The following is a 115343-nucleotide window of genomic DNA, read 5'->3' as shown; positions in this document are numbered from 1 at the left end:
CGGACGCTTAGCCGACCTCGTGCGGAACGACGACCACCTGCACGGTCAGACCGTTGACGAGGCCGAACACGCCCGGGTACGTCCCTCGCCCATTCGGCGCCGGGCTCTGGAATCTCACGTACATCAGCGCTCCTCTCGTGATCATTCTTCACGTCCGTCAAGCGGAGCAGCCGCCTGGCCGGCCAAGACCTGCGCCTGCCTTGGCCTTGCCATCGGGGGCGCCCCCGCTCCCATCCGCGCGACCTCTTGGCAACGAGCCGCGACAAAAGCGCGTGCATGTGCGGCACGAAACGGCTGTACTTTCTCCCATGATCGACTACCGGCAGAAGCACACTGCCGATTGGGTGCAGCACTTCGTCCGCCGGGGCCATCCCGCCGCCCGGCCACTGGCCGCCGGCGTCGAAGGGGCCGTTTACTGGCTCGATGATGGAGTGATCGCCAAGGTATGGAGCGGACGACCACCCCAGGACCTCGACCTGACCCGTCAGGTCTACGCGGACATCGCCCGCCACCGGTTGCCGTTCGCCACGCCGGAGATCCTGAGGGTCGAGGAGCGGGATGGCACCCTCGTCACCTACGAGCGCGAGCTGACCGGCTCACCACTCCGGCTGGACGCGACCGGACGCGACCTGACCTCCGGAGAAACCGACGCGCTCCTGACGATCCTGCGCGGCCTTGCCACCGTCCCGGGCACCGAAGCCATGCGACGCCTCACGGTGCAAGGCGACGACCGGCCGCTCTGGCGGGGGCACACCCGCTTCCCCGAAGCTCTCGCCGGAGTCGTCGAACGAGCATCCCGCCGACACGGCGAGTTGCTCGCCGCACATGTCCCAGACCTTCCCACAAAGGTCGTACGGATCATTCAGGCGCTCAAGGCACTGCCTGACCCATCGATCACCGTCATCCATGGGGATCTCGTGCCGCCCAACGTCCACGTCGACGCCACGGGCCGGCCCGTGGCCATCCTCGACTTCGGCTTCTTCACCACGGCCGGCGATCCGGCTTTCGACGCCGCCGTCACGGCTGCCGTCTGGGACATGTACGGGCCTTACGCCCAAGAGCACGTGGCGACCCTCACCCGCCTCTTCGCCGACGAGCTGGACTACGCACCGGAAACGCTGGCGCTGTACCAGGCGGCCTATGCCCTGACCACTTACGATCTGTTCTCCTCGGACGGCAGCGACGGCCACTTCCTTTGGTGCGCGGCGCTGCTCAACCACAGTTCGTTTTGACCCAGGGGTGTGGGGCCGCAGGCTTGCCAGGACGCGCCCGGGGCTCGCCGCAGGCTTGGGCGAACGCCACCAGGCACAGGCGCATGCCGCAGACCCAGGCGAACACCGCAGGCGAACGCGGGCCCCACCAGACGCAGGTAAGCACCGCAGGTGTAATCAGACGCCACCAGACGCGGGCGAACGCCGCAGATGCAGGCGCAGGTGAGCCGCCATCAGACGTCAGGAACGGCCTCGACCGTCGAAGCGTCTGAGCTTCTCAGCATGAAACGCCCCAGTGAAGGCCTTTCGCGCCGATCAGGCGCCCCCTTGTGAAGGTCCTCGTACGCCGCCAGGCGCCCACATGGCGGAGCCGGACGCGCCGCCAGGCGAAAGCGTCTGAGCTTCCCCGCGCGAAGCGCCCCCGGCGAAGACCTTACGCGCCGATCAGGCGCCCCCTGGCGAAGACCTCGTGCGCCACCAGGCGCCCACGTGGCGGAGCCGGGCGCGCCGCCAGGCGCGCCCCAGGGAGGGCAGTCCGAGCGGAGCGAGGTCCTTTGGCCTGGGGCGGGCGTCAGAAGGTGCACCACCCAGATGGGCAACGGGAGGGTGGCACCGGGCTCACCTATTGGGTTGCTCGCCGGGCGCGTACAGACGGACCCGGCGAGCAAGCCGGTCAGAGGGTCAGCAGGGCGCTGACCGGTAGGCGGGTGTCGGACAGCGGGCGGATGGCGATGCGGAGCAGCGCCCGCGCGTTGTCGTCGCCCGCGATGCGGTTGGCGCTGAGCTCGCCGCACGACTGGCAGTCGTGGATGATCAGCCATTCCCCGTCCTGGCGTACGCTGACGCTCAGCGCCGCCATCCGGCCCCGGCAGGCCGCGCGGCGGTCCCCCGGGATCCGGTGGTCGACGTGCAGGCTCGTCAGGCAGTGCGGGCAGTGGTTGCGGTGGGCGGTGCCCGGCGCGATCATCGGCACGTCCATCCGGCATCCGACACAGCGGAACGCGTCTCCGCGCTCGCCGTGCCGCGCCGTGCTCTTGCGTTGTTGCGGGCGCTCCCGGCCCGGGTTCCTCCTGGGCATGTCACAGATCGCCGAACGCCTCGAGCGGGAACGGCGGCTGCGCCAGCGGCCTGACGGCCATGCGCATGAGGATGAGCTGGTTGTCGTCGCCGCAGATGGGGTTCGACGTCAGCTCACCGCATCGGGTGCAGCGGTGGATGATCATCCAGTCGCCGGTACGCAGGACCGCGATCGAGATCGGGACCATGCGGGACCGGCATTCCGACGGGCCGCCTTCCACGCGATCGAGCACGTGCATCGAGTGCAGGCAGCTCGGGCAATGGTTACGGCGTGCGCCGTCCGGTGCGGTTTCGGTGACGGTGAGGCCGCAGCGTACGCACTGGAAGGTCTGGGTGTTGAGGATCGAGCGGGGCTTGCTGTTGGTGGACAACCTGGATTCTCCTTGCCGGAATGTCATTAGGGCAGCAAGGGAAGGCCGAGCGAACCTCGCGGTTTCCACGGGTGCGTACTGCATGCCCGGTCGGTACAGGGCATGCGGGGTGCGGCAGGTGTCCGGCCGATCAGGTGTGATGAGTCAGCGGGAGTGTCCCACGGCACGGCGAGGCGCACTTGGCGCGGTGCCAGGCATTAACTCACTCCCCTCCACGGGCATGACCTGCCCATGCGCTCTGCTGATCGGATATCAGCGAGGGTAACTTCGCGCGGCGGGCGTACGCGAATGGTTTTCCTGGCGAATGGCCGAATATGGTTCTAGATTCGGGCTCATGGGAATCGGGTTGACCGAAGAACATCTGGCGCTGGCCGAATCTGTGCGAGGGCTGGCCGAACGTGCCGCTGAGCGTGCTGTTGAGCCCGCCGCCGGGCGCACTGTCGAGCACGCGGCCCTGGCCGGGCAGGGGCTGCTGGGGTTGCATCTGCCGGAGGGGTGCGGCGGATATGGGCAGGGGTACGGGCTGCTGGAGTTGTGCGTTGCGGTGGAGGCGCTGGGTGAGCAGCGCGTCTGCGGGCCCTACCTGCCGACTGTGGTGGCCTCGGCTGTGCTTGTCCGGTCCGGAGGCGGCCTGGAGGCGCTGCTCGGTGCGCTGGCCGACGGCTCCATGACCGCTGCCGTCGCGCTCCCGGCCCCCGACTGGGCGTCCGATCGGGTGATCGGTCCTGTGGACGGCTCAGCGTCCGGCCTCGTGGCCGATCCGGTGGGCGAACCGATGACCGCCCCGGTGCGTGATCCGGGGGCCGCCCCTGCGCGCGATGCCGTGGGCGAGCCGGTGGCTGCCCCTGGTAGCGATCCGGACGCCGGGGCGGTGGGTGGGTCGGTGGCCCGGGGTGCTCTGATTGCCATGGGGGCGGCGGCGGCTGATCTCTTCCTCGTGCCGGTCGGCGGTGGCGCGTGGGCCGTGCTGGACCGCGCCGACGTCTCCGCCGTGCCCGCCGACGGCGTCGATCTGGACCGCGAGCTGTGCTCGGTCACCGTCCTGAACGTGCCGGCCGATCGGGTGCTGGCCGACGTGCCGGTACGGGCGATCGCCGCCGTGCTGCTGGGCGCCGACGCGTGCGGCGTCGCGGCGTGGGCGGTCGCGACGGCGGCCGGGTACGCCAGGATGCGCGTTCAGTTCGGGCGGCCGATCGGGCAGTTCCAAGGGGTCAAGCACCGGGTGGCGGCCGCCCTGGTGGCGCTCGAACAGGCTCGTGCCGCCGTCTGGGACGCCGCAAGAGCCCTGGACGAGGCCGCCGCCCAGCCCTGCACGAGCGCCGGTCCCGACCCCGGGGCCGACGCCGAGTCGAGCGCCGGTGGGGACGCCGGTGGGGACGCCGAGGCCGACACCAGGGCGGACGCCGAGGCGAATTCCGGGGCCGACGTCGGAGCGGACGTCGTACCCGAGGTGGAGGTTCGGCTGGCGGTTGCGGTGGCGGCGGTGCTTGGGCCTGATGCGGCCGTTCGGTGCGCCGCTGACGCGATCCAGGTGCTCGGCGGCATCGGCTACACCTTCGAGCACGACGCGCACCGCTACTACCGCAGAGCCCTGTCCGATCGGATGCTGGCCGGCGACCCGGGCCCGTGGGCCGAGGAGGCGGCGATGCTGGCGGTGGCGGGGGTGCGGCGGCGGATGGAGCCGGACCTGCCGGCCGAGGCCGCCGCCGTCAGGGACGCCATCCGGGCCGAGGCCGCGTCGCTGCGTGGCGAGGAGCCGGCGGCGCGGCTGAGCAGGTTCGCCGGGGAAGGGTGGATCATGCCGTACCTGCCGAAGCCGTGGGGCAGGGCCGCCTCGCCGCTGGAGCAGGTGATCATCCACCAGGAGTTCCGCGACCTGAACCGGCCGAACCTCGGCATCGCGGCCTGGGCGATCCCCTCCATCGTCCAGTACGGCACCCGTGAGCAGCAGGAACGCTTCCTGCCGAAGACGTTCGCCGGGGAGATCGTGTGGTGCCAGCTGTTCAGCGAGCCCGGCGCGGGGTCCGATCTGGCCGGGCTGTCGACGAAGGCCACCAGGGTGGAGGGCGGCTGGTCGCTGACCGGGCAGAAGATCTGGACGTCTCTCGCGCAGTACGCCCATTGGGGCATCTGCCTCGCCCGGACTTCTCCCGAAAAATCGAAGCACGCTGGTATCTCGTACTTCCTGGTGGACATGTCGTCCACTGGGGTCACCGTCAGGCCGCTCAAGGAGATCAACGGGGAAGAGATCTTCAACGAGGTCTTCCTCGACGACGTGTTCGTGCCGGACGACCTGGTGGTCGGCGAGGTGGACGAGGGCTGGCGGGTGGCCCGCGACACGCTGTCCCACGAACGGGTCGCGCTCGGCGACTCCTGGGGCCCCGGCTCGCAGCACACCGACATGGTCAAGCTGATCGCCAAGCTGCCCCCGCTCCGGCAGTCGCAGCGCGAGCAGGCGGGTCGTCTGTGGGCGGAAGGACAGGCCATCTCGGCGCTCGGTCTGCGCGTGACGCTCTCGAAGCTGTCCGGCGCGGACTCCGGCACCGCCTCCAGCGTCCGCAAGCTGCTCGGCATGCGGCACGCGCAGGCGATCTCGGAGTTCTGCTGGTCGGTGGCGCCGTCGAATCGCTACTGGAACCGCATGATCCTGACCACCCGCGCGTTCACGATCGGCGGCGGCACGACGGAGGTGCAGCTCAACATCATCGCTGAACGCGCGCTCGGCCTCCCGCGCGATCCCTGATCAACTCTTGGGATGGTACGGCGCGGCCAGGTGCGCGTACACGATCGTGTTGTCCCGGTAGCTGTGCGTCTGCCGGTCGAACGCCCCTCCGCAGGTCACCAGCCGCAGCCCTGGATAGGCGAGCTTGCCGTACACCTTCTTGGCCGGGAAGCCGCTCTTCGCCGTGTGCTCGACCTTGTCGACGACGAAGACGGCCACCGAGCGGTCGGCGCGCAGCACCTGGACCTGGTCGCCGCGCTTGACGTTCTTGAGCGAGGCGAAGACGGCCGGGCCCGTTCTGGTGTCGAGGTGGCCGGTGATCACGGCGGCGCCGCGCTGGCCGGGAACGGGGCCGTAGCGGTACCAGCCGGCCAGGTTCGGGGGGTCGAACGGCGGGTTCTGGATGGCGCCCCGCTCGTCCAGGCCGAGCTCCATCAGCGGGGCCGCCACGCCGATGGCGGGGATGTAGACGGCGGTGGGGCGGGCGGCCTTCATCGGCTTGGCCGCCTTGGTGAGCGGTATGCCCGTGAGCGGCACCTCCGCCGGCACGGCCGGGGCGGCGGAGCGCGGCTGCTTCCGTACGGTGGCCGCCGGGTCCCCGTCCAAGATGCCGCTGAAGCCGAGCCCGATCAGGAGCACCCCGGCCAGCGAGACCACGGCCGCACCTGCCCAGATCGCCCGCTGCCCGCGCGTCCGCCGCCCGGCGCCCTCGTCAGAGCGCACGCCCGGCTCCCCGCCTGCAGCGCAGCCAGATGGCGGGCTTGCGCTCGCGCGCCGGGCCCTGGACGGTCAGCTCATGCTCGCGCACCACATTCCGGACAGCCGGCTCGCCGTCGCGCACCTCGTTGCGGACGGCCGCCTCCCAGTCGCGCGTTTCGTTGCGGACGGCCGCCTCCCAGTCGCGCGTTTCGTTGCGGGCGGCGGGCTCGCCGTCCCGCGCCACGTTCCGGACAGCCGGCTCCCAGTCGCGCGCCGGGTTCCAGGGCAGGTCCCGGGATGGTGGGCGGGCCACCCTAGGGCGGGCCATCCTAGGCGGCGCTCTTGCGGCGGCGTACCGCGAAGCCGGTCAGGCCCGCGCCGGTCAGCAGCGCCGCGCCCCCCAGCGTGAACGGCCACATCGCGCCGTTCTGCGCGAGGCCGCCCCCGCCCGTCGCCGGATGTCCCCTGGGCACCTTGTGTTCGTCCTCGCCCGCAGGCCTCCATGGATGCCCGGACTCCTCCGGGCCCGGCCCGGAAGGCCAGGAATCCTGTGGCTGGGGCGCACTCGACCAGGAGTCTCCGGGCGCGGGCGCGCTCGACCAGGAATCATCCGGCTCGGCGTTGCCCGACCAGGAATCGTCCGCCGGTTCGTCGCACAGCACAGGAAGGGGCAGCGGGAGCAGGCAGGTGCCGGACCCCGTCGTCGGTGCCACAGCACCCGGATCGGCGGTGGCGGAGGCGGTGCCGATCCCGGCCACCATGCTCACGCCTCCGACCATGAAGGCGGCCATCGCTCCGGCCGCCGCGAGACGTCGCGCTCTTGCCATGAGAAGGCTCCAGACTCGGTTGTCGGGCCCCGATGCACAAGAGAGCCTTGCGAACTATTGGACCGAGAGTCAAGTAATGTGACCGAAGTGAAATCAGCCGGATACGGAGGGTTTGGTGTCAGGCTGTCGTGGCAGGAGATACCCCTACAAAGGGGGACAAAAGCCATGAGTAATCCACAACAGCCAGAACTTCGCAGGTCGGGGAAGTCGGCCGCCGAGTCCAAGTCTGCGGAAGCCGTATCGGAGACGAAGAGCGGAGCCAGGCGCTCCGGCCGCCCGCACGGCACCGACAAGGGCGGGAAGGGCGGCGGCAAAGGCGGCGGCGTGCCGCCGGCCCAGCGTCCCCGCCATCCGGGGTGAGCCGGATGAAGGGAAGCCTGCAGTTCATCGGCACCGCCACCACGCTGATCCGCTACAACGGGTTCACGCTGCTGACGGATCCGAACTTCCTGCGCCGAGGCCAGAGTGCGTATCTGGGCTACGGCATGTACACCCGCCGGCGCACCGACCCGGCCGTGGAGATCGAGGACCTGCCACCGCTCGACGCGGTGGTGCTGTCGCACCTGCACGGCGATCACTGGGACCGGGCCACGCGCCGTGCCCTGGACAAGTCGACGCCGGTCATCACGACGACCATGGCGGCGCGCCGCTTGCGCCGCCGGGGGTTCCGCCGGAGCGTGGGACTGGAGACGTGGCAGCAGCACGAGCTACGCCGGCCCGAGGGCTCCGTCAAGATCACCGCAGTGCCCGCCAAGCACGCGCCCGGTCCTGCCGAGGCGCTGCTGCCGCCGGTGATCGGTACGGTTCTGGAGTTCTGCGACCAGGATGGACGGGTGGAGCTGCGCGTGCACGTCAGCGGCGACACCCTGCTCGACCGGCGGCTGGAGTCGATCCCGCGCCGGTTCCCTGACATCGACCTGGCCATCCTGCATCTGGGCGGCACGAAGCTGTTCGGCACCCTCGTGACCATGGACGGCGAGCAGGGCGCGTCGTGGGTGGATCTGATCGACCCGCATGCGGTCGTACCGGTGCATTTCAACGACTACACGGTCTTCAGCTCACCGCTGGACGATTTCCGTCACCACGTCGAGCAGACCGGCCGGGCCGACCGGGTCGTCTACCTGGAGCCGGGCGAGACCCGTGAACTCGCCCCGCACCGTCTCGTCCGCCGCTGACCACCCGCCGCGCCCCTCTCCGAGCCCGGCCCGCTCAGGCCCGCCCCGCCCGAGCTCGGCCCGCTCAGGCCCGGCCCACCCGAGCTCAAGCCCGGCCCGACCATGGCCCCACCCGGGGCCCCGCCCGGGGCGAGGGCACGAGGCGAGGGCACGAGGCGAGGGCACGAGGCGAGGGCACGGGGCGAGGGCACGGGTACGAAGGCTGGGGCCGCCTGGCGCAGGAGCCCGCGCGCAGGCGGTCCCGGACACAAGGGCCCTGTGAAACCAAGGGGCCGGTTCAGGGTCAGGTGTCGGACCTGGCCTTGCTGGGCTGGACCCGCTTGGGCTCGCCCGGCATCTTCGGATAGTTCGGCGGATAAGGCATGTCGCCCCGCTCGTCCCCGGCGTACAGCTCCAGCAGGGGCTCGATCGAGTACGCCCGCTCGTCGATGTCCGCGTGCACGTCGCCCAGCTTGGCGAAGCGGGCCGGCACGGTGCGGATGTCGAAGTCCCTGGGGTCGGCGTCCGCCAGCTCTTCCCAGGTCACCGGGGTCGAGACGGGAGCATGCGGCTTGGCCCTGATGGAGTAGGCGCTGGCCACCGTACGATCCCGGGCGTTCTGGTTGAAGTCGATGAACACCCGCTCCCCCCGCTCCTCCTTCCACCAGGCCGTGGTCACCAGGGCGGGGTCCTTGGCCTCGACGGCCCTGGCCAGGGCGATGCCCGCGTGCCGCACCTGGACGAAGTCCCAGCGCGGCTCGATGCGCACGGCGATGTGCACGCCACGGTTGCCCGACGTCTTCACGAACCCGGTCATGCCCAGCTCGCCGAGCACGTCCCGGGTGAGGAAGGCGGCCTTGCGGGCGGCGTCGAACTCGACCCCGGGCTGCGGGTCCAGGTCGATGCGCAGCTCGTCGGGGTGCTCAACATCGGCTGCGCGCACCTGCCAGGGGTGGAAGTCGATGGTGCCGAGGTTCGCGCAGTAGGCGATGGCGGCCACCTCGGTCACCCGTAGGGAATCCGCCGTACGGCCGCTCGGGAACGTCACGGTCACCGACTCGAGCCAGTCGGGATGCTTGGGCGGCATCCGCTTCTGGTAGATCGCCTCGGTCTGCACCCCGTCCGGGTGCCGCTTGATGTTGGTGGGCCGGTCCTTGAGCGCTCGCAGCGCGCCCTCTCCGACGCTCACGTAGTACTCGACCAGCTCGCGCTTCGTGGCGCCGATCTCAGGAAAGTAGATCTTGTCGGGGTTGGTGACCTTGACGGTCCTCTCCCCCACTTCGAGCTCTATGTACGGCGATGCCATGCCCCCGAACTTACCCCTCCGCGTCAAGAGAGAGGTGGGCCCGCCCCGGAGCCGCCTCGGTGGCGGGACCGAGGGCTCGACGGGGCGGGCCGAAGAGCATCCGCCGCCGTTCCGGGCGCTGGCGCGCCACCCGGCCGGCCATCTCGATCCCCAGCGGCGCCAGCACGGGCGTGGGCTGTGCCGCTTGGCGGGATCTGCGGACGATCTCACCCCTTCGACAGGAGGCGATGACACCCCCATGCCTACAAAGACGCAAATTCACCCCAGAAAGGATGCTTCACCCTGCGGAGATCTCTTTTTGCCGCATCTCGTACTCTGGACGCATGGACAAGGTGGTCAAGAGCGAGGCGGAGTGGCGGATCGAGCTTTCGCCTGAGGAGTTCCACGTCCTCAGGGAGGCCGGGACCGAGCGCCCGTTCACGGGGGAATATGTCGACACCAAGACCGAGGGCGTCTACTCGTGCCGCGCGTGCGGGGCGGAGCTGTTCCGGTCGGACACCAAGTTCGAGTCACACTGCGGGTGGCCGAGCTTCTTCGAGCCGTCGGAGTCGGACGCCGTGCGGCTGATCGACGATCGCACCCACGGGATGCTGCGCACGGAGGTGCGCTGCGCCCGCTGCGACTCGCATCTGGGGCACGTGTTTCACGGCGAGGGTTACGCGACGCCGACCGATGATCGCTACTGTATCAATTCGGTGTCGCTGCGACTCGAACCCAAGGCGTGATCGGTTAAGGACAGCGCGTACCGATCGCCTACGCCGGGTAGGAGTCCCTCGTGCGCTTTGTCCATCTTCGCCACCGCTGGGTGACGATCGAGACTATTGGGCGCATCGTGACTCAACGGTGCGAGCTGTGCGCGAGAACACGCGTACGAGTGCGTTAGACCCGTTCCATCAGCTGGGCCATCAGTTGGGCGCCGGGTGGGTGACCCGGCAGTTGTGGTCGGACGGGCCGAGGATGTTGGCGAGCACCGGATTTCCGTTCTCCCCGAACTCGGCCTGTACGAACACCACCGGATTGGCCACGCCGGCGGCCCTGAGATAGTCCAGGCCGCGTTTGCACAGCGTGATGGCGTGCGCGGAATTGTATGCGGTACCTGGCAAGTCGGTATAAATGCGTAAATATCCGCCTACCGTGCGGATGTCTTTGAGGCGTTTCAGCGCCTTGTCGTTCGGGCCCCAATGCGTGCGGAAATATGCGGCCGCCTGCCGGTCGGTGTGCCGCGACGGGCCGTTCGCCTTGTAGCCCTTGGCGTCGCTGGGCTTCGGGCCCTCCGCCAGCACGTCTTCCGGAGTGACGACGCTCGCCACCATCCCGCCCGGCTCGACCGCGGAGGCGGTGGCGGGGATGCCGGGTGGAGCCGAGCCGGCGGGCTGGGCGCCGGAGGTGTCGCCAGTGGCGGGGGCCGTTGCTGGGGCCGTTGCTGGGGCCGCGGTCGTGGCTGTGGCCTTGGGCAGCGGGCTCTGGCGGATCTCCCTGGGCTCGGCCGCCGCGCTCGCCCGTGGGCCGGCCTCCGCCGCCTTGCCGGACAGCGCCGAGGGGCCTTCGCCCAGCTCCGCCGCCGTCTCACGACCCGAAGGCCCTGAGGCGGCCGGGCGCGTGGCGCCAGCGGTCAGCGCGCCGCCGAACGTGCCGTTCATGACGAGCAACCCGGCGACCCCTCCGGCCAGCGCCAACGCCCCGGCCACCAGACACCGCCGCCCGGTACGCCGCCGCCGCCGCGCCCGCCGCGCCCCCTCAGCCGCCCGCCGCCCCCCGCTTCCACGACTTCCGGCATCGCGCCCTGCAGCATCACGCCCTTCGGCGTCACGACCTCCCGGGTCACGCTCTCCGGCGTCACGCCCAGCCGCGTCACGACCCCCTGCGTCAGGACTCGCGGAGCCACGCCGACCAGCGTCACTCCCGCCCTCATCACGCCATACCGAGCCACGCCCTCCGGACTCGTGGCGGCCGGACTCGTGGCGGCCGGCGTCGTGGCGCCCGGTGTCGCGACGGTCGCCGGCATGGCGGCGTCCCTTTTCGGGGCGTTCGTCCAGGAGACGGCTGGGTTCTGGGGGCCCGCCCACGCGACGGACGAATTCCGGAGGTACGCCCACGCGGCGATCAGGTTCTGGAGGCCCGCCCACACGACTACCGGCCTCGGTGGATCCGTCGAGCCGGTTCCTGGGCTCGAAAAAGCCCCTTTGCCGGACTCCGTCCGTTCGAGGCCCAGGGCGGTCATCCGGCTCGGGACGTCCGGCCTGGTGACGACCTGCCTCAAGGCTGACCGCCTCATGACGGCTGACCTCAGGTGCCGCGTGCCGTCCAGCCGCGTGGCGCCGGTGACCCGGCCTGCCCGACTCGTCCACCCCGGCCTCCCTGCCCTCGTGACAACCCTTGTGACGCCTTGTGACGCCCCTCGACGTCCCATCGGCACCCGATGCGACGTCCGTTGCGGCGCCCTGGTGTGACGCCTCAGTGCGGCGTCCGGTTGACGACCGCCCGCGACCCGTACGAGAAACCCGGTGCGACGACCCCGATGGGACGTTCCACCGGAACGCGCCCACCGCCGCCCGCACCACACGAACAAGGGGATTTCTCTGATTGTGACAAAAGGGATAGATCACTTCAGTTGGATCGCCAACTTGGGCCTTGCGATTTCTAGATCAGTTCCAGCACACTTCCAAGGTGTCCAGGGACGAGATCCTGAAATGTCACGAATTACGAAAAAAATTCGGCGACCTCACCGCCGTTGACGACGTCAGCTTCACCATCGAATCCGGCGAAACCTACGGACTCCTCGGCCCCAACGGCGCAGGCAAGACCACCACGATTTCCATGATCGCCGGAATCCTGGAACGCGACGGCGGCGACGTGTCGATCTCCGGCCGCCCCCACAGCACCACCAGCACCTGGGGCAAGAAGCAGATCGGGTACGTCCCCCAGGACCTGGCCCTCTACCCCGACCTCACCGCCCGCGAGAACCTGCGCTTCTTCGCCAGGCTCTACGGCCTGCGCCGCGCGGAGGCACGCCCGAGGATCGACGAGGTCCTGGAGGTCGTCGGCCTGACGGACCGGGCGAACGACCCGGTCAAGGACTATTCGGGCGGCATGAAGCGCCGGCTCAACATCGGCGTCGGCCTCCTGCACCGCCCGCCCCTGCTGATCCTCGACGAGCCCACCGCCGGCGTCGACCCGCAGAGCCGCAACGCCATCCTGGAGAGCGTCTCCGCGCTGACCGGCGAAGGCGTCGCCGTCCTCTACACCACGCACTACATGGAGGAGGCCGAGCGCCTCTGCGACCGCATCGGCATCATCGACCTGGGCCGCATCAAGGCCGAGGGCACCCGCAGGGAACTGGTCGGCCTGGTGGGCGAGCTGGACCGCATCTCGCTGACCGCCGACGACGGCGCGAAGGCCGTACCGGCGCTGGAGGCCCTGCCGGAGGTGCGCAAGGTGAGCCACCACGAGAGCCACCTCGAGGTGATGGTGGAGGACGCGCGGCAGTCGCTGACCACGGTGCTCGCGGCGGCGACCGCCGCCGGCACGGTCGTCCGCGCGGTCGAGGTGCACGAGCCGAACCTGGAGTCGGTCTTCCTGCACCTCACCGGCAAGGCCTTACGGGACTGACATGCGGACGATCCTCCTCATCTCCGGCAAGGACCTGCGGCAGCGGGTCAGGGACAAGTCGCTGTTCCTGCTGGCGATCGTGGTGCCGTTCGGCCTGGCGGCCATCTTCAGCCTGGTCTTCAAGGGCGTCGACACCCAGGAGGTGGCCACGTTCGCGGTGGCCGACCAGGACCGGGGACAGATCGCGACCGCCTTCACCGGGCAGGTGCTGGGCACCCTCGAACGCAACGGGGTGATCCGGCTCAGAACGGCGGGCACCGAGCAGGAGGCGCGCGCCCTGATCGGCCGCGGCGAGGCGCGGGCGGCCTACGTCATCCCCGCCGGATTCAGCCGATCGGTGCTGAGCGGGCAGCCCGCCACGCTCCACGTGATCGGGAACGTGGACGCGCAGATCGGGACGTTCGTGGCCCGCTCGGTGGCGGAGTCGTTCGCCGCCGAGGTCCGCTACGTGCAGGTGGCGCTGGCGGCCAAGGGCGGCGGCACGCCGCAGGAGGCCGCCGCGGTGCCGGCGCCCGTCACCGTCGAGAACCTGACCGCCGACCGGCGGCAGCTCTCGCTGTCGGAGCAATTCGCGGCCGGGATGGCGGTGTTCTTCCTGTTCTTCACGGTGCAGTTCGGCTTCAGCTCGATTCTGGACGAACGCCGCGACGGCACCCTGTCCAGGCTCCTGGCCGCGCCCGTCCCCCGCTCCACCATCGTCTTCGGCAAGCTGCTGAGCGGCGTCGTGGTCGGGATCGTCAGCATGACCGTGCTGCTGTCCGCCGCCACCCTGCTGCTGGACGCCCGGTGGGGCGACCCGCTCGGCGTCGGGCTGCTCGTCGTGGCGGGCGTGCTGGCGGCCAGCGGGATCATGGCCCTGGTCGCCACCGTGGCCAGGACGGCCGAGCAGGCGGGCAACGTCGAGTCGGTCGTCGCGGTGCTCATGGGCGTGCTCGGCGGGGTCTTCATCCCGATCCAGCAGGTGAGCGGCGTGTTCGCGACGCTGAGCTTCGTCACCCCGCACCGCTGGTTCCTGCAAGGGCTGGCCGACGTCCACGGCGAGAACGCGCCGGTCGTCGCGCTCGTGCCGGTGCTGGCGCTGCTCGGCTTCGCCGCGGTGACGATCGGGATCGCGCTGCTGCGGGTGGGAAGGATGCTCAGGACGTGATCGCCCCGATGTTCACGATCGCCTGGATCAATCTGGTCAGGCTGTTCCGGGACCGGACGAACATCTTCTTCGTCATCATCTTCCCGATCATCCTCATCATGGTGCTCGGCCTGTCGTTCGGCTCAGGCGGCTGGAGCCCGCGCATCGGCGTCACGGGCGCGAGCGGCCCGCAGGCCGCCAAGCTCGTGGCGGCGCTGGAGCGTTCGGCGGACATGCAGGTCGTACGGCTCGACGACGACGCCGAGGCGCGCGCACGGGTCGAACGCGGCACACTCACGGCGGCCCTCATCATCCCGCCGGGCTACGACCACGCGCTGTCGAGCTTCATCCCGATCCAGCTCCCCTACATCACCCGGAACGAGCCCAGCGCCCTCCAGCTCGGCGCCGCCGTCAGAGCCGTGGTCTCGGAGACCACCATGCCCGCCAGAGCCGCCGCGTACGTCAGGAACGGCTCCTTCGGCGACCTCGTGGCCAAGGCGGAATCCGTCACCGTGCCCGGCATCACGATCGAGGTGACCACGACGGGCACCGCGGCCATCCCCGGCAACGTGACCGGCTTCGACATCTCCGCCACCTCGCAGCTCCTGCTGTTCGTCTTCCTGACGTCGCTGACCGGCGCGGCGACGCTGATCGAGACGCGGCGGCTCGGCCTGTCACGCAGGATGTACGCGTCGCCGGTGTCCAGCGGCTCGATCCTGCTCGGCGAGGCGGCGGGGCGGGTGGCCGTGGCGCTGGTCCAGGGCCTGATCATCATGCTCGGCTCAGGGCTGCTCTTCGGCGTCCGGTGGGGCGACCCGCTCGGCGCGGCGGCCTTGCTGCTGGCGTTCTCGCTGGTGGGCGGGGGTGCGGCGATGCTGCTCGGCGCGGTGCTGCGCACCGAGCAGCAGGCGACCTCGCTGGGCCTGCTGCTCGGCCTGGGCCTGGCCGCGATCGGCGGCGCGATGCTGCCGCTCGACCTGTTCTCCGGCACGATGCGGCAGATCGCGCACTTCACCCCGCACGCGTGGGCGCTGGACGGGTTCGCCGAGCTGCTGCGCAGGAACGGCACGATCGCCGACATCCTGCCGCAGCTCGGCGTGCTGGCCGGGGTCGCCGCGGCGCTGCTCGCGCTCGGCTCCTGGCGCCTGCGCGCGGCACTCACCCGCTAATCGGACCTTACGGGAGGGCAGCCACGAGCTCACGCACCGGCTTGCGCGCGCCGGTGTAGAAGGGGATCTCCACGCGGGTGTGGCGGCGGGCCTGAGCGGCCCGCAGCGTCCGCATCAGGTCGACGATCCGGTGCAGCTCGTCGGCCTCGAACGCCAGCATCCACTCGTAGTCGTTGAGCGAGAAGCAGGCCACGGTGTTCGCCCGGACGTCGGGATAGTCGCGCGCCATCTTGCCGTGCTCGGCCAGCATCGCCCGGCGCTCGGAGTCTTCGAGCAGATACCACTCAAGGGAGCGGACGAACGGGTAGACGCTCACGTAGGCCCGCGGCTCCTCCTCGGCGAGGAAGGCGGGGACGTGCGACTTGTTGAACTCGGCGGGCCGGTGCAGGGCCATCGCCGACCAGACGGGCCTGCTGTGGCGCCCCAGCTCCGTACGGCGCACGCGGGAGTAGACGTCCTGGAGGTCCTCGGGCGTCGGCGCGTGCCACCAGAACATGTAGTCGGCGTCGGCCCTGAACCCGGCGACGTCGTAGACCCCCCTGGTCACGACGTCCTTCCCGGCGGCCTGGTCGAGCAGGTCGCCGATCTCGTCGGCCATGCCGTCGCGGTCGCCCGTGCACGGCTCGGTCACCTGGAAGACCGACCACATCGTGTAGCGGATCACGTTGTTGAGATCGCGGGCCTTGAGCCGCGCGGCGCCCTCTGTCATGGTGCCTATTCTCCTCGCTGCGACAGGTGGTCCAGAATCCGGGCGGCGGCCGTACGGGCCGTGCCGACGCAGGCGGGGATGCCGATGCCGTCGTAGGCCGCGCCGCAGAGCGCCAGCCCCGGCTGCAGGGCCACCGCGGAGCGGACCCTGGCGACCCGGTCGAGGTGACCCACGTTGTATTGGGGCAGCGCGCCGCCCCAGCGCGTGACCCGGCTGTCGAGCGGCAGCCCGCGCACGCCCATCACGTCGCCCATCTCGGCCATGGCCAGCGACACCAGCTCGGCGTCCTCGCGCTGGAGCAGGTGCTCCTCCCCGACCCTGCCGATCGAGCAGCGCAGGATGACCAGGTCCCTGGCCAGATGGGGCCACTTCACCGAGCTGAACGTGACCGCCTTGACCGGCCGCCGCTCGACCGGCGGCACGAGGTAGCCGCTCGTCACCGGCTGCTCGGGGAAGGCGTCGAGCGGGAAGGCGAGCGTGACGACGGCCATGCTCGCGTAGTCGATCCTGGCCAGCTCGTTGGCCGCCTTGGGCACCTCGGCCTTGAGCAGCCTGGCGGCGGGCGCGCCCGGCACGGCGACGATCACGGCGTCCGCGTCGATGACCTCGGGCCGCGGCACGGGGCCGGTGACGAGCTGCCAGCCGTGCTCGGTCCTGCGCAGCTCGCGTACGGTCACGCCGGTCCTGATGTCGGCCCCTGACGCCTTGGCGACCGCCTCCGGCAGGGTGCCGACGCCGTTCTTCAGCGAGGTGAACACCGGCCCCGCGTCCTTCGGCGCCTCCTCGACGAGCTGCCTGGCCGCGCTCAGCAGCGAACGCTCGGCACGCGCCACGGCCGCCACCCGCGGCATCGTGGCCTCCAGCGACAGCATGTCGGCGCGGCCCGCGTAGACGCCGCCGAGCAGCGGCTCGACCAGCCGCTCGACGACTTCGGCGCCCATCCGGGCGCGGATGTAGGAGGCCACGGACACGTCGGTCCGCACGAGGGTCGCCGGCAGGATCTGGTCGAGCGGCACGCGCAGCAGGCCGGCGGGCGAGATGATTCCCGTCTTGGCCAGCTCTGTCAGGTCGGCGGGCACGCCCATGACCTGGCCCTTCGGCAGGAAACGCAGCGCGCCCCTGGTGTAGACGGCCGACCGCGTGGTGCCGGGGAGCACCAGGTCGTCGCCGAGCCCCACCGCTCTGGCCAGCTCCTTGCCCTCGGGGCGCCTGGCCAGCATGGCCTCCGCGCCCGCGTCGACGCTCACCCCGGCGACCTCCGAGGCGTACAGCTTGCCTCCGACCCGCGAGCCGCCCTCCAGCACGGTCACCTTGACCCGCTCGCCCGCGCCCTGCCGGAGATACCACGCGGCGGCGAGACCCGAGATCCCGGCGCCGATGACGACCACGTGGGCCCGATTCCCTTCCACGTCTCCTGACGCTACCGCCTCAGCGGCTCGGCCAGCCGCTCGGGGCACGTGACCGTACCGTGACTGCTTGCTTCAAACCGGGGCGATCCGGAAGCCGTCTTACTGGCATGAGCAGAATCCGGTACGGCATCGCTCTCTCGGCCTTATGTGCGGCCATGTCCTTGTCCGGCTGCGCGGGCAGCGGAAGCGGCGGCGGGGAGGCGCAGCTGGCCAGGGGCACGGCGGCCGACGCGCCCGCACCCGCACCCATTCAGGAGTCCGCCGGCGCGGCCCGGGACCAGGACACCGAGAAGCAGGCGCAGGCCAAGGGCGGCATCGTCTCGAATGTCAAGGCGACCCAGCAGGAACGGCAGGTCATCTACACCGGCAGCATGACCGTGCGGGCCAAGCAGGTCGGCACCGCCGTGCAGCAGGCCAAGCAGATCGTGACCGCGGCCGGGGGCTACCTGTCGAAGGAGGAGTCCAGCTCGGCCAGCGACAGCGAGGACACGGCCATGCTGGAGTTCAAGGTCCCGCCCGCCAGATACGCCGAGGTGCTCGGCAAGCTGGGCAAGGACCTGGGCAAGCAGCTCGCCATGAACCAGGGCACCCAGGACGTCACCCTGCAGATGGCCGACGTGGAGAGCCGGCTGAAGTCGGCCCAGCAGTCCCTGGAGTCGCTGCGCACGCTGCTGAAGCGGGCCGACACCATCGGCCAGGTGCTGCAGGTGGAGCGGGAGATCTCCGGCCGCGAGTCGGACCTGGAGTCGCTGCAGGCCCAGCAGAAGGAGCTGACCACGCAGGTCGCCATGGCGACGCTGACGCTCAGGCTGGTCGGGCCGGTCGCCGTCGTCGAGGAGCCGGAGGACGAGCCCGCGGGCTTCCTCGGCGGGCTCAAGTCGGGGTGGACGGCGCTGGTGGCGTTCATGAAGGGGGCCGCCACGGTCACCGGTGTGCTGCTGCCGTGGATGATCGTCGTGGTGCCCGTGGCCGTGCTGCTGATCTGGATGACGCGCAGGAACCGGGCGATCGGCAGGCCCTCAGCAGGACCGCCTGCCGCCACCCCGCGCGACCCGGACCCGGAAACCGCCTGATCCGGGTCCTGGACGCGGAAACCGCCGGGACAGCGCGCTCAGGCGGCCTCGTGCACGAGGTCGGTCAGGCGCTTGAGCTGGTCGGGGTCGGTCGAGGGGAGCACGCCGTGCCCGAGGTTGAACACGTGCCCCTCGGCCGCCCGGCCCCGGCGCAGCACGTCGAGGGCCTTGCGCTCGACCACCTCCCACGGCGCCAGCAGCAGGGCCGGGTCGAGATTGCCCTGCAGCGCCTTGCCGGGACCGACCCGGCGGACCGCCTCGTCGAGCGGCACCCGCCAGTCGACGCCCACGACGTCGGCGCCGGCCTCGCCCAGGACGCCGAGCAGCTCGCCGGTGCCGACGCCGAAGTGGATGCGGGGCACGCCCGCGACCCCCTCGAAGATCCGGCGGGTGTGCGGCAGGATGAACTCCCGGTAGTCCTCCGCGGGAATCGCGCCCACCCAGGAGTCGAAGAGCTGCACGGCCGAGGCGCCCGCCGCGATCTGGATGCGCAGGTGCTCCAGGACGATGCCGGTCAGGCGCTCCATCAGCGTGTGCCACAGCTCGGGGGCGCCGTACATCATGGCCTTGGTCTTGTCGTGGTTCTTCGACGGGCCGCCCTCGATCAGGTAGGACCCGAGCGTGAACGGCGCGCCGGCGAAGCCGATCAGCGGCGTGCCGCCCAGCTCGCCGGTCAGCGCCTCGATGGCCTCGGTGACGTAGGAGACGTCGTCCGGCTCCAGCGGGCGCAGCGCGTCCAGGTCCTTGGCGTCGCGGATCGGGTCGGCCACGACGGGGCCGACGCCGGGCTTGATGTCGAGGTCGATGCCGATGGCCTTGAGCGGGACCACGATGTCGCTGAAGAAGATGGCCGCGTCCACGCCGTAGCGGCGGACCGGCTGCATGGTGATCTCGACGATCAGGTCGGGGGTCGCGCACGCGGTGAGCATCGGGACGCCCGCGCGGACCTTGTGGTATTCCGGCAGCGCCCGCCCGGCTTGGCGCATGTACCAGACCGGGGTGTGCGGGACGGGCTGACGGCGGCAGGCGCGCAGGAAGGCTGAGTCGGCGAGGTTCACCTCACAAGAGTGCCATGCACCAGGCTCGGTCCCCGCCGCGGGCCGCGTGCGGGGCCGCCCGATTTCCCGGCCGCGAGCTGCGTGCGGGCCCTCACGTCGCCCGCCGCGGGCTGTGGGCGGGCGACCCGTGTCCAGGCCCGCCGAGCGGGCGAGGTGTCGGAAAAACATGCATTGGGCGCCCCAAATCATGATCAGATAGCCAGATGAAGGTTTACCGGTCTGCTCGGCATCGGCGTCGCACACGGGTCGAACACACCCCACGGCCGACCAGAGAGCCGGTCTCGACTGGACCAAATGTTCGCCAAGCCACCGCGCGGCATCGATTCAGAGACCACTTTCGGGACACGCCGAGCGCGTTGCGGGGAATTGTCAGCGGCTCGTGCCAACGTCGGAGCCACGACCCGAAGAAAGGCCCCGGTGCAATGACTGGTGCGATGACTCGTGCGATGCCCGCGTTGTGGAGTTCCCCAGAGCGCCGCAGTGAGCGCTGCCCTGACTGCGCCGGTGAGCGGCCGTTCGAGCAGCCGCCGTGCTTCGACGGGCACGAGCCGGGCCTGTGCCCGGAGTGGGCGTGCGTCGAGTGCGGCCATGCGATCGTGCTCGGCTGGGCCGAGTCCACCCGCCCGGTTCGCCAGCTGGTTACGGCAGCGGCTTGATCACGAAGGATGAGCACCCCCGTGGTCCCCTTCCGCCCGTCCTCGACCTACGCTTCGGCTATGACACTCGGTGACCAGCCGCCCGCCCCGCCCGCGTTCACGCGCGCGGCGGAGAGCCTGCGGATGGCCGAGGTCAGGCCGGAGATCGAGCTCGAGGACCTGCCCGCGCCGCAGCGGCTGGCCCCCTACTCGGCCGCCATCGGCGCGTCGGTCTACCGCGACGACGACGAGCTCGCGGTCGGCCGGTTGATCCTGCTCTACGACCCCGACGGCCAGCGCGGCTGGGAGGGCCCGTTTCGGCTGGTGGCCTACGTCAGGGCCGACATGGAGCCGGAGATCACCTCCGACCCGCTGCTCGGGCCCGTCGCCTGGAGCTGGCTGACCGAGGCTCTCGAGGCCCAGCAAGCCGACTACTCCGCCGCTGGCGGTACCGTGACAAGAGCCGTGTCCGAGGGGTTCGGCAACAAAGCCGACGACCCGGTCACGACCGAGCTTGAGCTGCGGGCGTCCTGGTCACCCTCCCAGGAGGATCTCTCCGGCCATGTCGCCGCCTGGTGCGACCTCATGTGCCTGGCGGCGGGGATCCCGCCGCTCCCGCCCGACGTGGCCGCGTTGCCCCGCCGACGTGATGATCCGGAGAGTGACCGTACGAAGTGAGGGCACCAGTCAAGACAGCACCAGCGTCATGAGGTCGGTGAGCTCATGACAGAAGAACGCACAGTCGAGCCGTTGCTCGAACCCCGCGAGGGCATCCCGCCGGTCGTGGCGGACGAGGCCGGGCTGGCAGAGGTCGTCGAGCGCTTCGGCGCGGGCAGCGGCCCCGTCGCGGTCGACGCCGAGCGCGCGTCGGGCTACCGCTACGGCAACCGCGCCTACCTGGTGCAGCTGCGCCGGGCGGGTTCCGGCACGGCGTTGATCGACCCGGTCGGCTGCCCCGACCTGTCCGCGCTCGACGCGGCCGTGTCCGGCACGGAGATCGTGCTGCACGCCGCGTCGCAGGACCTGCCGTGCCTGATGGAGGTGGGGTTCAGGCCACGGGAGATGTTCGACACCGAGCTGGCCGGCCGGCTGCTCGGCTACGAGCGGGTGGGGCTCGGCACGATGGTCGAGACCGTGCTCGGCCTGCGCCTGGAGAAGGGCCACTCGGCCGCCGACTGGTCCACCAGGCCCCTGCCGGAAGACTGGCTGCGCTATGCCGCGCTCGACGTCGAGGTGCTGGTCGAGCTGCGCGACGTGCTCCATCAGGAGCTGACCGACAGCGGGAAGCTGGAGTGGGCGCGCGAGGAGTTCGCCGCCGTGCTGCACACCCCGCCGCCGGCGCCCAGGTCCGACCCGTGGCGGCGCACGTCGGGCATCCACAAAGTACGCAGCGTGCGCGCCCTGGCCATCGTGCGCGAGCTGTGGACCATGCGCGACCGGATCGCCCGCGAGTCCGACCTGGCGCCCGGCCGGGTGCTGCCCGACGCCGCGATCGTGACGGCGGCGCTCGAAGGGCCGCGTACCAAGAAGGCATTGACCGAAATATCGGCTTTCACCGGGCGAAGCGCGCGCAGGCACATGAGCGACTGGCTCGACGCGGTCGGCAAGGCGCGCGGGCTGCCCGACAGCCAGCTCCCGCAGCCGAGCACGCCGGGCGACGGGCCGCCGCCGCCCAACCGCTGGGCCGACCGCGACCCGGCCGCCGCCAAGCGGCTGGCCGCGGCCCGCGCGGTGGTGGCCGCGCTGTCCGAAGAGCACCACATGCCCACCGAAAACCTGCTGCAGCCCGATGCCGTACGCCGGCTGACCTGGGAGCCACCGGCCGAGATCACCGATGAGAGCGTGACGGACCGGCTGGGCGAGCTCGGGGCCCGCCACTGGCAGATCGCCCTCGCCGCCCATCCCATCGCCAAAGCCCTGGCCAGGCTGGAGACCCGCGAGGTCTGAGCACGGCGGTCCGGTGCCCCCGCCCTGCTGAGGCGCCGGACTCGACGGCTCCGAGCTGCGGCTGCCCGCATTTCGGCCGTGCCTTGACGGACGGCGCCACTTGACTCCCTCGGTGGCCCGGCCGTACGGTTCGGGAAAGCGCTTTCCTCCCCCGTTTGTCCTGAAGGGATCCCCATGAGCGTGCGCACCATCGGCGTCGTGATGAACGGCGTCACCGGACGAATGGGCTATCGCCAGCACCTCGTCCGTTCCGTCCTGGCCATCAACGAGCAGGGCGGTGTGCCGCTCTCGGACGGCGGCAGGGTCAAGCTCAGGCCCGTGCTGGTCGGACGAAATGCCGACAAACTTGCAGACATTGCGGCAAAGCATGAAATTTCGGATTTCACCACGGAGTTGGACTCGGCGCTCGCCGACGACGACAACCTGATCTACTTCGACGCCCAGGTCACCAGCGCGCGGGTCAAGGCCGTGCTGAAGGCCATCGAGGCGGGCAAGCACATCTACGCGGAGAAGCCCACGGCCGAGTCGACGCAGGAGGCGATCGCGCTGGCCGAGGCGGCCACGGCCAAGGGCGTCAAGAACGGCGTGGTGCAGGACAAGCTCTTCCTGCCCGGCCTGCTGAAGCTGAAGCGGCTGATCGACGGCGGCTTCTTCGGCCGGATCCTGTCGGTGCGCGGGGAGTTCGGCTACTGGGTGTTCGAGGGCGACTGGCAGGAGGCGCAGCGCCCGTCGTGGAACTACCGGTCGGAGGACGGCGGCGGCATCGTGCTCGACATGTTCCCGCACTGGCACTACGTGATGGAGAACCTGTTCGGCCGGATCGAGTCGGTCTACGCCCGCGCCGTGACGCATGTCCCCGCACGTGTGGACGAACAGGGTCACACGTACCAGGCCACCGCCGACGACGCCGCATACGGGATCTTCGAGCTTGAGGGCGGCATCGTCGCTCAGATCAACTCGTCCTGGACGGTTCGCGTGAACCGGGACGAGCTGGTCGAGTTCCAGGTGGACGGCACGCACGGCAGCGCCGTGGCCGGCCTGCGCAACTGCCGCGTCCAGCACCGCTCGGCCACCCCGAAGCCGGTCTGGAACCCCGATCTGCCCGCCACGGCGCGATTCCGCGACGGCTGGCAGGAGGTGCCGGACAACGCCGAGTTCGACAATGGATTCAAGATCCAGTGGGAGGGGTTCATCCGGCACGTGCTGGAGGACGCGCCGTTCCCGAACGACTTCGCCTCGGGCGCCCGCGGCGTGCAGCTCGCCGAGCTGGGCCTGCGCTCGTCCGCCGAGGGCCGCAGGATCGAGGTGCCGCAGCTGTGAGGATCGACCTGCCCGGCGGCGCGTACACGCTGCGCGAGCCCGTCTCCTGGCCGCTCGTCGAGACCCCGGCCGCCGGCCGCATCGTCTACGCGGCCGCCCACGTGGTGGCCGACCCGCTCGGTGACAACACGCCCGGCTCCCCCGCCGCGGTGGACTGGGACGCCACCCTCCGGTTCCGCCGCCACCTGTGGTCGCACGGCCTGCGGGTGGCCGACGCCATGGACACCGCCCAGCGCAACATGGGCCTGGACTGGGCGGCGACCAAGGAGCTCATCCGGCGCAGCGCGGCGGAGGCCGCCTCGATCGGCGACCCGGCGACGCTGGTGGCCTGCGGCGCGGGCACCGACCACGCGCCGGACGCCGCCGACCTGCACACGATCACGGCCGCGTACGCCGAGCAGATCGAGACCGTGCAGGCGACCGGCGCCGGCGTGATCGTCATGGCCTCCCGGCAGCTCGCCCGGGTGGCCTCGGGGCCGCAGGACTACCACCAGGTGTACGGCAAGCTGTTCGGCCTGGCCGGGCGGCCGGTGATCCTGCACTGGCTGGGCGAGATGTTCGACCCGCAGCTGGCCGGCTACTGGGGCTCGCGCGACGTGGCCACGGCGACCGAGTCGTTCCTGGAGCTGATCCACGCCTACGCCCCGATGGTGGACGGGGTCAAGGTGTCGCTGCTGGACGAGGAGCACGAGGTGGCGCTGCGGGCCGCGCTGCCCGCCGGGGTCAAGCTCTACACCGGCGACGACTTCAACTACCCGTCGCTGATCAAGTCGGGCTCGCACGCCCTGCTGGGCATCTTCGACGCCATCGCCCCGGCCGCGGCGGCGGCGCTCCAGGCGCTGGACGCCGCCGAGGCCGGTGACGACCAGGCTCTGGCACGCTACGACGAGATCTTCGCCCCGACCGTCCCGCTGTCGCGCAAGATCTTCGAGACGCCGACGTACAACTACAAGACCGGCATCGTCTTCCTGGCCTGGCTGAACGGCCACCAGGACGCGTTCTCCATGGTGAACGGCGCCCAGTCGGCGCGCTCGCTGGCCCACCTGTCGGAGGTGTTCCGGCTGGCCGACCAGGCCGGGCTGCTGGCCGACCAGGAGCTGGCCGTGCGCCGCATGAAGGCGCTGCTGGCGGTGAACGGGCTGTGAGCCTCGCCCTGAACCAGTGGACGACCAGGCGCTGGTCCGTGGCCGAGGCCGTGGACGGGTGTGTGCGGCACGGCCTGGAAGCGGTCGGGCTGTGGCGGGAGAAGGTGGCCGAGCAGGGGCTCGCGCAGAGCGTCAAGCTGGTGCGCGAGGCCGGGCTGCGGGTGTCGTCGCTGTGCCGCGGCGGCTTCCTGACGGCGGGCGGGCTGCCGGGCGAGGACGGCCGCAAGGCCTTCGCGCAGGCGCTGGAGAGCAACCGGCAGGCCATCGACGAGGCCGCGGAGCTGTCCGCGGCGTGCCTGGTGATGGTGGTCGGCGGGCTGCCCGGCGTGCGGCCGGGCGAGCCGCTGCCCGCGAATGGTTTCACCCGCGATCTGGCAGGCGCCCGTGAGCGGGTGGCCGAGGCGCTGGCGGAGCTGGCGCCGTACGCCGGGGAGCGGGGGGTCAAGCTGGCCCTGGAGCCGCTGCACCCGATCTACTGCCCGGACCGCGCGGTGCTGTCCACGCTGGGGCAGGCGCTCGACCTGAGCCTGGCCTACCCGGAGGAGCAGGTGGGCGTGGTGGTGGACACGTTCCACGTGTGGTGGGATCCGCGGCTGTTCGAGGACATCGAGCGGGCGGGCCGGCGGATCGCGTCGTACCAGGTGTGCGACTACCTGCACCCGCTGCCGGCGGACGTGCTGCTCGGGCGGGGCATGATGGGTGACGGCGTGATCGACTTCGCGCCGATCACGCGGGCCGTCCAGGCCGCCGGATACACCGGGGACGTCGAGGTGGAGATCTTCAACGCCGACATCTGGGCCGCCGATCCCGATGAGGTGGTGGCCACGATGAAGGCCCGGTACGCGGACGTGGTGCTCGCCACGAGCTGAACCGCGGCGCTCACTCGGGCAGGGTCACGGTGCCGGCGGCGCCGTTCACCGTGATCTCCTGCCCGGTGGTGATGCGGTGGGTGGCGTCGGGGACGCCGACGACGGCCGGGATGCCGTACTCCCTGGCCACGACCGCGCCGTGCGACATCGCGCCGCCCATCTCCATCACCAGCGCGCCCGCCGTCAGGAACAGCGGCGTCCAGCCGGGATCCGTCGAGGGGCAGACCAGGATCTCGCCCGGCTCCAGGTGGGCGCCGATCGGGTCGAGGACCACCCTGGCCACGCCCGTGACGGTGCCCGCGGAGGCCGCCGTGCCGGTCAGCGCGCCGTCGGCGGCGCTCTCCGCGAGCGCCGCCGGCTCGGTGCCGTCCGAGAGCAGCACCCGGGGCACATGCCTGCGGCGCGACTCCTGCTCGTACGCCGCCCGCCGCTCCGCCACCAGCTCGCGCAGGTCGCCCCCGGCCAGCGCGGCCCTGAGCTCCGCGAGGTCCAGGTGGGCCACGTCCGCCGCGGAGTCCAGGACGCCCAGCTCCACCAGGTGGTCGCCGACCACGAGCAGGCTGCGCCGGACCGCCGCGAACGCCTTGACCGCGTAGAACTTGGGCAGCTCGCGCAGCCCCGCGTACGTCCGCGTGCGCTTGAGCCCGAACCTGACGACGGCCGCCCGCCAGCGGGCCTTCCGCCGGGCCTGCGCCGCCACGTGCGCGACCGCGCCCCGCGCCTCCTGCACGCCCTTGGCGAACAGCGCGGCGGGCGCCAGGTCGGCCCCGCCGTCCATGCGCAGGTAGTTGGCGAGCACGCCGAGAATGTGCGCGGGGTTCTCCGACCAGCGCGGCAGGCCCATGTCGATCTCCGCGACGCCGCGGTGCCCGTATGTGTCCAGGAACGCGGCGACCCCCTGCTGCGCGGTGGGCGGGAGCTCTCCGGCCTGGTAAAGGCGGACGAGCTCGGCCACCGGCGCGCTCGTGAACGGCTCACGCTCGATGCGCGTGGCCAGGTCCCACAGCTCCAGGTCCATCTCCGTGGTCGGGTTGTGCGGGACGCTGCGCAGGACGTCCAGCATCTCGCCCATCGGGACGCCGGACAGCTTGGCGGCCAGGCCGTACAGGCCGTAGCCGGTGATCACGATGGGCATGATCGAGACGATGATCGGGAAGGTGCCGGACAGGACGCGTTCCGCGTGGTCCAGGCGCTGGGCGGGGGTGACGGAGGCGGGCAGCCGCAGGCGCTCGTCGAGCCGTTCGCCGACGCGGGCCGCGTACGCCAGGGCCTTGCGCGGCCTGGTCAGCGCCATCAGCACCCGGGACGGCGCGTGGATGCGGGCGGCGAAGCGGCGCAGGGCGCGGAGCGCGGGCCGGCGGGAGGTGTGCACGACCGACAGCCGCGGGTCCTCCATCAGCCGGTCGAAGATGGGGGCGGTGCGGGCCTCGCCCAGGGTGAGCATGCGCGGCAGCATGGCCCGGCCGACGCGGCTGCGCACCGCGGTGGTGAGGTCGATCCACATGCGCTCCCCCGACTCGGACAGGAAGGGCGCGCCGTCGATCCGGTCGGCGGGCCCGTGGCCGAACATGCTCGCGCCCCCGGCGCTGATCAGCCTGAGCCCCGACCGCCCGAGCGGCGTGAGCGGGCCCATGACGCCCTGGACGACGTTGAGCGAGAAGTACACCCGCAGGCCGGGCCTGGTGGTGGCGGGCAGCGGATACAGGGTGGTGATCGGCCTGGCCTGGGTGAGCCAGAGCCGCCCGTCCGCGTCGACGGCCCACTCGGTGTCCTGGGGCGCGCCGTAGTGGTCCTCGACGCGGTCGCCCAGCGCGGCCAGCTCGCGCACCTGGGCGTCGGTCAGGCAGAAGCCGTCCTGTCCCGCGCTCTCGACGCGTTCCGTGCCGCCGCCCGGCAGCGCGCGGACGGCCAGGCGCTTGTCCCCGGCGTGGCGTTCGACGATCTCGCCGCCGGAGACGATGAAGCGGTCGGGGTTCACGGCGCCGGAGACGACGGCCTCGCCGAGCCCGGGGCTGGCGTCGATGACGGCCTCGCGCCGCCGGCCGGTCACCGGGTTCGCGGTGAACAGCACGCCCGCGACCTGCGCGTCCACCATGACCTGGACGACGACCGCGAGCCGCACCGACGCGTGGTCGATGCCGTTGGACTCGCGGTAGGCCACCGCGCGGTCGGTCCAGAGCGAGGCCCAGCAGCGGCGGACGGCCTCGACCACGGCCTGCGCGCCCACCACGTTGAGGAAGGTGTCCTGCTGCCCGGCGAAGCTGGCGAACGGCAGGTCCTCGGCCGTGGCGGAGGAGCGCACCGCCACGGGCACGTCGTCGCCGAGCGCGGCGTAGGACGTCACGATCGTCTCGTGGACGGCGTCCGGCACCGGCGCCTGGAGCAGGTGCCGCCGCGCCCGCTCCGCGAGCCCGTCGCCGCTCGTCTCCAGCCCGTCCGCGACCTGACGGTACGCCTCCGTCGTCAGCACCCAGCCGGGCGGGACGGGCAGCCCCGCCCTGGTCAGCTCGCCGAGGTTGGCCGCCTTGCCGCCCACCTCGGCGAGCATGCCCGCGTCGATCTCGGAGAAGTCCAGCGCCGTCTTCATCGAATGCACCCCCTTCTTGTGAGAAGTCTCGCGCGAACGGGAGCGAAATTCAACAGTTGTTGAATGGTGTCACCACGCGAAGGGCGCGCCGTCCAGGTCCCAGGCGGGGTCGACCGGCACGCCCAGCCAGGCCAGCGCCGTCGGGCCCACGTCCACCAGCCGGGGCGCGCCGAGCGAGCGGCCGCCCAGGTCCTCGCCCAGCCGGTTCGCGATCACGAACACCGTGCGCTCCGCGTCGGACGTGCCGCCGTGGCCGCCCTCGTCCACGTGGCCGTGGTCGGTCGTGACCAGCACCGTCCAGCGCTCCTCCGGGTACGCGGCCCGCCCCCGCACGGCGTCGAGCAGCCGGCCCAGGTAGGCGTCCTGGGTCTGGAGCGCGGCGGTGTACTCGGGACAGAGCGGGCCGAGGTCGTGGGCCACTTCGTCGGTGTCGCCCAGGTACACGAACACCGCGTCGGGGTCGTCCTCGGCCAGGTGCCGCTCGGCGGTGCCGGCCACCTGCTGGTCGGCGGCGGCCCAGCCGAGCGCGTAACCGTCCAGGGCGAGCTTGTGGTCGATCGCGTGGCTGAACGCGCCGTGCTCGTCGAGGGCCGCCCAGGAGAAGAACGCGGACGTGGTCAGCTCGGGGCGAGCCTGCTTCACACGAGTCAAGAAGTCCGGAAATTTCTTGAACTGGGGTGCTGCGAAACCGTTGTCCACGACGCCGTGTTTGTCGGGCCAGGCGCTGGTCGCGATCGAGGACCAGCCGGGCCCGGAGTCGGTGCGCGACCTGATCACCCGGCCGCCGTCCCCCGGCTCAGGGGACTTGGGGACGACCTCGCCCGGCGACTCCGTACGCGGCGTTCCGGCCTCGCCGTAAGGGAGCAGGCTGGTGCCGTACGCGCCGGAGGACATCAGCGCGGACAGCACCGGCGGGCCCACGGCCAGCAGCCGGTCGAACCGCAGGCCGTCCATGCCGACGACGAGCACCTTGTTTCTCAATGGGGACATCCCCCCATCTAAGCGGTGAAACGCCGCACCCAGTCAGCCGCACCCGGCAGGATCTCCTCGACGGGGGCGACCTGCGGATACCACGTCCGCTCCCACTCCAGCGAGACCCACCCGTCGTAGCCCGCGCCGCGCAGCAGCTCACCCGCCTCCGTCAGCGGCACCGACCCCGCGCCCATGGGCACCGGCGTGGTGTCCTGGGCCGAGACGGCGTCCTTGACCTGGACGTAGGCCAGATAGGGGCCGAGCGCGGTGAGCGTGGCGGTCAGGGACTCGCCGTGCCGCCACGGGTGCAGCAGGTCCCAGATCGCGCCGGTGGTCTCGGGGCAGGCCGCCTCGGCCAGCAGCCCGGCCACGGCCGCGCCGGTGGCCATGCTGTCGTGCGTCTCGACGAACACGCGGCGGCCGAGGGCGGCGGCCGTACCGGAGACCGCCTTGAGCCGGCGCGCGCCGACGGCGGGGTCGCCGCCGCGCGGGAACACCCGCACCGCGGGCGCGTCCAGGTCGGCGGCGAGCCGGAGGTCGGCGAGCAGCGCCTCGATGACCGGCTCGTCCGGCCCAGGCTCACAAATGCCGACATATCCCGCAAGGGCGGCGATCTCCAGACCTGCCTGCTCCACCCGCTCCCGCACGGCACGCCGCTCCTCGGGACCGAGCCCGGCGTGCACGCCGGTGTCCGGATGCAGGCGCAGCTCCAGGCCCTGGCACCCGTGCCCGGCCGCGATCTCGATCGCCCTGCCGAGCCCTTCGCCGGGCATCCCCAGGGTGCTGACCGCCAGCTTCACGCCATCCTCCGTACGCTCTCTCGCAACACGACCTCGCCGGCGACGTGCTCGACCACGACCGTCTCCGCCTCGCCCAGCGCCAGCTCCAGGGCCCGCGCCCCCATGTCCTTCAACGGCAGCCGCACGGTCGTCAGCGCGGGCACGTGATCACGCAGAGTGACGATGTCGTCGAAACCTGCCACCGAAACGTCCTCAGGAACCCGGATCCCGCGCTCCCTGTACGCCGCCAGCGCCCCGACCGCCATCACGTCGTTGACCGCGAACACACACGTCGCGTCCCCGATCTGGGCGGCGGCCGCATAGCCGCCGTCGCGGTCGAACGGCCCGTGGACCACGCGCGGCGCGGGCAGCCCCAGCTCGGCCAGCGCCCCGGTGAACCCGGCGCACCGGTCGGCCGCCGTCACCAGGTGCGGCGGACCGGCCAGCACCGCGAAACGCGTGTGCCCCAGGCCCGCCAGCGACCGCGCCAGCGCCGCCGCGCCCTCCCTGTTGGCGGGTGCGACGGTGTCGACGCCGAGCAGGTCCTGGCCCACGCAGGCCGCCCGGCCGCCGCCGGCCTGGTATCGGGCCAGCTCGCCGCGCAGCCGCCCGGTGACGGCCTGGTCGGCGACACGCGAGCCGACCAGCAGCACCGCACGCACGCGCTGCGCGTTGAGCGTGGCCACGTAGGCGATCTCCTGCTCGGGATCGCGATGCGTGGTGCCCACCATGACCAGCAGCCCTTCGGTGGCCGCCGCCCGCATCGCCCCGTCGGCCAGGGCCGCGAAGTAGGGGTCGGTCAGGTCGTGGACGACGATGCCGATGACGTTGCTCGCCCCGCGGGCCAGCGTCTGGGCCGCGATGTTGGCACGGTAGCCCAGCTCGTCGGCGGCCTGCTCGACCCGCGACCGCAAGGCCGCGCCCACCTGGCGGGTGCTGCCGTTGAGCACCCGCGAAGCGGTCGCGAGCGAGACGCCCGCCTGCTTGGCGACGTCTTCAAGCGTGACCACGAGACCTCCCCGGAAAGCGGTTTCCAGTGTGCCAGACCAGCGGGGGTCATGGACACTCGGTTCCGCATCCTCGCACGTCTCAGGCCCAGGGGAACAGGATGTCGAACAGGCCCTTCTTCTCCTCCTGCGTCGGCGTCGGAGCGGGCGCCTGGGTGGCGGGCGCCTGGGTGGGCTGGCTGGTGGACTTGCTCTCCGGCTCCTTGGTCGAGGACTCCTCGGCGCCGCTGTCCCCGCTGTCCCCGGTGTCCTGCATCTCGCTCTGGGACTGCGAGGTGCGGGTGGGCTTGCTGGTCGCCTTCGTGGTCGGCTGGCCGACGCGCGTGGGCGTGGGGCGTACGGAGGGCTCCCGCGTGGGCCTGGCCCGCTGGGACGGCTGTGCCGGCTTTGCGGACTCGGTCTCGGTCGGCTCAGGGCCGGCCGAATCCGTGGGGTCGGCGGGGAGCTCCTCCTCTTCCGCCGGCGTGTCCTCGGGGGGCGCGGACTCGGAGGGAGAGGTCACCTCGCCCGCGCTGGCGCACTGGGCGCCCTTGCACGGGTCGTCGGAGGAGGTGCCGGTGAGCATCCAGCCGGCGCCGACGCCGACCAGCACGACCGCGACCGCCGCCACCAGCAGCTTCCTGGTACGGCGGCGCACCTCGCCCTCGCCGCCGCCGTGCCCGCCGCGCGAGCCGTCGGAGTCGTCGGTCCAGCCCGAGCCGAGGAAGCCACGCTTGGGCCGGTCATCGTCGCCGTCGTCGTGCCCCGTGCCGTAGCTCCGGTCGAGCGGCAGGTAGGGGTTGTCGTCGTCCAGGTGGTGCGCGCCGCTGTCCTCGCCGCGCACGTCGTGCGGGCCGCTGACGGGGCCGAGCGCGTGCGGGCCGCTGTAATCGGCACTGTAGTCGGCACTCTTGTCAGAGCCGTAGTCGGCCCCGTACTCGCCGATGTACTCGCCCTTGGCGGCGCCCAGCACGTCGTGGGCCCCGCTGTGCTCCCTGTTGTGCTCGCTGTACTCGCTGGGCCCGTCGAGCACGTCGTGCCCGCCGCTCCTGGTGTCGCCGAGCACGTCATGGCGGCCGGGGTCGCCCAGCACGTCGTGCCCGGCCGGGTCGCCGAGGACGTCGCGCATGCCGTCGCCCCGCGCGCCCTTGTCAGGCGGAAGGATGTAGGTCTCGTTGCCGACCACCTGGATGGCAGGCTGCTCGTCGGTGTCGTCGGTGCTCCACCGGGGGGACAGCACGTCACCCGTCAGCTCCGGGTTTAACGACCTACCCTGCCCATCCTCGAATGGCCTGTCGTTCTCGTCGCGCGCCACGATGGAACCTCTCTAGTACGAATTCGACCCGCCCTTTCCTAGCAGACCCGACCACCACTTGTCCGGAAATTTCACACGTTTCCCTAAAATCACTCTCCGTAACATCGGCCGCTCCAGCCCCATGGCCCGCAGTGGATCGGTCCTTCGGCAAGGCCATCGAGGCACGCCCGGAGCACCCCCCGCACCCGCCCCACCGGCCCGCCCGCGAGGCGGTGAAGGCGTACGCGGAGCACCGCCCTCACCCGCCCCACCGGGGCCCCGCACCCCGAGCCGACGCGCCGCCAGCGGGCCGACCGGACGTCGGCCGGGCATCGGCGCCAGCTGGCCGGACGTCGGCCAAGCACGCGGCGGCGGCGCAACTCGGGGGCCATCGGGCCCAAAGGGGCGTGGCCGGCGTCATAGGCGCCGCCGAAGCAGGCCGGCGGGCTCTCCGTTCCACGGCGAGCAGGAGGTCGAGTTGCTCGACCGTCCGGTTCGGCAGCGCCCGCAGGAATGCCACGGCCCACGCGACCGGCTCGGCACCGGGACCGAGCGACGTGGACCTCCGATAAGCGCGCCCTGGAACTCCCGCTCCCGCGCGCCGATCAACGCGTCGCCGCCCGTGCGACGGCCACCGCTTGAGCGGGGCACCGCCCGTGCGACGGTTACACGCAGGGGTTCGTGGTGGAGTCGACCACCTTGTCCTTGAGCGAGTCCGGGATCGCCGAGGCGACGCGCACCCCGGGCCAGTCCGACCCGATGACGAGCTGGATGACCGGCCCGTCGGGCGTCTTGGTGACCTTGGACTCGTACGGCTTGAAGTTGACCGGCTTGACCTTGCCGGCCACCGGCGTCCGCTTGTCCTGGGACAGCCGGGCGGCCAGCGCGTCACCGTAGGCGGGCCCGTCGGCGGTGTCCTTCTTGGCGTAGCGGATCGAGGTGGCGGTGGCCGGTGGGGCGGTCCCGACCTGGGTGACCACGAACCCCTGCGACGCCAGCTCGCCCGCCACCACCGCGGCCTTGCCCGTCTCGGCGGTGCCGTTGAGCACCTGGACGCGCACCTGCTCGTTCTCGACCTTGGGCGCGCTCGACTTGCCGGGCGTGGGAGCGACGGTGACCTCGACGTCGTTGCGCACGTTCTCGAAGAAGTTCTTGGCGGCCGGCTCAAAGAACTGCACCCGGTTCTTGTCCGCGGGATACGGCTCGGTGGGCACCGTGATGCCCTTGAGCTCCTTGGTCGTCAGCCCGCTGACGCTTCTGCCGATCTCCAGCATCCGGTCGAGCGAGAGCTTGTCGTCCAAAGTGACGGCACTGGTGGCGGCGAGCAGGAAGTCGTTCAGCTTGACGGGATCGGTGAGCAGACCGCCGTCGGTGACCTTCTGCATCACCTTGGTGAGGAAGATCTGCTGGCGCTGGATCCTGCTCAGGTCGCTGCCGTCACCCAGCGCGTAGCGGGTGCGTACGTACCCCAGCGCCTGCTCGCCCTTGACCACGTGCTTGCCCGCGCTGAGCACCAGCTTCGCCTTGGGGTCGTTGACCGGCTTGGGCAGGCAGATCTCGATGCCGCCGATGGCGTCGATGATGCCCTTGAAGCCGGTGAAGTCGACCTTCACGAAGTGGTTGATCTTGATGTTGGTGAGCGACTCCAGCGTCCTGATCGTGCAGTTGATGCCGCCGTCGTTGAAGGCGGAGTTGATCTGCCGCAGCCCGCCGGGCAGGACGGCGCCGTTCTTGCCCTCGCACTGGGGGACCTGGACCATGGAGTCGCGGGGGAAGCTGATCATGGTGGCCTTGTCCCTGTTCGGGGAGATGTGCAGCAGCATGATCGTGTCGGTGCGCTCGCCCTGCCCGAAGGACGTGGCTCCGTACTTCTGGTTGTCTCCGTCGCGGGAGTCCGAGCCGACGAGCAGGACGTTGAGCGCGCCGGTCTCCGGGGGGCGGCTCGCGCCCACCTTGATGACCTCCCGCTCGATGCCGCTCTCGATGCGCCGGTAGTACGCGTACGCCCCCAGCGAGACGATCACCAGCACCGCCGTCATGCCCACGCTCACCCACCCGAGGGGGGTCAGCGGGTTGCGCCGCGGCCGGGGATCTCGCCTCGATCCGCGCGGCTTCGGCTCCATCCGCGGGTCCCGAACCGCATTGCTCGGTCGCTCTCTCACGCGGCTCACCCCTTGCGCCATGATCGCGAAGCATAGTCACAAACAGGAGCTCACGATGACATTTCAGCCCATGTCGGGCTTCGCCCGCGCGACGTTCCGCTCCCACGGTACGTCGCCACACCATGCTGAGGGAGACTGCCGCCCGTCCGCCACTCCTTCCTCACTATCGTGACTCCCGTCCCCATCGAGGGCTCCACCCAAAGCGCGTGATTCCACAGCGTCACTACGCACAGTGCCGTCATGATGACGGTCATGCTGTTGACCGAGATGGCACCCCCTCCCGGCGCCCAGGAGGTGGCCGGGCTGCGCGCCAGGGCCAGAGCCGCCCGGCGCCGCGCCCTCGTCGCGCTCTCCGCCTCGATCGCGCTCCTGGCCACCGTCCAGTTGCTCGCCGACAGAGCGCCCACCCGCGAACAGGCGCTACCGCTCGCCATACTGTCCCTGACGGTCTTCCTCGCGGCGCTGCCCGCCCTGGCGATCACCCAGTGCATCTGGGGCACGCGCGCCCGCCTGGTCCGCGAGCGGGAGCGGGAGCTGTACGCCGGCGCGCCCTCCGGCCGGGCCCGCCCGCTGACCCGGCTGGCGGTCGCCGGCTGCTGGGCGGTGACGCTGCTGCTCGGCTGGACGGCCCCGCGCTTCTTCCGCGCCTCCGCCCGTTACGCCTTCGCCGACTCCCTGAGCTGGGCCGTCGAGGCGCTGGCGGTGACGAGTTGCGCGGCGGGGGTGTTGTTCCTCCTCTGGTGGGCACGTGACGCGCTGGGGATGCTGGCGCGTGCCCTGCGCTCGGGCGGATCACCTGGCGATCCATGGGATCCCGGCCGCGGCACGCGCCCGCGAGGGGGCGCGGCGCTCTGGACGGGCGCGGCCGTGGCGGTCGCCGCCCTGCTCGGGGCCCGCGCCCACCTGTGGGAGCCGGCCACCGGCGTCGTCTACGGACTGCTCACCGCCGCCCTCGTCTGCGGAGTAGTTACTGACGAGTAGCATGGGCACGGAACCCCATCCAGCAAGGAGGAGCGAATCCGTGCCTTCCTCTCGTGACGTCGTGTTCGTCGACGGCGTACGCACGCCTTTCGGCAGGTCAGGGCCGAAGGGTCTATACGCGGAGACCCGCGCGGACGACCTGGTCGTCCGCGTCATCCGCGAGCTCGTCAGGCGCAACCCCACCCTGCCGCCCGAGCGCGTCGACGAGGTCGCCATCGCCGCGACCACCCAGATCGGCGACCAGGGCCTGACCATCGGCAGGTCGGCGGCCGTACTGGCCGGGCTGCCCAAGACCGTGCCCGGCTACGCGATCGACCGCATGTGCGCGGGCGCGATGACCGCGGTGACCACGGTCGCCGGCGGCATCGCGTTCGGCGCGTACGACGTCGCGATCGCCGGCGGCGTCGAGCACATGGGCCGCCACCCGATGGGCGAGGGCGTCGACCCGAACCCGCGGTTCCTGTCGGAGAAGCTGGTCGATCCGAGCGCGCTGGTCATGGGCATGACGGCGGAGAACCTGCACGACCGCTACCCGTCGATCTCCAAGGGCCGCGCGGACGCGTACGCGGTGCTGTCGCAGGAGAAGGCGGCCAAGGCGTACGCAGACGGCAAGATCCAGCCCGACCTGGTGGAGACCGCGATCAGGACGGCCGAGAAGGGCTGGGGCCTGGCGGTCGAGGACGAGGCGCCGCGCCCGGGGACCACGCTCGAAGGGCTGAGCGCGCTCAAGACGCCGTTCCGTCCGCACGGCAACGTCACGGCGGGCAACTCCTCCGGCATCAACGACGGGGCCACCGGCTGCATCGTGGCGGCCCGGGACGTCGCCGCCGAGCTGGGGCTGAGCCCGAAGATGCGGCTGGTGTCCTACGCGTTCGCGGGGGTGGACCCCGAGGTCATGGGCGTGGGGCCGATCCCGTCCACCGAGCGGGCGCTGCGCCTGGCCGGCCTGGACATCTCCGACATCGGGCTGTTCGAGATCAACGAGGCGTTCGCCGTGCAGGTGCTGGCGTTCCTGGAGCACTTCGGCATCGCCGACGACGATCCCCGGGTGAACCCGTACGGCGGCGCGATCGCCTACGGCCACCCGCTCGCCTCGTCGGGCGTGCGGCTGATGACGCAGCTCGCGCGGCAGTTCGGCGAGCGTCCCGGCGTGCGTTACGGCATCACCACGATGTGCGTCGGCATGGGCATGGGCGGCACTGTGATCTGGGAGAACCTGGCGTGAGCAATCTGGAGACCTGGCGCGCGGCGCTGAGTGAGCGCGGCGGCGACGAAGTCGTCACCAAGGCGCTGGTACGCGACGTCCAGTTGCCCGGCGGCGCCGGCACGATGGCGCTGATCACGCTGGACAACGGCTTCGACCACACCAAGCCGAACACCTTCGGCCCGCGCGGCCTGTTCGCGCTGAACGGGGCGTTGTCGGAGATCGCCGAGCGCACCGACCTGGCCGCGGTGGGGGTGACGGGCAAGCCGTTCATCTTCGCCGTCGGCGCCGACCTCAAGGGCGCGGCCTCCGTGGCCACCCACGACGAGGCGCTGGCCATCGGCGGGCTGGGCCACTACGTCTTCCGCCGGCTCGGCGAGCTGCCGATCCCGTCGTTCGCGTTCGTGAACGGCGCGGCCATGGGCGGCGGGCTGGAGCTGGCGCTGCACTGCACGTACCGGACGATCTCCGCGGGCGTGCCCGCGGTGGCGCTGCCCGAGTGCTTCCTCGGGCTGGTGCCGGGCTGGGGCGGCACGCAGCTGCTCCCGCGCCTGATCGGCCCGGCGAACGCGATCAAGCTGATCATCGAGAACCCGCTGTCGCAGAACCGCATGATCAAGGGCACGGACGCGTTCAAGCTCGGCGTCGCCGACGCGATGTTCGAGCCCGCCGACTTCCTGGAGGAGTCGCTGCGCTGGGCCTCCCGGGTGCTCCAGGGCGACGTCACGGTGCGGCGGACCGAGCACGACGGCTGGAAGAAGGCCGTCGACGACGCGCGCTTCCTGGTGGACATGAAGCTGCGCGGCGCCTCCCCCGCCCCTTACCGGGCGCTGGACCTCATCGCCGCGGCCGAGACCGGCTCGCGCGACGAGGGCTTCGCCGCCGAGGACGAGGCCCTGGCCGACCTGCTCATGGGCGACGAGCTGCGGGCCGGCCTCTACTCCTTCGACCTGGTGCAGCGCCGGGCCAAGCGGCCCGCGGGCGCACCGGACCGGTCGCTGGCCCGCAAGGTGACCAAGGTCGGCGTGGTCGGCGCGGGGCTGATGGCCTCGCAGATGGCGCTGCTGTTCGCCCGGCGGCTGGAGGTCCCGGTCGTGCTGACCGACCTCGACCAGTCCAGGCTGGACAAGGGCGTCGGATACGTACGCGACGAGATCGGCAAGCTCGCCGCCAAGGGACGCATCACCGCGGACCAGGCCAACCGCCTGACGTCCCTGGTGAGCGGCTCGCTGACCAAGGACGCCTTCGCCGACGCCGACTTCGTGATCGAGGCCGTGTTCGAGGACATGGTGGTCAAGAGGCAGGTCTTCGCCGAGGTGGAGGCCGTGGTCTCCGACGAGTGCGTGCTGGCCACGAACACCTCCTCGCTGTCGCTGACCGAGATGGGCGCCGATCTCGCGCATCCCGAGCGGCTGGTCGGCTTCCACTTCTTCAACCCGGTCGCCGTCATGCCGCTGCTGGAGATCGTCAAGGGCGCGGCCACCGACGACGCCACGCTGGCCACGGCCTTCGCCGTGGGCAAATCGCTGAAGAAGTCGTCGGTGCTGGTCAAGGACGCTCCGGCGTTCGTCGTCAACCGGCTGCTGACCTGCTTCATGGGCGAGGTCGTGGCCGCCGTGGACGAGGGCACGCCGCTGGAGACGGCCGAGCACGCGCTCGACGGGCTGGGGCTGCCGATGACGCCGTTCGCGCTGCTGCAGCTCGTCGGCCCGGCCGTGGGCCTGCACGTGGCCGAGACGCTGCACGAGGCCTTCCCCGGCCGCTTCGGCGTCTCGGAGAACATGGCCAAGCTGGTCGCCGCCGGCAAGCCCGGCGCCTACCGGCCGGACTTCAGCCTGGACGAGGAGGCGGTGGCGCTGTTCGCGGGCGGCACCGCGCCGTCCACCGCCGAGCAGGTGCGCGAGCGCGTCCTGGCGGCGCTGGCGGCCGAGATCCGCATCATGCTGGACGAAGGCGTGGTCGCGGCGGCCGAGGACATCGACCTGTGCATGATCCTCGGCGCCGGGTGGCCGTTCCATCTGGGCGGGATCACCCCGTACCTGGACCGGGCCGGCATCGCGCGGCCGCGCTTCCTGCCTCCCGGCGTGGCCTCGCTCCCCGCGTGATCTCGGGCGGCTGATTTTAAGGAGGCCCGTACGGCGGGCCTCCTTAACTCATCCGGGCCTCCGTCGTAGCGTTTGGTGCCGTCCTACGAACGGAGAGTAATCATGATGCGAGCAGTCGGCACGATCGCCCTGTGCGGAGCATTCCTGCTGGGCGCCTCGTCCCCTGCGGCGGCCACCCGCGCCCCCAAGGTGCAGCTCAAGGTCGTCGACGCGGTCAAGGGCGGCGCGACGAAGACGGTCTGGCTCCACTGCGCGCCCGTCGGCGGCACCCATCCGAACGCGAAGGCGGCCTGCCGCCTGCTGGAGCAGGTCAACGGCCAGCCGAACCAGCTCAACGTCTCCCCGAACGCCTCCTGCACGCAGCAGGTGCAGCCGCACGCCGTCGTGGTCATCGGCCGCTGGCACGGCAGGGTGGTGCACTGGGCCAAGGTGTTCGGCAACGGCTGCCAGATGCGAGCCGCCACCGGAGCGGTCCTCGCGATCTGACCTGAGCGAGGGGTGGGCCCGCGCCCACCCCTCGGGTCCTCAGCGGCGCGCCATCCGGCTGTGCCAGTAGCCGAACGCGAAGTAGACCACCACGCCCAGGATCATCCAGGCCACGAACCGCAGCCACGTCTGCGCCGGCAGGTTGAGCATCAGGTAGACGCAGGCCAGCACGGACAGGATCGGCAGCACCGGCACCAGCGGCGCGCGGAATCCGCGCGGCAGGTCCGGCCTGGTCCGCCTGAGCACGATCACCCCGAGCGAGACGACCACGAACGCGAAGAGCGTGCCGATGTTCACCAGCTCGGCCAGCTCCCCGAACGACACGAACCCGGCCAGCGCCATCGTCACCAGCCCGACGATGACCGTGAGCCTGGCCGGCGTCCCGAACCGCGGATGGACGTGCGCCAGCCAGCGCGGCAGCAGCCCGTCGCGGCACATCGCGAACAGCACCCGGGTCTGGCCCAGCATCAGCACGAGCACCACCGTCGTCAGGCCGGCCAGCGCGCCCACGCTGATGATCGTGGCCAGCCAGGGGACGCCCACCGAGGTGAACGCGTCCGACAGCGGCGCCGAGGTGCTGAGCTGGTCGTAGCGCTGCATGCCGACGACGACGAGGGAGACGGCGACGTACAGGAACGTGCAGATGGCCAGCGAGCCGATGATGCCGCGCGGCACGTCGCGCTGCGGCTCGATGGTCTCCTCCGCGGCGGTGGCCACGATGTCGAAGCCGATGAACGCGAAGAACACGATCGCCGCGGCCGAGAAGATGCCGACCACCCCGAACGCGACGGGCGTGATCCCGAACAGCAGCTGGATCAGCGGCGCGTGCAGCCCCTCGACCCGCGGCGTGGCCACCGGGTCGGGGATGAACGGCGTGTAGTTGGCGGCCTTGACGAAGAACAGCCCGGCCACGATGACCAGCAGCACCACCGCGATCTTGGTGACCACCAGGATCAGGTTGACGCGCGAGGACAGCTTGATGCCGGCGGCCAGGATCGCGGTGAGGAGGGCGACGATGACGACGGCGGGCACGTTCACCACGGGGTCGTCGCCGGCGATGGCGGCGGGCAGGCCGATGCCGATGGAGGACAGCATGGAGGCGAAGTAGCCCGCCCAGCCGACCGCCACCACGGCCGCGGCCAGCGCCAGCTCCAGGATCAGGTCCCAGCCGATCACCCAGGCGGGGAACTCGCCCAGGGTGGCGAAGGAGAAGGTGTAGGCGGACCCGGCGACGGGGATCGTGGAGGCGAACTCGGCGTAGCACAGCGCCGCGAGGCCGCAGACGACGGCCGCGACGATGAACGAGACCGCCACGGCGGGCCCCGCCAGCTCCTTGGCGGCCTGCCCGGTGAGCACGAAGATCCCGGTCCCGACGATGACGCCTATGCCGAAGACCGTGAGGTCGGTGGCGGTCAGGCGCTTTCGCAGCTGGTGCTCGGGAGCTTCGGTGTCGCGGATCGACTGCTCGACGCTCTTCGTGCGAAAGATGTCCACGATCAGCGATCCTTCCCTCACCCTTGGTGATCATGCGCTGTCCGGGTGGGATCAGGGACGTCCTGGTGGAGCCCGCCGCTCTGGGTAGCTGGCAGTGGTCATGTTCAACGACCTGCTCGACACGCTGGCCAGGCAAGACGCGGGAGTGGTGGTGCTGCTCCTGCTGGTCTTCCTGACCCTGGACGCCTCGGTCGGCATCGGGCTGATCACCCCGGGCGACGGCCTGCTGCTCGTCGCGGGCGCCACCGCGGACGGCGTCCCCGAGGCGCTGGCGCTGATCGGCTCCGGGGTGCTGGCATGCTTCGCGGGCGCGTCAGGCGGCCATTTCCTCGGGCGGCGCTACGGCACCCGGCTGCGGCACAGCAGGCTGGGACGGCGCATCGGGGAGGCGCGCTGGGTGCGGGCCGAGGAGTTGTTCGAGCGCAGCGGCTGGGCTCTGGCGCTGGCGTACTTCCTGCCGGTGCTGCACGCGCTGACGCCGGCCGTGGCGGGCACGGTGGGGATGTCGTACCGCAGGTTCATGCCATGGGCGATGCTCGGCAGCGTGGCGTGGGTGAGCACCTACGTGACGCTGGGCGCGGTCGCCGGCGGCGTGGTGCGCGAGCACGCGGGCTGGCTGCTGCCCGTGGCGGCCGCGGCGGTGATCGTCGTGCTGGCGATCACCGCCGCGGTCCGCCGGGCGCTCAACGGCGGACGGGCTCGGCGGCGGAGGTCCGCTTGGCGACGGCCTCGGTGATCTGCCGGGCGAGGTCCTGGCCCGTCAGGCCGATCCTGGCCAGGATCGCGGCGCGCTTGGCGTGGCCGAGGAAGTCCTGCGGGATGCCGAAGGTGCGTACGGGCACGTCGACGTCGGCGTCGCGCAGCAGGCGGGCCACGGCGTCGCCCACGCCGCCCACGCGGCCGTTGTCCTCCACCACGGCGACCAGCTTGTGGGCGCCCGCGGTCAGGACGAGCGCCTCGTCCAGCGGCTTGACCCAGCGCGGGTCGACCACGGTGGCCGAGATGCCCTGGGCGTCGAGCAGGACCGCGGCGTCCATGCAGAGCCGAGCCATCGGGCCCACGCCGACCAGCAGCACGTCGGGGCCGCCCGCGCCCTCGGCGGCGCGCAGCACGTCCATCTCGCCCAGCTTGCCCACGGCCTCGATCGGCTCGGCCACCGGGCCCTTGGGGAAGCGCAGCACGGTCGGGCCGTCGGTGACCTCGACGGCCTCGCGCAGCAGCTCGGCGACCCGGTCGCCGTCGCGCGGCACCGCGATCCGCAGCCCGGGGACGACCTGGAGGATGGACAGGTCCCACATGCCGTTGTGGCTGGCGCCGTCGTCGCCGGTGACGCCCGCCCGGTCGAGCACGACGGTGACCGGCAGGCGGTGCAGGGCGACGTCCATGAGGAGCTGGTCGAAGGCTCTGTTGAGGAACGTGGCGTAGAGGGCCACCACCGGGTGCATGCCGCCGAGCGCCAGCCCGGCGGCGCTGGTCAGCGCGTGCTGCTCGGCGATGCCGACGTCGTAGATGCGCTCGGGGTAGGCCTCGGCGAAGGCGTTGAGGCCGGTCGGGTGCAGCATGGCCGCGGTGATCGCGACCAGGTCGTCGCGCTCCTTGCCGAGCCGGACGAGCTCCTCGCTGAACACGTTGGTCCAGATGCGGGGCTTGGGCTTCTCCGCGCCGGTGGCCCGGTCGAAGGCGCCGGGCGAGTGGAACTGGTCCTCGTCGTGGTTCTCCGCGGGACTGTAGCCGCGGCCCTTCTGGGTGAGCGCGTGGACGATGACGGGGCCGCGGAAGTCGTGGGCCTTGCGCAGGGCTGCTTCCATGGCCTGCTCGTCGTGGCCGTCGATGGGGCCGACGTATTTCAGCCCGAGGTCCTCGAACATGACCTGCGGCGCCAGGACGTCCTTGACGCCCTTCTTGAAGCCGTGCAGCGCGTCGTAGAGGACGGGAACGTTCCCGATCTTGTCCTTGACGTAGTCGAGCATGTCCTCATAGCGGCGGGTGACCCGCAGCGAGGACAGATGGGAGGCCAGGCCGCCGATCGTGGGCGAGTAGGAGCGGCCGTTGTCGTTGACGACGATCACGAGCGGCAGGTCCTTGCCCGCGGCGATGTTGTTGAGCGCCTCCCAGGCCATGCCGCCGGTCAGCGCGCCGTCGCCGATCACCGCGACGACCGTGCGGTCGTGCTCGCCACGCAGTTTGTACGCCTTGGCCAGGCCGTCGGCGTAGGACAGCGCGGTCGAGGCGTGGGAGTTTTCCACGAGGTCGTGCTCGGACTCGGCCTGGCTCGGATAGCCCGACAGGCCGCCCTCCTGCTTGAGCGCCTCGAACCCGGCGGCCCGGCCGGTGAGGAGCTTGTGCACGTAGGCCTGGTGGCCGGTGTCCCAGACGACGGGGTCGTGCGGGGAGTCGAAAACGCGGTGGATCGCGATGGTGAGCTCCACCACACCCAGGTTGGGGCCCAGGTGACCGCCGAACCGCGCGCACGAGTCGACGAGGAGGTCACGGATCTCCCCCGCGAGCCGCGGCAGCTCCTCGACAGCGAGCCGTTTGACGTCGTGCGGTCCCTTTACCGAGCCCAGCAACCCGCTCACGGATCCGACTCCCCTCTGCTCTTGTTCGTCGATCCACCCGAGTCTAGTTCGCGGACGCCTCACTGACTCCATCGAGTCAATTCCACCCACATATGTCCGATCTTGACCTAGTCTTTCGGTACCTATGAACTCCGCCCCCTTTGGAAAGATCGCGGCCCTTGTGGCTGCTCTGCTGGCACTTGCCCTGGCAGCGGCTGCTTTGGTGCTCGTGCTGGCGGAGACTGCCACGACGTCGACGGGGTCCGCGAACGAGGCGCAGCAGGCCGCCTCCCCGCCGTCCAAGTCCGCGAGCGGCAAGAAGCAGGCGCCCGCCCTGGGCCGGGCGCTGGCGACGCAGAACCCGCTCTACAGGACGGGGCGGCTCACCGACGTGAACTGCTCGCCCGGAGACCTGCCGGCCGGGAGCATGATCGCGTACCGGCGCTTCCTGACCCGCGTGACCAACTGCCTGAACAAGGCGTGGGGCGCCCAGTTCCGCAAGGCGGGGGTGAAGTTCACCAAGCCTCGGCTGCGCATCATCACCACCAAGGTGAAGACGCCCTGCGGCGCGTGGAACACCGGCGCGGACGGCGTCTACTGCTCGACCGACCGCACGATGTACCTGATGATCAGCAAGGATCAGCTCCGCAACCCGTTCCCGCTGGGCATCACCCGGCTGATCGCCCACGAGTACGGCCACCACGTGCAGCAGATCTCCGGCATCTGGGGCTACTACTGGACGGCCAGGGCGGGAGCGGGCAAGGCCAAGCGGCTGCAGCTCTCGCGTAATTCCGAGCTGCAGGCCGAGTGCTTCTCCTCGGTCTTCATGAGCACGATGAAGGGCACGTCGCTGGTCACGGACGCCGACTGGGCGTACACGGTGGACTGGTTCAGGAAGAACGGCGCCAAGGGCTGGCCGCAGAACGACCACGGCAAAGGGGCGACGCAGGCCGCCTGGATGACGCGCGGGTTCAACCGCGGAACTCCGGGCTCCTGTAACACTTGGGCGGCCTCGCCCCGAAATACACTTTAATCTGCCTTTACCTGGGGCTCCCTCTTTCACTAGGGTGCCTTCTCATGCGTATCCCCCGATTGGCGCTCATGGCGGGCGTTTTAGCGAGTTCGCTCTTCGCCGGCGTGCTCTCCGCCGGCGCCGCCCAGGCGGCCACCGTCGCCGGCCCGGGTTTCAAGCCCGTCCTGACCAAGAGCACTCTCTACAAGACGGGCAAGCTCGGTTTTGAGACGTGCGAGGAGCCGCAGGTCCAGAGCGGAAGCCTGGACGAGGCGCGGCTCTATTTCGAGGCGCTGCTGGGCTGCCTCGACAAGGCGTGGGGGCCCAAGGTGAAGAAGGCGGGCTTCACCTTCACCAAGCCCAAATTCCGGGTGATCACCAAGCCCGACAAGAAGGGCAAGTGCGGCGGCTTCCCGCAGGGCGGAGGCGTGCAGGCGATCTACTGCAGGCTGGACAAGACGATCACGTTCCTCCTCACGCCGCAGATCGTCGAGGAGCCGACGGACCTGCAGCTGATGGCGACGCTCGCGCATGAGTACGGCCACCACCTCCAGTACCTCACGGGCATGTTCAAGGCTCTCGACACCCCGGCCAAGAAGACCGAGGCTCGCTACCTCGAGGAGAGCCGGCGCGTCGAGCTGCAGGCTCAGTGCCTGTCCGGCGTGTTCATCGGCAGCATCTGGGGCTCGCTCGGCCGCCCGGAAAGCGACTACCAGCTCCTCCTCAAGGCCAAGCACGGTCTCGGCCTAGGGGTGATCGGGGTTCGGGACTCGGCCGACGAGACGCACGCCTCGAACGCCGCCAACAGCCGCTGGATCAAGCGCGGCTTCGACGCCAAGTCGGCGGGGGGCTGCAACACCTGGACGGCCGCGAAGTCCCAGGTGTCGTGAAGAAGTCCACCCAGACATAGAACAAAACACTTCAGAGTGATTTAAGATCCGCGATCGTGCGCATTTCTCTCATAGCGGTAGTTGTGTGCATGGTCGCGGGTCTTTTCCTCCCGATGCCGGCTCATGCGGCGATGCGTGCCGCGCAGTCCGGCCTCTCCGGCGCCATGAGCGGGGACGTGCTCCCCGAGAGCTGCGAGATCCCCCGGATCCGCCTCGGGAGCGTCGCCTCGCTCAAGTCCTTCCACCGTGCGATGGCCGCCTGCGCCGACCGTTTCTGGGCCGCCAGGTTCGCGGCCGCCGGCCTGGCCTACAGCTCGCCCGAGGTCACCGTCACGACCGGGACCGACTCGGTCTGCGGGAAGATCAACGGCAACGGCGCGCACTACTGCCCCGAGCAGCACACGATCGTCATCCGCGTCATGCGGCACGACCTGCGGGACCCGTTCAGGATGAACATCGCGCACTCCGTCGCCCACGAGTGGGGGCACCACGTGCAGCAGCTCATCGGGGTCCTGGACGCGCAGAGCGCGCTCTTCTGGCCGGCCTCCGACCGCGCGCGGACCCTGCTGAGCCATCGCCTGGAGATGCAGGCCGAGTGCTTCGCCGGCGTCTTCTACAGCGCCACGCTGGAGTCGATCGGCCCGGGGATCGCGTGGAAGGAGTGGATCGACGCGGTGCGCGGGGCGGACGAGAGCGAGATCCACGGCAAGCCCCGCAACCTGGCCTACTGGCAGGACCGCGGTTACCGGGGCGGCGCCACCGGCTTCTGCAACACCTGGACGGCGGGGAAGTCCAAGGTCACCTAGCGGGGGTTTAGGCGTTGGCTCGGGCCAGGACTTCGAGCGGGTCGGCCAGCACGTGGGCGAAGGCCAGCTCGGCCGCGCCCACCAGCGTGGCGGCGTCCCCGAGCGCGGACGTGCGCAGCCGCAGCCGCTCCCGCTGCGGCGCCATGGCGTTGAGATTGAGCTGCGTGCGCACCTGGGCCGCCGAGCCGAGGTAGATCTCCCTCAGCATCCCCCCGAAGATCACCATCTCGGGGTTGAAGATGTTCACCAGGTTCGCGACGCCGAGCCCGAGCCAGTCGCCGACCCGGCTGAGCGCCTCCTGCGCCACGATGTCGCCCCGGTCGGCGGCCTCCACCACGGCGCGCACCGCGTCCCTGCCGTGCTGCCCGGCACCGAACCGGCCGGCCGACTCCAGCAGCGCCCGCTCCCCCACCTCCGCCTCCAGGCAGCCGTGCGCGCCGCAGCCGCAGGTCCGGCCGCCGGGGTTGACGACCATGTGGCCGACCTCGCCCCCATAGCCGTCGTGGCCGCCGAGCAGGTGGCCGCCCGCGATGATGCCGCCGCCGATGCCGACGTCGCCGTGCAGGTAGATGAGGTCTCTCACATTCGCGCCGACGCCCCTGCTGTGCTCGGCGAGCGCGGCGAGGTTGGCGTCGTTGCCCACGCTGACCGGCAGGCCCAGGCCCAGCCGGCGGCCCAGCTCCTCCCCGAACGGCACGTCCTCGGCCTTCAGGTTGGGGCCGAACCTGACCACGCCGTCGGCCTTGCGCACGCCCCCCGACACGGCCGCCGCCGCGCCCACGCAGACGGTGTCGGCCCGCGTCTTGCGCCGCATCTGCCTGGCGAACCCGGCCAGCATCCCGGCCAGCTCCCCCAGCTCGAACGTGCCGCGCTCGCGTACGCTCTCGCGGCGGTCGAGTATCGCGCCGCCCAGCCCGACGCGGGCCACCGCCAGCCGGTCGGGACCCACGTCGAACGCGAACACGTAGACCCGCGCCGACTCCGGCCGCACCACCAGCGAGGGCCGGCCGGCCCGGCCGGTCTCGCGCGGCAGCTCCTCCCGCACCAGCCCTGCGGCGGTGAGGTCGGAGGTCAGGGCCATGATCGTGCTGCGGTTGAGCCCCATCTTCGCCGTCAGCTCGGCGCGCGAGATCGGCCCGCCCAGGTGGACATGGCGAAGCAGCGCGCCGAGGTTGTGGCGTCTGATGTCCTCTTGAGAGGGGCCGGCACGCATCGTCTGGGGTTCCTTCAAGGGCTGCGAGTCGCTGATCACCTTAGACCAGCAGCCGCCGCCCGCTTGCGCGCCAGGGCGTCGACGCCCGCGGCGAGCAACAGCACAGATCCGGTGACCAGGTACTTCACGCTGGCTCCGTACCCCATGAGGCCCATGCCGTTCTCGATCACGGCCACCACGGCGCCGCCGAGCACGGCGTCGAGCACCCGCCCCTTACCGCCGAACAGGCTCGTGCCGCCGATGACGGCCGCGCCCACGGCGTACAGCAGGACGGAGCTGCCGCCCGTGTTCGGGTCCACGGAGCTGGCCCTGGAGGCCGCCACGATCCCGCCGACCGCGGCCATCGAGGAGCAGATCACGAACGCGCTGATCCTGAGCCGGTCCACCGCGATGCCCGCCCTGCGGGCCGCCTCCGCGTTGCCGCCGACGGCGTACAGATGCCGGCCGAACCCGGTACGGCGCAGCACCAGCGTCCACACGACCAGCAGCACCAGGATGAGGGGCACCACGATCGGCACGCCGGTGAGCGAGACGATGGCGGCGTTGCGGCTGCGTTCGAGGTTCAGCACGAAGACGGCGACGCCCGCGAGGAGCGCCAGCGCGCCGACCCGGAAGGCGATCAGCGACAGGGGGTCGGCGGTGAGGCCGCGCTTGGAACGGTTCCTGGCCCGCAGGAGCTGCACGCCCGCGTAGACGCCCACGCACGCGGCGTAGAGTGCCCAGCCGAGCCAGCCCGGCAGGTTCTTGTTCGCGACCGCGACGATCACGCTGTCCCTGATGGAGATGTTCGTGCCCTCGTCCACCAGCACCAGGACCAGGCCCTGGAAGGCGAGGAACGCGGCCAGCGTCACGACGAACGACGGGATGCCCACCTTGGCCACCAGCGTGCCGAGCACGACGCCGATGAGCACGCCGGTGAGGATGGCCGCCACCACGCACACGTACCAGGGCAGACCCGCCTTGGTGAGGGTGACGGCGAGGACGGCCGCGCACACGCCGCTGGCGAACCCGGCGGACAGGTCGATCTCGCCGAGCAGCAGCACGAACACCAGGCCCATCGCGATCAGCGTGACGGCGGCGCCCTGCGTGAACAGGTTGGCGAAGTTGATCGCGGTCAGGAAGGAGTCGCGCGCGGAGGCGAAGACCGCGCAGAGCACGACCAGGCCGAGCACGGCCGGCAGCGCGCCCATGTCGCCGCCGCGTACGCGCTGGATGTAGGCGACGAAGCTGTTCTTGATCGACGGGGCCTGCTTCGCGGCGACGATGGCCTCGCCCGGGAGTTCTTTGACCTTGCTCATGGGGTGACCCCGTTCTTGAGGCCGAGATCACCGCTGCGGCCTGAGGTGATCAGTTCGACGACCTGCGCGTGCGTCACGTCGGAGGTCCTGACCTGGGCGGCCATCCTGCCGAGATAGAGCGCCGCGATCCGGTCGGAGACGGCGAACACGTCGTTCATGTTGTGGGAGATGAGCACGACGGCCAGCCCCGTGTCGGCCAGCCTGCGCACCAGCTCCAGGACCTGCGCGGTCTGGGCCACGCCCAGGGCCGCGGTCGGCTCGTCGAGGATGACGACCTTGCTGTTCCACAGGACGGCCTTGGCGATGGCGACGGTCTGCCGCTGCCCGCCGGACAGGCTGGAGACCTGCTGCCTGATGGACTTCACCGTACGCACGGACAGGCTGCTGAGCGTCTGCTGGGCCAGCTCTTCCATGCTGTCCTCGTCGAGCAGGAAGCCGCTCTTGCGCTCTCTGCCGAGGAACATGTTCTGGACGATGTCGAGGTTGTCGCACAGCGCGAGGTCCTGGTAGACGATCTCGATCCCGAGCTCGCCCGCGTCGCGCGGGCTGTGCACGGTGACCGGGCGGCCGTCGAAGAGGATCTCGCCCCCGTCGGTGGGGTAGATGCCGCCGATGCACTTGACCAGCGTCGACTTGCCGGCGCCGTTGTCGCCGACCAGCGCCGTGACCTCGCCGGGATAGGCCACGAACTCGACATCGTGCAGGACCTTCACAGGACCGAAGCTCTTGTCGATCCCGCGCACTTCAAGGAGGGGGGTCATGAGGCTCCCTAAGGGGGGTACGGCCGGCGGCCGCACCCCCTCGGTTCTTAGTGTTCTACTGGATTCCCGCCTCGGTGCACTTGGCGGCGAAGTCGCCCGTGCACAGTTCCTCCTTGGTCACATAACCGTCGGCCACCACGTCCTTGACGTTGTCGGCGTAGATGGCCTGCGGCTCAAGCAGCTCGGAGGGCACGTCCTGACTCGTCTCCGGGTCCTTGACGCTGCCGCTCGCCGTGGGCTTCTCACCCTTGGCCAGCGCCACCGCGAGCTTGGCCGCGGCGTCGGCCTCCTTCTTGACCGCCTTGTACACGGTCATGCACTGGTCGCCGGCCAGGATGTTCTGCAGACCCTGTACGGTCGCGTCCTGCCCGGTGACCGGCACCTTGCCGTTGAGGTTGTTCTTCTTCAGCACGGTGATGGCCGCGTTGCCGAGACCGTCGTTGGCGGCCAGCACCCCGGCGATCTTCGGCTGCTCGGTCAGCATCTGCTCGAAGATGGTGCCGGCCTGGGTGTTGTCCCAGTCGGGCACGGGCTGGTCGGGGCCCTTGACGTACTCGCCCGCGTCGAACTTGGGCTTGAGCACCCCGTCGTACCCGCTCTTGAACAGGGTGGCGTTGTTGTCGGTCGGCGAGCCGTTCAGGTAGGCCACGATCGGCTTCGAGGCCTTCTTGTCGGTCAGGCACTTGCTCAGGCCTTCGCCCTGAAGGGTGCCGACCTTGGTGTTGTCGAAGCTGACGTAGTAGGCGGCGCCGCCGCCCAGCGTCAGCCGGTCGTAGTCGATGGTGGCCACGCCCTGGGACTTGGCCTTGTCGATGACCGTCTTGCCGGTGCCGCTGTCGAGGTTGACGATCATGAGAACGGTGGCGCCGTTCGTGATCATCTGGTCCGCGATGGTCTGGAACGCCGTCTTGTCGTTCTGGGCGTTCTGGATGTCGTATTGGACGCCGGCGGCCTTGAAAGCCTCTTCAAGGTACTTGCGGTCCGCCGTCTCCCACCGGGCCGAGGACTTGCTGTCCGGCAGGATGACGCCGATCTTCCCCGTCTTGGCGGAGGCCGAGGCCGAGGCCGACGAGGTCGACGTGGTCTGACCGCTGTCGCCCCCGCAGGCGGTGAGACCGAGGGCGAGCGCGGCGGCCGCGGCGGTCAGGCTGAGGATCCCCTTGCGCATGGTGCAGGGTCCTTTCTTCCGGAGGGGCCCGGATGAATGTTGTTTGCGGCAACGTATTCCGGGGATGGCCTGCTTTGGAAGACCTACTGGCCCAGCAGTTTGTTGTTTCGGGTAACAATCCAGAAACGTCACCTCAACCTCCCCGACTCCTTACGGTCATCACCGCACGTCCGCTCCCGAGCCGTCCGTGCCTCAGAGGCCCATCGCCGCGAGGGGGCGGGAAGGACGGTGGCGTCGCCAGGCGGCGACCAGGAAGGCGATCAGGCCGAGGACGGGCAGGGTGCAGAGGGCCCAGCTCAGCGCCAGCGGCGGGCCGGGCTGCTCCACCAGAGCGCCTGTTCCCTGCCCCTGAGGGCCGTCGATGACGAAGGTGAAGCTCCACGTTCCGGCCGTGGACAGCGACTGGATGTCCAGCCCCCAGACGTCCCGTTTACGCGGATGGCGAGACAGCGGACTCGCCCCTGCGCGGGCCCCCTTCCATGCCGGGGCCGGTCGTGCTGAGCGTGCCGGACTTGCCGGTCAGTCCCCCGTCAGGGGCGAAGGTGAAGTCCAGGTAGACGGCGGTCTCCGCCGGCTAGGTGAGCTGTTTCGCGACGATGAAGGGAATCGTCGCGGTTCTCCGCCCGTCCCTGAGCGACAGCTCCCACGGGCCGGCCTGGGTGACGTCCAGCACGGCGGAAGAGGACTGCGGCCGGCTGCCGAAGGTGACCACGGCGGTGTCGGCGGCCGGGCCAGAAGCCGAGCCGGCGGAGGCGGACGTGGAGACCCCGGTGGGCGTCACCGCCAGGCTCAGGGTGCCGGCGGGCGTGCCCGTGTGGGTGATCACGTCCACGTGGAGGGGTCCTGGCACCCCGGTGACCCGTCGCAGGACGACGGTCAGCTCCCGGTCGCCGAGCGTCTGGGCGACCGGCACGTCGCCGCCGGCCGAGTCCGCCTCCGCCAGGGGGCTCATGGCGATCACCAGGGCGCTCAGCAGGACGATGAGTGCGGCGCCGGGACGGAGTCGTGGAGCGGTGTCCTTCATGGACGCGCTAGACCGTGGCCGGCGTTCCCGGGGAACGGACGGGCGGTGTTCGTACTGGTCCGCGATAGGTCACGCCTGCAGCCAAGGGAGCATGGTGTTGCCGGCGCGTATGCGGTTTTCGATATGCCGGCGATATGCTCCGGCTCCTAGCATCGGGGCGTGCGTGTGCTGATCGTGGAGGACGAGCCCTTCCTGGCCGAAGCCATCCGCGATGGCCTGCGCCTGGCGGCCATCGCCGCCGACATCGCCGGTGACGGTGACACCGCGTCGGAGCTGCTGAGCGTCAATGCCTACGACATCGCCGTCCTCGACCGCGACATCCCCGGCCCCTCCGGTGACGAGATCGCCAGGCGCATCGTCGCCTCCGGCAGCGGCATGCCGATCCTCATGCTCACCGCCGCCGACCGGCTCGACGACAAGGCCTCCGGGTTCGGGCTCGGCGCCGACGACTACCTCACGAAGCCCTTCGCGCTCCAGGAGCTCGTGCTCCGCCTCAGAGCGCTCGACCGCAGGCGTGCCCGCAACAGGCCGCCGGTACGGGAGATCGCCGGCCTGCGGCTGGATCCGTTCCGCCGCGAGGTCTACCGCGACGGCCGCTACGTCGCGCTGACCAGGAAGCAGTTCGCGGTGCTCGAAGTCCTCATCGCCGCGGAAGGCGGTGTCGTCAGCGCCGAGGAGCTGCTGGAACGCGCGTGGGACGAGAACGCCGACCCGTTCACCAACGCCGTGCGCATCACGGTCTCGGCCCTGCGCAAACGGCTCGGCGAGCCCGGGATCATCGCCACCGTGGCCGGCGCCGGCTACCGCATCGACGCAGCACCCGAGTCCGGTGGATAGGGCGCCGGGGCTGAGCGTTCGCTTCAAGCTCACCCTCAGCTATGCCGGGTTCCTCATGCTCGCCGGCGTCTTGCTGGTCGTGGTGGTGTGGGCGTTCCTGCCGCGTTACGTGCCCAACGTCGCCCGGGCCATGACGCCGACGGGGATGAATCCCAACCAGGGCATCGCCCGCGTACACGACGGATCCCTCACCATCGTCCCGCGCCCTGCGGGCGGACTCCGCATCGCCGTCCACCTGCCCACCGCACCGCTTGTCCAAGTGAGGCGGGACTCCTCCACCCCCCGACCCTGCTCCTGTGACGCCGGCACGCCTACGGTTTGCGCGCGAGGACGAGCCGGCATCGCGGGCTGCCGTCCGCGCGGCGGCCCAGGGCCGGCAAGGGGACCGTCGTCACGGTGAATCCGGCTGCCGTCAGGTCGGTGCGGACCGCGCTCAGCGGGCAGCTGCCGTAGTACATGACGAAGGGGGGCCGCCACACGGCGTTGCGCACCTTCATCGCCAGGTCGAAACCGAGCAGCGCCCAGTACTCGCGCGATTTGATGGGCGGCGGCGCGCCGATCGGGAAGGCGAAGAGCCCGCCAGGGCGTAATGCGCGGTAGACCCCGGCGAAGAGCCGGGGCCGTTCGGCGGGCAGGAAGTGGCCGAGCGCTCCGAAGCTGACCGCGAGGTCGAAGTCCGCGGCGAAGGGCAGCGCCCGGACGTCGGCCGCCGACCACTCGGCGTCCGGGTGCGCGCGGCGCGCCTGCGCCAGCATGCCGGTGCTGAAGTCGACGCCCGTGATCCGTCCCTGGCACAGGGGTTCGAGGATCCGCATGCCCGCGCCGGTGCCGCAGCACACGTCCAGCCCCCGGCCGAACGGCCCGAGCGGGCGCAGCGCGCCGGCGGCCGCGTCAAGGATGGCGTCTGGGGTGCGAAACGGCGTGTGGTCGAACTTCGGGGCGAGCAGGTCGTAGCCGCGCTCGACCGAGGACAGTGCCTGGACCACCAGTTCACGGAGCGACGGACCTTGGGGCGAGAACACCAGCTAAGGGTACTTTCCGGTCACGACCGCCCTGACCGGAAGGAGATCCACACATCCGGCGGAACGTCGGGCCGGTCCGGCACGTGGCGGCGTTCCTCCGTCCACGCGTCACCGGCGATCTCCGTGGCGACGCGCCGCCAGAACGCGACGGCCGCCGTGTTCGAGTCCTGGAAGGCGACGTCCCACGGGCCGGGATGCCGGGAGATCACCTCTCGCGCGAGGTTCAGGCCGATCCCGGATCTGCGCGCGCCGCGTACCACGAAGAAGCTGTTCAGCACGCGCGCGGGCCCGGACAGCGCGCGCACGAACGAGAACCCGACGGGCCGGTCGCCGCTGGTGAACAGGTAGGCGGCCCAGTCGTCGTCCTCGAACGCCGCACGCAGCCGGTCGCTGTGATAGGTGGCGTCGGCGCTGGGCAGCCCGCCCTGAAAGTCCGCCATGTCGTGGCGGAACATGAGCCAGAGTCGTTCGACGGCAGGGCGGTCCGCGGCGCTCATCGGCCGCACAGTTGCCTGAAAATTAGTCATAAAACCACTTTCCGGTCGGAAGCAACATCCGGCCGGAAAGGTAAAACTAGCAGATCCCAGCGGCGTTCCGGTCTCTAGACGATGGAACGTTCCTGCGCGGAAGCGCCGGACTGCCACACCTCGAACTCGCTGGCCTCGGCGCCGTCCCCGCAGACCGGGCAGCCGACCGCGTCGCGCGGCCACTGGGACATCACTTCGAGCGCGCCGGTCTCGTAGTGGACGTCGATCTGCTGGGCCAGGGCGATGGGAGCGGCGTGCCGGGTGACGAGCCGGATCGCCTCGCCCGCGATCATGGCCGCGATCATGGCGATGTGCGGCGGGAAGGCGATGGTCACGTGGTCGAGGTTGGCACGCAGCGCTCCGGCGAGTTGCCTGCGGTATCTCGGGTCGGTACGGCTGTAGTAGAGGTGCAGGCAGTCCAGGCAGCCGCTCTCGTAGGGCCGCACGGTGAACAGCCGGCCGCGGGTGACGAACGAGCCGCCGCCGACGTACGGGACGACTTCCTTGACGCAGCCCGCGTTGACCCGCCGCTGCGCGATGAACGGCGGCTCGTCGATCGCGCAGATCGCGACGTCGGCGCCGCGTACCAGGTCGGCGACCTGGCCACCGGACTCGATCTTCCGCTGTACGGGGACGAACTCGACGTCGGGGTTGATCTGGGCGGCCAGCCGGGCGGCGGCCTCGGTCTTGTCGGAGCCGATGTCGCTCTCGTGGTACAGGAACTGCCGGTTGAGATTGGTGCGTTCGACCTGGTCGTAGTCGACCGCCGTGATCTTGCCGAAGCCCGCGCCGAGCAGCAGGGGCAGGATGTACGACCCGCCGCCGCCGAGACCGAACAGCACGCAGTGCGCGGAACGCAGCCGGTCCTGGGCGTCGGCGCGCGAGGACGACAGCGTGCCGTAGTGGCTGAAGTAGTTGACGTTGCCCTCGTAGCGGCTGAGCAGGCCGCTGTCGTAGACGGTCGCGGCGGCCTCTTCGACGAAGCCCCGCTGGTCCAGGTCGGCCACCGCGGTGAGCACGTCGTCGATGCCGACGTCCGGGTGCGCCGCGCGGACGACGGCCACGACCTCGGCGAGCGGCCTGGTGCCGTCGAGCGCGTTGACCAGCGTCCACAGCTGGCCGAACGGGTCGGCTATCTCCACCGTCACACCGGCCTGCGCGCCGATGCGGAAGCGGCTCTCGTCCATCTGGTAGATCGGATAAATAGGCTTGAGGCGGATGTATCGGTTGAGGGACAGGGTGTCGGCCATGGAGGTGTTCCTTCGTTGTCTGCTGTTGAGCGGGCCGGGGGCCGTTCCGGGAGCCGACCGGCAAGGACCGGCCCCGGAACGGTCGGGATCACACGAAGAGCCAGGTGATGAGCTGGAACGGAGCCTCGCTGGCCTCTTCAATCACTTCGTACCGCATGTGGTTCACCCCCCTTTGCGAAGAACCGGCCGGCGGGAAGGCCCGGGGCCGCAGGGAGCACCCCGGATGCCGGTCGCGGGACGACTGCCGTCGACACAGGGACGCAGCCGCGCGGTCAGAGCGGTGTTCCCCTGCCGTCGGCTATCCTTCGGGGCAAGAGGTTCCGGGAGCCGGCCGGCAAGGGCCGGCCCCCGGGGCTGTGCGTGAATCACGGTCGGGATCAGACGAAGACCCAGTTCACGTCGGTGACCGGGGCGTCGCTGGCCTGGTCAAGGATGTCGTACTTCATGTGATTCACCTCCCTTCGCGTAGGACCGGACCGGCCGGGAAAGTAGGCCGGCCACGCTTGTCGCTCCCACCAGGGCCGCCGCCACGAAGAACACCGCGCGCGGTCCTGCCGCGCCGGCCAGGACTCCGGCGAGCAGCGCCCCGATGGGAAAGAATCCGACCGAGGCCACGAGGAGCGCCCCGGATACCCGGCCACGGACTTCGGCCGGGACGGTGGTCTGGATGAGCGTCATCATCATCACGTTGGACGCCGCGTTGGCGACGCCGACGCCGAGGAACAGCAGCGCGCTGAGCACCCCTGGCTGCACGAGCCCGGCCCCGCCCAGCAGGACGGCCTGCGGCAGCAGCAGCGCGACCGCCACCCGCACGGGGTGCCGCGGGGCCGGCAGGGCACTCGCGGCCAGGCTGCCCAGCAGCGCGCCGAGCCCGAAGGCGCCGAGCACGATCCCGTACGCCGTGGCGAACGCCGGAACGCTCTGCTGCAGCAGTACAGGAAGGCCGACCTCAAGGACACCCGCGAAGCCGATGTTCCCGATCGCGGCCAGCACCATGATGACCTTCAGCAGCGGGAACTCCCGCATGACGGTGCGCAGCCCGGCCCCGCCCGTGGCGGGCGCCGCGGCGGGCACGTACCGCTGCCCGCGGCCGATCAGCCAGAGGGTCGCCACCGACACCCCGTACGAGAGCACGTCCACCCCCAGCGCGGGTCCCGCGCCGAGCTGGGTGACGACGATGCCCGCGAGCACCGGGCCGCCCAGGGTGACGGCCTGCGTGACCGCGTAGTTGAGGCCGGTGGCCCGCTGGATGCGCGGCTCGTCGACGATCGCCGGGATGATGGAGAAGTTCGCGGGCAGGAACGCGCCCCCGGCCAGGCCGAGCACCACGCTGCCCGCGCACAGCTCCCAGATCCCCGCCTGAGCCGTCCAGATGAGCAGGCACAGGACTCCGACGGTGGCGGCGCGGACCACGTCGGCCACCAGCATGATCTGACGCGGGGCGAACCGGTCGGCCAGCGGGCCGCCCAGCAGCAGTCCGGCCAGCCGTGAGACACCATAGACGGTGAGAATCAGCGCCAGGGCGCCCGTGCCCTGGCGGGGCAGGACGATCACCGGCAGGGCGATGACGAAGAACTGGTCGCCCAGGCTGGACAGCCCCTGGCCGGTGATCAGCAGACCCAGCGGCGGGATGCGGCGGCGGGTCCCGGCGAGCGAGCTCATGCGAGACGATCCGGATGAGCATGCGGCGTGGGGCGCCTCGGGTCCGTCGGCCAGTTTGTCACGTGTGCCATTCGCGGGCCGGACGCCACCGGATCTCTGATTTCCCGTTAAATCTTAAACTTTCTTGCGGCCTGGCCTCCGGCGCGCCGCCGCCCGTGCCCCGCTCGCCGGACGCGAATCGGTCAGGGAGCCAGCACCTGGGTGACCACGTTCTGCGCGATCAGGGCCACGGCGGACGCGGCGGCCACGGCGAGCACGGCCACCCGCACCTTGCCGCCGTCGAGATAGCGCCGCAGCGGCCCGCACGCCAGGAAACCGAGCGCCATCGGCACGATCAGCACGGCCCCCGTCACCAGCGCCTGCGCCGGCAGTTCGTCCACCACGTACAGGATGACCAGCGACTGGGCCGCGCTCAGGAAGAAGAACATGGCCAGCGTCGCCCGGATCTGCGGCCCCTTGGCGTTCTGGTACACCAGCGCGACGGGCGGCCCGCCGATGCCCGTGGCGGTCCCGGTCACCCCCGACACGAACCCGGCGGAGGCGATCGTCGCCGCGTTACGCGGCACGCTCAGCGCCCTGGCCGTCAGCACGACGGCGACGAGCACCATGACCGCGACGAGAACGCCTCGGGTGTAGACGGAAACGTAGACCACGATGACCGCACCGATGACGCTCCCCGGCACCCTGCCCAGCACCGCGAACCCGAGCCCGCGCCAGTCCACCCGCCGCCACTCCGTGACCAGCGTGAACAGCGGCAGCGTCATGTTGACCACCTGGATCGCGCCCGGCATGAGGTCGGGGACCATGATGGTCAGCACCGGCGCCGCCACCAGCCCCAGGCCGAACCCGACGGCTCCCTGGACGATCGCACCGACAAAAACCACCAAGCTGCCCACAACCAGGATTAATGCCGTATCAGTCATGCCTGGCAGTCAACCACCTTTACTCTCCGTTGCCATGACCACTGCGAGCGTGACTGAGGGGTGTAGGTTTTCCCGTAGACGCCGACGTAGCCTTTGGGGTATGGCCATGAAGCCGAAAGCGACGACCATCCGCGTCAGCGTCAAAACCCGGGACAGGATCGCAGCACTCGCGAAGAAGGCAGGCGAACCCATGACCGCGATCATCGACCAGGCCATCCGGGAGATGGAGAAGAAGCAGCGCTGGCAGCGCGTCGCGGAGCAGATGGAGCAGACCCAACGAACGGACCCGCAAGCCTGGGCCGACTACCTCGCCGAGTCCGGTTCGAGAGGAGAGTGGGGATCGTTCCCCGACGACCTCGTTCACGAGATCACAGACTGGATCTAGCTGTTTTGCCGCCCGGCGAAATATCGGTTCGCCGGGTGGCACTCTCATCGTGCCACACGCCGCTGATCGTTAAGCTGCCGACTGTGCACTCCGCCCCCATCAAGCGCGCCCTGACCCTTGCCGCGGTCCTCGCGATCGCCTGCATACCCGCCCAGAGCGCGCAGGCCGCCGGCTCAGGCTCGGCGCCGGTCTCGAATCCGTTCTCCACGAAGGCCGGCAAGCTGGCCGTCACGTCGTGTCCCGAGACGCCGATCAGCTCCGGGGGGATCCCGCGGGCGCGGCAGTATCTGGAGGCGGTCGTGAAATGTCTGGATAAATCGTGGTCCGCGTATTTCGCGCATGCCGGGCGGTCGTACGGGAAACCGGTCGTCCAATACTTCGAGGAGCCCGCGAGCACGGTGTGCGGGCTGCGCTGGCCCGAGCACGCCGCGGCCTTCTACTGCACCGACCGGCGGACGCTCGTCTTCCCCCTCACCGGCGGCTGGATCGAGGACAGGACGGACCTCTACCCGTTCAAGGTGGCCGCCCACGAGTACGGCCACCATCTGCAGAGCGTCACCGGGATCCGGCGCTCGTACGAGGCCAGGGCCCGCACCGACCGCGCGCACCAGGCCGAGCTGAAGCGGCGCTACGAGCTGCAGGCCGACTGCCTGTCCGGGGTGTTCATCGGCAGCGTGTGGGGCTCGCTGTCACGTACGGCGGCCGACTGGACGGCGCTGCTCGACGCCACGCGCGCCAGCGGGGACGAGGACGAGTACCGCAGCCACGGCAAGGGCGCCAACCGCGTCCACTGGCTGGCCCGCGGCTACCGGGCCGGCTCCCCCGCGGCCTGCGACACCTGGTCGGCCCCGTCCGCCAAGGTCTCCTGAAGTCCGGGCAACGGCAAAGAGCCGCCCGGCGGGGGGTGTCCCGCCGGGCGGCTCTTCATGTGTCGGGTGGTTCCCCCGATACGGGCGCGTGAGGATCGCGCCCCACCCCCGGCGCTACGGCCAAGGGCTCCCGCGCCCGCGCCCGGCTCTTGACCGGGCGCGACCGCGAGAAGATCACTTCGCGAGCAGCGAACGCAGCACGTACTGCATGATGCCACCGTGCCGGTAGTAGTCGGCCTCCCCGGGGGTGTCGATGCGCACCACCGCGTCGAACTCGACGCCACCCGCCTTGACGTGCACCGTCTGCGGGATGCCGCCCTTGTTGAGCTCCTCGACGCCCGTGATGTCGAACGTCTCCTCGCCCGTCAGGCCGAGCGCCTCCGCCGAGCCCCCCTCGGGGAACTGCAGCGGGAGCACGCCCATGCCGATCAGGTTGGAGCGGTGGATGCGCTCGTACGACTCCGCGATCACGGCGCGGACGCCCAGCAGCGCCGTGCCCTTGGCCGCCCAGTCGCGGGAGGAGCCCGAGCCGTATTCCTTGCCCGCCAGCACCACGAGCGGCGTCTCGGCCGCGGCGTAGTTGACGGAGGCGTCGTAGATGAACGACACCGGGCCGTCGGACTGGGTGAAGTCGCGGGTGTAGCCGCCCTCGGTGCCCGGCGCGATCTGGTTGCGCAGGCGGATGTTGGCGAACGTGCCCCTGATCATCACCTCGTGGTTGCCGCGCCGCGAGCCGTAGGAGTTGAAGTCCTTGACCTCGACCCCGTTGGCCCGCAGGTATTGCGCGGCCGGGGTGCCGGCCTTGATGGAGCCCGCCGGCGAGATGTGGTCGGTGGTGACCGAGTCGCCGACCTTGACCAGCACGCGGGCGCCGGAGATGTCGGACACCGGCTCCGGCTTCGACGGCATGCCGTCGAAGTAGGGGGCCTTGCGCACGTAGGTCGAGGACGGGTCCCACTCGAAGGTGTTGCCCGTGGGGATCGGCAGCGAGCGCCAGTGGTCGTCGCCCTTGAACACGTCGGCGTAGTCACGCTCGAACATGTCACGGCCGATCGAGGAGTTGACCACCGAGGTGATCTCCTCCGGCGACGGCCAGATGTCCTTGAGGTAGACGGGCTCGCCGTCGTTGCCCAGGCCGAGCGGCTCGGTGTCGAGGTCGAGGTCCATCGTCCCGGCCAGCGCGTAGGCGACCACCAGCGGCGGCGAGGCCAGGTAGTTCATCTTCACGTCGGGGTTGATGCGGCCCTCGAAGTTGCGGTTGCCGGACAGCACCGCCGTGACGGCCAGGTCGTTGGCCTGGATGGCGTCGGAGATCTCGGGCAGCAGCGGGCCCGAGTTGCCGATGCAGGTGGTGCAGCCGTAGCCGACGAGGTTGAACCCGATCTTGTCGAGGTACGGCTGGAGCCCCGAGCGCTCGAAGTAGCCGGTGACGACCTGCGAACCGGGCGCCAGCGAGGTCTTGACCCACGGCTTGCGGGTCAGGCCCTTCTCGACCGCGTTGCGGGCCAGCAGCGCCGCGCCGATCATGACGAACGGGTTGGAGGTGTTGGTGCACGAGGTGATCGCGGCGATCGAGACGATGCCGTGGTCGATCTCGAACGTGGTGCCGTCGGCCAGCGTGACGGGGACCGGCTTGTGCGGCCGGCCGCCGTTGGCGCGGGAGTTGGAGGCGGGCGAGTCGGAGGCGGGGAAGGACTCCTCGCCCTCCTCGTCGATGCCGTCGGGCACGTAGTTCTGGACGTCGTGGCGCCAGGTGGCCTTGGCCGCCGACAGGACGATGCGGTCCTGCGGGCGCTTGGGGCCGGCGATGGACGGGACGACCGTGCCGAGGTCGAGCTCGATGTACTCGGAGAAGACCGGCTCGGCCGCGGCCGGGTCGAGCCAGAGGCCCTGGGTCTTGGCGTACGCCTCGACGAGGGCGATCTGCTCCTCGGAACGGCCGGTCAGCCGCAGGTAGTCGACCGTCTGGCCGTCGATCGGGAAGATCGCGCAGGTGGAGCCGAACTCGGGGCTCATGTTGCCGATCGTGGCCCGGTCGGCCAGCGGCACGGAGGAGACGCCCTCGCCGTAGAACTCCACGAACTTGCCGACCACGCCGTGCTTGCGCAGGATCTCGGTGATCGTCAGCACCAGGTCGGTGGCGGTGGCCCCGGCCGGGAGCGCGCCGCTGAGCTTGAAGCCGACCACGCGCGGGATGAGCATGGAGATCGGCTGGCCGAGCATCGCGGCCTCGGCCTCGATGCCGCCGACGCCCCAGCCCAGGACGCCGATGCCGTTCTCCATCGTGGTGTGGGAGTCGGTGCCGACGCAGGTGTCGGGGTAGGCCTTGCCGTCGCGGGTCATGACCACGCGCGCCAGGTGCTCGATGTTGACCTGGTGGACGATGCCGGTGCCGGGCGGGACGACCTTGAACTCGTCGAAGGCCGTCTGGCCCCAGCGCAGGAACTGGTAGCGCTCGCGGTTGCGCTCGTACTCGCGCTCGACGTTGCGCTGGAACGAGTCGGGGTGGCCGAAGTAGTCGACGATGACCGAGTGGTCGATCACCATCTCGGCCGGCGCGAGCGGGTTGATCCGGGCGGCGTCGCCGCCGAGGTCGCGTACGGCCTCCCGCATGGTGGCCAGGTCGACCACGCACGGCACGCCGGTGAAGTCCTGCATGATGACGCGGCCCGGCGTGAACTGGATCTCCACGCTCGGGGCCGCGGTCGGGTCCCAGCCGCCCAGCGCACGGATGTGGTCGGCGGTGATGTTGGCGCCGTCCTCGGTGCGGAGGAGGTTTTCCAGCAGGATCTTCAGGCTGTACGGGAGGCGTGCGGCGCCTTCGACGGCGTCCAGCCGGAAAATCTCGTATGACGCGTCGCCGACGCGTAGCGTGTCACGGCTGCCGAAGCTGTTCGCGGACACGGTGATTCGCCTCCTCCATCAGACAATTCTCAGACCAAATCCTGCCGCACTCCGGGAACCGGCCTCACGTTAGGTGACCCTAACTCGCAGCCCGTGCGGCGGATGTCTCGACGTCAAGATATCTCCAAAGGTATCTCGACATCAACTTAAACGGGCACCAGCCGCCAGAACAGCAGGCCGACGATGGCGACGGAGAGCACCGGAGCGAGGATCTTCTGCTCGAACTTCTTGCCCGTCTTGATGCCGATCTTCCAGGGCAGGAGCCACCTGGCCGACAGCGGCCAGAGCACGGGACACCCTCTCTCGGTCATGCAGTCGCCCACGACATGGATGAGGCATCCCACCCCCACGGCCAGCCCCAGCCACGCGTAGCCCACGCCGAGTGAGAAGAAGACGGCGTAGAGGCCGGCGGTCAGCCCGATGTTGATCATGGCGGAGCCGAGTTTGTTGCCCGGGATCCCGACGCCGACCGCCCGCAGCGCCAGCCCGATGAGCAGGACGACCATGATGTCGCGCCCGATCGGATAGGTGCCGGCCAGCCAGTGCGCCCCCAGCCCGAGCGCCACGGCGAACACCAGCGAGTGCGTCGCCCCCCTGTGCCCGCCGCTGAGCCAGGCCACGGCCTTGCTGAGCATCCAGGTGACCGGCCCGAAGGTCTGCGCGATCGTGGCGCTCGGATGGTCGAGGTCGGGCAGCATCGCCGCGCCCGCGCAGATGATCGCCCCTGCGATCAGCTCGGCGGGACTGAGCGCGGTGGCCATGATCCCGGTCTCGACGAAGCGGGTGGTCTCGTTCACCAGTGGCAGTGCGGCGAGGGGTGGCGCCAGCCCCAGCCAGGCGATGGCCCCGGTCATCGCATGTGTGTGCCCCATCATGATCGGGACTGTACGGCAAAGAAACCTTTTACGCGGTGAGGCCCGCCGCCGGGCCCCGAGACGAGGCCGGAACGTTCCCGTAAACGCAGACGAGGTCGTCTCCGCGGCGACAGCACCCCCCAGCCCTGCCGACGCGGAACGACCTCGTCTGATGTGAATAACGACCCTCTCGCCAATCCTGTTCCCGGATTCCGCAACTTTTTCGTGATCTGGCTCACTCAGTCCTTCGGCTTGCTAACGACACACTATCGATATATCTTTGATGCATCGAGAACAGATCACGATATAGGGGGATTCATGACTTCCGCACACGCAACAGGAGGGCCCTGGCCCGGCGCACACGAGTACAAGAGGGCAGCCCGCGAGGCGTTCAAGGCCGTGTCAGAGGCCTTCGAGCAGATGGGCCGCCAGCACCATCACCACCGCGGCGGCGGCCCGCACGAGCATCGGGAGCGCGGCCGGCGAGGCGGGCCCGGCGGCCCGTTCCCGTTCGACTTCGGGCGCGGCCCGTGGGGCGGCGGCGGTCCCGGCGGCCCATGGGGCGGCGGGCCTCGCGGCTGGGGCGGCAGGACCCGCAAGGCCAAGCGAGGCGACGTACGCGCCGCGATCCTGGCCCTGCTGTCCGAGGAGCCCCGCAACGGCTACCAGATCATCCAGGAGATCGCCGAGCGCAGCGAGGGCGGCTGGAAGCCCAGCCCCGGCGCCGTCTACCCGGCGCTGCAGCAGCTCACCGACGAGGGCCTGGTCATCTCGGAGGAGAACGAGGGCCGCAAGACCTTCACCCTCACCGACGAAGGCCGCAACTACATCGAGGCGCACGCCGACGAGGTCCAGGCCCCGTGGGACGAGATGCGGCCGGATATCGACGACAACACCGCCGATCTCTGGCATATCGCCCGGCAGTCCGCATTCGCCATGATGCAAGTTCTTCAGACCGGAAACGACGCACAAATCCGCGAAGCGCGTAAGACTCTGGTAGAGACCCGGCGCAAGCTGTACCAAATTCTGGCCGACGGCGAACCGGGCGACGAATGAGCGAGGGGGCCTGCATGGACCGTAACGACCTCCGTATCGGGGACGCGGAGCGGGAGCAGACGATGGCCGCCCTGCGTGAGCACTTCGCGCAGGGCCGCCTGACCCACGAGGAGCTCGACGAACGACTCGATCGGACGCTGGCCGCCAAGACGGCCCGCGACCTCGCCGCGGTGGTGGCGGACCTGCCGGGTGCGGCGCCCGCCTACGGGCACCGCGACCCCCTCCCCCACTACGACGCCCCTCAGTTCGACATGCCGCACTTCGACAAGGACGCCTGGCGGCAGGCGATGCGGGCGCACCGGGGCCAGATGCAGGCCATGCACCACGCGCAGCGTGAGATGCGCAGGGGCGGGCCCGGCCACATGGGACGGCGCCACAGGGGCCCCGGACCGTTCCTGCCGGTGTTGTTCGTGTTCCTGATGCTGGGCCTGATCTTCGGCGGACTCGGCATCTTCAAGGTATTGCTGGTGGTGTGGCTGGGGGCCATGCTGTTCAGCCTGATCCACCGGCGTTTCCACTACCGCAGATGAGGTCCTGCCCAGATCGTTTTGGGCCTTGACCCTGTCAGGGCCTCAATTCATGATCTGGGCGGGTCTTCAGACGCGAAGGGACGCCGCATGACCGAGCAGGGCAATCCGGTACGCCACACGAACCCGTTCGCCGCGATCGACGGCGGACTCGTCATGGACGTGCCGGCGTACCAAGCCGGTTTCGACCGCGACCACGAGCTCTGCACTGGGCAGATGTGGAAACTCGAACGCGCCCAGGACTTCTACGAGCCCGACGTCGCGAGCTGGCGGGCCATGATGGACGGCGACTGGGAGCGCTCGCTCGCCCTGGCCGACCGCATGGCGGCGCCCGTGGCCGACTACTTCCGCCACCGCACTCCCGTCAGGCGGGTGCGCGTGGTGGAGCTCCCGATCACCCCGTACCTGCAGTGGGAGATGCACGTGCTGGCGCTGCGCGCCAAGGTCGGCTCTCCCTGCAGGGTGGTGCCCGCCGCTCGGGTGGCGGACCTGGAGCCCGTGCCGGAGCTGGTGATCTTCTCCACCACCCTCATGTACGAGGTGCTGTACGACCGTCACGGCGGGGGCCGGGGCGGCCGGCGGATCACCGGCGCCGAGGTGGTCGAGCCCTGTCTCGACGTGGTCCAGGAGTTGTTCGCCGAGGGTGAGGACGTGCTCGGCTTCCATGAGCGGGAGGTCGTGCCGCTGCCGCCGCCGTTGATCACGGACGAGATGCGGGACGCGCTGCCCGCCTACGCGCACCGTACCGAGGAGTTCAGGGTCTGACCGCCTCGTTCAGGCAGCGGAGGACCGGGAAGCCGGTCAAAGCGCTGGTGTCCAGCTCCTGTGCGGTGCCGACGTGGAAGACGGCGCTCTCGCCCGGCAGCAGCGTGACGAGCTGGTCGTCCACGGTGGCCGCCGGGTCGAGCCGGTCGGGGAAGATCGCCAGCTCGCGCAGCACGCTGACCGCGGTGACGGTCACGCGGTAGCCGCCAGGCTCGCGTTCGGCGTGCGCGTCGTAGGCGGCCGGCGGGAACGCCGTCGCGGTGTCCTCGGCGTAGCAGCGCGTCGTGCGGATGGCGCCCAGCCGGGCGGTGAACAGCTCGCGCGCCGGGTCGTCGGGCACCGCGACCGACTCGGGCAGCACCACCCTGATGACCGAGCGCGGCGCCGCGTGCACCGCGACGACCTCCTTGGCCAGCGGCTCGCCGGCGAGGCCGCGCCGCGCCAGGTGCAGCTCGCCCGACCAGGGCTCGGCGGTGTCGTTGACCAGGGCCAGCTCCCCGTCCTGGACGGTGAGCAGGCGGTCGGCGTAGGCGTGGCGCAGCGCGTACCAGAGCGGTTTGCGCCGCCCGTCGCCGTCCACCGCCGACCAGGACGTGACCGGCCAGCAGTCGTTGAGCTGCCAGACGATCGTCCCCATGCAGTACGGCATGAGCGAGCGGAACCGCTCGATCCCGAACGCCATCGCGCGGGCCTGGTTGAGCTGCGTGTAGTAGTGCCAGTCGTCGAACGTCCGCGGCTCCGGCAGGTGCCGGCCGAGCCCGCGCAGCAGTTTGCCCTGGCCGTCGATCGCCTTCTGGTGCCCGGAGTCCGGCGTCAGCGGCTCGTCGGAGGAGGCCCGGCGCAGGGTGGCGTACGCGGGCGGCCCCTGGAAGCCGAACTCGGCCACGAACCGCGGCCGGTAGGCGGCGTAGCGGGTGTAGTCCTCGCGGTTCCACACGTCCCAGATGTGCACGGTGCCGCTCGCCGGGTCATTCGGCGGCAGGCCGGGCGCTCCCGAGTAGGGGCTGCCCGGCCAGTAGGGCCGGCCGGGGTCGAGCTCGGCGACGATCGACGGCAGCAGGTCGTGGTAGAAGCCCGCGCCCCAGCTACGACCGGCGAGCTCGTCCTGCCAGCCCCAGTCGGCGTGGCCCTCCAGGTTCTCGTTGTTGCCGCACCACAGCACGAGGCTCGGATGCCCGGCGAGCCTGGCGACGTGCTGCCTGGCCTCCGCCGTCACCTCCGACCTGAACGGCTCCTCCTCCGGGTAGGCGGCGCAGGCGAACGGGAAGTCCTGCCACACGAGCAGGCCCAGCTCGTCGGCCAGGTCGTAGAAGTCCTCGCTCTCGTACAGGCCGCCGCCCCAGACCCGCAGCAGGTTGACCCCGGCGGCCGTGGCCTGCCCGAACCGCCCGGCCAGCCGCGGCCTGGTGATCCGGGCGGGGAAGCAGTCGTCGGGGATCCAGTTGACGCCCCTGACGAAGACCGGCACACCGTTGACCTTCAGCCGGAACGCATCGCGCTCCAGCTCGACCGAGCGGAACCCGATCTTCCCGTGCCACTCGTCACCGCCGCTCAGGCGGACGGTCAGGTCGTAGCGGGGCTGGCCGCCGTACCCTCGCGGCCACCACAGCTCCGGCTCGGGCACGCGCAGCGACACGACGGCCGCCCGGCCCTCCAAGCGATGCTCAGTGGTGATCCCGCCGATCGTCGCGGTGAGGGTGAGCGGCTCCTCGGTCGTCCGCTCGACGCGTACGTGCACGTCCACCGTGCCGTCGGCGTGCGCGAGCGGGCGCACCTCGGCCAGGCGTGCCCCGCTCCAGCCCGCCAGCCCGATCGGCCGCCAGATCCCGGCCGTGACCAGCGTCGGGCCCCAGTCCCAGCCGAAGTTGCAGGCCATCTTCCTGACGAACTGGTAGGGCTCGTCGTAGGCGCCCGGGCGCTCTCCCAGAGCCGCCCGCTGCACTCCGGCGTAGTCGTAGACCGAGCCGAACCGCACGATCAGCTCGTTGCCGCCGTCGCGCAGCAGGTGGCGGACGGGGAAGCGGTAGGAGCGGTGCTGGTTGGCGGTGGCGCCGACGCGGACCCCGTTGAGGATGATCGTGGCGACCGTGTCGAGCCCCTCGCACACCAGGTCGGTGCGCTCGTCCTGGTCGGGCGACCAGGCGAAGACGGTGCGGTAGGTCCATTCCGTGCGGCCGATCCAGGCCAGCCGGTGCTCATTGCCGTCCAGGTAGGGGTCCTCGATGACCCCGGCGGCGAGCAGATCGGTGTGCACGCAGCCGGGCACGCTCGCGGGGAGCTCCGCGAGGTCGCGCGACGACAGGGTCCAGCCCTCGTGCAGCGGACGGTACGAACTCACGTGGCTCTCCTCAGCAGTCGCTCAGCCCGGCGCACGCCACGAAATGTCCCGGACTCGCCTCGTACAGCGCGCCGGTGCCCCCGCCGCGGTGGTAGAAGCAGGTGTCCGAAGGCGGGGCGTCGTCCCAGGCCTCGTGCAGCCGCGGCACGGCCGCCAGCAGCTCACGCGTGTAGGGATGCAGCGGGTCGCCGAAGACCCGCTCGGTCGGCCCCATCTCGGCCACGCTCCCCCCGCGCAGCACCACCGTCCGCTCGGCGAGGTAGTTGCCCAGCGACAGGTCGTGCGTGATGTAGAGCACGCCGAGGCCCCTGGCCTTCAGCTCGGCCAGCAGGTTGAGCACGTCGATGCGGGTGGAGGCGTCCAGCATGCTGGTGATCTCGTCGGCCACCAGCAGCTTGATGTCCAGCAGCAGGGCGCGGGCGATGAGCAGGCGCTGGAGCTGGCCGCCGCTGAGCTGGTGCGGGTACTTGCCGAGCACCTGCCCCGGGTTGAGCCGTACGTCGCGCAGGCTCGTCTCGATCCGCTCCGCCCACTCGGCGGCGGGGACGGCCGGGTAGTAGGTGTCCTTGATCATGGAGAACACCCGGTCGGCCTTGAACACCGGGTTGAAGGAGCTGAACGGGTCCTGGAAGATGCCCTGGATGTGGCGGTAGTACTCCTTGCCCGCCCGGACCGGCAGGCCGTCGAAGGTGATCGAGCCGCGGGTGATCGGGTTCAGGCCGAGGATCATCCGGCCGATCGTGCTCTTGCCGCTGCCGCTCTCGCCGATCAGCGAGACGACCTCGCCGGGGACGACGTCGAAGCTCACGTTCCGCACGGCCGTGACGCTCTTGCCGCCGAAGGCGCCGATCCTGAATTCCTTGGTGACGTCGTCGAGTTTCAGCATCAGGCCTTCCAGCAGGCGACGTGGTGGCCGGGGGCGAGTTCGGTCACCGGCGGGTCCTGCGCGCACTCGTCGCCGGCGATCGGGCAGCGGTCGCGGAAGCGGCAGCCGGCGGGCGGGTCGAGCAGCGAGGGCGGGCTGCCCGCGATGCCCTCCAGCCGCCGGTCGGCGTAGCGGACGCCGACCTCGGGCAGGGAGTCGAGGAGCAGCCTGGTGTACGGGTGCCTGGGCGCCTTGACGATCACGTCGGCGGGGGCCTTCTCGGCCAGTTTGCCGGCGTACATGACCATGATCGTGTCGGCGATGTGGTGGGTGAGCGCGAGGTCGTGGGTGACGAAGATCATGCTCTTGACGTAGCCGCTCTCCCGGAAGCCGAGCAGGGCGCGGGCCACGGCCTTCTGGGTGGAGACGTCGAGCGCGGAGGTGACCTCGTCGGCGATCAGCAGGGATGGGTCGAGCAGCGTGGAGATGACCATCACCATGCGCTGCTTCATGCCGCCCGACAGCTCGATCGGGTAGCGGTCGAGCACCTCGCGGGGCAGGCCGACCTGGCTCATCCGGCTCTCCAGCTCGGCGGTGTCCACGTCCGTGCCCCTGGAGGCGAGCAGCTCGGTGACCATCTTGCGGAGCTTGCGGGTGGGGTTGAGCGCGCTCATGGCGTACTGCGGGATGATGGAGACCTTGCGGAAGCGGAAGTCGTTCATGCGGCGGTCGTCGGCGATGGGCAGCTCCTCGCCGTCGAGCACGACCCGGCCGCCGGCGTGGCGCATGCGGCCGTCCATCCTGATGAGGCTCTTGGCCAGCGTGCTCTTGCCGCAGCCCGACTCGCCGACCAGGCCGAGAATCTCGCCGTCCGACAGGCCGAAGGACATGCCGTCGAGGGCGCGCACCTCGCCCTTGAGCGTCCTGTAGTACACCTTCAGCTCGCTGACCAGCAGGCTCATGTCTCCCTCAGCTTCGGGTTGAAGACCTCGTCGAGGCCGACGTTGGCCACGTACAGGGCGCCGACGATGGCGGTGATGGCCGCGCCCGGCGGCACGAACCACCACCAGAGGCCGAGTTGGAGCGCGCTCCATTGGCTGGCGTTCTGCAGCATCAGGCCGAGCGAGACCCCGTCCGTGGGGCCGAGGCCGATGAAGTCGAGTGAGGAGGCGATCAGGATCGAGCCGCCGAACAGCAGGATGAACGTCATGAACAGGTAGGAGCTCATGTTCGGCGCGATCTCCCTGCTGATGATCCGCCAGGTGCCCGCGCCGCTCATCCTGGCCAGGTCCACGAACTCACGCGTCCGCAGCGAGAACGTCTGCGCCCTGATCGCCCGCGCCGCCCACGGCCACTGCGTCAGGCCGATGAACAGACCCTGCACGGCCACGCTGCGGATGCCCAGGTACGCGTTGATGATCAGCAGCACGGCCAGGGTGGGGATGACGAGGATGACGTTGGTCAGCATGTTGAGCACCTCGTCGACCACGCCGCCGCGGTAGCCGGCCACGAAGCCGACGACCATGCCGATGACCGCCGCGATGCCGCCGCCGATCACGCCCACGGCGAAGGTGCTGCGCAGGCCGTGCACGAACTGGAGGAAGATGTCCTGGCCGAAGGTGGTGGTGCCGAGCCAGTGCGCGGCGGAGGGCGGGCTCATGGGGCTGGTCCCGTACTCGTTGGGCGCGCCGCCGATCAGCACGGGCCCGATCAGGCCGAGCACGAGCATGGCGAGCACGATGGCGAACCCGGTCAGCAGCTTGCCGTTGCGCACCGCGAAATAGAGCGCCTCGCGGCGCACCCCGGCGCGCTCGCGCGGCTCGGCTTCCTGTAGTGCCGTCATGCCCGCGCACCCGCCATTCCCGCCCGCGTGCGCGGATCGACCACCACGTAGACGACGTCGATGATGAAGTTGGCGATCAGCACGCCGAGCACGATGAACAGGAACGTGCCCTGGAGGAGGAAGAAGTCCTTGTTCTGGATGGCCTTGAGGATGAGGCTGCCGAGCCCCGGGTAGGCGAAGACGATCTCCGTGACGAGCGCCCCCGCCACCAGCACGCCGAGCTGCAGGGCCAGGCCGGTGATCTGGGGCAGGACGGCGTTGCGGAAGGCGTACCTGCGGATGAGCCTGGCGGGCGCGCCCAGCGCGGCCAGGTAGTTGGAGTAGTCGGACTCCAGCTCGTAGATGATCATGTTGCGCATGCCGATGGCCCAGCCGCCCAGCGCCACCAGGAAGAGCGACAGGAACGGCAGCGCCCAGTGGTGCACCAGGTCGAGCGCGAACGTCAGCGACCAGTTGGGCCGCATCGAGAAGCTGTAGCCGCCGGCGACCGGGAAGAGGTCGGCGATCACGCCGAGCGACCAGGCCAGCAGCACCGCCAGCCACATGTACGGCATGGCGGTGAGCACGTACCCGAGCGGCAGCACGGTGTTGTCGAGGAGCTTGCGCCTGGCGGCGTACGCGCCGAAGCGGTTGCCCACCACCCAGCTCAGCAGCACGGACGGGATGATCAGAGCCAGCGTGTACGGCACCGCGTTCATGATCACGGTGGTGACCGGGGTCGGGAACAGCCAGATGCTGATCCCGAAGTCGCCCGTGAACAGGGCGCCCCAGAAGTTGACGTACTGCTGCCACAGCGGCTGGTCGAAGCCGAAGAGGCTGTTGTAGTAGACGCGCATCGCCTCGACGGCCTCGGGCTTGGCGACGCTGGCCCGCGCGACCATGCTGGCGACCGGGTCGCCGGGCATGAAGCGCGGAATCATCCAGTTGACCGTGACGGCGACGAAGAAGGTCAGTCCGTAGATGAGCAGTTTTCTACCGAAATAACGGCGCACGCGAGTGTCTCCGTGAAGGCCCTCCGCCCCGGACGGTGACGGGGCGGAGGGACGGGGGCCGGCGGGTCAGGAGCCCGAAGGCTGGAGCTGGGTGAGCGTCTCGAAGCCGCCCAGTTCGAGCCAGTTGCGCCACATCACGGCGCCGGTCTTGGGCGCGCTGCCGGCCGCGGCCGGCCAGTTCTTCCACACGCTGGTGCTGGACTGCGCCCAGAGGCCGTTGTACCAGAGCGGGATGACCGGCATGTCGGCGAGATGGATCTCCTGGAGCTGGGAGGCGATCTTCTTCATGCCCTCGACGTCGTCGGTCTTGACCTGGTCGAGCTGCTGGACGAGCGCCCAGGCCTTCTTGTTCTCGTACCTGGCGAAGTTGACCGTGTTCTGCTGCTTGAGCACGGGGAGCTGGAACATGTACTCGTAGTAGGTGTACGGCGAGTTCGACAGCTGCCGCTCGTTGTTGACCAGCAGGTCGAAGTCGCCCTTGCTGCGCTTCTCCACCAGTGCGTTGTAGTCGGGGAAGTCGGGCGTGATCTGGATGCCGGCGGACTTGGCGCTGGCCGCGATGGACCTGGCCGACTCCATCCAGTCGGTCCAGCCGGACGGCACGATCAGGGACAGGCTGATCTTCGAGCCGTCCTTGTTCTCCACGAATCCGTCGCCGTCGCCGTCCTTGTAGCCGGCGTCCGCGAGCAGCTTCTTGGCCTTGGCCGCGTCGAAGGCGAACCCGGACTTACCGACGACCGCCTGGTCCACGAACTGCTCCCACTGCGGCAGCAGGCCGGTCGGGCTGGCGGCCTTGACCAGGTTGCCGTAGACGCCCTCGACGATCTTCTTGACGTCGACCGAGGAGGCCAGCGCCTTGCGGAAGGCCGGGTCGTCCATCGGCTTCTTGGTCGTGTTGGGCACCAGCCACGCGGTGTTGGCCGACAGCATGTACGGCGGCTCGTTGTAGTACGTCGTCAGCCCGAAGTTCCCCTGGACGAGGTTGGCCACGCCGGGCAGGAAGTTGTTGCTGAGGTCCAGCTTCTGCTGCAGCAGCAGGCCCATGGCGACCTCGTTGCTGGGCGTGGCGATGTCCACGATGTACTTGGGCTTGGGCTCCATGTTGAGCGCCGCCTTGCCCCACCAGTCGTCGCGCCGCTGCAGGACCACGCGGTCCTGGTCCTTGCTCATGAACGTGTACGCGCCGGTCCCGACCGGGTTCTCGTTGACGCCGTCGAGGACCTCCTTCTCGCTGCGGCCCTTCCAGACGTGCTCGGGCACGATGGAGCGGGTGTAGAGCATGAAGTCCCACTCCTGGTAGTTGGCCTTGGAGAAGGTGAACTTCACGGTCTGGTCGTCGGTGGCCTCGACGGTCTTCAGCCAGTCCCACAGGTTGTGGTACGGGATCGTCTCCATCTTCCCGAGCTCGAAGGTGAAGACGACGTCCTTGGCGGTGAGCGGCTGGCCGTCGGCCCACTTGACGCCCGGGCGGAGCTTGACCTCGTACGTGGTGTCGTCGGTCCACGTGCCGCTGGCGGCCAGCCACGGCGTGAGCTTGGCCGCGGTGGTGTCGTAGTGGAACATCGTCTCGTACACCAGGCCCTTGGTGCCGCTCGCCGAGTCCCATTCCCTGATGGGGTTGAAGTTGGCGGGCGGGCCCCACTGGGTGCCCGTCGTGTAGAGCGTCTCGTTGCGTGGCAGGGAGTCGGGGTTGGCACTGGCCGTCGCGCCCTGGCTCGGCGCCTGGGTGGCCGGCGGGGTCGGTGTGGATCCGCCGCCGGTGCAGGCCGTGGCCAGCAGGCCCGCCGCCACGAGCGGAATCAGGATCCGAGCCCGGTTACGCATCGCTTCTCTCCTTCCTCCGCGCCCGGCGCGAAGGTTCGAACGTCTGCTACAGACACCCCGATGGACCAGGCCTCCTGGGAGCGCTCCCAACAGATTGCGGAGCATGCCCCCGCCAAGGAGACCGGTGAGCGATCACTCTTCAGTAGTCGCAGGTTGCGGGACCTGCTGAACCGGATAAGTACCGCGAACGTAAATTCCGGATGTCCGCTCCGTCAAGGGTCGTGACGCTTTCGAGACGTGAGCGGGTGGCCTGCGCGGACGCACCTCGCGTCACTTTGGTTTACCGGTGTTGCAGGGAAATGTCCCAAATTTCATGACAAATAGGTCTCGATCCCGACAGAATGCGGTGCCATCCAGCCTCAACCGCAACTGGAGGAATCCCCCTATGCGTAGACCCCTAGGGGTACTTGCCGGACTCGTGAGCCTGGCGGCGTTCGTTACGCCCCTCAGCGCCGCCGAGGCCGCGATCGCGACCACTGCTGGAACCACGGGAACCGCAGCCGAGGCCGCAAGGTGCCGGATCAGCGTGGCCAAGCCGCGCCTCAGCACCGCACTCAAGATCGAGACATCCGCCGCCCGCCGCGGCTGCTTCAATTCCGCCCTGCTGCGCATCCGCGTCAAGCGAGCCGTCCCGGGCACCGACCCGGTCGTCAAGAGCGGCGCCACCAGGAAGGGCCGCATCACCCTCGCCGTGACCTGCCAGCCCGGCACCTACTACGCGGTCGCGACCGACTACCGGGGCCGCACCGCCAGGTCCAAGGCCGCCAAGCTGACCTGCTCCCCCGACAGCACCCCCACGCCCACGCCCACCGGCACGGCGACCCCGACGCCCTCGCCGAGCCCCACCTCCAGTGCCACCACGCCGCCTCCTTCCTCTGGCTCCGTGGGCACCACCGAGGAGAACGAGGTCGTCAGGCTGACCAACGCCGAGCGGGCCAAGGGCGGCTGCGCGCCGCTCACGCACAACGCGCAGCTCCGCGCCGCCGCCTTCGGCCACTCCTCCGACATGGCGAAGAACAACTACTTCAGCCACACCTCGCAGGACGGCCGCAGCTTCCTCGACCGCATCAGGGCGGCCGGGTTCACCGGCGGCTCCGGCTGGGCCGAGAACATCGCCAAGGGCCAGCCCACCCCGGCCTCGGTCGTCGATGCGTGGATGAACAGCGCCGGCCACAAGGCCAACATCATGAACTGCAAGTACAACCTGATCGGCGTGGGCGCCGCCAAGACCTCCGGGGGCCAGATCGTCTGGACCCAGGACTTCGCCGCCAAGTAGGAGCGCCCCCTTCCGCCACCCGCTGCCGGGCCATGGTGATCGCCGTGGCCCGGCAGCGGCGCGCGGGGGCTATGCCAGTGACGCGCGCAGGCGGGCCAGCTCGCCCGCGATCGTGGTCACGGTCCAGTGCGCGTTGAGCCCGCTCGGGTTCGGCAGCACCCACACCCGCGCGCCTCCGACCGGCTCGGTCTGCGGCCCGATGACCGCTTTGGGCCGCTCGAAGGCCGTCCGGTACGCCGAGATGCCCAGCACCGCCAGCACCCGCGGCCCGGCCCGCATCACCTTGGCCGCCAGCCCGGCCCCGCCCGCCACCAGCTCCTCCCGGGTCAGCTCGGACGCCTTGGCGCTGGCGCGGGGCACGATGTTCGTGATGCCCAGCCCGTACGCGGGCAGCAGCCGCTGCTCGGCGGGCGCGAGCAGGCGCGGCGTGAAGCCGGACAGGTGCAGCGCGGGCCAGAACCGGTTGCCCGGCCGGGCGAAGTGATGCCCGGTGGCCTCGGACATGAGCCCGGGGTTGATGCCGCAGAACAACACGTCGAGCGGCGGGATCAGGACGTCTTCGAGCACGTGCCGGAGATTAGCCGACGTTCGCCCGTTCCCGCCTCATCCCATGTCTTCGAGCTTGCGGCCCTTGGTCTCCTTGACCCACTTGGCCACGAACAGGAACGACAGCAGCGCGAAGAGCGCGTACATGGCGTACGTGAGCGGCAGGTTCCAGGCCGCCAGCGCGGGGAACGTCACCGTGATCAGCCAGTTGGCGACCCACTGCGCCGCGGCGGCGAGGCCGAGCGCGGCGGCGCGGATGCGGTTCGGGAACATCTCGCCGAGCAGCACCCAGACGACCACGCCCCACGACAAGGCGAAGAACAGCACGAACACGTTCGCCGCCACGAGCGCGATCGCGCCCTGCGGATCCGGCAGGCGGACCGAGTCCCCCACGGTCCTGGCCGCGCTGAACGCCCACGCCGCGGTGGCCAGCGAGATCGCCATCCCGGCCGAGCCGATGAGCAGCAGCGGCTTGCGCCCGATCTTGTCCACCAGCGAGATCGCGATGAACGTGCCGATGATGTTGATGATCGAGCTGGAGAAGCTGATCAGCAGCGAGTCGCTCTGGTTGATGCCCACCGACTGCCACAGCACGGACGAGTAGTAGAAGATCACGTTGATGCCGACGAACTGCTGGAACGCCGACAGGGCGATGCCGATCCAGACGATCGGCAGCAGTCCGTACGCCGGGCCGCGCAGGTCCTTCATCCCGGGCACCCGCTCGGTCCGCAGGACGCGCTGGATCTCCGCGATGCGGCCGTCGATGTCCACGTCGTCGCCCTCGACCTCGGCCAGCACCTCCCGCGCCTGCCTGGTCCGGCCCGACATGATCAGGTAGCGGGGCGACTCGGGGATGGTCAGGGCGAACAGCAGGTACAGCAGGGCCGGCACGACGCACGCGCCCAGCATCCACTGCCAGGCGTCCAGGCCCAGCAGCTGGTTGTTGACGTTCCCGCCGGCCAGCCGGGCGATCAGGTAGTTGACGAGCTGGGAGACCGCGATCCCGAGCACGATGGCGAGCTGCTGGAACGACCCCAGCCGGCCCCGGTAGGCGGGCGGCGCCACCTCGGCGATGTACGCCGGCCCGAGCACCGAGGCCATGCCGATCGCGAAACCGGCCATCACCCGCCAGAAGGCCAGGTCCCAGATCGCGAACGGCAGCATCTGCCCGATCGAGCTGACGGCGAACAACAGCGCCGCCACCTGCATCGACCTCGTACGCCCCAGCCGGTCGGCCAGGCCGCCGCCCACCCACGCCCCCACGGCCGAGCCGAGCAGCGCGATCGCCACCACGAACCCGATCTCGACCGGACCCACCTGGAAGTACTTCTGGATCCCGACGACGGCGCCGTTGATGACGGCGCTGTCGTACCCGAACAGGAACCCGCCGATGGCCGCCGCCGCCGTGATGAACACGACGTGGCCCAAATGCTCATGATGGGTGTACTGAGTAGCCATACAGGTCCTTCCCCCGGATCGGGGCATACCCGCAGGTCACTCAGCATACGGCCGCACTTACCCAAGCTTTAGAGACGCGGGTCCACCGGCTCCGACTCCAGGGCCAGCACGGCGAACACCGGCTCGTGGACCCGCCAGCCCGCCTCGCCGGCCGCCAGCCTCGACAGCGCCTCCAGGCCCAGCGCGTATTCGCGCAGCGCCATCGCGCGCTTCTTGCCCAGGAAGCGCCTGCGCAGCACGTCGAGCGACTCGGTGTAGTCGGGGCCGTAGATGATCCGCAGGTATTCGCGGCCGCGCACCTTGACCCCCGGCTGCACCCGGCCGGGCGCGTAGGAGGCGGGCTTGACCACCATGCCCTCGCCGCCGGCCGCGGTCATCGACTCCCACCACTCCGTCGCCTCGGCCCGGGACGCGGGCGAGTCGAGCGTGACGAAGACGTGCCCGGTCCTGGCAATCAGCGGCGAGTCGAGCAGCGCCAGCGTGGACAGGTGCCAGGCGTGCGGCTCCAGCGCCGTGGCCCGCCCCTCACAGGCCAGGATCTGGAACGGCGCCACCCTGATCCCCTCCAACCCGTCCACCGGCCAGCAGTAACGCGCGTAGGCGGCACGGAACAGGGCGGCGTTGGCGTCGCGGCGCCGGGTGCGGGCCAGCAGGTCGCCCACGTCCAGGCCGCGCCCGGCCGCCGCCTCCAGCGCCGAGACCGCCTCCGGCAGCGCGGCACGGGCCGCCGCCCCGACGGAGGCGTACTGCGACTTGATCAGCTCCCCGGCCTTCGCCGACCAGGGCAGCAGCTCGCAGTCGAGCACCACCCAGTCGGAGCCGAGCTCGGCCCACAGCGGCTCGCAGGCTTCGCGCAGCCCCTCGACCAGCGGCGTCGTATCGGCGAAGAACGGCCGCCCGGTACGGGTGTAGACGGCGCCCGCGCTCCCGTCGGTCACCCCGAACCGCTCAGCCGCCACCTCGGGCGTCCTGGCCAGCACGGCCACGGCCCGCGAGCCCATGTGCTTCTCCTCGCACACGACCTCGCGCACCCCGGCGGCGGCGAACTCCTCGAACGCCTCGTGCGGGTGCTCCAGATGGCCGTCGAGGGACGAGGTCTCCGGCGGGGCCATGGTGGGCGGCAGGTAGACCAGCCAGCGCGGGTCCACCGCGAACCTGCTCATGATCTCCAGCGCGGCGGCCGCGTTCTCCTCCATGACCTTGACGCGGGTGCCGAAGCCGGTCTCGACGTAGCGGGTGCCGATCACGTCGTTGATGTCCAGCATGCCCGGGTCCCTGGCGGGGGTGCCGCCGAGCGGCTTGGCCGGTTCGTACCACATCTGCTCCGCGGGAACCTGGACGATCTCGCGTTCGGGGTAGCGCAGCGCGGTCAGGTGGCCGCCGAACACGCAGCCGGTGTCGAGGCAGATCGTGTTGTTGACCCACTCGGGCCGGATCGTGGGGGTGTGACCGTAGACGACCATGGCCCGGCCCCGGTACTCGTCGGCCCACGGGTAGCGGACCGGCAGGCCGTACTCGTCGGTCTCGCCGGTGGTGTCGCCGTACAGGGCGAACGAGCGCACCCGGCCCGAGGCGCGGCCGTGGTAGGCCTCCTTGAGCCCGGCGTGCGCGACGACGAGCCGGCCTCCGTCCAGCCGGTAGTGGCTGAGCAGGCCGTCCATGAACGTCCGCGCCCGCTCCACGAACTCGGGCGGCTGCGCGGCGAGCTGGTCGAGCGACTCCTGCAGGCCGTGGGCGACCTTGACCTTGCGGCCGTTGAGCGCGCGCACCAGCTTCTGCTCGTGGTTGCCCGCCACGCAGACCGCGGTGCCCGCCTCCACCATGTCCATGACCAGGCGCAGCACGCCCGGCGAGTCGGGCCCGCGGTCCACCAGGTCGCCGACGAACACCGCCGTACGGCCCTCCGGGTGCTTGAGGCCTTCCCAGCCGAGCTCGCGCAGCAGCGTCTCCAGCTCCGCGCGGCAGCCGTGGACGTCGCCGATGATGTCGAAGGGGCCGGTCAGGTCGGTCTTGTCCGACCACGCCTTGTCGTAGGCGACGGTGGCGTTCTCGATCTCGTCGAGCCCGCGCAGCACGTGGACCCGCCTGAACCCGTCGTTGGAGATCTTGCCGAGCGAGCGGCGCAGGTCCTTGCGCTGCCTGATCACCACGCCGGCGCCGAAGTCGCGGTCGGGCCTGGCGGCGTTGCGCTCGATGGCCACCTCCTCCGGCACGTCGAGCACGATGGCGTCGGCCAGCACGTCGTGCTTCTTCGCCAGGTCGAGCAGGCTCCGGCGGGCGGCGTACTGGACGTTGGTGGCGTCCACGACGGTGAGCAGGCCCCTGGCCAGGCGCACGCCGACGATGTGGTGCAGCAGGTCGAAGGCCGCCGGGGTGGCCGACTGGTCGTTCTGGTCATCGGCGACCAGCCCGCGGCAGAAGTCGGAGGAGATGATCTGGGTGGGCTTGAAGTGCCGGGCGGCGAACGTGGACTTGCCGCTGCCCGACACGCCGACGAGCACCACGAGGGAGAGCTCAGGAACGCTGATCACGGGTGAACACTCCCATCTGGGTGGGCGGGCCGACCTCGGGGTCGTCCTCGCCGACCGGTTCGAACACGACCTGGTAGCCGTGCCGCGCGGCCACTCCCGTGGCCCATGCCGCGAACTCGGCGCGCGTCCACTCGAAACGGTGGTCGGGGTGGCGCAGCCCGGTCAGGAACTCGTAGCGGACGTTGTACTCGATGTTGGGGGTGGTGACGATCACGTGCTCCGGCTTGGCGTGGGCGAACACGACGCGTTCGAGCGCGGCCAGGCGCGGCGGGTCCACGTGCTCGACGACCTCCATGAGGACGGCCGCGTCGTAGCCGGACAGCCGCTTGTCGGTGTAGGTGAGCGCGCCCTGGAACAGGGTGAGCCGGGCGCGCTTGCTGTCGGGCATGCGGTCGAGGCGCAGCTTGCGGGCCGCGATGGTGAGCGCCATCGAGGAGACGTCCATGCCGCCGACCCGGGCGAACCTGGGCTTGGCCAGCAGCGCGCCGACCAGCTCGCCCTGGCCGCAGCCCAGGTCGATCACGCTGACCGCGCCCAGGTCTGCCAGCTTGGCGAGCACGGCCTCGCGCCGCCGCGCGTTGAGCGGCTTGCTCTTGGCCTCAGGCTCAGGCTCGCCCTCGGTCTCCTGCGCGACCTCGGCCTCCGCGACCTCGGCCTCCGCGGCGGCGGCCTCGTCGGCGGCGGTCACCCCGGCGGGTGCCTCTTCCTCGACCGCGGGCTCCAGCGCCTCCTCGGTCTCGTCGCCCAGCTCGGCCAGCCTGGCCAGCGCGGTGCGAGCCAGCGACCGGCGCCGTCCCAGGTAGCGCCGGGTGATCAGGCCGCGCTCCGGGTGCGCGTGCAGCCAGCCGCCGCCCGCCCTGATCAGCTTGTCCACCTCGTCGGGCGCGATCCAGTAGTGCTTGCCGTCGTCGAGCACCGGCAGCAGCACGTACAGGTGGTTGAGCGCGTCGGACAGGAGGGCGGTGCCGCTCAGGGTGAGCCGGACATAGCGCGACTCGCCCCACTCGGGAAAGCTCTCGTCCAGCGGGGACGCCTGCGCCTCCACCGTCCACCCGAGCGGCTCGAACAGCCGTTGTGCCAGCTCGGGACCCCCGCGGCAGGGCAGCGCCGGCAGCCGCAGCTCCAGCGGCAGCGGCGTGCCGGGCAGCTCGGGCCTGGCCTTGCAGCGGCCCGCCCGCGCGGTCCGGAACACGTCCCCCAGCGCCACCGCCAGCAGCGAGGAGGCGGCGTACGGGCGGTCGTTGACGTACTGCGACAGGCTGAAGTCGGGCGAGCTCTTGCCCCGCGACCTGACCAGCGCGATCGGGTCGATCTCGAGCATCAGCGCCGCCGTGCAGCGCTCGCCGCCCGCCTCGGGGTAGAACACCGTGGCCGTGCCGAACGACTGGCTGAACTCCTGCACGCGCTCTGGATGCTTGTGCAGGAGAAAGCCGAGGTCAGTGGCGGGGCTCGCGGTGGTCGTGATCGTCAGCAGCACGCGCCAAGTCTGCCGTAACGCCCCGAACCACCGCCAACCGATTACACGTGGGGAAGGACCTCCGCCGCGATCAGCTCCAGGTGCTCCAGGTCGGCCAGGTCCATGATCTGCAGGTAGACCCGCTCCGCGCCGAGCTCGGCGAACTTCCCGATCTTCGCCACCACCTCGGCCGGCGTGCCGGCCAGGCCGCCCGCGCGCAGGTTGTCGGGGTTCTCGCCGATGGCCGCGGCGCGCCGCTCGACCTCCGCCTGGTCGGCGCCCACGACCGTGGTCTGCGCCACCGAGTACGTCACGGTGCGCCCGTTCTCCTCGCACGCCTGCCGCACCCGCGCGAACGCCTCGGCCGTGTCGGCGAGCGTGCGGAACGGCACGTTGTACTCGTCCGCGTACGCCGCCGCCAGCCTCGGCGTCCGCTTGGCGCCGAACCCGCCGATGATGATCGGCGGCCGCGGCCGCTGCACAGGCTTGGGCAAGGCGGGCGAATCGACGAGCCGGTAGTAGCGGCCCTCGAAGGAGTAGCTCTTCTCCGCCGTCCACAGTCCGTTGACGATCTCGAGCTGCTCCTCGAACCGGCCGAACCGCTCGCCCACCGGCGGGAACGGGATGCCGTACGCGGTGTGCTCGGCGTCGAACCAGCCGGTGCCGAAGCCCAGCTCGGCCCGGCCGCCGCTCATCTGGTCCACCTGCGCGACGCTGATCGCCAGCGGGCCCGGCAGGCGGAACGTGGCCGGCGTCACCAGGGTGCCCAGCCTGATCCTGGAGGTCTCCCTGGCCAGGCCGGCCAGCGTGATCCAGGCGTCGGTCGAGCCTGAGCCCGGGTCGCCCGCGCCGATGCGCTGGTAGTGGTCGGACCGGAAGAAAGCGTCAAAGCCCAGCCGTTCGGTGGCCTGGGCGACAGCGAGCAGGTCGTCATATGTCGCGCCCTGCTGTGGCTCGGTGAAGATCCGCAGCTTCATGACCACATTATCCGCACAGAACGGACGTGAACCGGAAAAGACCCGCGCCGCTTCGGACGCACTTGCTAGCGTTCGAGTCCTGCGCGGTACGTAGCCGATCGACCACGTGGAGTGTCCAATGCCGCGGCACAGCCGGGAGCCAGGAGTGCTCCCCCGCCCTCTGGCCGTCCTGGGCGCGCTCGCGCTCACCGCCGCGACCGGCGTCGCGATCCGCATGCTCCCCGCCGGCGCCGCTCCCGCGCCGGAGCCGACCCAGGTGGCGGAGCACACCCCTGCCGTCTCCGCGGGTTTGGCAGAAGAGCCGGCCCGGTTCGTGGGGTTCGTCGACACCGCCGAGGATCCCGGCTTCGACCTGCCGGCCGAGGCCCGCCGCACCGGGGTCCGCCGGTACGCGCTGGGCCACCTCGTCTCCGGCGGCGACGGATGCATCCCCAAGTGGAACGGCCCGCTCGACCGGCGCGGGAACCCGGTGGCCAACCGGATCGGCCGACTCAGGGCGCTGGGCGGCGACGCCGCGCCCGTGTTCGGCGGGCCGGACGGCCAGGAGCTGGCCGTCACCTGCCGCAGGCCGGGCGGGCTGGCCTCCGCCTACCGAAGGGTGGTCGGGGTGTTCGACGCCGCCGCCATCGACTTCGAGGTCCGCGACAGCGCCGACCGGGCCGCGGTGCTGCGCAGGGCGCGGGCCATCCACGCCGTGCAGCGGGAGCGGCGGCTGCGGGTCGGCTTCACGCTGCCGCTGCATCCGTACGGGCTGAGCTCGGACGACGTCGAGATGCTGCGCGCCACCCAGCGAGCGGGCGCCACGATCGCCACCGTCAACCTGCTGTCCCGCATCGAGCCGCGCACCGCGCCCACCGGCCGCCTGCTCAGGGTGGCGGCGGCCGTGCGGGCGGCCAGGGACCAGATCGCGGAGGCCCAGGGCCTGCCGGACCCCGAGGAGGCGTGGCCCCGCGTCGCCCTGACCCCCGTGCTGGACGGCCGTACCGACCTGAGCGAGCCGGACGCCCGCGCGCTGGCCGCCTACGCCAGCCGCCACGGGCTGGCCTGGCTGTCGCTACGCGGAGTCGCACCAAAGGCGGACGTATCACGAATCCTCTGGAGCACCTCTCCCTGAAGATAGGATTCAAAGCCGAGGGCTTCATAGAGCGGGGAGATCTGCGTGATGGCGGCGCGTCCGGAGACGGCGCGAAAGATCCTGCTCTACTGGATGGACGCCATGATCGGCATGATGGGCGCCCTCTACTTGACGCTCATCGTCCTCCACCTGGTCAACGGCAGGATCTCGGCGTTCGGCGGGACGATCGTGATCGGGTGCCTGCTCGGCTTCTTCGCGCTCTTCCCCTTCCTGCTCAGGAACGCCTACGACGCCCGGCCGCGGCCCACGCTGAAGCTGGTCGCGGCGGGGGTGCTCGCGGCGGTCTCGGTGGCCCTGCTGCCGCGCCAGCCGCTCGACGGCACGGCCACCTGGCTGGAGGTGGGCGCTCTGTGGCTGTCGATCGCCGCGCTCTACCTCCCGCTGGCCGTGACCGCCTGCCTCGGCGTGGTCGTGGTCGGCGCGGTCTCCGGCTACGTGGTGGCGATCACCGGCCAGCCGTGGCCGGGCGTGCTGATCCCCGAGGTGCTCAGCGCCACCCTGATCACGGGAGGCATGCTGCTGTGGCGCTGGCTCTGGTGGACGATCAGGGACGCGCACGACGGCAAGGAGGCGAAGGCCGGCCTGGCGGTGTCGGAAGAGCGGCTGCGCTTCGCCCGCGACCTGCACGATCTGCTCGGGCACAGCCTGTCGGTCATCACGCTGAAGAGCGAGCTGGCCGCGAAGCTGGCGGCCAAGGACCCGGTGCGGGCGGCGGCCGAGATGGCCGACATCCGCGCCCTGGCCGGTGACTCGCTGGCCGAGGTGCAGCAGGCCGTGCACGGCTACCAGGCGCTCGACCTGGACGAGGAGCTCGCGGGCGTGCGCGCGGCGCTGGAGGCGGCCGGGGCCAGCTGCGTGATCGACGCCAGGGCCGACGGCCTCTCACCGGCCGCCAGGACGCTGCTGGCGTGGGCGGTCCGCGAGGGCGTCACGAACGTGCTGAAGCACAGCACCGCCACGCGCTGCGCGATCACGATCGACGGGGGCGTGCTGGAGATGCTCAACGACGGCGTGCTCGCGCGCTCGTCCGCGCCCGGCAACGGCCTGCGCGGCCTGTCGGAGCGGCTGGCCACGGCCGGCGGCTCCGTCTCGGCCGAGCCCACGCCGGCCGGGGAGTTCCTGCTGCGCGCGGCGGTGCCCGCGTGATGCGGCGGGCGACGAGGCTGGACAAGGTCCGCTGGCTGATCGTCTACTCCACCGACTTCCTCCTGCTGATCTCCCTCTTCGGCTACTACGACCTGTACATCCGCTGGCAGCTCGGGGTGCCGGGGCCGCTGCTCCTGGCCGCCGCCGTCCTGCTGCTGGTCTTCAACGTGCTGGCGACCCGGCCGTTCAGGATCGCCATGCGGGGCGGGCGGCGTCCGACGGCGATCCTGGCGGTGACCGGGGCGATCGTCCTGCTCCTGGCCGTCTTCCCGGTCGTGTACCCGATCCCGGTGTGGCTCGGGCTGATGGCGCCGTTCGTACGCAGGCGGACGATCATCGTCCTGTCGGTCGTGTCGATCGTGGTCGTCAACGTCTACGTGGGCGTGTTCGGCGGGTTCGTGCTGCCGCTGTTCCTGGTGCAGACGGTGCTCACGGTCGTCTGCGCGGGCGGCCTGCTGGCGAACCTGTGGCTGTGGCAGGTGGCCAAGGAGGCCCACGAAGGCCAGGAGGCGCTGGCCAGGCTGGCGGTCTCGGAGGAGCGGCTGCGCTTCGCCCGCGACCTGAACGACCTGCTCGGGCAGAGCCTCACCGACATCTCGGCGCGCACGACCGGGGCCGAGCGGGTGCTGGCGGCGGACGGCGCGGCGGCGGCGGCCGAGATGTTCGAGGTACGCGACCTGGCCCGGCGGTCGTTGCGCGAGGTGCGCAACGTCGTGCAGAGCTATCGGGCCATCGACCTGGACGAGGTGCTGGCCGGGGTGCGGGCGGTGCTGGAGGCGGCGGACGTACGCTGCGTCGTGCGCGCAGAGACGGGCGCCCTGACGCCGGAGACCCGCACGCTGCTGGCCACCGTCGTCCGCGAGGGCGCCACGAACGTGCTCAAGCACAGCAAGGCCGAACGTTGCACGATCACGATCGAGGATGGGGTGCTGGAGATGTCCAACGACGGGGTGAGCGGGCCCGTGGGCGAGCACGCGCCCAACGGCCTGGCCGGGCTGGCCCAGCGGGTGCGCGCGGCGGGCGGCACCTTGGAGGCGCAGCCGACCCTCGAAGGCCGCTACGTGCTGCGGGCGGCGGTGCCCGCATGACCATCCGTGCGCCGTTCGAGGAGCTGGTGCCCGCATGACCACCCGCGTGCTGCTCGCCGACGACGAGCACCTGATCCGCGGCGCCATCGCGGCCCTGCTGGACCTGGAGGAGGGCATCGAGGTCGTCGCCCAGGTGGGCAGGGGCGACGAGGTCGTGGCCGCGGTGGCCGAGCACCGGCCCGACGTGGCCGTGCTGGACATCGAGATGCCGGGCATGGACGGCCTGAGCGCGGCCGAGCAGATCAGCGCCCAATGCAAGATCGTCATCCTCACCAGCCTGGGCCGCCCCGGCTACCTGCGCAGGGCCATGGCGGCGGGCGTCAGCGGCTTCCTCGGCAAGGACGCCTCGGCGGAGGAGCTGGCGATGGCGATCCGCAAGGTCCAGGCGGGCGGCCGCTACCTGGACGCGGAGCTGGCGGCGGCGGCGATGGCGGCCGGCGACAGCCCGCTGACCGAACGCGAGCGCGACGCGCTGCGGCTGGCCGGCGACGGGGCCACGATCTCCAGGATCGCGGCCGAGCTGCACCTGACCGAGGGCACCGTGCGCAACTACCTGTCGAGCGCCATGACCAAGCTCAACGCCCAGAACCGCCTCGAAGCCATCCGCACCGCCCAGCGCATGGGCTGGCTCTGACCGCTGCCGGCCGTCTCCGGGGCGGCGCTGGTAGCCGTCTCCGGGGCGGCGCACGGGGGCGGCGACGACTCCTTCCGCAACCGGAAGAGGGCGCTCATGAGCGCGGCCGGCCCCCGCGGCCGGGACCGGTGGCCCCCTGGGCGAAGGCGGCGGCGTACCGCTCGGGTCCGAGCGAGACCCGCAGCCGCCCCGCGACGTCCAGGTGGGCCTGGCTGAACGGCTCCGCCAGGATCACCCCGAACTCCTGCCGCAACCGATCGGCGGCCCCGAGCAGGCGCACGGCCCTGACGTGGTCGCCGCCCGCCGCGACCGCCCAGGCCAGCACCTCGGTCCCCCAGGTCGGCGACCAGCGGTCACCGAGGGCCCGCTGACGCCCCACGCCGTCGCCCAGCAGCTCGGCGGCCCGCCGCGGGTCTCCGTGCCGCAGCTCCGCCAGCCCGGCCCCCCACAGCGCCCAGGACAGCGCCCACTCCCCCTGCTGCGCCCGCGCCTCGGCCAGGTATTCGCCGCTCGCGGCCAGCGCGGTCTCCCTGTCGCCGAGGAAGGCCGACGCCATGGCCCACATCATCGTGGCCATGTGCGTGTCACCGGTACGCCCGTCGCGCCGTAGCTCGTCCCTGGCCCGCGCCAGCAGCGCGATCGCCCGTGGATCGGCCTGGCGGAGCAGCGCGTGGACGCCCTCGGCGAACGTCAGCGTGGCGTCACCCCCTGGCAGCCCCTCGGCCCGCTCGCGGCAGGCGGCCATCAGCGCGTCGGCCCCCGCCAGATCGCCCTGGCACAACGCGATCCACACCGTGAACGCGGTGCCACTCACCTGCAGCGGCGCGGGCAGCCCGGCCCGCTGCGCGAGCGCGGCCTCCAGCCAGTGCCGCCCCTCCGCGGGGGTGCCGTTGAAGAACCAGGTGTGGGCGCTGGTCAGGTGCACGGCCAGGCGCAGCCCCGCCCCGGCCTCGCCCGGCCAGGTGAGGCAGAACTCCATGGCCGCACGCAGGTTGGGCAGCTCGCGCCGCAGCCGCGACAGCCATTCGGCCTCCCGCGGGCCGAACCAGCCGGCCGCGGCGTCGGCAGCCGTGCGCAGGTAGTGGTCGCGGTGCCGGATGCGCAGCTCGATCTCCTCGCCCAGCTCGCGCAGGCGGTGACGGCCGTACTGGCGGATGGTCTCCAGCAGCCGGTACGTGGCGTGCGGGCGTCCTGCGGTGTGGGCGGTCACGATCGACTTGCGTACGAGCCCGGCGAGCACGTCCATGACGTGCCTGCGCGGGATCTCGTCGTCGGCGCACACCGACTCGGCCGCGGCCAGGTCGAAGCCGCCCGCGAACACCGACAGCCGCGCCCACAGCCGCTGCTCCCGCTCCGTGCACAGGCCGTGGCTCCAGTCGATCACGTCCTGCAGCGTCCGCTGGTGCCTGGGCGCCGGGCCCGTGCCGTCCGCGTGGCCGGTCAGCACGTGGAAGCGGTCATCGAGCCGGTCGAGCAGCTCGTCGAGCGACAGGGCGCTCAGGCGTACGGCGGCCAGCTCCACCGCCAGCGGGATGCCGTCCAGCCGGCGGCAGAGCTGGACGGCGGCGGCCAGGTTGTGCCCGTCGATCCGGAACCCGGGCACCGCGGCGGCGGCCCGATCGGCCAGCAGCCGCACCGCCTCACCGCCGCCCTCGTGGTGCCCATCCGGTCCGTCACCGTCTTCGCCGGCCGCTGAGACGGTCAGCGGCGGCACAGGCGGCACGTGCTCCCCGGCCGCCGTGACAGTCAGGGGCGGCATGTGCACGTGCTCCCCGGCCGCCGTGACAGTCAGCGGCGGCACGGGCAGCACGTGTTCGCCGGGGAGGCCCAGCGGCTGCCTGCCGGTCGCCAGCACCCGGAGCCCCGGCACCCCGCGCAGCAGCACGTCCAGCAGCTCCGCGGCGGCCTGCGCCACGTGCTCGCAGTTGTCCATCACCAGCAGCACCCGCTTGTCGCGCAGGTGCCGCAGCAGGATGTCGCGCGTGGGGCGGGCCGACTGGTCCCTGATGCCCAGCGACTCCGCCACGGCCGGCTCCAGCCGTCCCGGGTCGGCCAGCAGGGCGAAGTCGGCCAGCCACACCCCGCCGGAGAACGCCGGCGCCTGCTGGGCGGCCACCCGCAGCGCCAGGCGCGTCTTGCCCACCCCGCCCATCCCGGTGAGCGTGACCAGCCTGGCCGTCTCCAGCAGCCCACGCACCTGGCCGAGCAGGCGCTCCCGGCCGACGAACGAGGTCAGCTCGGCCGGCAGGTTGCCCACCGCCTGGGTCCCGGGCCGGGGCGCGACGAGCGTGGCGTCGCCGGTGAGCATCCGGCCGTGCAGGTCGCGCAGCTGCGTACCGGGATCGACGCCCAGCTCCTCGGCCAGGAGGTGACGCACGTCCGCGTAGCAGCGCAGCGCCTCCCCCTGCCGCCCGCACCGGTGGAGCGCGAGCATCCGCTGCGCCCAGAACCGCTCCTGCAGCGGATGGGCCGCGGTCAGCTCGCGCAGCTCGGCCAGCACGTCGTCATGCCGGCCGAGCTCCAGGTCCGCCTCGATCCTGGACTCGATCGCGCCGAGCCGGCGTTCGGCCAGCGCCGGCGCGACCTCCCTGCGCAGCAGCTCGGAGTCGACGTCCGCCAGCGGCTCCCCGCGCCACAGCGCCAGCGCCTGGCGCAGCAGCTCGGACACCCGCTCGGGATCGCCCGCGGCCGTCCTGGCCAGGCCGCGCAGCGCGTCGAACCGGTGCAGGTCCAGCGCGCCGTCGGCGACCTCGATCAGGTAGCCACCCGGCCGCGACACCACCGGCGGGGGCTGCCCCGCACCGCTCAGCGATCGGCGCAGGCGCAGCACGTGGTTCTGCAACGTGTTGCGTACGCCGCCCGGCGGGCGCTCTCCCCACAGCCGCGCGACCAGCGTCTCCACGGGGACGACCTGGTTGGCGTCGATCAGCAGCGCCGCCGTCAGGGCCCGCTGCTTGGCCGCGCCGATCACGATGGGCACGCCGTCGCAGGACACTTCCAGCGGCCCCAGCACACCGAACGCGAACCCCATCCACCCCTGCCCAGGAAGACCTGCCGCGCCTGACCCCCCAGTGATATCACGCCACGTGACCGGGAAGTGACCGAACGATGACCGTCCGGACAGCGCCGCACGGCAGTCTCATGCAAGACCGCACTCGGGCCGGCGACTGGGAGGAGAGACGGATGGATCGTCACAGGAAGGGCGCGCCACCCGCGCGACGATGGCGGGCGGCGCGATCTCGGTGCACGCCGCCGAGAGCGGGACCGCGGCCCCGACCGCGCCACCGATTGGGCCGCGCCTAGCCGGGGCGCCCCGCCGCACCCCCGGGCGGCGGGGCAGCCTCGGGCCTAGCAGGTGACGTACGCCGACCGGGTGGCCCGGTAGGAGCAGGAGTCGACGAGCTTGCCGTCGGCCTTACGGACGTAGGCGGTGTCCTGGTCGTTGTTCCAGACGTACTGCTTGCGTCCCCAGTAGACGCTGCTGGTGCCGTCGCCACCCTGGCCCGACCGGATGCTGATCCGCTTCCTCGCGCCGAGTATCACGTCCGGCCCGAACGCGTAGCTGTAGCCGGTCTTGTCGCGCAGCGTCCACCCCTCAAGGTCGATCGCCTTCTGCGTGGTGTTGAGCAGGGTGACGTACTCGGCGTTCAGCGAGTCGTTGGAGCGCCGGTCGGCCCCCGGGGAATCGTAGTAGATCTTCACGATCTGTAACGCGGGGGCCGCGGCCTGGGCGGGCAGCGCAGTGCCGAGCGCCGCCGTGGCGGCGAGCACGGCGACGCAGGTGGAGACAAGTCGCACCGTCGAGTCCTGTCTGTGGGGGATGTGACCCAGGTAAAGACGACGGACGACAGTGAACGGTTTGCAGGAAAATTCCGGTATTTAGCCGGATCTACTCCTTGACGAGCAGCCCGACGCACTCCACGTGGTGAGTCATCGGGAACGCGTCGAAGGCGCGCAGGTCAGCGAGGCGGTAGCCGCGTTCGGCCAGCCAGGACAGGTCTCGGGCGAACGTGGCCGGGTCGCAGGAGACGTACACGATGCGTGAGGCGTCCAGCGAGGCGATGCGCTGCACCACGTCGCGGCCGAGGCCCGAGCGCGGCGGGTCCACCACCACCAGGTCGGCCCGCTCGATCTCGAACCGGTCGAGGGCCTCCTCCACCCGCCCCCGCTCCACCCGGGCCTGGGGCAGATCGCGCAGGTTGGAGCGGGCGTCGCGGACGGCGGCGGCCTCCGACTCCAGGCCGAACACCGCACCCTCCGGCCCCACTCCCTCGGCCAGGCCCGCGGCGAACAGGCCCACGCCGCAGTAGAGGTCGAGCGCCCACTCCCCCGGCTCCGGCGTCGCGTAGGCCAGGACCGCGTCGAGCAGCGTCTCCGCGGCCCCCGGGTGCACCTGCCAGAAGCCGCTCCCGGACACCCGGAACACGCGGTCGCCCACCCGCTCGTGCAGCACGCCTGAGCCCTTGCGCGGCACCGTACGGCCCTTGCCCTGGTCGAGCATGACCGAGGCGGGCGCGTCGAGCTCGGGCACGGTGACGCTGCGCCTGGGCCGCGGCGAGACCACCACGGCCCGGTCGCCGCCCGAGGACGCGATGACCTCGATGGCGGCGGCCCCCGGCCAGTCGTACTCCTCCGCCCCGACCGCCTCCACCTCCGGGTGGGCGATCAGGCAGGCGTCCACGACCTCGATGTCGTGCGAGCGGTGCTTGCGGAAGCCGAGCCGGCCGGTCGGCAGGGCGGCGAACTGCACCCGCGTACGCCAGCCGAGCCCGTCCTTGGCCCCCGGCACCTCCTCGACGAGGATCTCGCGCTCGATGCCCGCGAGCCGGTGCAGCTGCTCGGCCACGACCTGTTCCTTGAGCCGCCGCTGCGCCTCCGGCGTGGCGTGCTGCCAGTCGCAGCCGCCGCACCGCCCGGGACCCGCGTACGGGCACGGCGGCACGACGCGGTCGGGCGCGGCCTCCAGGATCTCGACGGCGTCGGCCCGCAGGAACCGGGTGGTCTCCTCAGTGACCTCGGCGATGACCCGTTCGCCCGGCAGCGCATGCCGGACGAACACCACGCGCCCTTCATGGCGCGCCACACACCAACCGCCGTGCGCGACCGGACCTACCGTCAGCTCGAGAGATACCTGTTCCACAGTGACCACCCTATGGGGAGCCGCGTCCAGCACGGTCCGCACCCATGCCCCGACCTGCCCGACTACCGTAAGGACTTGATCCACTACTGTAGGTGGTCGTGGACAGTGGACGGGTGGTGTGGCGGCGGCTCGGTTTCGGCGGGACGCTGCTGGCCACGCTGTTCGCCTGCGCCTCGCTGACGCCGTCGCTGCTTCCCCGCACCTGGCTCTACCAGGGGGTGATGGGGGCGGTCACCGGCATACTCGGCTACGCCGTGGGCGCGTCCGCGGGCGCGCTCGGCCGGGCGCTGATCCCCTACCGGCCGCCTCGGCGGTGGCGCAGGATCGCCTGGCGGGTGCTGATCGGCGGCTGCCTCGCGCTGGCGGCGGTGGCGCTCTGGTACAGCTACGACTGGCAGCGCGACCTGCGGCCGCTCATGGGCATGGACACGCGGATCACGTGGTTCCCGCCGCTGATCCTCGCGGTGACCGTCCTCCTTTTCACGACAAGTCTGGCTATTTCCAGACTCGTACGCCTAGGCGGCCGCAAGCTGATCACCTGGCTGGACCGGTTCGTCCCCGTCCTGGTCGGCCAGACCGTCGGCGTGTTCGTCATCGGCTTCCTGGTCGCGGTGTTCGCCAACGACGTGCTGTTCTCCGGGTTCGTGGCCAGGATGAGCGACGTCTCCTCGGTCACGAACGAGGGCACCCACCCGGGCGTCCGCAGGCCCGCGTCGGCCAATCTCGCGGGCGGACCGGGCTCGCTGGTCACCTGGGAGTCGCTGGGCAGGGAGGGCCGCCGCTTCGCCGCCGGGGCCGCCACCCCGGCCCGCCTCGCCGCCTTCTCCGGCCGCCCCGCCGCCGAGCCCATCAGGGTGTACGTCGGCCTCGACAGCACCACCTCGCCCCAGGCGCAGGCCGCCCTGGCGGTGCGCGAACTGGAGCGCACCGGCGCGTTCGGGCGGCCCGTGCTGGCCGTGCTGGGCACCACCGGCACCGGCTGGGTGGACCAGCACATCGCGGACACGCTGGAGTACATGTACAACGGCCGCTCGGCCCTGGTCGCGCTGCAGTACTCGTACCTGCCGAGCTGGGTGTCGTTCCTGGTCGACAGGGACAAGGCGGCGGCCACCGGCAGGGCCCTGTTCGAGGCCGTGCGCGCCAGGTGGGAGCGGCTGCCGCCGGCCGGGCGGCCCCTGCTGCTGCTGTCGGGCGAGAGCCTGGGCTCTTACGAGCTGGAGCAGGCCGTCCGCGACCTCGACGACCTGGTGGCGCGGGCCGACGGGGCCATGTTCGTCGGCCCGCCGAACGCCAATCCCATCTGGCACCACCTCACCACCGCCCGCGAGCCGGGCAGCCCGGTCTGGCGGCCGGTCTACGACGGGGGCAGGACCGCCAGGTTCGCCCAGCACCCGGGCGACCTGAGCCGGCCGCCGGGCCCCTGGCCGCACCCGCGCGTGGTCTACCTGCAGAACGACTCCGACCCGGTCGTCTGGTGGACGCCCGACCTCATCTACCGCAGGCCGGCCTGGCTGGAGGGCGTGCGCGGCCCGGGCGTCAACCCGCAGATGAACTGGTTCCCGCTGGTGACGTTCTGGCAGGTGCTGGTGGACATGACGGCGGCGCTGTCGGTGCCGCCAGGGCACGGGCACCGGTACGGCGCCAACATCGTGGACGGCTGGGCCGCGGTCGCCGCGCCGCCGGGCTGGAGCGCGGCGGACACCGGCCGGCTGCGCGCCCTGTTCAGCGGCTCTTGATCTGCTGGTCCTTGGCGGCCTGGTGCCCCGGACGGCGTACGGAGCCGGGCGCGAACGGCTCGGGCCGGCCCTTGAGCCGGTCGGAGGAGTGCAGCTGCCACGGCACGCTCGTCACCATGACCCCCGGCTTGAACAGCAGCCGCGCCTTCAACCGCAGCGCGCTCTGGTTGTGCAGCAGGTGCTCCCACCAGTGACCGACCACGTATTCGGGGATGAACACGGTCACCACGTCGCGCGGCGAGCGCCTGCGCAGCGTCTTGACGTAGTCGAGGATGGGCTGGGTGATCTCGCGGTAGGGCGAGTCCAGCATCTTGAGCGGCACCGGGATGCCCCGCCGCTCCCACTCCTCCTGCAGCTTGCGCGCCTCCTCGCCCTCGACGCCCACGGTGACGGCCTCCAGCGTGGAGGGCCGGCTGGCGCGGGCGTACGCGATGGCGCGCATGGTCGGCTTGTGGATCTTCGAGACGAGCACGATCGTGTGGTTGCGCGCGGGCAGCATGGCCGGCTCGTAGTCGTCGGTGAGCTCCAGCTCGGCGGCCACGTTGTCGTAGTGGCGCCTGATGCCCTTCATCATGAGGAAGAGAATCGGCATCGCGATGCACACGATCCAGGCCCCGACCAGGAACTTCGTCAGCAGCACGACCACGAGCACCAGCCCGGTCATGATCCCGCCGAAGAAGTTGATCACCCGCGAGCGGTGCATCTGGTGGCGGACCCTGGGGTCGGTCTCGGTCTTCAGGTGGCGGGTCCAGTGGATGACCATGCCGATCTGGCTGAGCGTGAACGAGACGAAGACGCCGACGATGTACAGGTTCAGCAGGCGGCTGACGTCGGCCTGGAACCCCCACAGCAGCAGGCACGCGCCCAGCGCCAGGATGACGATGCCGTTGGAGAAGGCCAGCCGGTCGCCGCGGGTGTGGAGCTGGCGCGGCAGGTAACGGTCCTGCGCCAGGATCGAGCCGAGGACGGGGAAGCCGTTGAAGGCGGTGTTGGCCGCCAGGAACAGGATCAGCGCCGTCACCGCCGAGATCACCACGAACGGCAGCGACCCGCCCCCGAACACCGCGTCGGCCACCTGGGCGATGATCGGCTGCTGGTAGTAGCCGGGGCCGACGGGCGTGCCGTCCGGCCTGAGCAGGTCCTCGGCGACCACGGACGGCTCGGCCACCTTCACCCCGGAGGCGAGCCCGAGCGCGATGATGCCGCCGAACATGGTGATCGAGACCAGGCCCATCATGAGCAGCGTGGTGGCGGCGTTCTTGCTCTTGGGCTTGCGGAAGGCGGGCACGCCGTTGCTGATGGCCTCGACGCCGGTCAGGGCCGCGCAGCCCGAGGAGAACGCGCGCAGGATCAGGAAGGCGGCGGCGAAGGAGGTGAGGTTGGCCTGCTCGGGCTCGATGGAGAAGTGGGCGCTCGGCGCCTCGATCTGGTCGCCCAGGATCAGCAGCCGGAACCCGCCCCAGGCGACCAGGCCCAGAACGGCGATCATGAACGCGTACGTGGGCACCGCGAAGGCGGCCCCGGACTCGCGGATGCCGCGCAGGTTGACCACGGTGAGCAGGATGACGATGACGATGGCGACGGCGGGCTTGTGCTGGCCCACGAACGGGATCGTGGCGCCGACGTAGTCGACGCCGTTGGCGACGGAGACCGCGACGGTCAGGACGTAGTCGACCATGAGGGCGCTGGCCACGGTGAGCCCGGCGTTCTTGCCGAGGTTGGTGGTCGCCACCTCGTAGTCGCCGCCGCCGCTCGGATAGGCGTGCACGTTCTGCCGGTACGACGCCACCACCGTGAGCATCACGACCACGACGGCGATCGCGACCCATGGGCTGTAGGCGTAGAAGGACACTCCGGCCAGCGACAGGATGACCAGAATCTCCTGCGGGGCGTACGCCACGGAGGAGAGGGCGTCGCTGGCGAAGACCGGCAGGGCGATGCGTTTGGGCAGGAGTTGCTCGTGGAGCTGCCCGCTGCGCAGGGCCCTCCCCACGAGCACGCGTTTGACAAGATCCGTTACCTTCGCCACGTAACGAGATGCTAGCCCCAAGCCGACGCCCTAAACGAGGCGCTCCCCGATCGGGCCATACTGGTGTCCAGCAACCGGCCGACCGCGGAGATGCGGGGGGAAATGCATATAGTGATCATGGGGTGTGGCCGGGTCGGATCGACTTTGGCCCACATCCTCGAAGACAACGGCCATTCCGTCGCCATCATCGACCGCGATCCGCAGGCCTTCCGCCGGCTTCGCGCCGGTTTCAGGGGGCGGCGGGTGACGGGCGTGGGCTTCGATCGCGATGTGCTCACCGAGGCGGGCATCGAGTCCGCGGCCGCCTACGTCGCGGTCTCCAGCGGCGACAACTCCAACATCATCTCGGCCCGCGTGGCGCGCGAGACGTTCGGCGTCGACAACGTGGTGGCCCGCATCTACGACCCCCGGCGCGCCGAGGTCTACCAGCGGCTGGGCATCCCCACGGTGGCCACCGTGCGCTGGACGGCCGACCAGATCCTGCGCCGCATCCTCCCCGAGGGCGCCGAGCCGCTCTGGCGCGACCCCACGGGCACCGTCGTCCTCGCCGAGGTCACCGTGCACCCCTCCTGGATCAGCAAGCGCGTCGTGGACCTCGAAGGGCAGGCCAGGACGCGCGTCGCCTTCATCAACCGCATGGGCGAGGCGCTGACCATCACGCCGGACACCATGGTGCAGGAGGGTGACGTGCTCCACGTCATCGCCGCCGAGAACGACATGGACCGGATCAACAAGGTGCTCGCCGCGGCACCGGAGGAGGACGACTGATGCGCGTCGCCATCGCCGGAGCCGGCGCCGTCGGCCGCTCCATCGCCGCCGAGCTCCTGGAGAACGGCCACGAGGTGCTGCTCATCGACAGCGATCCCCGGGCCATCAAGATCGACAGCGTCCCGCGCGCCGAGTGGCTGCTCGCCGACGCCTGCGAGATCGCCTCACTCGACGAGGCCGGGCTCAACAACTGCCACGTCGTGGTCGCCTCCTCGGGCGACGACAAGGTCAACCTCGTGGTGTCGCTGCTGGCCAAGACCGAATACGGCGTGCCGCGCGTGGTGGCCCGCATCAACCACCCCAACAACGAGTGGCTCTTCAACGAGTCGTGGGGCGTCGACGTGGCCGTCTCGACACCGCGCCTGCTGAGCGCCCTGGTGGAGGAGGCGGTGAGCGTGGGCGACCTGGTGCGCCTGATGACGTTCCGCCAGGGCCAGGCCAACCTCGTGGAGCTGACGCTGGCGGAGGACGCCCCGGTCGTGGGCCAGCGGGCGGGCTCGGTGCCGTGGCCGGTCGACGCGGCGCTGGTGGCGATCCTGCGGGAGGGCCGCGTCCTGGTCCCGACGGCGGACGACCCGCTGGAGGCGGGCGACGAGCTGCTGTTCGTCGCGAGCCAGGAAGTGGAGCAGGAGCTGGCGCACCTGCTGTCCCAGCACTGACGATGGACGCCGCGCAGGCCAGGGAGAGGTTCGCCGGCGCCCGGGTGGCGCGGCTCGCCACCGTCGGCGACAGCGGCGCGCCCCGTCTGGTGCCGGTGACCTTCGCCGTCCAGGGCGACGAGATCGTGACCGCGGTCGATCACAAGCCGAAGCGGACGACCGATCTGCGCCGGCTGCGCGACATCCGCCACGAGCCGCGGGTCAGCGTTCTCGCCGACCACTACGACGACGACTGGACCCGGCTCTGGTGGGCCCGCGCCGACGGCACGGCGCGGGTGCACGAGAGCGGGCCGGTGCGCGAGGAGGCCCTTCGCGCGCTGGCCGGCAGATACCCCCAGTACACCCGGCAGGTGCCCGGCGGGCCGGTCATCGTGATCGCGGTCAGCCGCTGGTCCGGCTGGTCCTACACCGGATAGCCCCCGCAGACGCGGCGACCCCCCGCCGGCGCCCGGCGAGGGGTCGATCCGCGCTGGTCAGTCGACCAGGTGGGCCGTGTGCATGTCGTCGGTGTCGGCGCACTCCCCGACGAACTTGGCCAGGAAGGGGCTGCGCAGCTTGAACAGACCGGCCAGGCTGTGCCCGCACTGCGCGTCCTGCGGACCGGCGAAGTCGTCGTCGGCGATCGCGGGTACGGCCGCGATCATCAGGGCGGCGGCGGTGATGCTGATGGCGGCGATGCTTTTGTACATGGTGGGCCCCCGATATGGCGTGCGATGATCTTTCGTCTGCCTTCGTACCCGGAGAAGTGGATAGACTGGGTAAGAGGTTGACCTGAAGATCTTTACCGGTGCGGCTCGCCGAGCCCCCAGGCCGCGCGCAGGTCGTCCAGCGCCTGGTGGAAGCCCGGGAACGTCTTCTTGACGCAGCCCGGCTCGTCCAGCGTGATCCCGGGCGTGCGCAGGCCCGTGACGCTGAAGGACATCGCGATCCGGTGGTCGCCGTGGCAGGCGATCTCGGCCCCGCGCGGCTGCGCCGGGTGGATCTCGATCCAGTCCCGCCCGGTGCTCACCGGCACGCCGAGCCTGCGCAGGTTCTCCGCGCACGCCTCCAGCCGGTCGCACTCCTTGATCCGGGTGTTGTAGACGTCCTCGATGCGTACGGGACCGTCCGCGAACGGCGCGATGGCGGCGAGCGTGGGAACGGTGTCGGAGATGTCGCGCATGTTCACGGTGAGCCCGCGCAGCCGCCCGGTGCCGGTCACGGTCACCGCATCGGCGCCCAGCCGCACCTCCGCCCCCATCCGGCCGAGCACCTCCGCGAAGCGCACGTCACCCTGCAGCGAGGACGAGCCCAGCCCGGGCACGGTGACGCTGCGCCCGGTGAGCGCCGCGGCGGCCAGCGGGTAGCTCGCCGTGGAGGCGTCGGGCTCGACGGCGTAGCCGGTGGCGGTGTACGGCCCCGGCGGCACGACGAAGGTGCCGCCCGTGCGCTCGACCTCGACCCCGAAGCTGCGCATCATCGCCAGCGTGATCTCCACGTAGGGGGCCGAGACGAGGTCGGTCACGGTGATCCGCAGCCCTTCGCGGGTGAGCGGGCCGAGAAGCAGCAACGCGGTGAGGAACTGCGAGGAGAGACCGGAGTCGAGGGTGACCCGGCCGCCCTGGACGCCGTTCGCCCGTACCGTGAGGGGGTGGTGGCCCTCCTGGGCCTCGTGCGTCAGATCGACGCCGAGCGCGCGCAGTGCCCCGGTGAGCGGGCCGAGCGGGCGGCGGCGCATCTGGGCGGAGGCGTCGAACCGGAAGACGCCCTTCCCCGCCGCCGCCAGTGCCGGGAGGAAGCGCGCGGTGGTGGCGCCGTCGCGGCAGAACACCTCGGCCTCCGCGACCGCGGGGCCCTCGGGGCGGCCCTCGATCGTCCAGGTCTCCGGCTCGCGCTCCACGCGGTAGCCGAGGGCGCTCAGCCCTTCGGCGAAGCCGTCGGTGTCGTCCGAGAGCAGCGGCCGCCGCAGCACCGTGGTGCCACGGGCGGCGGCGGCGAGGAACAGGGCGCGGGCGGTGATGGACTTCGATCCAGGGACCTGCATGATGCTCACCCCACGCAGCCTAAAGCCCTCCGGACGGCCCCCTGGCACGCCGGCACCTGCCGATCATCTGACCATCGCGCAAGGGCGAAAAGTTCACCGCGCTTTCACCCGCCGTGCCGGATCGCGGACCGGCGCCGGGTAGGGACGAGATCATGCGCTACCACGTCCTGGCCTGTGACTACGACGAGACGCTGGCCAGGGACGGCCAGGTGCCCGACGCGACGATCCAGGCGCTGGAGCGGCTCTCCCGCGCGGGGATCAAGCTGCTGCTGGTCACCGGCCGCGAGCTCGAAGACCTGCTCGCCGTCTTCCCGCACCCGGGCCTGTTCGACCTGATCGTCGCCGAGAACGGCGGCCTGCTGTACGACCCGCACCAGCGCACCACCGACGCCCTCGCCGACCCGCCCCCCGCCGAGCTGGCCGAACGGTTGCGCGGCGAGGGCGTCAGCCCGCTGGGAATCGGGCACGTGCTGATCGCCACGCGCGAGCCCTACGACGTCCGGGTCCATGCCGCGATCCGCGACCTCGGCCTGGAGCTACAGGTCATCTACAACAAGGGCGCGGTCATGGTGCTGCCCCCCGGCGTGAACAAGGCCACCGGCCTGACCGCCGCCCTCGACCGGCTGGACCTGTCGCAGCACAGCGTGGTGGCGGTCGGCGACGGCGAGAACGACCACGCGTTCCTGAGCGCCGCCGAGTGCGGCGCCACGGTCGCCAACGCGCTGCCCGCCCTCAAGGACGCCTGCGACCTGCGGCTGGCGGGCGAGAACGGCGAGGGGGTGGCCGAGCTGGCCGGAATGCTGCTGGCGGGCGACCTGGACGCCGTGGCGGTCCCGCGCCGCCACGTCCTGCTCGGCCACCGGGACGAGGAGGAGGTACGGCTCCCGCCGTACGGGGTCGGGCTGCTGGTGGCGGGGCCGTCCGGCAGCGGCAAGTCCACGGTGACCACGGCGCTGCTCGAACGGCTCGTCAGCGCGGACTACCAGTGCGTGATCGTGGACCCGGAGGGGGACTACGCCGAGCATCCGGGCGTCACCGTGCTCGGCGACCCCGACCGGGTGCCCGGCGTGGAGGAGGTCATGCACGTCCTGGAGCAGCCGGACCACAGCGTCGTCGTCAATCTGATCGGCCTGCAGCTACGCGACCGCCCGGCCTATTTCGCCGAGCTGCTGCCCCGGCTGACCGGGCTGCGGGCCAGGCTCGGGCACCCGCACTGGCTCGTCGTGGACGAGGCCCACCATCTGATGCCGTCGGAGGTACGGCACGTGCCCCTCCACGAGGCCGGGGACCTCGGCGCGCTCATGATGGTTACCGTGCATCCCGAGGCGGTGAGCCCCGACGCGCTGCGGCTGGTGACCTGCGCGGTCGCGGTGGGCAAGGAGCCGGCCGGCACGCTGGCCGCGTTCGCCGCCGCCCATGGCCAGGACCGCCCTCCCACGCTGCGGCCGGCGCCCGGGGGCGACCTCGCGCTGTGGCACGTCGGCGACGACTCGGCCCGGCAGCTCACGCTGGCGCCCGCCCGCATCGAACGCACCCGGCACCGGCGCAAGTACGCGGCGGGCACGATGGCCAAGGACAAGAGCTTCTACTTCACCGGCCCCGGGGAGCGGCTGCGGCTGCGGGCGCGCAACCTGCACACGTTCGTGGAGCTGAGCGAGGGGGTGGACGACGACACCTGGCTGCACCACCTCCGGCGGGGCGACTACTCGCGGTGGATCCGCGACTGCCTCGGCGACACGGACCTCGCGCAGGAGGTGGAGGCGGTGGAGCGGGAGGACGGGCTGCCGCCGGAGGAGACCCGGCGGCGGGTGGCCGACCTCATCGGCGAGCGTTACACCCTGCCCGCCGAACCCACCGACTTCGACCCCGACCAACACGGCCGCTGAACCCACCACCGAACCACCGAACTGTCCCCGCACAGACCGGCCCAGGCCGAAGGACCGAACCACCGAACCGTCCCGCGCAGACCGGCCCAGGCCGAAGGGACGGGCGCTCCGGCTGGCCGGACGGACTCGGGCCGGACGGACGGGCTCAGGCGGGACGGACGGGCTCAGGCGGGACGGACGGGCTCAGGCGGGGGCGACCGGGGGCTTGATCGGGGTGCGGCCACGGCCGAGGAGCCACAGCATCGCGCCGAGCGCGGCCACCTGAAGCGGCCAGCCCATCACGATCTTGGCGAACCCGAGCGCCGCCACCGCCTCGTCACCACCGCCGAACAGGTAGACGGGCCCCTGCACCGCGACCCGCACCGCGCACGGCAGCATGAGCATCCAGGTCAGGCGCGTGCACAGCCGCACGATGCCCGGGTCCTTGTGCCACGCCGTCGGGTCACCGGTGACCGAGCCGATCAGGAAGCCGACGACCGGCCACCGGGTGACGATCGACAGCAGCATCGCCACCATGTAGCCGGCGTTCCACAGGATGCCGGGCAGGAAGTAGTCCTTCGCGTCACCGGTGCGGCTGGCGAAGAACGCGCCGATGGCGATGCCGATCAGGCTGTTGATCACGAACTGCGGCGTCGACCGCTGCACGATCCTGACCAGCAGCAGCACGACCGACAGAGACACGCTGATGATGAGCGACGTCTTCAGGTCCTCGGTGGTGATCCACGACAGCGTGAACGCGATCGTCGGGACCGCCGCCTCGATGATGCCGCGCACGCCGCCGAAGGCCTTGGCGAGCTGGGCTCGCACCGCCGCCTCCACCGTGTCGTGGGCGACCGCTTCCGCCTCAGCACTCACATGATCAACTCCCTGGCCGCAGCTCGTAACGCGGATTGAACATCACCTTGCGCCCGTCCTGCATGCTGACCAGGCCCTCGGCCTTGACCGTGCGGCCCGGCTCGATGCCCGCGATCTTACGGCGGCCGAGCCAGACCAGGTCGATCACGTCCGACCCGTCGTAGAGCTCCGCCTCCAGAGCGGGGGCGCCGCCTCTTGGACGCAAGGTCACCGTACGTAGCGTACCCGCCACGCAGAAGCGCCGGCGCCCGCCACACGATGCGATCGGGGTGGCACCGACTTCGTCGGCGTCTTCACGTAGCTCCTGGGCCTCGATTTCGGACTGGGTGGTCGCCAGCCGACTGAAGAACCCGCGCAATCCCCCGCGTTTCGGAGGCTCTGCCGTACTCATGATGAATGCAGCCTATGTGATGTCAGCCCTCAGCGAATCTCACTGATTTCAGGTCCTCGTTTGAACGGGTTGACCCCCGGCCGATGCTCGTCCGTCTCGGCCGTCTGCTCGTTGGGTCGGCGCAGCGGAATCGGCTCCTCACGGGCCATCGGATCGTCGCCGCGCACGACCACGACGTCCTTCATGAAGTCCGCGAACGCCTCGGAGACCGCCTCGTCGAACGCGCCCTTGCCGGAGATCACCGCCAGCAGGAACCAGCGCGGCCCGTCGATGCCGAGGTAGCGCGCCGGCCTGGGACCGCCGTCCGCGTTGATCTCGCCGGTCAGCTCGCTGCCGAACGGGCCCTCCCGCTCCTCCAGATCCTTCGCCTGCGCGCGGATCTTGGTCTTGACCTCGTCCCAGAGTCCCGAGCTGCGCGGCGCGGCCAGGGCCTGGAGCTGCAGCGTGGTGTCCTCGTAGATGACCACGACGCCGACGTGCTGGTCACCCACGGAGGCCAGGCGTACGTCGAAGTCGGGGTTGTGCGGCAGTCTCAGGCCGCCGAGGTCGATCCTGTCGGTGTTCGGGTGGGCCTCGTCGGCGTCCCACGGGCCGGACTCTCGTGTGGGGACGGCAGGCTCCTGCTCGCCCGCCTGCTCCGGCTGCTCACGACGACGACGTCGGAACACGGTACTCACTCTCCCTGTTCGCCGGGCCTCGGTGCGGCCCGCTGTTCCGGGCCGGTTCGCGGCCCGCTGTCCCTCGGGCCGCATGCGGCCCCTTGCCCGATCCCCTGCCCGGTATGCCGCCTGACGACCGCACCGACCGGCTCCCTGCGCGGGATGCCCTCCGGCGGCGGCCTCATGGGTCAGCGTCCCGTAGATCCGAACCCGTTGGCGCCACGCACCGAACCCGGCAGGCGTTCGACCTCGTAGAAGGCCGCCCGCTCGACCTGTTGGATCACCAGCTGGGCCACCCGCTCGCCCCGCTGGAGGCGGAACGGCTCCTTGGCGTCGGTGTTGATCAGAGTCACCCTGATCTCACCCCGGTAGCCGGCGTCCACCGTCCCGGGCGCGTTGACCAGCGTGACGCCGTGCTTGGCCGCCAGCCCCGAGCGCGGGTGGACGAACGCGGCATAGCCATCGGGCAGGGCGATCGCCACGCCCGTGCCGATGATCGCCCGCTCGCCCGGCAGCAACTCGACGTCCTCGGCCGCGTAGAGGTCGGCGCCCGCGTCTCCCGGATGGGCGTAGGACGGCATCGGCAGCTCGGCGTCGAGCCGCTGGATGAGGACCTCTACATTGCTCAAGGGTTCACCTCGTAGTCGGGATGTTCTGCGGCGATGGCGGCCAGGTCGCCATGCTTGGCGAAGTGTTCCATGTTCACCTCGATGAACAGCGCTGCCGCGCGGACGGCGACCGGTCCGTCTGAGGCGCCGATGCGCCCCTCAGCCTCAAGGTACGCCTTCCTGCCGGTGATGCCGTTGCACCAGGCGCGCAGGTGGAGTGTCGTGCCCACGGGAACGGGGAGAAGGTAGTCGGTCTCCAGCCGAGCCGTCACATAGGGCTTGTGCAGCAGGTAGACGGACATTCCGATGACCTCGTCCATGGCGGTGGCCAGCACACCGCCGTGCGCGAGCCGTGGCGCCCCCTGGTGGGCCTCCCCCACGGTGAACTCCGCCTCGACGGTGGCGCCGTCGGGCGTCCTGGCCTTGAGATGCAGCCCGGTCGGATGGTCGGCGCCGCAGCCGAAACACTGGCTGTAGTGGGAGGACAGGGTGGCGCCCGCCGGCGGTGCGCCGGGATGGACCGCGGGCGCGGCGGCGTCCGGCGGCGGGGTGGTGAGGGAGGAACGAGTCACGGGTGACGAGGTTACTCCGTGTCCCCAGGGGGACCGTCCTCAGTCGCCGTTCCCGCCCCGGCAGGCCGCCGGCCCTCGCCGTAGGGGCTGAGGCCGTCGTCCCCCGGCCGCGGCGGATCGTCGCCCGAGGGACGGTCGTCGTGGGGCGGTGGCGGATCGTCGCCGGAGGGACGATCGTCGTGGGGCGGTGGCGGTGGCAGAGCGGGTGGTTTGTGTCTGAGCTCCGGCAACGCCCGGTAGATCACCGCGGCCACCGGCACGGCCACCGCCGCCCCGGCGATCCCCGCCAGGATGCCCCCGATGGCCAGCACGAGGATGATCGCCAGCGGGTGGAAGTTGAGCGCGCGCCCCACGATCAGCGGCTGGAGCACGTGGTTTTCGAGCTGCTGCTCGACGATCAGGATGCCCAGGAAGATCAGCGCGTAGACGAGCCCCTTGGCCCCCAGCGTGACGAGGGTCGCGACCGTGCCGGCGAAGAAGATGCCGACGATGGGGATGAAGCTGGCGAAGAAGATCAGCACGGCCAGCGGCGCCCACAGCGGCACCCCCATGCCGGCGAGCACGATGCCCATGATCAGCCCGTGCACGGCGGCCACGGCCACGGTGCCCTGGACGTAGTGGGACAGCGTGGTCCACGCGGCCCGCCCCGCCCGGTCCACCCGGGGCGCCACGCCGCCGAAGGCGCGCAGGAACCAGCCCCAGATCCGGTCGCCGTCCTTGAGCAGGAAGAACGTCACGAACAGCAGCAGCACGATCGACGCGAGCACCTCGAAGGCCACCGCGCCCGCCGACAGGACGGTGCCGGTGATCGCCGAGCGCTGCGCGTTGACCATCGTGGCGATCTCGTCGACGTAACCCGTGATCTGCGCCTCTTTGAGGTGCAGCGGGCCGGTGATCAGCCAGTTCTGCACGGATCTGGCGGTCTCCTGGACCTGCCTGACCAGGTTGGGGAACTCCTCGCTCGCCCGCGCCCCGACGAGCCACCCGGTGCCGGCCAGCACGGTGAGCGCCACCAGCATGGTGATCCAGGTGGCGTAGATGGGCCGCATCCCGGTGTTGCGCAGGCTCTTGGTCAGCGGGAACAGCAGCGCGGTCAGCAGCAGGGCGATCGCCACCGGCAACGCCACGAACGTCAGCCTGGCGATGACCTGGACGAAGTAGTAGACGACCACCCCGACGAGGATCAGGCACCCGCACCAGGCGGCCATCTTGGCCAGCACGGGCGGCACGAGTTTGGTTCGTCGGTCGGGCAGCACGTGTTCAAGACTGGCACGTCCGGCACGCGGATGCGCGCCCTTAAACGATCGAGCCTGGTCAACGGCCGTTCCGCTGTCGAAGAACACGCCGGGAGCACCCGCCTGCCCTGCTGACCAGGCCGGTTCACACCGCGTAGATGGGGCCTGTGCAAGGGGTGTGACACGTGTCACCGTCATGCTCATGAAGGCTGTCGTGGTCCTCGTCGTGCTCGCGTCCCTCATCGGCGCCCCCGCCCCCGCGCACGCCTCCCGCGCCGATCTGGCGCTGGACGTGCTGTCCGGCCGGCCCGACCAGGTCACCGGCGGTGATGCCCGCGTCAGGGTCCGCCAGTCCCGGGGCGGGAAACTCAAGGTGCTGCGCAACGGGGAGGACGTCACCGCCGCCTTCGAGCGGACGCGGGACGGCTTCGAGGGCGTGGTCACCGGCCTGACCGACGGGGACAACACGATCACCGCCGTGGCGTGGCCGTACCGGGAGTCCTTACGGGTGCGCAACCACCCGATCGAGGGGCCGGTCTTCTCGGGCCCGCACCAGTACCCGTTCCTGTGCAAGACCGAGCGCGGCGGCCTCGGCCCGCCCGCCGTGGACAATCAGGACGGCCAGGGCATGCGGGTCGCCGGCGGCTGGAGCAGGGACTGCTTCGCGCCCACGGCCGGCGACCGGCTGTACAGGTCGACGGACGGCACGTACAAGGCCATGCCGGACGGGCGTCCCGCCGACATGTCCACGACCACGCTGCTGGACGGCCGTACGGTGGACTTCGTCGTACGGCGGGAGCGCGGCGTGATCAACCGCTTCCTCTACTCGATCGCCATGATCGAGGACGGCTGGAACGGCAGGGCGGTCTACCGGTTCGACGGCGGCGTGGCGATCGGCCACGACCAGGGCACGCTCGGCGGCGGCGCGCTCGACCCGTACCCCCTCGGCAAGGGCTACGCGATCCTGCACTCCTCGGGCACCCGCACCTCCACCCACTACAACCTAATCCTGGGCGGCGAGACGGCGCTCATGGTCAAGGAGCGCTTCATCGAGCAGCACGGCCTGCCGCTCTACACGGTGGGCCTGGGCGGCTCCGGCGGCGCCATCCAGCAGTACATCTACGGCCAGAACCACGGCGACCGGGTGATCGACGCCGCCATCCCGCAGTACTCCTATCCCGACATGGTCACCCAGACCATCCACGTGGGCGACTGCGAGCTGCTTGAGCGCTACATGGACCACAATCCCCGCTGGGCCAGGTGGGACGACCGCACGGCGCTGATCGGCATGAACGCCAGCGACACCGCGGCGAACCGGTACACCGGCAAGCCGGGCTCCGACGAGTGCGTCAGCGGCTGGCGCGGCCTCACCCCGCTCACCATGAACCCGCTGTGGACCTCGAACAACGACCCCGAGTGGCAGCTCATGGACCCGCCGGGCGTCAAGGACACCGTGCAGTGGACGCACTGGGACGACGTGCGCACGGTCTACGGCCTGGACGCGTCCGGCTACGCCCGCTCGACCTGGGACAACGTCGGCGTCCAGTACGGGCTCAAGGCGCTTGCCGACGGCGTGCTCACCCCGGCCGAGTTCCTGGACGTCAACGCCAAGGCGGGCTCCTGGAAGGAGGCGGCCGCCATGGTCCAGGAGGGCTGCCCGTTCGTGCCGTCCGCCTGCCCGGCCGACTTCGACCCGTGGAGCGCGCGCAACATCAACCAGGGCGACCCCGCCCCCCGCCGCACGGGCGACCCCGTCGCGATCAGGAACGTCCAGCGCAGCGGCCTGGTGTTCAAGGGCGACATCGACATCCCCGTCATCGACTGGCGCCACTACCTGGAGGACCAGCTCGACATGCACAACGCGCACCAGTCGTTCGCCTCCCGGCAGCGGATGCTGAACCACGACGGCCGGGCCGGCAACCAGGTCATCTGGTTCACCGACGCGCGGCCCGACGGGCCGAGGTTCGACCAGACGCCCGAGGCGCTGCAGGTGATCGACGCCTGGATGGCCAATATCCGGAAATATCCGGCGCGCGGCGTCACCGGCAACAAGCCGTCCCAGGCCGTGGACCGCTGCTTCGCCACCGACGGCACCCAGCTCGCCGCCGGCCCGCACGTCTGGGACGGCATCCTCGACCGCCGCGCCCCCGGCGCCTGCACCCGGCAGTTCCCGCTCTACTCGACCACCCGCGTCGTGGCGGGCGGCCCGCTGGAGGGCGGCGTCTACAAGTGCCGCCTGCAGCCGGTGGACCGTGCCGTCGCCAGGGGCCTGTACGGCTCCTGGAAGCCGACCGCGGACGAACGTGCGCGGCTGGGGCAGATCTTCCCGACGGGGGTGTGCGACTACTGAGCCGAACCCCTCATGGGCACTCCTCCAGCACGGGCAGCTCGCGCATCGTGCGCATGGGTGAGGTGATCACCCACAGGAACGCCAGGCAGGAGCCGCACGCGGCGACCAGCAACGTGTTCCTGACCCCGATCACCTCGCCCAGCACGCCGCCGAGCAGCCCACCGACCGGGAGCGTGCCCCAGACGAAGAAGCGGACGGTGGCGGTCATCCTGCCGAGCAGCGGCTCCGGCGTGATGGTCTGGCGGAAGCTGAGCTGGGTGACGTTGTAGGCCACCGTCCCGGCCCCGAGGGCGAGCTCCTGCAGCGCGAAGAATGCCAGCCGCCAGTCCGCCTCCAGCCACGGCAGCACGAACGTCAGCGGCGCGGGCACCGCGATGGCCAGCCACATCGTCGGCCCCTGCCCGAGCAGGCGCACCAGCCTGGCGGTGACCAGAGCCCCGATGAGGCCGCCGAGCCCGCCGGCGGCCATGAGCAGCCCGATCGTGCCCGCGCCCAGGCCGAGCTCCCTGGCCAGCAGCAGCAGGATCATCGGCTGGGCCATGGCCGAGAACAGGTTCGCCGTGGCGGTGCAGCCGGCGATGCGGCGCAGCAGCCGGTGCCCCAGCACGAACCTGACGCCTTCCGCGATCTCCTTCACCAGGCGGGCGCGGCGCGGCTCCTGGCGTGCCTCCGGTCTGCGTATCGTCGTCAGCAGCAGCGCCGACCAGGCGAACCCGGCCACCGTGGCGACCAGCGCGAAGGGCGCGGTCAGGAACTGGATCAGGTAGCCGCCGGCGCTCGGCCCGCCGAGCTGGGCGACGGTGCGCACGACCTCCAGCGCCGAGTTGCCCTCCACGAGCCGCTCGCGCTCGACCAGATGCGGCAGGTAGCTCTGGTAGGCGACGTCGAAGAACACGGTGAAGACCCCGAGCACCAGCGCCACCGCGCAGAGCTGGTAGATCGTCAGTGCGTCCAGCCACCAGGCGACGGGCACGGAGACGAGTGCGAGCGCCCGCGCCCCATCGCTGACGATCATCACCACCCGCTTGCGCAGCCGGTCGACGAGCGCGCCCGCCGGTAACCCGATCACCACGAACGCGACCGTCTGACACGCGGCCAGCACGCCCAGCTGCACGGCCGAGGCGTGCAGCGCCGACACCGCCACCAAGGGCAGCGCCAGCACGAGGACCTGCGCACCGGCCTGGCTCGCGGTGTCGGCCAGGAACAGTCCGCGGAAGTCGCGATCGCGCAGCAGGCTCACCGGAACGAGGATCCACGACCGATTGAGAAAAATCAACCGGCTATAGGGTGACCGACCATGGGCACCAAACGCCGCCCCGCCACCGAGGCCGAGGCCCGCGCGCTGGCCTCCTCCGCCCGCCTGCGCATCCTGCGCCTCTGCCTGGACCAGGCGCTCACCAACAAGGAGCTCGCCGGCCGGCTCGGGGCGAACCCCGCCACCACGCTGCACCACGTGCGCAAGCTCGTCGAGACCGGTTTCCTGATCGCCGAGCCCAGCCGCCCCGGCCCGCGCGGCTCCACGGAGATCCCCTACCGGGCCACCGGGAAGTCATGGGAGATGGACGTCAGGGAGAGCGGGGTGAGCGGCGGCAACGCGGCGATACTCGGCGCCTTCCTGGAAGAGGTCAGGCTCGCCGACATCGGCCAGAGCGACTTCACCAGGCTCGGCCTCAGGCTCTCCGCCGAGGGGCACGCCGAGCTGCGGCGGCGGCTGCAGGAGGTGTTCGACGACTTCCGCGGCAGGCCGCCGGCGCCGGACGGAGAGGCGTACTCGCTGTTCCTGGCCATCCACCACGACACCGGCCGCGAAAGCTGACGGGGGCAGCTGCCCCCGTCAGACCCGGCCTCAGCCCAGCTGGACCTCGACCCTCAGCGCGTCGCCCTCATCGAGCACGAACTCCTCCACGTTGCCCGCCGCGCACAGATCGTCCTGCGCCTGCCGCACGAGCCCCGCCTCCGGCCCCGAGACGCCGAGCCTGGAGATCTCGGCCCGCATCGACAGCTTGGCCTCCGACTTGGCCTTGCGCACCTGCCCGAGCACCTCGGACGCCACCGCCAGCACCGCGGGATCCCCCGCGCCGCGCTCCACGGCGGGCCACGGCGCCCGGTGCACCGAGCCTTCGCGCCACCACGACCACACCTCTTCCGTCACGAAGGGCAGGAACGGCGCGAACAGCCGCAGCAGCACGTCGAGCGCCTGGCGCAGGGCCGCGTGTGCCGAGGCGGCGCCGGCGCCGGACTCGTACGCGCGGGCCTTGACCAGCTCCAGGTAGTCGTCGCAGAAGGCCCAGAAGAAGCGCTCGACGGCCTCCAGCGCCCTGGTGTGGTCGTAGGCCGCGAACGCCTCCCCCGCCTCGCTCACGACGTCGGCCAGGGCCGCCAGCATCGACAGGTCCAGCGGCTCGGTGACCGCCCCCTCCGGCTCGGCCAGCCCGAGCACGAACTTGGAGGCGTTGAGGATCTTGATCGCGAGCCGCCGCCCGATCTTGAGCTGCCCGGGGTCGAAGGTGGTGTCCACGCCGTAGCGCCCGCTGGCCGCCCAGTAGCGCACGGCGTCGGAGCCGTGCTGCTTCAGCAGGTCGAGCGGGGTGACGACGTTGCCCTTGGACTTGGACATCTTCTTGCGGTCGGGGTCGAGGATCCACCCGGAGATCGCGACGTCGCTCCAGGGCAGCCCGCCGAACTCGTAGTGCGACCTGACCACGGACGAGAACAGCCAGGTGCGGATGATCTCGTGCGCCTGCGGCCGCAGATCGGCGGGGAAGACGCGCTGGAAGAGGTCGTCGTCGCTCCCCCAGCGGCCCGCGATCTGCGGTGTCAGCGACGAGGTCGCCCAGGTGTCCATGACGTCGGGGTCGGCCATGAACCCGCCGGGGACGCCGCGCTGCTCCTCGGTGTAGCCGGGCGGCACGTCGGAGGACGGATCGACCGGCAGCAGGTCCTCCGGCGGCACGATCGGCGCGTCGTGGACGAGCTGTCCCGACTCGTCGACCGGATACCACACCGGGAAGGGCACGCCGAAGAAGCGCTGGCGCGAGATCAGCCAGTCGCTGGTGAGCCCTTCGACCCAGTTGTCGTAGCGCACCCGCATGTGCGGCGGATGCCACACCAGCTCGCGCCCGTGCCCCAGCAGCCGCTCACGCAGGGCCTCGTCGCGCCCGCCGTTGCGGATGTACCACTGGCGGGTGGTGACGATCTCCAGCGGCTTGTCGCCGCGCTCGTAGAACTTCACCGTCCGCTGGACCGGGCGCGGATCGCCGTCGAGGTCGCCGGACTCGCGCAGCAGCTCCACGATCCGCTCCCGCGCGCTGTGCACGGTCTTGCCCGCCAGCTCCTTGTACGGCTCCGCGTCCACGCCCTCGGGCGCCTCGGGCAGCAGCCGCCCGTCCCAGCCGATGACCGGCCGGGTCGGCAGGTGCAGCTCCCGCCACCAGGTCACGTCGGTGATGTCGCCGAACGTGCAGATCATCGCGATGCCCGAGCCCTTGTCCGGCTCGGCCAGGCGGTGCGCCAGCACCGGCACCTCGACCCCGAACAGCGGCGTCAGCACCGACGTGCCGAACAGCGGCTGGTAGCGCTCGTCGTCGGGGTGCGCGACCAGCGCCACGCACGCCGGGATCAGCTCGGGCCTGGTCGTCTCGATCCAGACCGGTCCCTGCTCGCCGTAGAAGGAGATCCGGTGGAAGGCGCCGGGCCACTCCCGGTCCTCCAGCTCGGCCTGGGCGACGGCCGTGCGGAAGCTGACGTCCCACAGGGTCGGCGCCTCGGCGAGGTACGCCTCACCGCGCGCCAGGTTGCGCAGGAACGCCCGCTGCGACACCGCCCGCGACTCGTCGCTGATCGTGGTGTAGAGCAGCGACCAGTCCACGGACAGACCGACCCGCCGCCAGACCTCCTCGAACGCCTGCTCGTCGACGGCGGTCAGCTGGTGGCACAGCTCCACGAAGTTGCGCCGGGAGATGGAGATCTCACGTTTGCCGGGCTTCTCCGGTGGAACGAAGCCGGGGTCATAGGGCAGCGACGGATCGCAGCGCACACCGTAGACGTTCTGGACGCGCCGCTCCGTCGGCAGGCCGTTGTCGTCCCAGCCGATGGGGTAGAACACCGACTTGCCGATCATCCGCTGATAGCGGGCCATGATGTCGGTGTGGGTGAAGGAGAAGACGTGACCGACGTGCAGCGAGCCGGACACGGTCGGCGGCGGCGTGTCGATCGCGTAGACCTGCTCGCGGGGCTTGGACCGGTCGAACCGGTAGGTGCCCTCGGTCTCCCAGCGAGCTACCCATACCTGCTCCAAGCCGTCGAGGGTCGGCTTTTCCGGCATGGAGGCATGGCCTAGTCGCTGTTGAGTCATGCCTCCATATGGTACGGCTTCGCAGGCCCGGCAAGCGGTAGAGACTAGTGTTCGTTACAAAGGGGAAGGGAGAGCGGCATGGCGGAGGACAAGCCCGATATCGCCTGGCGAGTCATCGGCGGTTTGGTGGGATTGGTGACCGCGTGGGGCGCGCGGAAGATCCTCGGGTTCGTCTGGACGAAGACGACCGGCAAGGAGCCGCCGATCGACACGGACTCACCCGAGGTCAGCATGGGCGAGGCGATCGGCTACGCCGTCGTCATGGGCGTCGGCATGTCGGTGGCACAGATCGTGGTCAACCGGACCGCCAAGAAGCGCTACGACGCGTGGAAGACGGTGAAGCAGGTGACTCCAGGGCACTGAGAAACTCGTTCGCCCAGCGGTCCACGTCGTAGGTGGCCACCCGGCGGCGCATGGTGCGCATCCGCCGGGCCAGCTCGTGCGGCGTGGCCCGCATCGCCGCCAGCATCTGCCGCTTGACGTCCTCCACGTCGTACGGATTGACCAGATACGCCTGCCGCAGCTCGTCGGCCGCCCCCGCGAACTCGCTGAGCACGAGCGCGCCGTGCAGGTCGTGGTGACAGGCGACGTACTCCTTGGCCACCAGATTCATCCCGTCGCGCAGCGGCGTCACGATCATGACGTCGGCGGCGAGATAGAGCGCGGCCAGCTCCTGGTGGTCGTAGGACTGGTGGAAATAGTGGATCGGCTGGTAGCCGAGCTGCGCGTGCTCGCCGTTGATCCGGCCGACCTGCAGCTCGATGTCGTCGCGCAGCCTCTTGTACTCCTCCACCCGTTCCCTGCTCGGCGTGGCGATCTGCACGAACACGGCCTCGTTCGGCCGCAGCCGCCCGTCCTTGAGCAGCTCCCCGAACGCCTCGAGCCGCTGCCCGATGCCCTTGGTGTAGTCGAGCCTGTCGACGCCGAGCAGCACGTGCTCGGGGTCGCCCAGCTCCACCCTGATCTCCTTGGCCCGCGCCATGATGTGCGGCTCGCGCACGAGCGAGTCGAGCTGGGAGAAGTCCACCGAGATCGGGAACGCCTGCGTGGTCACCACCCGGTCGTCGAGGAAGATCTCGTTCCCCTTGTACGGCAGCCCGAGCAGCCGCCGGCACAGCCTGCGGAAGTTCGAGGCGCCCCCGGGCAGCTGGAAGCCCACCAGATCGGCCCCGAGCAGCCCCTCGACCAGCTCCTTGCGCCACGGCAGCCGCCAGAACAGCTCCGTCGGCGGGAACGGGATGTGCAGGAAGAACCCGATCCGCAGGTCGGGCCGGAGCTTGCGGAGCATGGCCGGCACGAGCTGGAGCTGGTAGTCCTGCACCCAGACGACCGCGCCCTTCTCGGCGGCGTCGGCGGCGGCGGTGGCGAAGCGCTCGTTGACCGCCCGGTAGGTCTCCCACATCTCCCTGTCGAACACCGGCGGCGCCACCACGTCGTGGTAGAGCGGCCACAGCGTGGCGTTGGAGAAGCCCTCGTAGTAGAGCTCGACCTCGTTCGCCGACAACGGGACGGGGATGAGGTTCATGCCGTCCTGCTCGAACGGCTCCAGCTTCTCATCCGGCGCTCCGTGCCACCCGGCCCAGGCTCCGTGGCGCCGCTTCATCACCGGCGCTATCGCCGTGACGAGCCCGCCAGGACTCCTGCGCCACGAGGCCGCTCCGTCAGGCTCGATCGTGCGGTCCACCGGCAACCGGTTCGCGACGATCAGAAACGAGCTACGGCCAGTCACGCAGTCCTCCTATTGGTCAAATGTCAGGAGAGCCGCCTAGTGCGCGGCTCACGGCAGCCGTCACCGACTCGGGCCCCGCATGGGGGATGATCGCGGCGATATGGGCATCGGGCCTGATGAGCCATGCCTCGTCCGGCCCTGCGCCGAGCTTCTCAGCGAGCGAGCCGGTCCCTTCCATCTCCGCGAGCCCGCGTACGGCGAGCGGTGCCGTAATGACCTTGCCCAGGACCTGCGCAAACAAACGCGAATCGCACATATCGCCCAATAGAACGAGGAATCCGTCACGGCAGATCGAGCGCAGTCTTCCTCCGGGCACCGGCAGGTCGGGCAGGATCACTCCGGGAGCGGGCTCGCACAGCGCCCCCTTGGGCGGCCGGCCCCGGAACGGGCGTCCGGGCTCGGGCGTGGTGAGCGGCGAGTCCACGTACCAGAAGGGCTCGGCGAAGCGGCCCGAGTCCACCTCCGCGGCCAGGCCGCCCGTCAGCGCCGCGCGCCGGCGCACGCGCTCCTCCACGGTCCTCGGCGCGATGAACCGCATGGTCGCGGCGGTGATCTCCATGTTCTCCACGGCGGCCGCGTGCCGCTCGGCGTGGTAGCTCTCCAGCAGGCCGTCGCCGGCCCAGCCGTTGAGCGCGAAGGCCAGCTTCCACGCCGCGTTCTCGGCGTCGGGCACGCCCGAGTTGAGCCCGCGCGCCCCGAACGGGGCCACCAGGTGGGCGCAGTCCCCGGCCAGCAGGACCCGGCCCACGCGCATGCGGGAGGCGATGCGGGAGTGGAAGCGGTACGTGCTCCGCCAGAGCAGCTCGTAAGGCTCGTCGCCCAGGATTTGCCTGATTTTTCGCGAAATATCGATATCTGTTGGGATGTAGTCCGGTGCGATCTGCCAGTCGATCCTGAACGTGCCCCCCGGGCACGGGTGGATCAGCACCTGGCGGCCGGGGTTCCACACGGGGTCGAAATAGAAGCGGCGCTCGTTCTCCCAGCCGGGCAGGTCGGCCTTGACGTCGCAGATCAGGAACTGGTCGGCGAACGTCTCGCCGCCGAACGTGACGCCCAGCGAGCTGCGTATCACCTCGGCCCTGGCGCCCGCGCAGACCACCACGTAGGGGGCGCGCAGCAGCCGCTGGCCGCACCGGAGCGTCACCCCCGACTCGTCCTGCGTCAGGCCGGTGACCTCGTGGTCCCAGCGGACCTCGACGAGCGGCTGCGCGGCGATGACGTCGTCGAGGATCTGCTCGGTGCGGGTCTGCGAGATGTTCACGCACGGCGGCAGCGGCCCCTCGCGATCGAACGTCCAGGAGAACAGCTCGGTGTCGCGGTAGTAGGTGCGGGCGGTGGTCCAGGCCAGCCCCTCCTCCGCCACCCGGCCCGCGCCCGCGGCGGCCCAGATGTCGAGCACGTCGCGCTGCTGGCAGATGGACTTCGACCCGATCGGCTCCCGCCCCGGCCGCCGGTCGAGCACCAGCACCTGGATGCCCCAGCGGGCCAGCAGCAGCGCGGCGCTCTGCCCGACCGGTCCCGCGCCGATGACGATGACCTGCGCCCCCGTCTCCACCACCGGCTTCATGACTGGAGCTGGTCCCATACCTCGCGGTCGCGCTCCGCGGTCCAGACGCGCGGCCGCTCGACGCCGTGCAACTCGTCCCAGAGCCTGGAGACGTTGAACGGCAGGCAGTGCTCGAAGATCGGCCAGGAGCCGTACCGCGGCTCCAGTGCCTCGTGGGTGCGCTCGAACGCCTCGCGCAGCGTGCTCGCGGCGCCGGTCTCGCGCAGCATCACGGCCAGGAAGTCGCGGGTCTGGGCGATGGCCGCGGCCACCTCGCGCTCACCGCGCGCCACCGCTCCCCTGCCGCCGACCAGCGTACGGGCCCCGAACGAGGCCACCTCGCCGAGCGTGCCCGACGACCAGTCCCGGTGGAAGGCGTCGCCGGTGTAGAGGGCGGCCTGGGACTCGACCAGGTCCCCCGCGAACATCACCCGCTCCTTGGGCAGCCACGCCACCAGGTCGCCCTCGGTGTGCCCCCTGCCGCAGTACGCCAGCACCAGGTCACCGCGGTCGCCGCCCAGATCGATGGTGAACCGGTCGCTGAACGTCGCCGTCGGCCAGGTCAGGCCCGGGATGGACGCGGGCTCCTTGAACAGGCGCGGCATCCTGGCGTACTCGCTGGCCCAGTCCTCCTTGCCACGCTCGGCGATCAGCTCGCGGGTCTTGTCGTGGGTGACGATCACGTCCGCGCCGAACGCCGACGCGCCCAGCACCCTGACCGCGTGGTAGTGCGACAGCACCAGGTACCTGATCGGCTTGTCCGTGTGCTCGCGCAGCCTGGCCAGCCACTCGCGGGCGGCCACGGGCGTCGCCAGGGCCTCGAAGCAGACGAGGAAGTCCTCGCCCTCGATCGCGCCGATGTTCGGGTCGCCTTCCGCCGTGAGCGCGTAGACGCCCTCGGCCAGCACCTCCAGGGACTGCTTCTTCTCGCCGAGATCCGCCGACGAGGCGAACGGTCTGGCCATCGCTCCTCCTCCCGCTCAGGCGTCGAAGTCCGGTCGCGCCCCGGGCGCGACCGGATGACTCTGACAATCCACGACATACCCACGACTCCCCCGTGTACGGCCACAGAGCCTCCAGAGCAGCCGTGGGGCGCCGCAGGCCCTCCTGGGTGCCTAATAGTTGAGTCTCAGCCCGGACGCCTCGACTGGACCATGTGGAAGCGGCCCGCGACGTAGCCGGGATCGGTCAGCGAGGCCGTGGCCGCCGGGTTCGCGCCGGTGCCGTGGTAGTCGCTGAACGCGGCCGACTGGTTGACGAAGACGCCGCCGGTCAGGTTGCAGGACAGGTTCACGCCCGCGTCGACGGCCGCCCGCTCGGCCTGGCCGAGCACGGCGTCGGAGGTCGAGTAGACGGCGGCGGTGAGCGCGCCGCGGGCCCTGATCGTACGGCGCAGCACGTCGAGGCTCTCCTCGGTCGAGCCCGTGGGGATGACGAAGGAGATGGGGCCGAAGTGCTCCTCACCGTAGACGCCGTCCTTCGCCGCGTCCACGCGTACGATCACCGGGGTCCTGACCACCGCGTCCGGGAAGGACGGATGCTTGAGCGCACGCGACTCCAGCACCACCTCGCCGAGCGCGGGCGCCGCCTCCACCCGCGCCAGGACGTCGGAGCTGACGATGGCGCCGGTCAGCTCCACCGCGCGGGCGTCGTCGCCGAGCAGCTTGCCGACCGCGGCGGCCAGGCCCGCGACGACCTCGTCGAAGCTCTTGTGCCCCTCGTCCGTCTCGATGCCGCCGGCGGGGACGAGGATGTTCTGGGGCGCGGTGCACATCTGGCCGCTGTAGAGCGACAGCGAGAACGCCAGGTTGCCCAGCATGCCGCGCCAGGAGCCGGTGGAGTCGACGACGATCGTGTTGACCCCGGCCTTCTCGGTGTGGACGAGCGCCTGGGTGGC

102 protein-coding genes (1 of these 102 cut by a window edge) are annotated in these 115343 nt (G+C 70.9%); 41 read left to right on the top strand and 61 right to left on the bottom strand.

The window, feature by feature from the left end; genetic code table 11:
- Window positions 1–308 precede the first annotated feature (308 nt).
- Window positions 309–1232, top strand: coding sequence for a phosphotransferase family protein (locus ABEA43_RS08750; protein WP_345560110.1), 924 nt, complete (start codon window positions 309–311; stop codon window positions 1230–1232).
- Window positions 1233–1884: 652 nt separating this feature from the next.
- Here ABEA43_RS08750 and ABEA43_RS08745 read toward each other — a convergent pair.
- Window positions 1885–2289: an RNHCP domain-containing protein gene (locus ABEA43_RS08745; protein ID WP_345560109.1), complete on the bottom strand. Its 405-nt coding sequence runs from the start codon at window positions 2287–2289 to the stop codon at window positions 1885–1887.
- A gap of 1 nt (window position 2290) precedes the next feature.
- Entirely contained in the window at window positions 2291–2659 is a 369-nt protein-coding gene (locus ABEA43_RS08740; protein ID WP_345560108.1) for an RNHCP domain-containing protein, read from the bottom strand.
- Window positions 2660–2993: 334 nt separating this feature from the next.
- On the opposite strand from ABEA43_RS08740, the gene ABEA43_RS08735 reads away from it, so the two are divergent.
- Window positions 2994–5402: an acyl-CoA dehydrogenase family protein gene (locus tag ABEA43_RS08735; protein WP_345560107.1), complete on the top strand. Its 2409-nt coding sequence runs from the start codon at window positions 2994–2996 to the stop codon at window positions 5400–5402.
- On the opposite strand, the gene ABEA43_RS08730 is transcribed toward ABEA43_RS08735, so the two are convergent.
- The 3 genes from ABEA43_RS08730 to ABEA43_RS08720 are packed head-to-tail and all read right to left on the bottom strand — an operon-like array spanning window position 5403 to window position 6907.
- A complete protein-coding gene (locus ABEA43_RS08730) occupies window positions 5403–6104 on the bottom strand; it encodes a class F sortase (RefSeq protein WP_345560106.1) in 702 nt (233 codons plus the stop codon). It lies immediately after the preceding gene.
- Window positions 6094–6393, bottom strand: a complete 300-nt coding sequence (locus ABEA43_RS08725) for a hypothetical protein (RefSeq protein ID WP_345560105.1) — start codon at window positions 6391–6393, stop codon at window positions 6094–6096. Before ABEA43_RS08725 ends, ABEA43_RS08730 begins: the two co-directional genes overlap by 11 nt.
- A gap of 16 nt (window positions 6394–6409) precedes the next feature.
- Window positions 6410–6907 (bottom strand): hypothetical protein, encoded by a 498-nt coding sequence (locus ABEA43_RS08720; protein ID WP_345560104.1) that lies wholly within the window; start codon window positions 6905–6907, stop codon window positions 6410–6412.
- 165 nt (window positions 6908–7072) lie between these two features.
- Here ABEA43_RS08720 and ABEA43_RS08715 point away from each other — a divergent pair, with 165 nt between their 5' ends.
- A complete protein-coding gene (locus tag ABEA43_RS08715; protein ID WP_345560103.1) occupies window positions 7073–7267 on the top strand; it encodes a hypothetical protein in 195 nt (64 codons plus the stop codon).
- A 5-nt stretch (window positions 7268–7272) separates the two neighbouring features.
- Window positions 7273–8082, top strand: coding sequence for an MBL fold metallo-hydrolase (locus ABEA43_RS08710; RefSeq protein WP_345560102.1), 810 nt, complete (start codon window positions 7273–7275; stop codon window positions 8080–8082).
- A 283-nt stretch (window positions 8083–8365) separates the two neighbouring features.
- Here the strand turns inward: ABEA43_RS08710 and ligD are convergent, their stop codons facing one another.
- Window positions 8366–9367: a non-homologous end-joining DNA ligase gene (gene ligD, locus ABEA43_RS08705; protein ID WP_345560101.1), complete on the bottom strand. Its 1002-nt coding sequence runs from the start codon at window positions 9365–9367 to the stop codon at window positions 8366–8368.
- 323 nt (window positions 9368–9690) lie between these two features.
- Between ligD and msrB the strand changes: the two genes are divergently transcribed.
- Window positions 9691–10092: a peptide-methionine (R)-S-oxide reductase MsrB gene (msrB, locus tag ABEA43_RS08700; RefSeq protein ID WP_345560100.1), complete on the top strand. Its 402-nt coding sequence runs from the start codon at window positions 9691–9693 to the stop codon at window positions 10090–10092.
- Window positions 10093–10272: 180 nt separating this feature from the next.
- On the opposite strand, the gene ABEA43_RS08695 is transcribed toward msrB, so the two are convergent.
- Window positions 10273–11055 (bottom strand): TrbL/VirB6 family protein, encoded by a 783-nt coding sequence (locus ABEA43_RS08695; protein ID WP_345560099.1) that lies wholly within the window; start codon window positions 11053–11055, stop codon window positions 10273–10275.
- On the bottom strand, window positions 11004–11252 hold the full coding sequence (locus ABEA43_RS08690; RefSeq protein ID WP_345560098.1) for a hypothetical protein: 249 nt from the start codon (window positions 11250–11252) through the stop codon (window positions 11004–11006). The genes ABEA43_RS08695 and ABEA43_RS08690 overlap by 52 nt, the downstream gene beginning before the upstream one ends.
- Before the next feature lie 782 nt (window positions 11253–12034).
- Here ABEA43_RS08690 and ABEA43_RS08685 point away from each other — a divergent pair.
- From ABEA43_RS08685 to ABEA43_RS08675, 3 genes are read left to right on the top strand one after another with little or no spacing between them, the layout of a single operon-like run.
- Window positions 12035–12976, top strand: a complete 942-nt coding sequence (locus ABEA43_RS08685) for an ABC transporter ATP-binding protein (protein ID WP_345560097.1) — start codon at window positions 12035–12037, stop codon at window positions 12974–12976.
- 1 nt (window position 12977) lies between these two features.
- On the top strand, window positions 12978–14123 hold the full coding sequence (locus ABEA43_RS08680; RefSeq protein ID WP_345560096.1) for an ABC transporter permease: 1146 nt from the start codon (window positions 12978–12980) through the stop codon (window positions 14121–14123).
- Window positions 14120–15271, top strand: a complete 1152-nt coding sequence (locus ABEA43_RS08675) for an ABC transporter permease (protein ID WP_345560095.1) — start codon at window positions 14120–14122, stop codon at window positions 15269–15271. The genes ABEA43_RS08680 and ABEA43_RS08675 overlap by 4 nt, the downstream gene beginning before the upstream one ends.
- 7 nt (window positions 15272–15278) lie before the next feature.
- Here the strand turns inward: ABEA43_RS08675 and hemQ are convergent, their stop codons facing one another.
- Window positions 15279–15980: a hydrogen peroxide-dependent heme synthase gene (gene hemQ, locus ABEA43_RS08670; RefSeq protein ID WP_345560094.1), complete on the bottom strand. Its 702-nt coding sequence runs from the start codon at window positions 15978–15980 to the stop codon at window positions 15279–15281.
- A gap of 5 nt (window positions 15981–15985) precedes the next feature.
- Complete coding sequence (gene hemG, locus ABEA43_RS08665; RefSeq protein WP_345560093.1) at window positions 15986–17389, bottom strand: protoporphyrinogen oxidase; 1404 nt, start codon at window positions 17387–17389, stop codon at window positions 15986–15988.
- A gap of 107 nt (window positions 17390–17496) precedes the next feature.
- Between hemG and ABEA43_RS08660 the strand changes: the two genes are divergently transcribed.
- Complete coding sequence (locus ABEA43_RS08660) at window positions 17497–18462, top strand: DUF4349 domain-containing protein (protein WP_345560092.1); 966 nt, start codon at window positions 17497–17499, stop codon at window positions 18460–18462.
- Window positions 18463–18500: 38 nt separating this feature from the next.
- On the opposite strand, the gene hemE is transcribed toward ABEA43_RS08660, so the two are convergent.
- Entirely contained in the window at window positions 18501–19496 is a 996-nt protein-coding gene (gene hemE, locus ABEA43_RS08655; RefSeq protein WP_345560795.1) for a uroporphyrinogen decarboxylase, read from the bottom strand.
- A 740-nt stretch (window positions 19497–20236) separates the two neighbouring features.
- Here hemE and ABEA43_RS08650 point away from each other — a divergent pair.
- The 5 genes from ABEA43_RS08650 (at window position 20237) to ABEA43_RS08630 (ending at window position 25436) form a co-directional block, all read left to right on the top strand.
- A complete protein-coding gene (locus ABEA43_RS08650; RefSeq protein WP_345560091.1) occupies window positions 20237–20833 on the top strand; it encodes a DUF3000 domain-containing protein in 597 nt (198 codons plus the stop codon).
- Window positions 20834–20878: 45 nt separating this feature from the next.
- Window positions 20879–22102 carry an HRDC domain-containing protein gene (locus ABEA43_RS08645; RefSeq protein WP_345560090.1) on the top strand — a complete coding sequence of 408 codons (1224 nt, stop codon included), beginning with the start codon at window positions 20879–20881 and terminating at the stop codon, window positions 22100–22102.
- Between the two features lie 174 nt (window positions 22103–22276).
- Window positions 22277–23422 carry a Gfo/Idh/MocA family protein gene (locus tag ABEA43_RS08640; protein WP_345560089.1) on the top strand — a complete coding sequence of 382 codons (1146 nt, stop codon included), beginning with the start codon at window positions 22277–22279 and terminating at the stop codon, window positions 23420–23422.
- Window positions 23419–24567 carry a dihydrodipicolinate synthase family protein gene (locus ABEA43_RS08635; protein ID WP_345560088.1) on the top strand — a complete coding sequence of 383 codons (1149 nt, stop codon included), beginning with the start codon at window positions 23419–23421 and terminating at the stop codon, window positions 24565–24567. Before ABEA43_RS08640 ends, ABEA43_RS08635 begins: the two co-directional genes overlap by 4 nt.
- Window positions 24564–25436 (top strand): sugar phosphate isomerase/epimerase family protein, encoded by an 873-nt coding sequence (locus tag ABEA43_RS08630; protein WP_345560087.1) that lies wholly within the window; start codon window positions 24564–24566, stop codon window positions 25434–25436. The genes ABEA43_RS08635 and ABEA43_RS08630 overlap by 4 nt, the downstream gene beginning before the upstream one ends.
- A 10-nt stretch (window positions 25437–25446) precedes the next feature.
- Here the strand turns inward: ABEA43_RS08630 and ABEA43_RS08625 are convergent, their stop codons facing one another.
- The 6 genes from ABEA43_RS08625 to ABEA43_RS08600 all read right to left on the bottom strand — a co-directional run bounded on the left by ABEA43_RS08625 (window position 25447) and on the right by ABEA43_RS08600 (window position 34105).
- Complete coding sequence (locus tag ABEA43_RS08625) at window positions 25447–28023, bottom strand: PEP/pyruvate-binding domain-containing protein (RefSeq protein WP_345560086.1); 2577 nt, start codon at window positions 28021–28023, stop codon at window positions 25447–25449.
- A 69-nt stretch (window positions 28024–28092) separates the two neighbouring features.
- Entirely contained in the window at window positions 28093–29013 is a 921-nt protein-coding gene (locus ABEA43_RS08620; RefSeq protein ID WP_345560085.1) for an alkaline phosphatase family protein, read from the bottom strand.
- Between the two features lie 8 nt (window positions 29014–29021).
- Window positions 29022–29795, bottom strand: coding sequence for a sugar phosphate isomerase/epimerase family protein (locus ABEA43_RS08615; RefSeq protein WP_345560084.1), 774 nt, complete (start codon window positions 29793–29795; stop codon window positions 29022–29024).
- Window positions 29792–30784, bottom strand: a complete 993-nt coding sequence (locus tag ABEA43_RS08610; protein ID WP_345560083.1) for a LacI family DNA-binding transcriptional regulator — start codon at window positions 30782–30784, stop codon at window positions 29792–29794. Before ABEA43_RS08610 ends, ABEA43_RS08615 begins: the two co-directional genes overlap by 4 nt.
- Before the next feature lie 79 nt (window positions 30785–30863).
- Complete coding sequence (locus tag ABEA43_RS08605) at window positions 30864–32000, bottom strand: hypothetical protein (protein ID WP_345560082.1); 1137 nt, start codon at window positions 31998–32000, stop codon at window positions 30864–30866.
- A 719-nt stretch (window positions 32001–32719) separates the two neighbouring features.
- Window positions 32720–34105 carry an LCP family protein gene (locus ABEA43_RS08600; RefSeq protein WP_345560081.1) on the bottom strand — a complete coding sequence of 462 codons (1386 nt, stop codon included), beginning with the start codon at window positions 34103–34105 and terminating at the stop codon, window positions 32720–32722.
- Between the two features lie 363 nt (window positions 34106–34468).
- Between ABEA43_RS08600 and ABEA43_RS08595 the strand changes: the two genes are divergently transcribed.
- From ABEA43_RS08595 to ABEA43_RS08580, 4 genes are all read left to right on the top strand, one after another.
- Complete coding sequence (locus tag ABEA43_RS08595) at window positions 34469–35197, top strand: hypothetical protein (protein WP_345560080.1); 729 nt, start codon at window positions 34469–34471, stop codon at window positions 35195–35197.
- A 61-nt stretch (window positions 35198–35258) separates the two neighbouring features.
- Entirely contained in the window at window positions 35259–36422 is a 1164-nt protein-coding gene (locus ABEA43_RS08590; RefSeq protein WP_345560793.1) for a thiolase family protein, read from the top strand.
- Window positions 36419–38506, top strand: coding sequence for a 3-hydroxyacyl-CoA dehydrogenase NAD-binding domain-containing protein (locus ABEA43_RS08585; RefSeq protein WP_345560079.1), 2088 nt, complete (start codon window positions 36419–36421; stop codon window positions 38504–38506). The genes ABEA43_RS08590 and ABEA43_RS08585 overlap by 4 nt, the downstream gene beginning before the upstream one ends.
- Before the next feature lie 102 nt (window positions 38507–38608).
- Window positions 38609–38992 (top strand): SSI family serine proteinase inhibitor, encoded by a 384-nt coding sequence (locus tag ABEA43_RS08580; RefSeq protein WP_345560078.1) that lies wholly within the window; start codon window positions 38609–38611, stop codon window positions 38990–38992.
- Window positions 38993–39031: 39 nt separating this feature from the next.
- Here the strand turns inward: ABEA43_RS08580 and ABEA43_RS08575 are convergent, their stop codons facing one another.
- Window positions 39032–40486, bottom strand: a complete 1455-nt coding sequence (locus ABEA43_RS08575; protein WP_345560077.1) for an amino acid permease — start codon at window positions 40484–40486, stop codon at window positions 39032–39034.
- Window positions 40487–40586: 100 nt separating this feature from the next.
- On the opposite strand from ABEA43_RS08575, the gene ABEA43_RS08570 reads away from it, so the two are divergent.
- Entirely contained in the window at window positions 40587–41222 is a 636-nt protein-coding gene (locus ABEA43_RS08570) for a DedA family protein (protein WP_345560076.1), read from the top strand.
- On the opposite strand, the gene dxs is transcribed toward ABEA43_RS08570, so the two are convergent.
- Window positions 41170–43056 (bottom strand): 1-deoxy-D-xylulose-5-phosphate synthase, encoded by a 1887-nt coding sequence (gene dxs, locus ABEA43_RS08565; RefSeq protein ID WP_345560791.1) that lies wholly within the window; start codon window positions 43054–43056, stop codon window positions 41170–41172. The two genes, ABEA43_RS08570 and dxs, sit on opposite strands and share 53 nt — an antisense overlap.
- A 217-nt stretch (window positions 43057–43273) precedes the next feature.
- On the opposite strand from dxs, the gene ABEA43_RS08560 reads away from it, so the two are divergent.
- From ABEA43_RS08560 to ABEA43_RS08550, 3 genes are all read left to right on the top strand, one after another.
- Window positions 43274–44077: a neutral zinc metallopeptidase gene (locus tag ABEA43_RS08560; protein WP_345560075.1), complete on the top strand. Its 804-nt coding sequence runs from the start codon at window positions 43274–43276 to the stop codon at window positions 44075–44077.
- 44 nt (window positions 44078–44121) lie between these two features.
- Window positions 44122–44946 (top strand): neutral zinc metallopeptidase, encoded by an 825-nt coding sequence (locus ABEA43_RS08555; protein ID WP_345560074.1) that lies wholly within the window; start codon window positions 44122–44124, stop codon window positions 44944–44946.
- A 131-nt stretch (window positions 44947–45077) separates the two neighbouring features.
- Window positions 45078–45752 (top strand): neutral zinc metallopeptidase, encoded by a 675-nt coding sequence (locus ABEA43_RS08550; RefSeq protein WP_345560073.1) that lies wholly within the window; start codon window positions 45078–45080, stop codon window positions 45750–45752.
- 7 nt (window positions 45753–45759) lie between these two features.
- On the opposite strand, the gene ABEA43_RS08545 is transcribed toward ABEA43_RS08550, so the two are convergent.
- The 6 genes from ABEA43_RS08545 to ABEA43_RS08520 all read right to left on the bottom strand — a co-directional run bounded on the left by ABEA43_RS08545 (window position 45760) and on the right by ABEA43_RS08520 (window position 51216).
- Complete coding sequence (locus ABEA43_RS08545) at window positions 45760–46965, bottom strand: ROK family transcriptional regulator (protein ID WP_345560072.1); 1206 nt, start codon at window positions 46963–46965, stop codon at window positions 45760–45762.
- A 35-nt stretch (window positions 46966–47000) separates the two neighbouring features.
- Window positions 47001–48263 (bottom strand): sugar ABC transporter permease, encoded by a 1263-nt coding sequence (locus ABEA43_RS08540; RefSeq protein WP_345560071.1) that lies wholly within the window; start codon window positions 48261–48263, stop codon window positions 47001–47003.
- The gene (locus tag ABEA43_RS08535; protein WP_345560070.1) at window positions 48260–49024 is read right to left on the bottom strand and encodes an ATP-binding cassette domain-containing protein; all 765 of its coding nucleotides are present in this window, start codon (window positions 49022–49024) and stop codon (window positions 48260–48262) included. Before ABEA43_RS08535 ends, ABEA43_RS08540 begins: the two co-directional genes overlap by 4 nt.
- A 55-nt stretch (window positions 49025–49079) precedes the next feature.
- Window positions 49080–50192 (bottom strand): sugar ABC transporter substrate-binding protein, encoded by a 1113-nt coding sequence (locus ABEA43_RS08530; RefSeq protein WP_345560069.1) that lies wholly within the window; start codon window positions 50190–50192, stop codon window positions 49080–49082.
- 192 nt (window positions 50193–50384) lie between these two features.
- Complete coding sequence (locus tag ABEA43_RS08525) at window positions 50385–50519, bottom strand: hypothetical protein (RefSeq protein WP_345560068.1); 135 nt, start codon at window positions 50517–50519, stop codon at window positions 50385–50387.
- Window positions 50520–50766: 247 nt separating this feature from the next.
- Window positions 50767–51216 (bottom strand): hypothetical protein, encoded by a 450-nt coding sequence (locus tag ABEA43_RS08520; RefSeq protein WP_345560067.1) that lies wholly within the window; start codon window positions 51214–51216, stop codon window positions 50767–50769.
- 159 nt (window positions 51217–51375) lie between these two features.
- On the opposite strand from ABEA43_RS08520, the gene ABEA43_RS08515 reads away from it, so the two are divergent.
- Window positions 51376–52053 (top strand): response regulator transcription factor, encoded by a 678-nt coding sequence (locus tag ABEA43_RS08515; RefSeq protein WP_345560066.1) that lies wholly within the window; start codon window positions 51376–51378, stop codon window positions 52051–52053.
- A gap of 311 nt (window positions 52054–52364) precedes the next feature.
- On the opposite strand, the gene ABEA43_RS08510 is transcribed toward ABEA43_RS08515, so the two are convergent.
- From ABEA43_RS08510 to ABEA43_RS08490, 5 genes are all read right to left on the bottom strand, one after another.
- Window positions 52365–53075 (bottom strand): class I SAM-dependent methyltransferase, encoded by a 711-nt coding sequence (locus tag ABEA43_RS08510; protein ID WP_345560065.1) that lies wholly within the window; start codon window positions 53073–53075, stop codon window positions 52365–52367.
- A gap of 20 nt (window positions 53076–53095) precedes the next feature.
- Window positions 53096–53572, bottom strand: coding sequence for a GNAT family N-acetyltransferase (locus tag ABEA43_RS08505; protein ID WP_345560064.1), 477 nt, complete (start codon window positions 53570–53572; stop codon window positions 53096–53098).
- A gap of 104 nt (window positions 53573–53676) precedes the next feature.
- Entirely contained in the window at window positions 53677–54852 is a 1176-nt protein-coding gene (locus ABEA43_RS08500) for a ThiF family adenylyltransferase (protein ID WP_345560063.1), read from the bottom strand.
- A gap of 426 nt (window positions 54853–55278) precedes the next feature.
- Window positions 55279–56514 carry an MFS transporter gene (locus tag ABEA43_RS08495; protein WP_345560062.1) on the bottom strand — a complete coding sequence of 412 codons (1236 nt, stop codon included), beginning with the start codon at window positions 56512–56514 and terminating at the stop codon, window positions 55279–55281.
- A 182-nt stretch (window positions 56515–56696) separates the two neighbouring features.
- On the bottom strand, window positions 56697–57398 hold the full coding sequence (locus ABEA43_RS08490) for a sulfite exporter TauE/SafE family protein (RefSeq protein ID WP_345560790.1): 702 nt from the start codon (window positions 57396–57398) through the stop codon (window positions 56697–56699).
- A 139-nt stretch (window positions 57399–57537) separates the two neighbouring features.
- Here ABEA43_RS08490 and ABEA43_RS08485 point away from each other — a divergent pair, with 139 nt between their 5' ends.
- Both ABEA43_RS08485 and ABEA43_RS08480 read left to right on the top strand, forming a co-directional pair.
- Window positions 57538–57822, top strand: coding sequence for a hypothetical protein (locus ABEA43_RS08485; protein WP_345560061.1), 285 nt, complete (start codon window positions 57538–57540; stop codon window positions 57820–57822).
- An 83-nt stretch (window positions 57823–57905) separates the two neighbouring features.
- On the top strand, window positions 57906–58691 hold the full coding sequence (locus ABEA43_RS08480) for a neutral zinc metallopeptidase (RefSeq protein ID WP_345560060.1): 786 nt from the start codon (window positions 57906–57908) through the stop codon (window positions 58689–58691).
- A 174-nt stretch (window positions 58692–58865) separates the two neighbouring features.
- Here ABEA43_RS08480 and acnA read toward each other — a convergent pair whose 3' ends face one another.
- Together acnA and ABEA43_RS08470 are read right to left on the bottom strand one after the other, a co-directional pair.
- Window positions 58866–61595, bottom strand: a complete 2730-nt coding sequence (gene acnA, locus ABEA43_RS08475; protein ID WP_345560059.1) for an aconitate hydratase AcnA — start codon at window positions 61593–61595, stop codon at window positions 58866–58868.
- Between the two features lie 146 nt (window positions 61596–61741).
- Window positions 61742–62470, bottom strand: coding sequence for a metal-dependent hydrolase (locus ABEA43_RS08470; protein ID WP_345560058.1), 729 nt, complete (start codon window positions 62468–62470; stop codon window positions 61742–61744).
- A 297-nt stretch (window positions 62471–62767) separates the two neighbouring features.
- Between ABEA43_RS08470 and ABEA43_RS08465 the strand changes: the two genes are divergently transcribed.
- The 3 genes from ABEA43_RS08465 to ABEA43_RS08455 all read left to right on the top strand — a co-directional run bounded on the left by ABEA43_RS08465 (window position 62768) and on the right by ABEA43_RS08455 (window position 64797).
- Window positions 62768–63505 (top strand): PadR family transcriptional regulator, encoded by a 738-nt coding sequence (locus tag ABEA43_RS08465; RefSeq protein ID WP_345560057.1) that lies wholly within the window; start codon window positions 62768–62770, stop codon window positions 63503–63505.
- Between the two features lie 14 nt (window positions 63506–63519).
- The gene (locus ABEA43_RS08460; protein ID WP_345560056.1) at window positions 63520–64035 is read left to right on the top strand and encodes a DUF1707 SHOCT-like domain-containing protein; all 516 of its coding nucleotides are present in this window, start codon (window positions 63520–63522) and stop codon (window positions 64033–64035) included.
- 87 nt (window positions 64036–64122) lie between these two features.
- Window positions 64123–64797 carry a DUF6879 family protein gene (locus ABEA43_RS08455; protein WP_345560055.1) on the top strand — a complete coding sequence of 225 codons (675 nt, stop codon included), beginning with the start codon at window positions 64123–64125 and terminating at the stop codon, window positions 64795–64797.
- Here the strand turns inward: ABEA43_RS08455 and ABEA43_RS08450 are convergent.
- The 6 genes from ABEA43_RS08450 to ABEA43_RS08425 all read right to left on the bottom strand — a co-directional run bounded on the left by ABEA43_RS08450 (window position 64787) and on the right by ABEA43_RS08425 (window position 72659).
- Window positions 64787–67135: a glycoside hydrolase family 2 protein gene (locus tag ABEA43_RS08450; protein WP_345560054.1), complete on the bottom strand. Its 2349-nt coding sequence runs from the start codon at window positions 67133–67135 to the stop codon at window positions 64787–64789. The two genes, ABEA43_RS08455 and ABEA43_RS08450, sit on opposite strands and share 11 nt — an antisense overlap.
- A gap of 10 nt (window positions 67136–67145) precedes the next feature.
- Window positions 67146–68021 (bottom strand): ATP-binding cassette domain-containing protein, encoded by an 876-nt coding sequence (locus ABEA43_RS08445; protein WP_345560053.1) that lies wholly within the window; start codon window positions 68019–68021, stop codon window positions 67146–67148.
- The gene (locus ABEA43_RS08440) at window positions 68021–68962 is read right to left on the bottom strand and encodes an ABC transporter ATP-binding protein (RefSeq protein ID WP_345560052.1); all 942 of its coding nucleotides are present in this window, start codon (window positions 68960–68962) and stop codon (window positions 68021–68023) included. The genes ABEA43_RS08445 and ABEA43_RS08440 overlap by 1 nt, the downstream gene beginning before the upstream one ends.
- Window positions 68959–69843 carry an ABC transporter permease gene (locus tag ABEA43_RS08435; RefSeq protein WP_345560051.1) on the bottom strand — a complete coding sequence of 295 codons (885 nt, stop codon included), beginning with the start codon at window positions 69841–69843 and terminating at the stop codon, window positions 68959–68961. The genes ABEA43_RS08440 and ABEA43_RS08435 overlap by 4 nt, the downstream gene beginning before the upstream one ends.
- A complete protein-coding gene (locus ABEA43_RS08430; RefSeq protein ID WP_345560050.1) occupies window positions 69840–70835 on the bottom strand; it encodes an ABC transporter permease in 996 nt (331 codons plus the stop codon). The genes ABEA43_RS08435 and ABEA43_RS08430 overlap by 4 nt, the downstream gene beginning before the upstream one ends.
- A gap of 66 nt (window positions 70836–70901) precedes the next feature.
- A complete protein-coding gene (locus tag ABEA43_RS08425; protein WP_345560049.1) occupies window positions 70902–72659 on the bottom strand; it encodes an ABC transporter substrate-binding protein in 1758 nt (585 codons plus the stop codon).
- A gap of 526 nt (window positions 72660–73185) precedes the next feature.
- Here ABEA43_RS08425 and ABEA43_RS08420 point away from each other — a divergent pair.
- A complete protein-coding gene (locus ABEA43_RS08420) occupies window positions 73186–73935 on the top strand; it encodes a CAP domain-containing protein (RefSeq protein ID WP_345560048.1) in 750 nt (249 codons plus the stop codon).
- 69 nt (window positions 73936–74004) lie between these two features.
- Here ABEA43_RS08420 and mug read toward each other — a convergent pair whose 3' ends face one another.
- The 5 genes from mug to ABEA43_RS08395 form a co-directional block, all read right to left on the bottom strand.
- On the bottom strand, window positions 74005–74502 hold the full coding sequence (gene mug / locus ABEA43_RS08415; RefSeq protein WP_345560047.1) for a G/U mismatch-specific DNA glycosylase: 498 nt from the start codon (window positions 74500–74502) through the stop codon (window positions 74005–74007).
- 36 nt (window positions 74503–74538) lie between these two features.
- Window positions 74539–75939 carry a sugar porter family MFS transporter gene (locus tag ABEA43_RS08410; protein ID WP_345560046.1) on the bottom strand — a complete coding sequence of 467 codons (1401 nt, stop codon included), beginning with the start codon at window positions 75937–75939 and terminating at the stop codon, window positions 74539–74541.
- Window positions 75940–76007: 68 nt separating this feature from the next.
- Window positions 76008–78470, bottom strand: coding sequence for a polynucleotide kinase-phosphatase (locus tag ABEA43_RS08405; protein ID WP_345560045.1), 2463 nt, complete (start codon window positions 78468–78470; stop codon window positions 76008–76010).
- Window positions 78454–79947 (bottom strand): 3' terminal RNA ribose 2'-O-methyltransferase Hen1, encoded by a 1494-nt coding sequence (locus ABEA43_RS08400; protein ID WP_345560044.1) that lies wholly within the window; start codon window positions 79945–79947, stop codon window positions 78454–78456. The genes ABEA43_RS08405 and ABEA43_RS08400 overlap by 17 nt, the downstream gene beginning before the upstream one ends.
- 41 nt (window positions 79948–79988) lie before the next feature.
- Window positions 79989–80903: an LLM class F420-dependent oxidoreductase gene (locus ABEA43_RS08395; RefSeq protein WP_345560043.1), complete on the bottom strand. Its 915-nt coding sequence runs from the start codon at window positions 80901–80903 to the stop codon at window positions 79989–79991.
- Window positions 80904–81048: 145 nt separating this feature from the next.
- Between ABEA43_RS08395 and ABEA43_RS08390 the strand changes: the two genes are divergently transcribed.
- From ABEA43_RS08390 to ABEA43_RS08375, 4 genes are read left to right on the top strand one after another with little or no spacing between them, the layout of a single operon-like run.
- Window positions 81049–82017 carry a glycoside hydrolase family 18 protein gene (locus tag ABEA43_RS08390; RefSeq protein ID WP_345560042.1) on the top strand — a complete coding sequence of 323 codons (969 nt, stop codon included), beginning with the start codon at window positions 81049–81051 and terminating at the stop codon, window positions 82015–82017.
- A gap of 48 nt (window positions 82018–82065) precedes the next feature.
- Window positions 82066–83184: a sensor histidine kinase gene (locus ABEA43_RS08385; protein ID WP_345560789.1), complete on the top strand. Its 1119-nt coding sequence runs from the start codon at window positions 82066–82068 to the stop codon at window positions 83182–83184.
- The gene (locus ABEA43_RS08380) at window positions 83184–84272 is read left to right on the top strand and encodes a sensor histidine kinase (RefSeq protein WP_345560041.1); all 1089 of its coding nucleotides are present in this window, start codon (window positions 83184–83186) and stop codon (window positions 84270–84272) included. Before ABEA43_RS08385 ends, ABEA43_RS08380 begins: the two co-directional genes overlap by 1 nt.
- Before the next feature lie 34 nt (window positions 84273–84306).
- Window positions 84307–84906, top strand: a complete 600-nt coding sequence (locus tag ABEA43_RS08375; RefSeq protein WP_192786541.1) for a response regulator transcription factor — start codon at window positions 84307–84309, stop codon at window positions 84904–84906.
- 94 nt (window positions 84907–85000) lie between these two features.
- Here ABEA43_RS08375 and ABEA43_RS08370 read toward each other — a convergent pair whose 3' ends face one another.
- The 3 genes from ABEA43_RS08370 to ABEA43_RS08360 all read right to left on the bottom strand — a co-directional run bounded on the left by ABEA43_RS08370 (window position 85001) and on the right by ABEA43_RS08360 (window position 90025).
- Window positions 85001–87937 (bottom strand): AfsR/SARP family transcriptional regulator, encoded by a 2937-nt coding sequence (locus tag ABEA43_RS08370; RefSeq protein WP_345560040.1) that lies wholly within the window; start codon window positions 87935–87937, stop codon window positions 85001–85003.
- A 317-nt stretch (window positions 87938–88254) separates the two neighbouring features.
- Entirely contained in the window at window positions 88255–88704 is a 450-nt protein-coding gene (locus tag ABEA43_RS08365; protein WP_345560039.1) for a lamin tail domain-containing protein, read from the bottom strand.
- A 91-nt stretch (window positions 88705–88795) separates the two neighbouring features.
- Window positions 88796–90025, bottom strand: coding sequence for a class I SAM-dependent RNA methyltransferase (locus ABEA43_RS08360; RefSeq protein WP_345560787.1), 1230 nt, complete (start codon window positions 90023–90025; stop codon window positions 88796–88798).
- A gap of 119 nt (window positions 90026–90144) precedes the next feature.
- Between ABEA43_RS08360 and ABEA43_RS08355 the strand changes: the two genes are divergently transcribed.
- Window positions 90145–91782 carry an alpha/beta hydrolase gene (locus ABEA43_RS08355; RefSeq protein WP_345560038.1) on the top strand — a complete coding sequence of 546 codons (1638 nt, stop codon included), beginning with the start codon at window positions 90145–90147 and terminating at the stop codon, window positions 91780–91782.
- Here ABEA43_RS08355 and ABEA43_RS08350 read toward each other — a convergent pair.
- Window positions 91769–93811, bottom strand: coding sequence for an APC family permease (locus tag ABEA43_RS08350; protein ID WP_345560037.1), 2043 nt, complete (start codon window positions 93809–93811; stop codon window positions 91769–91771). The genes ABEA43_RS08355 and ABEA43_RS08350 overlap by 14 nt on opposite strands.
- Before the next feature lie 102 nt (window positions 93812–93913).
- Between ABEA43_RS08350 and ABEA43_RS08345 the strand changes: the two genes are divergently transcribed.
- Genes ABEA43_RS08345 through ABEA43_RS08335 form a run of 3 tightly spaced genes read left to right on the top strand, consistent with a single transcriptional unit; the run spans window position 93914 to window position 95654 of the window.
- Entirely contained in the window at window positions 93914–94579 is a 666-nt protein-coding gene (locus ABEA43_RS08345) for a potassium channel family protein (RefSeq protein ID WP_345560036.1), read from the top strand.
- Window positions 94579–95238 (top strand): potassium channel family protein, encoded by a 660-nt coding sequence (locus tag ABEA43_RS08340; RefSeq protein ID WP_138695442.1) that lies wholly within the window; start codon window positions 94579–94581, stop codon window positions 95236–95238. Before ABEA43_RS08345 ends, ABEA43_RS08340 begins: the two co-directional genes overlap by 1 nt.
- A gap of 2 nt (window positions 95239–95240) precedes the next feature.
- Window positions 95241–95654, top strand: coding sequence for a TIGR03668 family PPOX class F420-dependent oxidoreductase (locus ABEA43_RS08335; protein ID WP_345560035.1), 414 nt, complete (start codon window positions 95241–95243; stop codon window positions 95652–95654).
- 57 nt (window positions 95655–95711) lie between these two features.
- Here ABEA43_RS08335 and ABEA43_RS08330 read toward each other — a convergent pair whose 3' ends face one another.
- Together ABEA43_RS08330 and aroA are read right to left on the bottom strand one after the other, a co-directional pair.
- Window positions 95712–95927 carry a hypothetical protein gene (locus ABEA43_RS08330; protein ID WP_345560034.1) on the bottom strand — a complete coding sequence of 72 codons (216 nt, stop codon included), beginning with the start codon at window positions 95925–95927 and terminating at the stop codon, window positions 95712–95714.
- Window positions 95928–96019: 92 nt separating this feature from the next.
- Complete coding sequence (gene aroA / locus ABEA43_RS08325; RefSeq protein ID WP_345560785.1) at window positions 96020–97261, bottom strand: 3-phosphoshikimate 1-carboxyvinyltransferase; 1242 nt, start codon at window positions 97259–97261, stop codon at window positions 96020–96022.
- A gap of 152 nt (window positions 97262–97413) precedes the next feature.
- Here aroA and ABEA43_RS08320 point away from each other — a divergent pair, with 152 nt between their 5' ends.
- Entirely contained in the window at window positions 97414–99147 is a 1734-nt protein-coding gene (locus ABEA43_RS08320; RefSeq protein WP_345560033.1) for an HAD-IIB family hydrolase, read from the top strand.
- Between the two features lie 183 nt (window positions 99148–99330).
- Here ABEA43_RS08320 and ABEA43_RS08315 read toward each other — a convergent pair whose 3' ends face one another.
- From ABEA43_RS08315 to ABEA43_RS08290, 6 genes are all read right to left on the bottom strand, one after another.
- Window positions 99331–100002, bottom strand: a complete 672-nt coding sequence (locus ABEA43_RS08315) for a DUF3159 domain-containing protein (protein ID WP_345560032.1) — start codon at window positions 100000–100002, stop codon at window positions 99331–99333.
- A gap of 4 nt (window positions 100003–100006) precedes the next feature.
- On the bottom strand, window positions 100007–100213 hold the full coding sequence (locus ABEA43_RS68130) for an OB-fold nucleic acid binding domain-containing protein (protein WP_225289212.1): 207 nt from the start codon (window positions 100211–100213) through the stop codon (window positions 100007–100009).
- Window positions 100214–100422: 209 nt separating this feature from the next.
- On the bottom strand, window positions 100423–101061 hold the full coding sequence (locus ABEA43_RS08305) for a DUF3710 domain-containing protein (RefSeq protein WP_345560031.1): 639 nt from the start codon (window positions 101059–101061) through the stop codon (window positions 100423–100425).
- Between the two features lie 179 nt (window positions 101062–101240).
- The gene (gene dut / locus ABEA43_RS08300; protein ID WP_345560030.1) at window positions 101241–101681 is read right to left on the bottom strand and encodes a dUTP diphosphatase; all 441 of its coding nucleotides are present in this window, start codon (window positions 101679–101681) and stop codon (window positions 101241–101243) included.
- Window positions 101678–102232, bottom strand: coding sequence for a PaaI family thioesterase (locus ABEA43_RS08295; RefSeq protein ID WP_345560029.1), 555 nt, complete (start codon window positions 102230–102232; stop codon window positions 101678–101680). Before ABEA43_RS08295 ends, dut begins: the two co-directional genes overlap by 4 nt.
- A gap of 11 nt (window positions 102233–102243) precedes the next feature.
- Window positions 102244–103488, bottom strand: coding sequence for an AI-2E family transporter (locus ABEA43_RS08290; RefSeq protein WP_345560028.1), 1245 nt, complete (start codon window positions 103486–103488; stop codon window positions 102244–102246).
- Between the two features lie 181 nt (window positions 103489–103669).
- Here ABEA43_RS08290 and ABEA43_RS08285 point away from each other — a divergent pair, with 181 nt between their 5' ends.
- Window positions 103670–105817 carry a DUF6351 family protein gene (locus ABEA43_RS08285; protein WP_345560027.1) on the top strand — a complete coding sequence of 716 codons (2148 nt, stop codon included), beginning with the start codon at window positions 103670–103672 and terminating at the stop codon, window positions 105815–105817.
- A 10-nt stretch (window positions 105818–105827) separates the two neighbouring features.
- Here the strand turns inward: ABEA43_RS08285 and ABEA43_RS08280 are convergent, their stop codons facing one another.
- Window positions 105828–107057, bottom strand: coding sequence for an MFS transporter (locus ABEA43_RS08280; RefSeq protein ID WP_345560026.1), 1230 nt, complete (start codon window positions 107055–107057; stop codon window positions 105828–105830).
- 57 nt (window positions 107058–107114) lie between these two features.
- Here ABEA43_RS08280 and ABEA43_RS08275 point away from each other — a divergent pair, with 57 nt between their 5' ends.
- On the top strand, window positions 107115–107633 hold the full coding sequence (locus ABEA43_RS08275; RefSeq protein ID WP_345560025.1) for an ArsR/SmtB family transcription factor: 519 nt from the start codon (window positions 107115–107117) through the stop codon (window positions 107631–107633).
- A gap of 30 nt (window positions 107634–107663) precedes the next feature.
- Here the strand turns inward: ABEA43_RS08275 and valS are convergent, their stop codons facing one another.
- Window positions 107664–110141: a valine--tRNA ligase gene (valS, locus tag ABEA43_RS08270; protein ID WP_345560024.1), complete on the bottom strand. Its 2478-nt coding sequence runs from the start codon at window positions 110139–110141 to the stop codon at window positions 107664–107666.
- Window positions 110142–110249: 108 nt separating this feature from the next.
- Between valS and ABEA43_RS08265 the strand changes: the two genes are divergently transcribed.
- Complete coding sequence (locus ABEA43_RS08265; protein ID WP_345560023.1) at window positions 110250–110534, top strand: DUF4235 domain-containing protein; 285 nt, start codon at window positions 110250–110252, stop codon at window positions 110532–110534.
- On the opposite strand, the gene ABEA43_RS08260 is transcribed toward ABEA43_RS08265, so the two are convergent.
- From ABEA43_RS08260 to paaN, 4 genes are all read right to left on the bottom strand, one after another.
- A complete protein-coding gene (locus ABEA43_RS08260; protein WP_345560022.1) occupies window positions 110467–111900 on the bottom strand; it encodes an alpha,alpha-trehalose-phosphate synthase (UDP-forming) in 1434 nt (477 codons plus the stop codon). The two genes, ABEA43_RS08265 and ABEA43_RS08260, sit on opposite strands and share 68 nt — an antisense overlap.
- A gap of 16 nt (window positions 111901–111916) precedes the next feature.
- Window positions 111917–113467 carry an FAD-dependent monooxygenase gene (locus ABEA43_RS08255; protein ID WP_345560021.1) on the bottom strand — a complete coding sequence of 517 codons (1551 nt, stop codon included), beginning with the start codon at window positions 113465–113467 and terminating at the stop codon, window positions 111917–111919.
- Window positions 113464–114411 carry an MBL fold metallo-hydrolase gene (locus tag ABEA43_RS08250; RefSeq protein ID WP_345560020.1) on the bottom strand — a complete coding sequence of 316 codons (948 nt, stop codon included), beginning with the start codon at window positions 114409–114411 and terminating at the stop codon, window positions 113464–113466. Before ABEA43_RS08250 ends, ABEA43_RS08255 begins: the two co-directional genes overlap by 4 nt.
- 164 nt (window positions 114412–114575) lie before the next feature.
- On the bottom strand, window positions 114576–115343 hold the 3' end of the coding sequence (paaN, locus tag ABEA43_RS08245; protein WP_345560019.1) for a phenylacetic acid degradation protein PaaN. Its footprint extends 879 nt past the window's final position; 768 of the gene's 1647 nt are visible here — the last part of the coding sequence; the start codon falls outside the window, past its right edge — the gene reads right to left on this strand; it ends in the stop codon at window positions 114576–114578.

The organism is Nonomuraea rosea, assembly GCF_039539705.1.
GTDB classification, from domain to species: domain Bacteria; phylum Actinomycetota; class Actinomycetes; order Streptosporangiales; family Streptosporangiaceae; genus Nonomuraea; species Nonomuraea rosea.
This window is presented reverse-complemented; position numbering and strand designations above follow the sequence as displayed.

Excerpts from the sequence above, each read along its gene's own strand:
- ABEA43_RS08750 (WP_345560110.1), top strand. The coding sequence starts at position 309 with ATGATCGACTACCGGCAGAAGCACACTGCCGATTGGGTGCAGCACTTC.
- ABEA43_RS08745 (WP_345560109.1), bottom strand. The coding sequence starts at position 2,289 with ATGCCCAGGAGGAACCCGGGCCGGGAGCGCCCGCAACAACGCAAGAGC.
- ABEA43_RS08735 (WP_345560107.1), top strand. The coding sequence starts at position 2,994 with ATGGGAATCGGGTTGACCGAAGAACATCTGGCGCTGGCCGAATCTGTG.
- ABEA43_RS08720 (WP_345560104.1), bottom strand. The coding sequence starts at position 6,907 with ATGGCAAGAGCGCGACGTCTCGCGGCGGCCGGAGCGATGGCCGCCTTC.
- ABEA43_RS08715 (WP_345560103.1), top strand. The coding sequence starts at position 7,073 with ATGAGTAATCCACAACAGCCAGAACTTCGCAGGTCGGGGAAGTCGGCC.
- ABEA43_RS08710 (WP_345560102.1), top strand. The coding sequence starts at position 7,273 with ATGAAGGGAAGCCTGCAGTTCATCGGCACCGCCACCACGCTGATCCGC.
- ligD (WP_345560101.1), bottom strand. The coding sequence starts at position 9,367 with ATGGCATCGCCGTACATAGAGCTCGAAGTGGGGGAGAGGACCGTCAAG.
- msrB (WP_345560100.1), top strand. The coding sequence starts at position 9,691 with ATGGACAAGGTGGTCAAGAGCGAGGCGGAGTGGCGGATCGAGCTTTCG.
- ABEA43_RS08680 (WP_345560096.1), top strand. The coding sequence starts at position 12,978 with ATGCGGACGATCCTCCTCATCTCCGGCAAGGACCTGCGGCAGCGGGTC.
- hemQ (WP_345560094.1), bottom strand. The coding sequence starts at position 15,980 with ATGACAGAGGGCGCCGCGCGGCTCAAGGCCCGCGATCTCAACAACGTG.
- ABEA43_RS08660 (WP_345560092.1), top strand. The coding sequence starts at position 17,497 with ATGAGCAGAATCCGGTACGGCATCGCTCTCTCGGCCTTATGTGCGGCC.
- ABEA43_RS08650 (WP_345560091.1), top strand. The coding sequence starts at position 20,237 with ATGACACTCGGTGACCAGCCGCCCGCCCCGCCCGCGTTCACGCGCGCG.
- ABEA43_RS08645 (WP_345560090.1), top strand. The coding sequence starts at position 20,879 with ATGACAGAAGAACGCACAGTCGAGCCGTTGCTCGAACCCCGCGAGGGC.
- ABEA43_RS08640 (WP_345560089.1), top strand. The coding sequence starts at position 22,277 with ATGAGCGTGCGCACCATCGGCGTCGTGATGAACGGCGTCACCGGACGA.
- ABEA43_RS08625 (WP_345560086.1), bottom strand. The coding sequence starts at position 28,023 with ATGAAGACGGCGCTGGACTTCTCCGAGATCGACGCGGGCATGCTCGCC.
- ABEA43_RS08620 (WP_345560085.1), bottom strand. The coding sequence starts at position 29,013 with ATGTCCCCATTGAGAAACAAGGTGCTCGTCGTCGGCATGGACGGCCTG.
- ABEA43_RS08595 (WP_345560080.1), top strand. The coding sequence starts at position 34,469 with ATGCTGTTGACCGAGATGGCACCCCCTCCCGGCGCCCAGGAGGTGGCC.
- ABEA43_RS08580 (WP_345560078.1), top strand. The coding sequence starts at position 38,609 with ATGATGCGAGCAGTCGGCACGATCGCCCTGTGCGGAGCATTCCTGCTG.
- ABEA43_RS08570 (WP_345560076.1), top strand. The coding sequence starts at position 40,587 with ATGTTCAACGACCTGCTCGACACGCTGGCCAGGCAAGACGCGGGAGTG.
- ABEA43_RS08555 (WP_345560074.1), top strand. The coding sequence starts at position 44,122 with ATGCGTATCCCCCGATTGGCGCTCATGGCGGGCGTTTTAGCGAGTTCG.
- ABEA43_RS08550 (WP_345560073.1), top strand. The coding sequence starts at position 45,078 with ATGCGTGCCGCGCAGTCCGGCCTCTCCGGCGCCATGAGCGGGGACGTG.
- ABEA43_RS08545 (WP_345560072.1), bottom strand. The coding sequence starts at position 46,965 with ATGCGTGCCGGCCCCTCTCAAGAGGACATCAGACGCCACAACCTCGGC.
- ABEA43_RS08540 (WP_345560071.1), bottom strand. The coding sequence starts at position 48,263 with ATGAGCAAGGTCAAAGAACTCCCGGGCGAGGCCATCGTCGCCGCGAAG.
- ABEA43_RS08535 (WP_345560070.1), bottom strand. The coding sequence starts at position 49,024 with ATGACCCCCCTCCTTGAAGTGCGCGGGATCGACAAGAGCTTCGGTCCT.
- ABEA43_RS08530 (WP_345560069.1), bottom strand. The coding sequence starts at position 50,192 with ATGCGCAAGGGGATCCTCAGCCTGACCGCCGCGGCCGCCGCGCTCGCC.
- ABEA43_RS08520 (WP_345560067.1), bottom strand. The coding sequence starts at position 51,216 with ATGAAGGACACCGCTCCACGACTCCGTCCCGGCGCCGCACTCATCGTC.
- ABEA43_RS08505 (WP_345560064.1), bottom strand. The coding sequence starts at position 53,572 with ATGAGCGCCGCGGACCGCCCTGCCGTCGAACGACTCTGGCTCATGTTC.
- ABEA43_RS08500 (WP_345560063.1), bottom strand. The coding sequence starts at position 54,852 with ATGGCCGACACCCTGTCCCTCAACCGATACATCCGCCTCAAGCCTATT.
- ABEA43_RS08495 (WP_345560062.1), bottom strand. The coding sequence starts at position 56,514 with ATGAGCTCGCTCGCCGGGACCCGCCGCCGCATCCCGCCGCTGGGTCTG.
- ABEA43_RS08485 (WP_345560061.1), top strand. The coding sequence starts at position 57,538 with ATGGCCATGAAGCCGAAAGCGACGACCATCCGCGTCAGCGTCAAAACC.
- ABEA43_RS08470 (WP_345560058.1), bottom strand. The coding sequence starts at position 62,470 with ATGATGGGGCACACACATGCGATGACCGGGGCCATCGCCTGGCTGGGG.
- ABEA43_RS08465 (WP_345560057.1), top strand. The coding sequence starts at position 62,768 with ATGACTTCCGCACACGCAACAGGAGGGCCCTGGCCCGGCGCACACGAG.
- ABEA43_RS08460 (WP_345560056.1), top strand. The coding sequence starts at position 63,520 with ATGGACCGTAACGACCTCCGTATCGGGGACGCGGAGCGGGAGCAGACG.
- ABEA43_RS08455 (WP_345560055.1), top strand. The coding sequence starts at position 64,123 with ATGACCGAGCAGGGCAATCCGGTACGCCACACGAACCCGTTCGCCGCG.
- ABEA43_RS08445 (WP_345560053.1), bottom strand. The coding sequence starts at position 68,021 with ATGCTGAAACTCGACGACGTCACCAAGGAATTCAGGATCGGCGCCTTC.
- ABEA43_RS08440 (WP_345560052.1), bottom strand. The coding sequence starts at position 68,962 with ATGAGCCTGCTGGTCAGCGAGCTGAAGGTGTACTACAGGACGCTCAAG.
- ABEA43_RS08435 (WP_345560051.1), bottom strand. The coding sequence starts at position 69,843 with ATGACGGCACTACAGGAAGCCGAGCCGCGCGAGCGCGCCGGGGTGCGC.
- ABEA43_RS08425 (WP_345560049.1), bottom strand. The coding sequence starts at position 72,659 with ATGCGTAACCGGGCTCGGATCCTGATTCCGCTCGTGGCGGCGGGCCTG.
- ABEA43_RS08410 (WP_345560046.1), bottom strand. The coding sequence starts at position 75,939 with ATGGCTACTCAGTACACCCATCATGAGCATTTGGGCCACGTCGTGTTC.
- ABEA43_RS08395 (WP_345560043.1), bottom strand. The coding sequence starts at position 80,903 with ATGAAGCTGCGGATCTTCACCGAGCCACAGCAGGGCGCGACATATGAC.
- ABEA43_RS08385 (WP_345560789.1), top strand. The coding sequence starts at position 82,066 with ATGGCGGCGCGTCCGGAGACGGCGCGAAAGATCCTGCTCTACTGGATG.
- ABEA43_RS08380 (WP_345560041.1), top strand. The coding sequence starts at position 83,184 with ATGCGGCGGGCGACGAGGCTGGACAAGGTCCGCTGGCTGATCGTCTAC.
- ABEA43_RS08375 (WP_192786541.1), top strand. The coding sequence starts at position 84,307 with ATGACCACCCGCGTGCTGCTCGCCGACGACGAGCACCTGATCCGCGGC.
- ABEA43_RS08370 (WP_345560040.1), bottom strand. The coding sequence starts at position 87,937 with ATGGGGTTCGCGTTCGGTGTGCTGGGGCCGCTGGAAGTGTCCTGCGAC.
- ABEA43_RS08345 (WP_345560036.1), top strand. The coding sequence starts at position 93,914 with ATGCATATAGTGATCATGGGGTGTGGCCGGGTCGGATCGACTTTGGCC.
- ABEA43_RS08340 (WP_138695442.1), top strand. The coding sequence starts at position 94,579 with ATGCGCGTCGCCATCGCCGGAGCCGGCGCCGTCGGCCGCTCCATCGCC.
- ABEA43_RS08335 (WP_345560035.1), top strand. The coding sequence starts at position 95,241 with ATGGACGCCGCGCAGGCCAGGGAGAGGTTCGCCGGCGCCCGGGTGGCG.
- ABEA43_RS08330 (WP_345560034.1), bottom strand. The coding sequence starts at position 95,927 with ATGTACAAAAGCATCGCCGCCATCAGCATCACCGCCGCCGCCCTGATG.
- aroA (WP_345560785.1), bottom strand. The coding sequence starts at position 97,261 with ATGCAGGTCCCTGGATCGAAGTCCATCACCGCCCGCGCCCTGTTCCTC.
- ABEA43_RS08320 (WP_345560033.1), top strand. The coding sequence starts at position 97,414 with ATGCGCTACCACGTCCTGGCCTGTGACTACGACGAGACGCTGGCCAGG.
- ABEA43_RS08285 (WP_345560027.1), top strand. The coding sequence starts at position 103,670 with ATGAAGGCTGTCGTGGTCCTCGTCGTGCTCGCGTCCCTCATCGGCGCC.
- ABEA43_RS08275 (WP_345560025.1), top strand. The coding sequence starts at position 107,115 with ATGGGCACCAAACGCCGCCCCGCCACCGAGGCCGAGGCCCGCGCGCTG.
- valS (WP_345560024.1), bottom strand. The coding sequence starts at position 110,141 with ATGCCGGAAAAGCCGACCCTCGACGGCTTGGAGCAGGTATGGGTAGCT.
- ABEA43_RS08265 (WP_345560023.1), top strand. The coding sequence starts at position 110,250 with ATGGCGGAGGACAAGCCCGATATCGCCTGGCGAGTCATCGGCGGTTTG.
- ABEA43_RS08255 (WP_345560021.1), bottom strand. The coding sequence starts at position 113,467 with ATGAAGCCGGTGGTGGAGACGGGGGCGCAGGTCATCGTCATCGGCGCG.
- ABEA43_RS08250 (WP_345560020.1), bottom strand. The coding sequence starts at position 114,411 with ATGGCCAGACCGTTCGCCTCGTCGGCGGATCTCGGCGAGAAGAAGCAG.